This is a genomic window from Chryseobacterium culicis (genome assembly GCF_900108365.1).
GTDB classification, from domain to species: Bacteria; Bacteroidota; Bacteroidia; order Flavobacteriales; family Weeksellaceae; genus Chryseobacterium; species Chryseobacterium culicis.
This window is the reverse complement of sequence record NZ_FNWQ01000002.1, coordinates 403700-519042: the sequence shown is the minus strand read 5'-3', so window position 1 is coordinate 519042 and position 115343 is coordinate 403700. Positions and strand designations below refer to the sequence as shown.

At 39.0% G+C, this 115343-nt stretch carries 103 protein-coding genes, 1 tRNA gene and 1 pseudogene (1 of these 105 cut by a window edge); 24 read left to right on the top strand and 81 right to left on the bottom strand.

Annotation, left to right across the window (positions count from 1 at the left end; genetic code table 11):
• Window positions 1-74: 74 nt before the first annotated feature.
• The 15 genes from hisIE to BLW74_RS08555 form a co-directional block, all read right to left on the bottom strand.
• Window positions 75-662: a bifunctional phosphoribosyl-AMP cyclohydrolase/phosphoribosyl-ATP diphosphatase HisIE gene (gene hisIE / locus BLW74_RS08625; protein WP_089691742.1), complete on the bottom strand. Its 588-nt coding sequence runs from the start codon at window positions 660-662 to the stop codon at window positions 75-77.
• A complete protein-coding gene (hisF, locus tag BLW74_RS08620) occupies window positions 659-1411 on the bottom strand; it encodes an imidazole glycerol phosphate synthase subunit HisF (RefSeq protein WP_089691739.1) in 753 nt (250 codons plus the stop codon). The genes hisIE and hisF overlap by 4 nt, the downstream gene beginning before the upstream one ends.
• Window positions 1404-2126 (bottom strand): 1-(5-phosphoribosyl)-5-[(5-phosphoribosylamino)methylideneamino]imidazole-4-carboxamide isomerase, encoded by a 723-nt coding sequence (hisA, locus tag BLW74_RS08615; protein ID WP_089692587.1) that lies wholly within the window; start codon window positions 2124-2126, stop codon window positions 1404-1406. The genes hisF and hisA overlap by 8 nt, the downstream gene beginning before the upstream one ends.
• Window positions 2126-2707, bottom strand: coding sequence for an imidazole glycerol phosphate synthase subunit HisH (gene hisH / locus BLW74_RS08610; protein ID WP_089691737.1), 582 nt, complete (start codon window positions 2705-2707; stop codon window positions 2126-2128). Before hisH ends, hisA begins: the two co-directional genes overlap by 1 nt.
• 2 nt (window positions 2708-2709) lie before the next feature.
• Window positions 2710-3804 carry a bifunctional histidinol-phosphatase/imidazoleglycerol-phosphate dehydratase HisB gene (gene hisB, locus BLW74_RS08605; protein ID WP_089691731.1) on the bottom strand — a complete coding sequence of 365 codons (1095 nt, stop codon included), beginning with the start codon at window positions 3802-3804 and terminating at the stop codon, window positions 2710-2712.
• A gap of 25 nt (window positions 3805-3829) precedes the next feature.
• Complete coding sequence (gene hisC / locus BLW74_RS08600; RefSeq protein WP_089691727.1) at window positions 3830-4861, bottom strand: histidinol-phosphate transaminase; 1032 nt, start codon at window positions 4859-4861, stop codon at window positions 3830-3832.
• Between the two features lie 351 nt (window positions 4862-5212).
• The gene (gene hisD / locus BLW74_RS08595; RefSeq protein ID WP_089691724.1) at window positions 5213-6487 is read right to left on the bottom strand and encodes a histidinol dehydrogenase; all 1275 of its coding nucleotides are present in this window, start codon (window positions 6485-6487) and stop codon (window positions 5213-5215) included.
• A 274-nt stretch (window positions 6488-6761) separates the two neighbouring features.
• Complete coding sequence (gene hisG, locus BLW74_RS08590) at window positions 6762-7619, bottom strand: ATP phosphoribosyltransferase (protein WP_089691721.1); 858 nt, start codon at window positions 7617-7619, stop codon at window positions 6762-6764.
• Window positions 7620-7865: 246 nt separating this feature from the next.
• A complete protein-coding gene (locus BLW74_RS08585; protein WP_089691718.1) occupies window positions 7866-8963 on the bottom strand; it encodes a glycosyltransferase family 4 protein in 1098 nt (365 codons plus the stop codon).
• Window positions 8960-9736, bottom strand: a complete 777-nt coding sequence (locus BLW74_RS08580; RefSeq protein ID WP_089691715.1) for a polysaccharide deacetylase family protein — start codon at window positions 9734-9736, stop codon at window positions 8960-8962. The genes BLW74_RS08585 and BLW74_RS08580 overlap by 4 nt, the downstream gene beginning before the upstream one ends.
• 1 nt (window position 9737) lies before the next feature.
• Window positions 9738-10667, bottom strand: coding sequence for a glycosyltransferase family 2 protein (locus BLW74_RS08575; RefSeq protein ID WP_089691712.1), 930 nt, complete (start codon window positions 10665-10667; stop codon window positions 9738-9740).
• 5 nt (window positions 10668-10672) lie between these two features.
• A complete protein-coding gene (locus BLW74_RS08570) occupies window positions 10673-11842 on the bottom strand; it encodes a glycosyltransferase family 87 protein (protein ID WP_089691709.1) in 1170 nt (389 codons plus the stop codon).
• Between the two features lie 29 nt (window positions 11843-11871).
• Window positions 11872-12684, bottom strand: a complete 813-nt coding sequence (locus BLW74_RS08565; protein ID WP_089691708.1) for a 2,3,4,5-tetrahydropyridine-2,6-dicarboxylate N-succinyltransferase — start codon at window positions 12682-12684, stop codon at window positions 11872-11874.
• Between the two features lie 83 nt (window positions 12685-12767).
• Entirely contained in the window at window positions 12768-13379 is a 612-nt protein-coding gene (locus BLW74_RS08560; RefSeq protein ID WP_089691705.1) for a methyltransferase family protein, read from the bottom strand.
• Window positions 13380-13542: 163 nt separating this feature from the next.
• Complete coding sequence (locus BLW74_RS08555; RefSeq protein WP_089691702.1) at window positions 13543-14115, bottom strand: C40 family peptidase; 573 nt, start codon at window positions 14113-14115, stop codon at window positions 13543-13545.
• Window positions 14116-14268: 153 nt separating this feature from the next.
• Here BLW74_RS08555 and BLW74_RS08550 point away from each other — a divergent pair, with 153 nt between their 5' ends.
• A complete protein-coding gene (locus BLW74_RS08550; RefSeq protein WP_089691699.1) occupies window positions 14269-14907 on the top strand; it encodes a hypothetical protein in 639 nt (212 codons plus the stop codon).
• 39 nt (window positions 14908-14946) lie between these two features.
• Here BLW74_RS08550 and BLW74_RS08545 read toward each other — a convergent pair whose 3' ends face one another.
• Entirely contained in the window at window positions 14947-15318 is a 372-nt protein-coding gene (locus BLW74_RS08545; protein WP_089692586.1) for a hypothetical protein, read from the bottom strand.
• 382 nt (window positions 15319-15700) lie between these two features.
• Between BLW74_RS08545 and BLW74_RS08540 the strand changes: the two genes are divergently transcribed.
• Both BLW74_RS08540 and BLW74_RS22790 read left to right on the top strand, forming a co-directional pair.
• On the top strand, window positions 15701-16384 hold the full coding sequence (locus BLW74_RS08540; protein ID WP_089691696.1) for a hypothetical protein: 684 nt from the start codon (window positions 15701-15703) through the stop codon (window positions 16382-16384).
• 136 nt (window positions 16385-16520) lie between these two features.
• Window positions 16521-16649 (top strand): hypothetical protein, encoded by a 129-nt coding sequence (locus tag BLW74_RS22790; protein WP_262487316.1) that lies wholly within the window; start codon window positions 16521-16523, stop codon window positions 16647-16649.
• Between the two features lie 2 nt (window positions 16650-16651).
• Here BLW74_RS22790 and BLW74_RS08535 read toward each other — a convergent pair whose 3' ends face one another.
• The 5 genes from BLW74_RS08535 to BLW74_RS08515 all read right to left on the bottom strand — a co-directional run bounded on the left by BLW74_RS08535 (window position 16652) and on the right by BLW74_RS08515 (window position 20304).
• Window positions 16652-16879, bottom strand: a complete 228-nt coding sequence (locus BLW74_RS08535) for a hypothetical protein (RefSeq protein WP_089691692.1) — start codon at window positions 16877-16879, stop codon at window positions 16652-16654.
• Window positions 16880-16963: 84 nt separating this feature from the next.
• Window positions 16964-17377: an NAD(+)--rifampin ADP-ribosyltransferase gene (gene arr / locus BLW74_RS22860; RefSeq protein WP_394331229.1), complete on the bottom strand. Its 414-nt coding sequence runs from the start codon at window positions 17375-17377 to the stop codon at window positions 16964-16966.
• A 447-nt stretch (window positions 17378-17824) separates the two neighbouring features.
• Window positions 17825-18640 carry a hypothetical protein gene (locus BLW74_RS08525; RefSeq protein WP_089691686.1) on the bottom strand — a complete coding sequence of 272 codons (816 nt, stop codon included), beginning with the start codon at window positions 18638-18640 and terminating at the stop codon, window positions 17825-17827.
• 40 nt (window positions 18641-18680) lie between these two features.
• A complete protein-coding gene (locus BLW74_RS08520) occupies window positions 18681-19475 on the bottom strand; it encodes a hypothetical protein (protein WP_089691683.1) in 795 nt (264 codons plus the stop codon).
• A gap of 37 nt (window positions 19476-19512) precedes the next feature.
• The gene (locus BLW74_RS08515; protein WP_089691679.1) at window positions 19513-20304 is read right to left on the bottom strand and encodes a hypothetical protein; all 792 of its coding nucleotides are present in this window, start codon (window positions 20302-20304) and stop codon (window positions 19513-19515) included.
• Between the two features lie 495 nt (window positions 20305-20799).
• Here BLW74_RS08515 and BLW74_RS08510 point away from each other — a divergent pair, with 495 nt between their 5' ends.
• Genes BLW74_RS08510 through BLW74_RS08490 form a run of 5 tightly spaced genes read left to right on the top strand, consistent with a single transcriptional unit; the run spans window position 20800 to window position 26315 of the window.
• On the top strand, window positions 20800-21807 hold the full coding sequence (locus BLW74_RS08510; protein ID WP_089691676.1) for a LacI family DNA-binding transcriptional regulator: 1008 nt from the start codon (window positions 20800-20802) through the stop codon (window positions 21805-21807).
• A 54-nt stretch (window positions 21808-21861) separates the two neighbouring features.
• The gene (locus BLW74_RS08505; protein ID WP_089691673.1) at window positions 21862-22776 is read left to right on the top strand and encodes a carbohydrate kinase family protein; all 915 of its coding nucleotides are present in this window, start codon (window positions 21862-21864) and stop codon (window positions 22774-22776) included.
• A 12-nt stretch (window positions 22777-22788) separates the two neighbouring features.
• Window positions 22789-24033: a sugar MFS transporter gene (locus tag BLW74_RS08500; RefSeq protein ID WP_089691670.1), complete on the top strand. Its 1245-nt coding sequence runs from the start codon at window positions 22789-22791 to the stop codon at window positions 24031-24033.
• A 5-nt stretch (window positions 24034-24038) separates the two neighbouring features.
• Window positions 24039-25448: a carbohydrate porin gene (locus BLW74_RS08495; RefSeq protein ID WP_089691667.1), complete on the top strand. Its 1410-nt coding sequence runs from the start codon at window positions 24039-24041 to the stop codon at window positions 25446-25448.
• A gap of 24 nt (window positions 25449-25472) precedes the next feature.
• Window positions 25473-26315, top strand: a complete 843-nt coding sequence (locus BLW74_RS08490) for a sugar phosphate isomerase/epimerase family protein (protein ID WP_089691664.1) — start codon at window positions 25473-25475, stop codon at window positions 26313-26315.
• 28 nt (window positions 26316-26343) lie between these two features.
• Here the strand turns inward: BLW74_RS08490 and BLW74_RS08485 are convergent, their stop codons facing one another.
• The 6 genes from BLW74_RS08485 to BLW74_RS08460 all read right to left on the bottom strand — a co-directional run bounded on the left by BLW74_RS08485 (window position 26344) and on the right by BLW74_RS08460 (window position 31308).
• On the bottom strand, window positions 26344-26550 hold the full coding sequence (locus BLW74_RS08485) for an ArsR family transcriptional regulator (RefSeq protein WP_089691660.1): 207 nt from the start codon (window positions 26548-26550) through the stop codon (window positions 26344-26346).
• Window positions 26551-26582: 32 nt separating this feature from the next.
• Complete coding sequence (locus BLW74_RS08480; protein ID WP_089691658.1) at window positions 26583-27383, bottom strand: HAD family hydrolase; 801 nt, start codon at window positions 27381-27383, stop codon at window positions 26583-26585.
• Between the two features lie 77 nt (window positions 27384-27460).
• Complete coding sequence (locus tag BLW74_RS08475; protein WP_089691655.1) at window positions 27461-28510, bottom strand: UDP-glucose--hexose-1-phosphate uridylyltransferase; 1050 nt, start codon at window positions 28508-28510, stop codon at window positions 27461-27463.
• Window positions 28494-29684, bottom strand: coding sequence for a galactokinase (gene galK, locus BLW74_RS08470; protein ID WP_317041028.1), 1191 nt, complete (start codon window positions 29682-29684; stop codon window positions 28494-28496). Before galK ends, BLW74_RS08475 begins: the two co-directional genes overlap by 17 nt.
• A 16-nt stretch (window positions 29685-29700) precedes the next feature.
• On the bottom strand, window positions 29701-30354 hold the full coding sequence (gene fsa / locus BLW74_RS08465; protein ID WP_089691652.1) for a fructose-6-phosphate aldolase: 654 nt from the start codon (window positions 30352-30354) through the stop codon (window positions 29701-29703).
• Window positions 30355-30435: 81 nt separating this feature from the next.
• Window positions 30436-31308, bottom strand: coding sequence for an AraC family transcriptional regulator (locus tag BLW74_RS08460; RefSeq protein WP_089691649.1), 873 nt, complete (start codon window positions 31306-31308; stop codon window positions 30436-30438).
• A 152-nt stretch (window positions 31309-31460) separates the two neighbouring features.
• Here BLW74_RS08460 and BLW74_RS08455 point away from each other — a divergent pair, with 152 nt between their 5' ends.
• A complete protein-coding gene (locus tag BLW74_RS08455) occupies window positions 31461-32057 on the top strand; it encodes a hypothetical protein (protein WP_089691646.1) in 597 nt (198 codons plus the stop codon).
• A 123-nt stretch (window positions 32058-32180) separates the two neighbouring features.
• Here BLW74_RS08455 and BLW74_RS08450 read toward each other — a convergent pair whose 3' ends face one another.
• The 6 genes from BLW74_RS08450 to BLW74_RS08425 are packed head-to-tail and all read right to left on the bottom strand — an operon-like array spanning window position 32181 to window position 42140.
• Window positions 32181-34214 (bottom strand): alpha-glucuronidase, encoded by a 2034-nt coding sequence (locus BLW74_RS08450; RefSeq protein WP_089691644.1) that lies wholly within the window; start codon window positions 34212-34214, stop codon window positions 32181-32183.
• Between the two features lie 19 nt (window positions 34215-34233).
• A complete protein-coding gene (locus BLW74_RS08445) occupies window positions 34234-35217 on the bottom strand; it encodes a glycoside hydrolase family 43 protein (protein WP_089691642.1) in 984 nt (327 codons plus the stop codon).
• A gap of 21 nt (window positions 35218-35238) precedes the next feature.
• Window positions 35239-36348, bottom strand: a complete 1110-nt coding sequence (locus BLW74_RS08440; RefSeq protein WP_089691639.1) for an endo-1,4-beta-xylanase — start codon at window positions 36346-36348, stop codon at window positions 35239-35241.
• 11 nt (window positions 36349-36359) lie between these two features.
• On the bottom strand, window positions 36360-37805 hold the full coding sequence (locus BLW74_RS08435; RefSeq protein ID WP_089691636.1) for an MFS transporter: 1446 nt from the start codon (window positions 37803-37805) through the stop codon (window positions 36360-36362).
• Window positions 37806-37833: 28 nt separating this feature from the next.
• On the bottom strand, window positions 37834-39735 hold the full coding sequence (locus BLW74_RS08430) for a sialate O-acetylesterase (protein WP_089691633.1): 1902 nt from the start codon (window positions 39733-39735) through the stop codon (window positions 37834-37836).
• 32 nt (window positions 39736-39767) lie between these two features.
• Window positions 39768-42140: a glycoside hydrolase family 127 protein gene (locus tag BLW74_RS08425; RefSeq protein ID WP_089691629.1), complete on the bottom strand. Its 2373-nt coding sequence runs from the start codon at window positions 42138-42140 to the stop codon at window positions 39768-39770.
• A 514-nt stretch (window positions 42141-42654) separates the two neighbouring features.
• On the opposite strand from BLW74_RS08425, the gene BLW74_RS08420 reads away from it, so the two are divergent.
• Together BLW74_RS08420 and BLW74_RS08415 are read left to right on the top strand one after the other, a co-directional pair.
• The gene (locus BLW74_RS08420) at window positions 42655-43341 is read left to right on the top strand and encodes an NUDIX hydrolase (protein WP_089691626.1); all 687 of its coding nucleotides are present in this window, start codon (window positions 42655-42657) and stop codon (window positions 43339-43341) included.
• A 645-nt stretch (window positions 43342-43986) separates the two neighbouring features.
• Window positions 43987-45708, top strand: a complete 1722-nt coding sequence (locus BLW74_RS08415; RefSeq protein WP_089691623.1) for an RICIN domain-containing protein — start codon at window positions 43987-43989, stop codon at window positions 45706-45708.
• Window positions 45709-45945: 237 nt separating this feature from the next.
• On the opposite strand, the gene BLW74_RS08410 is transcribed toward BLW74_RS08415, so the two are convergent.
• From BLW74_RS08410 to BLW74_RS08220, 41 genes and pseudogenes are all read right to left on the bottom strand, one after another.
• Entirely contained in the window at window positions 45946-47673 is a 1728-nt protein-coding gene (locus BLW74_RS08410) for a sodium:solute symporter family transporter (RefSeq protein ID WP_089691620.1), read from the bottom strand.
• A 3-nt stretch (window positions 47674-47676) separates the two neighbouring features.
• A complete protein-coding gene (locus BLW74_RS08405) occupies window positions 47677-48834 on the bottom strand; it encodes an aldose epimerase family protein (RefSeq protein WP_089691617.1) in 1158 nt (385 codons plus the stop codon).
• 27 nt (window positions 48835-48861) lie between these two features.
• Entirely contained in the window at window positions 48862-50358 is a 1497-nt protein-coding gene (gene araA / locus BLW74_RS08400; protein ID WP_089691614.1) for an L-arabinose isomerase, read from the bottom strand.
• 21 nt (window positions 50359-50379) lie between these two features.
• Window positions 50380-51099, bottom strand: coding sequence for an L-ribulose-5-phosphate 4-epimerase (locus tag BLW74_RS08395; protein WP_089691611.1), 720 nt, complete (start codon window positions 51097-51099; stop codon window positions 50380-50382).
• 26 nt (window positions 51100-51125) lie between these two features.
• Window positions 51126-52826, bottom strand: a complete 1701-nt coding sequence (locus BLW74_RS08390) for a ribulokinase (RefSeq protein WP_089691609.1) — start codon at window positions 52824-52826, stop codon at window positions 51126-51128.
• 126 nt (window positions 52827-52952) lie between these two features.
• Window positions 52953-54944 (bottom strand): alpha-L-arabinofuranosidase C-terminal domain-containing protein, encoded by a 1992-nt coding sequence (locus BLW74_RS08385; protein WP_089691606.1) that lies wholly within the window; start codon window positions 54942-54944, stop codon window positions 52953-52955.
• A 51-nt stretch (window positions 54945-54995) separates the two neighbouring features.
• A complete protein-coding gene (locus BLW74_RS08380) occupies window positions 54996-57629 on the bottom strand; it encodes a glycoside hydrolase family 3 C-terminal domain-containing protein (protein ID WP_089691603.1) in 2634 nt (877 codons plus the stop codon).
• A 58-nt stretch (window positions 57630-57687) separates the two neighbouring features.
• The gene (locus tag BLW74_RS22400) at window positions 57688-57843 is read right to left on the bottom strand and encodes a hypothetical protein (protein ID WP_167358399.1); all 156 of its coding nucleotides are present in this window, start codon (window positions 57841-57843) and stop codon (window positions 57688-57690) included.
• The gene (locus tag BLW74_RS08375; RefSeq protein ID WP_228424830.1) at window positions 57830-60046 is read right to left on the bottom strand and encodes a T9SS type A sorting domain-containing protein; all 2217 of its coding nucleotides are present in this window, start codon (window positions 60044-60046) and stop codon (window positions 57830-57832) included. Before BLW74_RS08375 ends, BLW74_RS22400 begins: the two co-directional genes overlap by 14 nt.
• Window positions 59992-60567, bottom strand: a complete 576-nt coding sequence (locus BLW74_RS22670) for a glycoside hydrolase (RefSeq protein ID WP_228424828.1) — start codon at window positions 60565-60567, stop codon at window positions 59992-59994. The genes BLW74_RS08375 and BLW74_RS22670 overlap by 55 nt, the downstream gene beginning before the upstream one ends.
• A 124-nt stretch (window positions 60568-60691) precedes the next feature.
• Window positions 60692-63214, bottom strand: a complete 2523-nt coding sequence (locus BLW74_RS08370) for a glycosyl hydrolase 115 family protein (RefSeq protein WP_089691600.1) — start codon at window positions 63212-63214, stop codon at window positions 60692-60694.
• 81 nt (window positions 63215-63295) lie between these two features.
• On the bottom strand, window positions 63296-65236 hold the full coding sequence (locus BLW74_RS08365) for a glycoside hydrolase family 97 protein (protein ID WP_228424826.1): 1941 nt from the start codon (window positions 65234-65236) through the stop codon (window positions 63296-63298).
• Window positions 65236-66612 (bottom strand): glycoside hydrolase family 43 protein, encoded by a 1377-nt coding sequence (locus BLW74_RS08360; RefSeq protein WP_228424824.1) that lies wholly within the window; start codon window positions 66610-66612, stop codon window positions 65236-65238. Before BLW74_RS08360 ends, BLW74_RS08365 begins: the two co-directional genes overlap by 1 nt.
• Before the next feature lie 39 nt (window positions 66613-66651).
• Window positions 66652-67524, bottom strand: a complete 873-nt coding sequence (locus BLW74_RS08355; RefSeq protein ID WP_089691587.1) for an alpha/beta hydrolase — start codon at window positions 67522-67524, stop codon at window positions 66652-66654.
• Window positions 67525-67624: 100 nt separating this feature from the next.
• A pseudogene (locus BLW74_RS08350) lies at window positions 67625-69199 on the bottom strand (glycoside hydrolase family 43 protein).
• 116 nt (window positions 69200-69315) lie between these two features.
• Window positions 69316-71034, bottom strand: a complete 1719-nt coding sequence (locus tag BLW74_RS08345) for a glycoside hydrolase family 43 protein (RefSeq protein ID WP_089691584.1) — start codon at window positions 71032-71034, stop codon at window positions 69316-69318.
• 165 nt (window positions 71035-71199) lie between these two features.
• A complete protein-coding gene (locus BLW74_RS08340) occupies window positions 71200-72474 on the bottom strand; it encodes an MFS transporter (RefSeq protein WP_089691581.1) in 1275 nt (424 codons plus the stop codon).
• Window positions 72475-73110, bottom strand: coding sequence for a bifunctional 4-hydroxy-2-oxoglutarate aldolase/2-dehydro-3-deoxy-phosphogluconate aldolase (locus BLW74_RS08335; RefSeq protein ID WP_089691578.1), 636 nt, complete (start codon window positions 73108-73110; stop codon window positions 72475-72477).
• Window positions 73107-74105, bottom strand: a complete 999-nt coding sequence (locus BLW74_RS08330; RefSeq protein WP_089691575.1) for a sugar kinase — start codon at window positions 74103-74105, stop codon at window positions 73107-73109. Before BLW74_RS08330 ends, BLW74_RS08335 begins: the two co-directional genes overlap by 4 nt.
• A 4-nt stretch (window positions 74106-74109) precedes the next feature.
• The gene (gene uxaC, locus BLW74_RS08325; RefSeq protein WP_089691572.1) at window positions 74110-75528 is read right to left on the bottom strand and encodes a glucuronate isomerase; all 1419 of its coding nucleotides are present in this window, start codon (window positions 75526-75528) and stop codon (window positions 74110-74112) included.
• Window positions 75529-75658: 130 nt separating this feature from the next.
• Window positions 75659-76474 carry an SDR family oxidoreductase gene (locus tag BLW74_RS08320; RefSeq protein WP_089691569.1) on the bottom strand — a complete coding sequence of 272 codons (816 nt, stop codon included), beginning with the start codon at window positions 76472-76474 and terminating at the stop codon, window positions 75659-75661.
• Window positions 76475-76505: 31 nt separating this feature from the next.
• Complete coding sequence (gene uxuA, locus BLW74_RS08315) at window positions 76506-77681, bottom strand: mannonate dehydratase (RefSeq protein WP_089691566.1); 1176 nt, start codon at window positions 77679-77681, stop codon at window positions 76506-76508.
• A 79-nt stretch (window positions 77682-77760) separates the two neighbouring features.
• The gene (locus tag BLW74_RS08310) at window positions 77761-79719 is read right to left on the bottom strand and encodes a RagB/SusD family nutrient uptake outer membrane protein (RefSeq protein ID WP_089691563.1); all 1959 of its coding nucleotides are present in this window, start codon (window positions 79717-79719) and stop codon (window positions 77761-77763) included.
• 12 nt (window positions 79720-79731) lie between these two features.
• Window positions 79732-82626 carry a SusC/RagA family TonB-linked outer membrane protein gene (locus BLW74_RS08305; protein ID WP_089691560.1) on the bottom strand — a complete coding sequence of 965 codons (2895 nt, stop codon included), beginning with the start codon at window positions 82624-82626 and terminating at the stop codon, window positions 79732-79734.
• Window positions 82627-82721: 95 nt separating this feature from the next.
• A complete protein-coding gene (gene xylA, locus BLW74_RS08300) occupies window positions 82722-84050 on the bottom strand; it encodes a xylose isomerase (protein ID WP_089691557.1) in 1329 nt (442 codons plus the stop codon).
• Between the two features lie 107 nt (window positions 84051-84157).
• Window positions 84158-85642, bottom strand: coding sequence for a xylulokinase (locus BLW74_RS08295; RefSeq protein WP_089691554.1), 1485 nt, complete (start codon window positions 85640-85642; stop codon window positions 84158-84160).
• 16 nt (window positions 85643-85658) lie between these two features.
• A complete protein-coding gene (locus BLW74_RS08290; RefSeq protein WP_089691550.1) occupies window positions 85659-86384 on the bottom strand; it encodes an NUDIX hydrolase in 726 nt (241 codons plus the stop codon).
• 619 nt (window positions 86385-87003) lie between these two features.
• Entirely contained in the window at window positions 87004-87189 is a 186-nt protein-coding gene (locus BLW74_RS08285; protein WP_089691547.1) for a hypothetical protein, read from the bottom strand.
• 310 nt (window positions 87190-87499) lie between these two features.
• Window positions 87500-88819, bottom strand: coding sequence for an aspartate kinase (locus BLW74_RS08280; protein WP_089691544.1), 1320 nt, complete (start codon window positions 88817-88819; stop codon window positions 87500-87502).
• A 284-nt stretch (window positions 88820-89103) separates the two neighbouring features.
• Window positions 89104-89787 (bottom strand): MBL fold metallo-hydrolase, encoded by a 684-nt coding sequence (locus tag BLW74_RS08275; protein WP_089691541.1) that lies wholly within the window; start codon window positions 89785-89787, stop codon window positions 89104-89106.
• A gap of 53 nt (window positions 89788-89840) precedes the next feature.
• Window positions 89841-90428, bottom strand: a complete 588-nt coding sequence (locus tag BLW74_RS08270; RefSeq protein ID WP_089691539.1) for a Crp/Fnr family transcriptional regulator — start codon at window positions 90426-90428, stop codon at window positions 89841-89843.
• Window positions 90429-90657: 229 nt separating this feature from the next.
• Window positions 90658-90957 (bottom strand): hypothetical protein, encoded by a 300-nt coding sequence (locus BLW74_RS08265; RefSeq protein ID WP_089692583.1) that lies wholly within the window; start codon window positions 90955-90957, stop codon window positions 90658-90660.
• Between the two features lie 114 nt (window positions 90958-91071).
• The gene (locus tag BLW74_RS08260; RefSeq protein WP_089691536.1) at window positions 91072-92508 is read right to left on the bottom strand and encodes an SDR family oxidoreductase; all 1437 of its coding nucleotides are present in this window, start codon (window positions 92506-92508) and stop codon (window positions 91072-91074) included.
• A 48-nt stretch (window positions 92509-92556) separates the two neighbouring features.
• Entirely contained in the window at window positions 92557-93147 is a 591-nt protein-coding gene (gene ribA, locus BLW74_RS08255) for a GTP cyclohydrolase II (RefSeq protein ID WP_089691533.1), read from the bottom strand.
• 24 nt (window positions 93148-93171) lie between these two features.
• Window positions 93172-93720 carry a lipocalin family protein gene (locus tag BLW74_RS08250; protein WP_089691531.1) on the bottom strand — a complete coding sequence of 183 codons (549 nt, stop codon included), beginning with the start codon at window positions 93718-93720 and terminating at the stop codon, window positions 93172-93174.
• On the bottom strand, window positions 93710-94399 hold the full coding sequence (locus BLW74_RS08245; RefSeq protein WP_089691528.1) for a lycopene cyclase domain-containing protein: 690 nt from the start codon (window positions 94397-94399) through the stop codon (window positions 93710-93712). Before BLW74_RS08245 ends, BLW74_RS08250 begins: the two co-directional genes overlap by 11 nt.
• Window positions 94396-94845, bottom strand: a complete 450-nt coding sequence (locus BLW74_RS08240; RefSeq protein ID WP_089691525.1) for a sterol desaturase family protein — start codon at window positions 94843-94845, stop codon at window positions 94396-94398. The genes BLW74_RS08245 and BLW74_RS08240 overlap by 4 nt, the downstream gene beginning before the upstream one ends.
• On the bottom strand, window positions 94842-95315 hold the full coding sequence (locus tag BLW74_RS08235) for an SRPBCC family protein (RefSeq protein WP_089691522.1): 474 nt from the start codon (window positions 95313-95315) through the stop codon (window positions 94842-94844). Before BLW74_RS08235 ends, BLW74_RS08240 begins: the two co-directional genes overlap by 4 nt.
• Before the next feature lie 49 nt (window positions 95316-95364).
• On the bottom strand, window positions 95365-96201 hold the full coding sequence (locus BLW74_RS08230; RefSeq protein ID WP_089691520.1) for a phytoene/squalene synthase family protein: 837 nt from the start codon (window positions 96199-96201) through the stop codon (window positions 95365-95367).
• A 1-nt stretch (window position 96202) separates the two neighbouring features.
• Window positions 96203-97693 carry a phytoene desaturase family protein gene (locus tag BLW74_RS08225; protein WP_089691516.1) on the bottom strand — a complete coding sequence of 497 codons (1491 nt, stop codon included), beginning with the start codon at window positions 97691-97693 and terminating at the stop codon, window positions 96203-96205.
• 49 nt (window positions 97694-97742) lie between these two features.
• Complete coding sequence (locus tag BLW74_RS08220) at window positions 97743-98402, bottom strand: MarR family winged helix-turn-helix transcriptional regulator (protein WP_089691514.1); 660 nt, start codon at window positions 98400-98402, stop codon at window positions 97743-97745.
• 424 nt (window positions 98403-98826) lie between these two features.
• Between BLW74_RS08220 and BLW74_RS08215 the strand changes: the two genes are divergently transcribed.
• A tRNA-Ala gene (locus tag BLW74_RS08215) sits at window positions 98827-98900 on the top strand.
• A gap of 158 nt (window positions 98901-99058) precedes the next feature.
• Window positions 99059-99595 (top strand): GNAT family N-acetyltransferase, encoded by a 537-nt coding sequence (locus BLW74_RS08210; protein WP_089691513.1) that lies wholly within the window; start codon window positions 99059-99061, stop codon window positions 99593-99595.
• Window positions 99596-99751: 156 nt separating this feature from the next.
• Here the strand turns inward: BLW74_RS08210 and BLW74_RS08205 are convergent, their stop codons facing one another.
• Window positions 99752-100090, bottom strand: a complete 339-nt coding sequence (locus BLW74_RS08205) for a hypothetical protein (RefSeq protein WP_089691510.1) — start codon at window positions 100088-100090, stop codon at window positions 99752-99754.
• 633 nt (window positions 100091-100723) lie between these two features.
• Between BLW74_RS08205 and BLW74_RS08200 the strand changes: the two genes are divergently transcribed.
• The 10 genes from BLW74_RS08200 to BLW74_RS08160 all read left to right on the top strand — a co-directional run bounded on the left by BLW74_RS08200 (window position 100724) and on the right by BLW74_RS08160 (window position 108731).
• Window positions 100724-101443 carry a hypothetical protein gene (locus BLW74_RS08200; RefSeq protein WP_089691507.1) on the top strand — a complete coding sequence of 240 codons (720 nt, stop codon included), beginning with the start codon at window positions 100724-100726 and terminating at the stop codon, window positions 101441-101443.
• 95 nt (window positions 101444-101538) lie between these two features.
• Window positions 101539-101865: a hypothetical protein gene (locus tag BLW74_RS08195; RefSeq protein WP_089692582.1), complete on the top strand. Its 327-nt coding sequence runs from the start codon at window positions 101539-101541 to the stop codon at window positions 101863-101865.
• A gap of 33 nt (window positions 101866-101898) precedes the next feature.
• The gene (locus BLW74_RS08190) at window positions 101899-102321 is read left to right on the top strand and encodes a transposase (RefSeq protein WP_089691504.1); all 423 of its coding nucleotides are present in this window, start codon (window positions 101899-101901) and stop codon (window positions 102319-102321) included.
• Between the two features lie 27 nt (window positions 102322-102348).
• Window positions 102349-103419, top strand: coding sequence for a C-type lectin-like domain-containing protein (locus BLW74_RS08185; RefSeq protein ID WP_089691501.1), 1071 nt, complete (start codon window positions 102349-102351; stop codon window positions 103417-103419).
• A gap of 51 nt (window positions 103420-103470) precedes the next feature.
• Entirely contained in the window at window positions 103471-104532 is a 1062-nt protein-coding gene (locus tag BLW74_RS08180; protein WP_089691498.1) for a C-type lectin-like domain-containing protein, read from the top strand.
• Between the two features lie 306 nt (window positions 104533-104838).
• Entirely contained in the window at window positions 104839-106002 is a 1164-nt protein-coding gene (locus tag BLW74_RS08175; RefSeq protein ID WP_089691495.1) for a hypothetical protein, read from the top strand.
• Between the two features lie 206 nt (window positions 106003-106208).
• Complete coding sequence (locus BLW74_RS08170; protein ID WP_089691492.1) at window positions 106209-107027, top strand: T9SS-dependent choice-of-anchor J family protein; 819 nt, start codon at window positions 106209-106211, stop codon at window positions 107025-107027.
• 223 nt (window positions 107028-107250) lie between these two features.
• Complete coding sequence (locus BLW74_RS22395) at window positions 107251-107421, top strand: hypothetical protein (protein WP_167358398.1); 171 nt, start codon at window positions 107251-107253, stop codon at window positions 107419-107421.
• Between the two features lie 263 nt (window positions 107422-107684).
• A complete protein-coding gene (locus tag BLW74_RS08165) occupies window positions 107685-107966 on the top strand; it encodes a hypothetical protein (protein ID WP_089691488.1) in 282 nt (93 codons plus the stop codon).
• A 90-nt stretch (window positions 107967-108056) separates the two neighbouring features.
• On the top strand, window positions 108057-108731 hold the full coding sequence (locus BLW74_RS08160; protein ID WP_089691485.1) for a hypothetical protein: 675 nt from the start codon (window positions 108057-108059) through the stop codon (window positions 108729-108731).
• A 124-nt stretch (window positions 108732-108855) separates the two neighbouring features.
• Here the strand turns inward: BLW74_RS08160 and BLW74_RS08155 are convergent, their stop codons facing one another.
• The 3 genes from BLW74_RS08155 to pnuC form a co-directional block, all read right to left on the bottom strand.
• Window positions 108856-110634, bottom strand: coding sequence for a tetratricopeptide repeat protein (locus BLW74_RS08155; protein WP_089691482.1), 1779 nt, complete (start codon window positions 110632-110634; stop codon window positions 108856-108858).
• 303 nt (window positions 110635-110937) lie between these two features.
• A complete protein-coding gene (locus BLW74_RS08150; RefSeq protein WP_089691479.1) occupies window positions 110938-111969 on the bottom strand; it encodes an acyl-CoA dehydrogenase family protein in 1032 nt (343 codons plus the stop codon).
• Window positions 111956-112552 carry a nicotinamide riboside transporter PnuC gene (pnuC, locus tag BLW74_RS08145; protein ID WP_089691476.1) on the bottom strand — a complete coding sequence of 199 codons (597 nt, stop codon included), beginning with the start codon at window positions 112550-112552 and terminating at the stop codon, window positions 111956-111958. The genes BLW74_RS08150 and pnuC overlap by 14 nt, the downstream gene beginning before the upstream one ends.
• Before the next feature lie 270 nt (window positions 112553-112822).
• On the opposite strand from pnuC, the gene BLW74_RS08140 reads away from it, so the two are divergent.
• A complete protein-coding gene (locus tag BLW74_RS08140; protein ID WP_089691473.1) occupies window positions 112823-113284 on the top strand; it encodes a PA2169 family four-helix-bundle protein in 462 nt (153 codons plus the stop codon).
• A gap of 116 nt (window positions 113285-113400) precedes the next feature.
• On the opposite strand, the gene BLW74_RS08135 is transcribed toward BLW74_RS08140, so the two are convergent.
• From BLW74_RS08135 to BLW74_RS08125, 3 genes are all read right to left on the bottom strand, one after another.
• On the bottom strand, window positions 113401-114012 hold the full coding sequence (locus BLW74_RS08135; RefSeq protein WP_089691470.1) for a DUF4142 domain-containing protein: 612 nt from the start codon (window positions 114010-114012) through the stop codon (window positions 113401-113403).
• A 124-nt stretch (window positions 114013-114136) separates the two neighbouring features.
• Window positions 114137-114748 (bottom strand): alpha-ketoglutarate-dependent dioxygenase AlkB family protein, encoded by a 612-nt coding sequence (locus BLW74_RS08130; protein WP_089691465.1) that lies wholly within the window; start codon window positions 114746-114748, stop codon window positions 114137-114139.
• 221 nt (window positions 114749-114969) lie between these two features.
• On the bottom strand, window positions 114970-115343 hold the 3' portion of the coding sequence (locus BLW74_RS08125) for a YciE/YciF ferroxidase family protein (RefSeq protein WP_089691463.1). Its footprint extends 211 nt past the window's final position; 374 of the gene's 585 nt are visible here — the last part of the coding sequence; the start codon falls outside the window, past its right edge — the gene reads right to left on this strand; it ends in the stop codon at window positions 114970-114972.

The window sequence follows — 115343 nt, the reverse complement described above, 5'->3', positions numbered from 1 at the left end:
ATTAGGTTTCAATATTACATTTGACTTTGTCATCTTTTCGTATTGTGGCGAAAAAACCTTTAAAATAAAAGGTTTTATTTATTTCTGTCTTTAAGAATCTTCTCAATTTCTTCCAAAGAATAGCCTTTGGCTTTCAACAATATAAGGAAGTGATACAAAAGATCTGCAGCTTCATTCTTAAAGAGCTTTTCATCGTTATCTTTCGCTTCAATTACCAATTCTACAGCTTCCTCTCCCACTTTTTGAGCCATTTTATTAATTCCTCTCTGATAGAGTGAATAGGTATAAGAATCTTCCGCTTTGGTATCTATTCTCTGAGAAATCTTTTCTTCCAGTTCATACAGAAACCCTTTCGCATTCTTCTCTCCGAAACAGCTGAAACTTCCTGTGTGGCAAACCACATTCTTTGGAACAGCTTTAATTAAAATGGTATCCTGATCACAGTCGATGTCAATACTTTTTACTGTTAAGAAATTCCCGGATTCCTCACCTTTTGTCCAGAGCCTGTTTTTGGAGCGGCTGAAAAAGGTAACTATTCCTTCTTTTTTAGTCTTTTCATAAGCTTCTTCGTTCATGTAGCCTAACATCAATACCTGTAAGGTTCTGTTGTCCTGAATAACTGCAGGAACAAGTCCGTTATCTTTGTTAAAATCTATTTTCATCGTACTTCTATTTTTTGAGTTTTTAATTGTTGTTTTAAATCCTGAATACCTATTTCATTAAAATGGAAAATACTGGCTGCCAATCCTCCCGTAGCTTTTGTTTCATTAAATACCTGAACAAAGTCATCCGCAGTACCGGCACCTCCGGAAGCAATCACAGGAATACTTATATTTCCTGAAACCAGTTTTGTGATACGGAGATCGAAACCATTTTTTGTACCATCACCATCCATTGAGGTCAGGAGTATTTCTCCTGCTCCCAGGGATTCAGCCTGTTTTGCCCATTCTAAGGTAGAAAGTTCGGTAGCTTCTCTTCCTCCTTTAACGTGAACCAGATCTTTTGCCCCTATCTGTCTTGTATCAATGGCTACCACAACGCACTGGCTTCCAAATTCTCTGGCTAAATCTGAAATAAGCTCAGGATTTTTTACAGCCGATGAATTGATGCTAATCTTATCCGCTCCAGCTTCCAAAAGCTTCCTTACATCGTCCACAGATGAAATTCCTCCTCCTACAGTAAATGGAATACTGAGTTCTTTGGCTATTTCCTTTACCAGGTCTACAAAGGTTTTTCTGTTTTCAATAGTTGCCGTAATATCAAGGAATACAAGCTCATCTGCGCCTTCTCTTTCATATTTTTTAGCAAGTTCTACAGGATCTCCTGCATTTTTCAGGCCTTCAAAATTGATTCCTTTTACCGTAGCTCCATCTTTGATATCTAAACATGGAATAATTCTTTTCTTAAGCATTTTCAATAAAATTTTGAAGTTGTTGTAAGCTTATTTTTCCTTCGTAAATTGCTTTTCCAATAATTGTCCCTGCACAACCAATATCTTTCATTTTATAGACATCAGCGATCCCGGAAATTCCGCCGCTCGCCACCAGTTTCACTGAAGTTTTATATAAGATCTCAATATACAGTCCTGTGGACGGCCCTTCCAGCATACCATCTTTTGCAATGTCGGTGCATATTGCAGTTTGTATTCCTTTTTCCTGATATTGAAGGATGAAGTCTACAATGTCATTATCACTTTCTTCAAGCCATCCGGAGGTCTTAATTTTCCTGTTGTCACAGTCTGCTCCTAAAATAATCTTCTCAGAACCGTATGTTTGAATCATTTCATAGCAAAATTCGGGATTCTGAACGGCAATACTTCCCAAAGTAATTTGCTTTGCCCCTGAATTAAAAGCTGTCTCAATATCTTCATGAGTCTTTAATCCTCCTCCAAAATCAATATGCAGGGAAGTTGAACGTGCAATGTTTTTCAGGACCTTCTGATTGACAATGTGTTTGGATTTGGCCCCGTCAAGATCCACCAGGTGAAGAAACTGAATGCCGAAACTTTCAAATTCCTTCGCCACTTCTACGGGATCTTCATTATATATTTTCTTTGTACTGTAATCTCCTTTTGATAAACGGACACATTTGCCGTCAATAATATCAATAGCCGGAATTATTTTCATCATGATATATTTATAAAGTTCTTAACAATCTGATTTCCTACCATTCCAGACTTTTCAGGGTGAAACTGTACTGCATAGAAATTGTCTTTCTGCAATGAGGCGCTGAATGGCAGAATGTAATCACAGACAGAAGTTGTAAAGTCCGAAAGCTCACAATAATAGCTGTGAACAAAATACACATCACTGTTCATTTCAATCCCCGCAAAAAGCGGTGATGGCTGTCCTGAAAAGGTATTCCAGCCCATGTGCGGTACAATATCCTTTGCGGGGAATTTTCTGACGCTGATATCAAAAATTCCCATTCCTTCTGTATTTCCTTCTTCATTATCTTTACACATCAGCTGCATTCCCAGACATATGCCTAAAACAGGCTGCTTAAGGCTGGGAATCAAAAGATCAAGTTCTCTTTCTTTCAACAGTTTCATGGTAGATGAAGCCTCTCCAACCCCTGGAAAAATCACTTTATCAGCTTTTAGGATCTGCTCCGGATCATCAGTTACTACTGAATCAACTTTTAGTCTGTTGAGGGTATTCTGGACAGAATTTACATTCCCTCCGTTGTATTTTATTATGGCAATCATATTTATAAACTTCCTTTTGTAGAAGGTAAACTGTAATTACTATCAGATTGGTTTACGGCCATTTTAACGGCTTTTGCAAAGGCTTTAAATATGGATTCTATTTTGTGGTGCTCATTATCTCCTTCTGCTTTGATATTAAGATTAGATTTTGAAGCGTCTGTAAAGGATTTAAAGAAATGAAAAAACATTTCTGTAGGCACATCTCCTATTTTTTCGCGTTTAAAAGGAGCATCCCACACCAACCACGGCCTTCCGCCGAAATCAATGGCCACCTGGGAAAGGCAGTCGTCCATCGGAAGCAGGAAACCATATCTTTCAATCCCTTTTTTCTTTCCTAAAGCTTTTAAAATAGCTTCTCCCAGAACAATTCCTGTATCTTCAATAGTGTGGTGCTCATCTACAGCAAGATCACCTGTTACTTTAATCGTTAAATCCATATTTCCGTGTCTTGCAATCTGATCCAGCATGTGATCGAAAAAATGAAGCCCGGTTGAAATATCTGATTTTCCGTTTCCGTCAAGATTGACTTCAATTTCAATGTCGGTTTCATTGGTTTTTCGGGAGACTTTAGCCTTTCGCATTCCGGATTTTAAGAACTGATAAATCTCTGACCATTTTGTTGTAGACAGCTCAGCTTCACTATTTAAGTTTTGATTAAGATAAATCGCTTTAGATTTCAGATTTTTAGCAAGTTGAACGTCTGTACTTCGATCACCAATTACATAGGAATTTTCAAGATCATAATTCCCATAAATGTATTTACTCAGCATTCCGATTCCCGGTTTTCTGGTTGGAAGATTTTCAGATTCAAAGCTTTTATCTATTAAAATATCGCTAAAAATGATTCCTTCATTTTCAAATGCCTTCAGCATTTTTGCATGGGGTTTTATAAAATCTTCTTCAGGAAAACTTTCCGTTCCCAGACCATCCTGATTGGTTACCATTACCAGTTCGTAATCCAGTTCACTGACAATCTTTGACAGGTTTTGGAAAACTCCGGGATAAAATTCAAGCTTTTCCAGAGAGTCCACCTGGAAATCTGTTGGCGGTTCAATGATGAGTGTTCCGTCACGGTCTATAAAGAGTACTTTTTTCATATTTTTTTATACTTAGATAAGAGCTTTATTTTGATATCTTTTGTAAAAGAGTAATGAGTTTTTCATTTTCTGCACGGTTCCCGACATTAATCCTGATACAGCCTGGAATAGCAGGATCCCTTCTGCTGGTTAAAATTTCTTCTTCCAGCATTTTAGAATAGACATGGTCTACATTATCCATTCTGATCAGGAAGAAATTGGCATCAGTGGAAAATACTTTCTTAATGCATGCAATACTTTCAAACTGCTGCTTCAGCCATGCTCTCTCTTCCAGAATACGCGTTACATTCTTTTGGAGTCTGTTTTCTTCTTCCAATATCTTTAAAATCAGTTCCTGACTCAAAACATTCACATTATAAGGTGCTTTTACGGTATTGATTAAGCTGATGATCTCTTCGGACGCATAAGCCACACCTACTCTTGCTCCGGCCATTCCCCATGCCTTCGAGAATGTTTGTAATACAATCAGGTTAGAATATTTTTCCAAAAGTTCCAGACTTGATTTTCTACGGGAAAATTCAATGTAGGCTTCATCTACGACCACTATTCCCTTGAAATTCTGAATATAAAATTCAATATCATCAATACTGTTTCCTGTAGGATTATTCGGTGAGCATAAAAAGAAAATTTTCAATGCCGGGTTTTCTGCTGCCTGTAAAAAAGCATTTTTACCGATTTCAAAGTTTTCATCCAGATCAAGCTTCACAACTTTATTTTCATTGATTGCTGCATAGAAACCATACATGGCAAATGACGGATTCATCATCAGAATGGCGTCTTTTTTGGGCTCACAGAAGATTTTAATGATAAGATCTATCAGCTCGTCACTTCCGTTTCCTATGGCCATCTGTGAAGGTGAAACATTTTTAAGTTCCGCAAGCTTACTTTTAAGCTTTTTCTGGGTAGAATCCGGGTAGCGGTTGCATTCCCCGAACGGGCTTTCGTTGGCATCCAGCATAACAGGAGCATTGAACTCATTATAGTCCCTGAAACTGATGTAGGGCTGTAATTGTACTATATTTTCTCTTACGAGTGTTTTGATACTGCTATTTTTCATTGTATTGATTTTCTTTTTAAAATTGATTTAATATAAATCGCTTTTAAACCATTAAGCTGCATTAAGTTATTAAGAATAATGAAGAGAATATCTTCAGATCTTTATTAAGCAGTGAGCTGAATTCAAATGTGTTTGAATCTTAATTTTGCTTAAAAGCTTTATTTTCTTAATGGTTCCAAATTATTTTTTTTGATGAACGCAAGGGCGCAAAGTCTTTTAATTCTTTAATTTTTTTAAGGCGCAAGAAAATCGAAGATTTTCAGCAAGGGTATGTTTTTGTTTTGTGTTTTTATATACATTAATCAATTTTATCGGAGATCAAATCCTTGCGTCTTTGCGTTTTCCAACATACTATTTTAATCTTATAGACACTGCATTTTTGTGAGCAAACAGGCCTTCTGCTTCGGCCATGAGTTCTATTGTTTTCCCCAAATTCTGAAGACCTTCTTTTGAAAGATGCTGGAATGTTATTTTCTTCACGAAACTGTCGAGAGAAACACCACTGTAATTCTTCGCATAAGCATTGGTAGGAAGTGTGTGATTGGTCCCGCTGGCATAATCTCCGGCACTCTCACAAGAATAGTTTCCAAGGAAAACAGAACCTGCATTCTGAATCCCGGGAATGTATTTTTCAAAATTACTGATGGCCAGAATAAGGTGTTCCGGAGCATAGAGATTACTGAATTCAAGCGCTTCATCCAGAGAATTAACCAATATAAAAGAACTGTTTTCCAAAGCCTGGCCCGCAAATTCATTTCTTGGTAAGTCTTTGATCTGCCGTTCAACAGCTTCTACCGTTTCTTCAAATACTTTAAGGTCTGTGGTAATGAAAACCACCTGGCTGTCACTTCCGTGTTCTGCCTGAGAAAGAAGATCTGCGGCACAGAAATCAGGGACGGCCTGTTCATCTGCTATCACAAGAACTTCGCTCGGACCGGCAGGCATATCAATAGCTACTCCATAACGTTGTGCATATTCTTTTGCTGCTACCACAAACTGATTTCCGGGTCCGAAAATTTTATGAACTTGCGGAATGCTTTCTGTACCGAGAGTCATTGCTGCAACGGCCTGCGCGCCGCCTGTTTTAAAGATTTCCGAGACTCCGCAAAGTTGGGCTGCATAAAGAATGGCAGGATTGATATTACCGTTTTGATCTGGGGGGGTACACAATACAATTTCTTTACAGCCTGCCAGATTTGCAGGGATTGCAAGCATCAGCACAGTGGAAAACAAAGGAGCCGTTCCTCCCGGAATATAAATCCCTACTCTTTCTACAGCACGGTTTTCCCGCCAGCAAAGCACTCCTTTTGTTGTTTCAATTTTCTGAATCTCCTGTTTTTGAGAAGCGTGAAATGCTGAAATATTTTCTTTAGCCTGTTGAATGGCTTCTTTCAAGTCGTCATTGATGTGATTGTCAGCTTCCTGAATTTCGATATCAGAAACTTTAATATTCTCAGTTGCTGCTTTATCAAATTTTTTATTGAATTCTTTTAAAGCCTGATCACCTTTTTTTTCAACTTCCGTAAATATTTCCGCAATCAAACCGGAAATTTCTTTCTGCTCCAGAACAGGACGTTTTACCAGGTCTTTCCAGGTGTCTTTTGTGGGATATCTGTATATTTTCATTGTACTTTTTTAATTTTTTTTGAACCATTAGCTATATGTCCCAATTTTTCTATGAACGCAAAGGCACAGTTTTTTTTAATCTTTACTTTTTTAAGGTGCAAGAACATTTCTACTTCGCTCAATATGAGATTTTCAGCAAATGTGTGAGTATATTTTTGTGACTTAAAACGGCATTCAATTTTATTGCAGATAAAATCTTTGCGCCTTAAAATAGTATTGGTCTCATTTTCATTGCGCCTTTGCGTTAACCAATATTATCATTCTTCAACTCACTTTATATAACCATTTTATCAATTGGAATAATCAGGATATCCTGAGCGCCATTTTCTTTCAATTCATCAATGACATCCCAGAAACGTTCTTCATCAATGACGGAATGGATACTGCTCCAGCCTTCTTCTGCCAATGGAATAACGGTAGGACTCTTCAGTACAGGAAGCACACCGGCTACTTTCTGAATTTTTTCATTAGGGACATTCATCAGGATGTATTTTGAATTTTTTGCTTTTAGAACTGACTTGATTCTGAATACAAATTTCCCCAGTATGGCTTCTTTTTCAGCTGATAACTGAGGTGTCTGGGCCAATACTGCTTCCGATTTTAATAAGGTAACCGTTTCTCTTAATCCGTTTTTGAAAAGGGTGCTTCCGGAACTGACAATATCGCAGATACCATCAGCCAGTCCAATATTAGGTGCAATTTCTACAGAACCTGATATAACGTGAATATCTGATACGATTCCTTCTTTTTCTAAGAAGTTTTTGAGGGTATTGGGATAAGAAGTAGCAATTTTTTTGCCTTGAAAATAGGATAGCTCATCGGTTTCCACCTCTTTAGGAACGGCCAGTGAAACCCGGCACTTTGAAAACCCAAGCTTTTGTATTGTTGTAATATTTTTACCTTTCTCAATCAGAAGATTTTCGCCTACAATGGCTACATCCACCACTCCGTCTTCCAGGTATTGAGGGATGTCTGAATTCCGAAGGTACATGATTTCCATTGGGAAATTATCTACTGAAACTTTGAGCTGGTCTTTACCGTTGTTCACAAAGATTCCGCAGTCTTTGAGAAGCTGAAGAGATTCTTCGTAAAGCCGGCCGCTTTTTTGGATTGCAATTTTTAATTTACTCATTTTGCCTTTTTTGGGTCCGAGCAAATAAAAACTGATCTATTGAAATTTCTGAGAAGAATTCAGGAAACAAAAAAACCGCCTATTTACTCAGACGGTTTTAATTATTTTTGATTTCAGCATATACTTATATCAATCAATTCCGTCTAGCAGAGATGATGATGATAATGATGTAATGCTAAAAATGTTGGTTTCATTGTTTGAATTATAATGCAAATGTAGGATTTATTTTTAAAATGCAAAGTTTTTTCAGATAATTTTTTGATAGAACTTTATCAATTCCTGTGCAATGGGTTCGTCATTAAACTTCTGAACAAACTCGAACCCCTTTTCCTCACGGCGTTTTCTTTCGGATTCATTTTCCCAGAGAAATTTGATTTTCGCTCGGATATCCAGATCATTGTCAGGACTCACATACACCGAATCTTTTCCTCCCGCTTCCGGCAGACAGCTGGTATTGCTTGTAATGACAACCGTTTTGGAAAAAAGCGCTTCAATAACAGGAATTCCGAAGCCCTCAAAGAAGCTTGGATAGATAAAAATATCTGCCAGTTTATAGAGACAGGCCAGTTCGTCCATGGAAACTCCTTCCAGGAAGAGTACCTGCTTTTCTATTTTGTTTTTTTTCAGAAAACTTTCTATTTTTTTGTAATATTGAGTCTTTCTTCCCACTACAACCAGTGGAATTGCTGTACCATTGATTGCTTTGACAACATTTAAAAGATTTTTACGGTCTTCTATGGTACCGACATTCAGTATAAACCTTTCCGGCAGCTTATATTTCACTTTTACAGCTTCCATCAGTTCCGGAGACTGCTGTTCTTTGAAAGCATGATGACATCCCTGATAAATAACTTCAATTTTATCCTCAGGAACCTTTAAATACTGAACAATATCTCTTTTGGTCTGTTCTGAAATAGCAATAATTTTATCAGCGGAATCAGCCGCTTTTTTAAATTTCCAGAAATGAATTTTTCTGTCAAAAAAAGAATAATACTGCGGATATCTTACAAAGATCAGATCATGAATGGTAACGACTTTTTTAATAGGTTTGGGATTCCATTGTAAAGGGAGTTCTCCGGATAATCCATGAAAAATATCTGCACCTTCTTTTTGGGCATCTTTCCCCATCTTCAATTGGCGTGATAAAATTCCTTTTGAGGTTTCAACAAACTGAACGTTAGGACGTTCCAGAATATCTTTTCCTCTTTCCGATCTGTTTTTATTCAGCAGAAGATATTCATTCTCCGGTTCATATTCTGAAAGGATTCTTACAAGATCCCTTGAGTAATTTCCCAGGCCGGATGTATTGTGGAAAAACCGTTTTGCATCAAACGCAATCTTCATCGTTCTATCTGTTTTTGAAATTCCTGAAATGTTCCGAATACGTGCCCTTTTTCTTTCAGCCAGCCAACAAATGAATCAAATCTTTCCACCATGTCTTTTCCTGAGTTTTTCACGGTAAATCCAGGGAGTTTAAAAGCGTCATCCTTGATTTCTGCAAATTCCCAGGGATGGAAATAAATGTTCAGATATTTGTCTTTTTTCAGGCTGTCCGAAGCCAGCTTTTTATAGAAGAACAAGGGAAAGTTGTGAAAACTCAGCCAAAACAGAGGAATTCTGAAGTTTGGTGAAACCGAAGCCGGAACCTGAGTTACATTTCCTTCTTTGAAATAGGTTCTGGATACTTTTAAATTATTATATCTTCCCGGCAAAAACGTTGGATTGATGGATGAATTGTAAGAATAACCTGCTTTTTCGACCGCTTTGTCATCCACGGGCATCATTCTCGGCATTCTTAATCCGGTCACTTTTGTAGAAAATAATTCTTCCAGTTTTTCTCTTGATTCCCTCAGGTGCCTTTCCTCAAATTCTGAATGAAACCAGGTATGAGATGCCAGTTCATGACCATCATTTAATAACCTTTCGATAAGATGTCTGCTGTTTTCTGCAAAAACTACGGTGGAAAAAAAGGTAGCTTTTGCGTTATGTTTTTTAAGGATATCGAGAATTCTCTCTAATCCTATCTGTGAAATTGAAATCTGCTTTTCAAAGGGTATTTCTCCCCTGTATTCCAGTGGCATATCAAATTCTTCAATATCAAAACTCAATAATACCATTCTAAAAATTTTTGTTTTTAACAATATAATTTGGTCTGTCTTTCACCTGTTTGAATATTTTACCTAAATAGATTCCCATAATTCCCAGGATGATCAGCTGAAGTCCACCAAAGAAAACGATAGTCATTATCAAGGATGCCCAACCTGAAATCTCAGTTTTTGCAATAAATGAATGAATAACGTATGCACCGTATCCGATGACAGAAAGTGCCGAGAATAAAAACCCCAGATACGCTGCCAGATAAAGAGGTTTCACACTGAAAGCCGTGATGCCGGTAAAGGCGAAAGTAAACATTTTTTTCAGGTTGTAACTGCTTTTTCCGGAAAGCCTTTCTGCAGCAGTAAAGTCGATTCCTGTTTGTTTGAAGCCCATCCAGCTTGTTAATCCTCTAAGGAACAGATCGTCTTCATTAAAATTTCTCATGACTTCAACAGCGCTTGCATCCAGCAGTCTGAAATCTGAGCCGCCCCCTTTTGTTAAATTAACGTCTGACAGACTTGATAAAAGCTTGTAAAACAGATCTGATGTTTTCCTTTTAAAAAAAGAAATCTCCTTGGGATAGGTTCTGAAGGTAAAAACCACATCATAGCCTTCCTCCCATTTCTGAATCATTTCAGGGATAAGCTCCGGCGGATGCTGAAGATCGCCGTCCATTGAAATAACCGCATTTCCGTGGGCATTATCCATTCCTGCTTTTACTGCGGGCTGGTGGCCAAAATTACGTGAAAATTCAATGAATTTCACTTCCTCATACTGACCGGCAAGTTCTTCTAATTTCTTCTGCGTATTATCTCTGCTGCCATCATTTACAAATATGATTTCGAAGTCATAATTATTCAGGCCATCAAAAACGTTTTTAATTTTCTGATGGATCATGGCAACGTTTCCTTCTTCGTTATAGGCGGGAATTACAATTGAAATTTTCTTCATATTTACTAATTCAGGCTATAATTTTTCTCAAAATCTTTAGTCAGAAGCTCATAAGTTACTCTCAACCAAATGACAATACAAGGTACTGCTTTTAATGAATATTTAATGATATAATTTTCTTTTACAAATTTCGGGAACAGGTCCGAAGTGGAAAAACAAGTGAAAATAATGACGAAAACCAGCAGTCCTATGATAAGCGGTGTTCTTTCTTTCTGAAGGAAAAACCAGATCAGCACTCCTACTACGGCAATAATGTATGTCGGAGATTCTGAACTGGAGCTGAACAATACTAAAAACAGCAATGTTGAAGCCAGGATCATCAGCTGGAAAGCATAATTTTTATATTGTTTGATTCTGATGTAAGGTAAAGCAAACAGCGGCAGCCCTCCTGCTAAAAATACAAGATTAGAAATAGAGGCATCTCCTAAAACTCTTCTTACAAAGCCCATCAGTGAAATATCCTGCATGTTTCCCAATACCTGATTTTCATTGTTTTTTTCTACAATTGAATGAAACCAGTCTGAGTAGCACTGAATCACAAACTGCGGACTTGAATACGCCATCGGAAGTACGAAAAATAATACAGCAATAACAATTCCTGAAAGAATAAATTGAGTCTTGTTCTTAATGAAGAAAAATTGTGTCAGTCCAACAATTCCGTAAATCTTCACAAATATTCCGATTAAAATGGCAGTCACCGATTTCACTTCTTTTCTTTCGTAAATATATACTGCGGATAGCAGCAAAAGGCCGGTAAGCGCTACATTAAACTGTAAACTTAAGGCTGCTGTAATGTATTCCTGAAGACAAAGCAATCCGAAAATGGCTTTCTTACTGTCTGAAAAAGGCAGTTTATAAATTCCATAGATGAAAATAAAGGTATTGGCGATATTCCAGAGAGAAATACCCAGCCAATCCGGCATCATGGCGAACGGAGCGATTAATGCGCTGAAAAATACGCCATAGTGATTCAGATCAAAATAAAGATCAGGATAATGGATAAATAAGTTTTTCTGATGAATGGTATTGAAGAATACGTTTTTAAAAATCAGATAATTATTGATCGCATAATCTCCTCTCAGATATTTGGAAATTGCTGTAACAACTGATATAATAAGATAAACCCCAAATATATATTTAGGGTTTAATAGTATTTTAAGAAATTTTTCTTTCAAGATTTTAGTATTAGTTTAAAATATTAATCTTAAACAGCTACATTATTCTCTCTCAATGCATCATTCAGAGATGTTTTCTTATCTGTAGATTCTTTTCTCTGACCAATGATCAGTGCACAAGGAACCTGATATTCTCCTGCTGGATACTGCTTTGTATAGCTTCCTGGAATTACTACCGAACGTGCAGGAACTCTTCCTTTGATCTCAACAGGAGTATCTCCTGTAACGTCAATGATTTTTGTAGAAGCTGTTAATACTACATTGGCACCTAATACGGCTTCTTTTTCTACGTGAACTCCTTCTACAACAATACATCTTGACCCGATGAAACAGTCGTCTTCAATGATTACGGGAGCCGCCTGTAACGGTTCCAATACCCCACCAATACCAACACCACCACTCAGGTGAACGTTTTTACCGATCTGTGCACAGCTTCCTACTGTAGCCCATGTATCTACCATTGTTCCCGAGTCTACGTAAGCACCAATGTTTACGTATGAAGGCATCATAATAACTCCCGGAGCAATATAAGCTCCTTCTCTGGCCACAGCATGTGGTACAACTCTCACCCCTTTTTCAGCATAGTTTCTCTTCAAAGGCATTTTATCATGAAATTCAAACGGACCTACTTCAATAGTTTCCATTTTCTGAATCGGGAAATACATTACTACTGCTTTTTTTACCCATTCATTCACCTGCCATCCGTTTTCCGTAGGTTCAGCAGTACGAAGTTCACCTTTATCAACTAAAGAAATAACCTCTCTGATCGCTTTCTGGCTGTCTTCATTTTGTAATAGATCTCTATTATCCCAAATATTTTCAATAGTTTGTTGTAACGACATGTTTCTTATTTAAATTAGTTTGAAAAATTATACCGGCCAAAGATACAAAAAAGTTCAGCAAAACCGTTTTTAACATGATGCTTTTAATAAAGGCTCAGCATACGCTGTACTCTCTTTTTATAGGCCAGGTACATCTGTCCATGTTCTTTGATCAGATATTCTTCTTCAAGACGGATCTGGATCTGCATCAAAATAGACCCGATAAGGAGAAAAGAAAAAGCAAATGCAGTAGGAAGAACAAGAAAAAATCCGGCAAGACTTACAGTCATACCCAGAAATATGGGATTTCGTGAAAATCTGAATAATCCATGAGTTATCAGCTCTGTTTTTGTTGTAGTATCGACTCCTATTCTCCATGAGCTTTTCATTTGTAACTGAGCCATTATCACCCAAACCAACGCAATGATCATGACAATAATTCCAGTGTATTGAAGAAAATTATGTTCAAGAAGGTGGATTTTAAACATCTCAGAAATATCTTCCGGGAAACATAATAAAAGCATCGTATATACAAATAATGCCAGTAATATCATTTTAAAATATATTCCTACGAGTGCATACGCTGAGTCGCCTTTGGGAAGAACATTTGGATTTTTGCCGATTTTCTTTGCCACTTTATAACTGATTCCGACAAAGGAAATAATAAAGAACAATATGAAATAGAAGGGAATAAAGAATCTGATGAAATCTGCCATAGTATAGTTTTTATGGCAAATTTGGTGAGTTTAAAGATGCAATGCTATTGCAATGATTGATGATATACAACAGAGAGAACCGTGAGAATCCCTTCCTCCAAAAAGGTGAAACAAATTCAAAAAATTTTTGACGGTTTGGATTCAGAATATATATGGGTACAGCCTACAGCACTCTTTGAGCATGCAGGTAGGCCTTGTTCCAATATTTCTCATTCAGTGACGAAATTATCACCCCTTTTGACGTGGATGCGTGAATAAATTTCACTTCTCCATCAGGGCCGATATCGTGAACAATACCTACGTGAGAAACTCTGCTTCCTCCTGCTGTGGCAAAAAATAACAAATCACCGGGTTTTACTTCTTTGATATCAATATTTTTTCCGGCTTCAGCCTGATCTGAAGATCTCCTCGGAAGGTTGAGATCATTTTCCTCAAATACTTTTACCGTAAAACCTGAACAGTCGAAGCCTGATGAGGTATTCCCCCCGAATTTATAGGGTGTTCCAATATATTTTTCAGCATCCTTAAGAATATCACTGACGGATCTTGAAATTTTACCATCAAATTTGGAATCCAGCTTTCTGAGATTCTCTGCTTTAGATACAGTCTTGGTATTTGATCTTTTATTGGCGGAAGCGCTTTTAGAGGATCCGCAGGAAACTATAAAAACAGACGCAGCCAGTATAACAGCCATCTGCTTTATTTTCATTTTTTGTTGAAATAATTCCGTTCCCATATTCTTCTGATTTGTAATTAATTAACAAAATAGAGTACAAATATACATTTTATATTCTAATTATGGTATAACTATACTACAACTATATGATAAATATATGTTAAAATTTGGTTTACCATTAATTATTGGTATATTTGATTTCTATTTTACGATATGGCAACCTATGAAAGTGTAATTAAGATTACCGGAGCTGTGGGCGACCTGGTATTTTATAACCTGAACGGCAAAAATGTGGTTCGGAAGAAAAGCGGGTTCAATAAAACGGCTTTTAAAAAGAGTCCGTCATATGAAAAAGTACGCCAAAACAGTTCAGAATTTGGGCATTGTTCAAAAATCGGAAAGATCATCAGAAAAAGCGTGGAAAACTATACCAGAGAAGCAGGTGATCCCCTCCTCTACCAGAAGTTTGCAAAGGTGATGACAGCCATCAAAGATCTGGATAAGATTTCCGAAAGAGGAAAACGAACTGTAGCGAATGGTTTAAAAACTGAAGAAGGCAAAATGCTTCTGAGAGAATTTGAGTTTGGCGGCATCAGTAAGGTGGCAGAATGTATCAGCATTCAGGATCAGATGCTTTGTAAGCGTGGAGAATGTGCTTCGGAACAGACACTGTTTATGACGATAAAACTGGATTCCGAAAAATATATAACAGAAAGTACCGAAGAAATAATACAGTGGAATAAGGAGCGGAAAAGTTCTTTTAAAAATTATTTTTCCAATGATGATGTTCTGCTTTACTTTGCTGTACTGAAGAATAAGCATAACGAAATTACCCACATGGGTTTTGTATAAATAAAAAAGTCTGCAGTAATTACTGCAGACTTCTTATTTTTATTTCTTTTCTCCTTTCCATGTTCCTGATTTGGCAGGTGTAGGAAGTGAGTTGACCCAGTTTCCGTTTCCTTTTTTATCTACAGAAGATAGTGTTCCTTTGAATTCTCCTTTTGAAGGAAGCCCTACTGTTGCATTCAGATCTCCTGTTTCACTTAAATTCCCGGAGATATTATAATTTTCATTATTTACATCGGAATGCATTGTTCCTACCACTTTACCACTTTCATCTACCACAAGATTCCAGACTCCTTTGTCATTTCCTTCATAAGAACCAGACCATGTTCCTACATAATCATAAATGGTATCATCATCAGAGCTGCAACCGATAAATAAAAACGCCGTAAATAAAAGTAAAAAAAGTTTCTTCATAGTTTCAGTAGTTTTATAACCTAAAATCCTGTTTATTCTCTGTAACATCCCGCTATAGGGTTCGTCACAAAGAATAGTGTTTAATATTTATTATTTTTTGTTCCGTGCAAATCTACTAATTTTTTATTCAAATTATCTGAATTTTAATCAGTACCCAATATGTTTGTTAAAAAACAACATATTTCGGCTAAAATACAAATATTTTTCAAACAAATACAAGCTGTTTACATGTTGAATTATTGTAAGGATAAACATAAAAACTCATATTATTATATTCAATATTCGTTTACAATTACTTTATAGAGTATTTTGTGGTATTATCGTTTCTATTTTCAAGATATTTCTTACCTTAGTGAAAAATTTAACCTTTTCAAGAAATAACATGAAAACAAAGACATTCTTTTTGGCAGCGCTTGCCATTGGTGGCAGTTTAACAGCACAGGTTGGGATTAATACATCCTCCCCCACTCAGACCTTAGATGTTAATGGTCTGGTAAGAGTAAGAGCGCTTTCCAATGCAGAAAAAAAAATTGTGGCAGCTGATGCAGAAGGAGTTTTAACCCTGATTTCCCCGGAAGAGATTTTTGCCCCGAAAGCACTATTAAACACTTCCATGACCTCTGCAGAGCAGAGATTTACCGTTTATGAAGGAAAATGCTTCCAACCTACTGATAACGCATCTTCATGTACCGTTTCTGTTAATCATTATTCTTCCTGTGCCGGATTCAGTAATCCTGTGGATACTCAAATTGTGGTAGGACAGACTATTAATACGGGTAACGGACAGTTTTTAGGAACCTGGACAGCCCGATATATTGATAATAAGGGATTTGCCGGCACAGCACCAGTTGCCAATCAGACAGCACCGGATTACCCGAGGATTTCTTATCCCAGTGCCAATACAGCCAATTATTTAGGAAGTGGAAACTTCGCCGGCCAATGCAATACAGATCTAGTAACCACCATTAACCAGACCACCGGAGATATAAAAGTAGAGTCTGTAAAGCGAAGCATGTATGCACACCTTGTGTATCTTATTAATATTGCCCGCTCCAGATCTTTATAATAGTCGTTATATGATTTCAAAAGGCAGCCGTAATATTCTATTGCGGCTGTTTTTGTTATATTGAAAATGTTCTCTGATAAATAATAAAAAACAATCCAATAGAAAAGCCCCCGGATAGGAGGCTAAAAACTATTGGATGAATGAAAAACTTATCCCAAAAGTAGGAAACATTCATTCTGCCATTTATGAGTATAGTCATAAACATATTCAATTTACAGGAATCTCTTATAATGATGTTATAGCAGGGCTTTATTATTTCGGATGAAATTATAAGGAATCTTTCTTGAAGCTCACAACCAAATATTCTTCATTGGAACAGTATTTTTTACAGCTTTCATCCTTGAATTGATCAGGATGCTTCGAATATTCTTCAATATATTTAGCACTCTCATCAGTGTCAGCCGGAACAATTACTATATAATAATTTTCAAGAACAGAATCGTCAGCTTTTTCTACAGCTTCCTTTTTATATTGTAAAGCTTCGTTATATTTCATATTTTCTTTTTATAGAAACAATTTACTGATATTACTGTCAGCAGATTATGATTTCAATCAATTAAGAATAATAATTATTGTAAATTAATTGATGATCTCACCGCTGCTGTTTTTCAGCTTTTCCCTGAATTTTTGAAGGTCTTCAGACGTTGGCCTGTTCCATTGTGTAATTTCTCCGATAATTTTCAATGGCATTGCTGAACGGTAAGAACGGGTGGGATTTCCCGGAAATTTTTTATCCGTGACATTGGGATCATTTTCAAAATCCCCTGTTGGTTCAACTAGATATACACGCTCTGCGCCATCACCTTTTGCCAGTGCAGCAGCAAGTCCTGCCCCATTGGTTAAAGCAGTGAAATAAATATGATTCATTTTCAGTTCTGACTGATAATTAGAATTTCCACCGGCTGTGAGAAGATCACCGATTTTTAGATCGGCTTTTGTCCCGTGATAAAAAGGACCTTTATCAGAGGGATGATTTTTAAGCAACAAAGACAGTTCAGCATTCTTTTTTGACTTTTCCGCATCTCCCAGTTCCTGCCAGCATTTGGAAATATTCTGATAAAGAGCGGGCAGGGCACTTTTAACGGTATCGTCATTTATTTTTAGCGCAAACTCTAAAGATGTTTCCAGCCACTGTAAACGATCTGCAACTGTTTTCTGATGACGCGCTACATAATGAGCCGCCAGAAATTTTTCATGGTCGTCCGAAGCTTCTTCCCACGCTTGTAAAAACAGACGAATTGCTTCTTCAGGCATTTCTTTCTCTTCAAAGCTCATTCCCTGCAGACAAAGCCTGATTACCGGATTAAAAGGTGAAAATTCCATGTCTTTTATTTTTTCCAAATCTAGGATATTCTGCTGAAATTATTGGATATAAAACATAGAAATACTTACAACACAAAAATTCTACAAAATTTAAATTTTGTAGAATTTACTCCCTATCTATTTGATAGGAGTTGCCCTTATATTAATAGCATCACGATTACCAGATCCGAACGTCAGTCTAAAGGCTGTTCCGCTTGCTCCGGCACCGTTTACTGTAAGGGTATAATTTCCCGCAGGTAAAGTTAAAGTAGAACGGGGAACAAGATAAAAATTACCTGTTGCAACAAATGTTGCAAAGCTATTAATATAAGTGAGTGAGGATAATCCAAACACGCTATTAGTAGGAATACCCGCAGGTGCTGCAGTAAATGAATAGTACAGCGTACATAATTTCACCACATTATCCGTTATTCCAGCTCCGGCACTTCCCTGGGAAATCCCCGGGTTGGTAAAAACTGCAGAAATATTAGAATTAAACTCTACCAAAGAAGGTTTGCTGAGGGTAAATGACAGGGTCGCCAGAGTAATAGTGGATATAGACCCGCTGGTGGTAGCAGCCGGTACATCTAAAATTGTTGCTGCAAGTGCATCTCCAGCGATGGTACCTCCTGAAAGGGTTGTTTTTTCAGACCACGCAGTTTTTCGCTGCCACTGAGTTCCGTCGTTGTAATATTCTCCCGGATAAACAGGATTTGCAGCTACAGAATTGTTTGTTGCCGTGTTATATACCGTCATTCCGGCAACATGCGCTGAAAGGGGGGCCGGATTATTGGTTGCGGTAAGAGCTACTCTGGGAAGCAGTAAGCCTTTATTGGTACTGCTTACCTCCAGCATTGCATTGCTGTTGGGTGAAGCAAGGCCTATTCCCACTTGGGCCGACATCGGAGATAATCCTCCTGAAAAAATGATTACTATATATAATAAGTTTTTCATTATTCCTGTTTTTATCAATGTGTACTCCATAATTTTACTTTTATTTTGTTGGAGTGGCTTTAATCTGGGCAAGATCACGAATACCTGATCCATAATTAACTCTGAAAGGAGATGCGCCAGATGCTGTTCCAGTTATAGTAACAACATAATTTCCCGCCGGCAATTGAAGTAATGCATGAGGAGCTGTATAAAGATTACCTGTAATGGTGGTTATATTAGCAGTCGTTGCATTCATATAAGTCATTGTACTGCCCCCGAATGGAGTATTGACAGCTACTCCCGCAGGTGCTGAAGTAAATATGAAATTCACAGTAACTACTTTTACAGAAGAATCACCTACCGGAGTGTTACTATCACCATTTGCCGTAAATGACATAGAAATATTTCCTCCGAAATCTACACTGGAAGGTCTGTCCAGAGTAAAGGAAAAAGTTGCTAATGTTGTATTGACAGGGCTGCCTGCAGGAACATCTACAGGAGTCGATGAAAGTAAATCTGCAATAGTACCTCCTGCAATCATTTTTACATCATTTAAAGCGGAATTTCTCTGCCATTGCGTTCCGTCATTATAGTACTCACCAGGATACACAGGATTGGCCGCCGCAGAAGTATTAGTGGCTGTATTGTACACGGTCATTCCGGCTACGTGGCTGGTAAGCGGTGCCGGATTATTAGTTGCTACCAATGCAACTCTGGGTAGTAGAAATCCTTTATTAGTACTTGTAATATCCAATTGCGCATTGGCATTTGGACTCTGCACCCCTACCCCAACCTGTGCATTTGTAAACAAACAAAAACCGATGAATAGTAGACTGATATATTTATTTTTTTTCATTTTGGAATTTTAGCACTGTTATAATATGGCTCCTCAATTATTGTATGGGAGTTGCTTTAATCTGGATCATATCATGGGTTCCCCCGCCATAGCCTATTCTGAAAGCTGTTCCGCTTAAAACAGAACCTCTTACATTTAAAACGTAGCTGCCCACGGGTAAGGTAACCACAGCATATGGATTTACATAAACATCTCCCGTTACCGTTCCTGCAGCAGAAAGTGAATTGACATATGAAGTAGAATGATCTCCAAAAAAAGCCGTTGTCGATATACCGGAAGGAGCGGTGGTAAACTGAAAATTAATGGTGCACAATTTTACAGCTCCGTCTGATAATGGAGCCGTATTACTCCCTGAAGCTGTATACCGTGTAGAGATATTGGCGCTGAACTCGACAGTTGATGGTCTGTCTAAAGTAAAAGGAATTGTACTCAGAATCGTGCTCTGTGCCGTTTCCGCTGCCGCATCTGCCGTGATCAGCGAAACAGGATCACTTATACTTCCTCCCGTAATGGTTCTGGCATCATTCCATGTAGATTTTCTTAACCATTGAGTGCCGTCATTATAGTAAGCTCCGGGATATACAGGATGGGAAGCTACAGAATTATTAGCAGCCGTGTTATAGATTGTCATCCCGGCAACATGGGCTGAAAGTGGAGAGGCATTATTGGTAGAAACAAGAGCAAGTCTTGGAACCAATACTCCTTTATTTGTACTGGTTACATCCACCATGGCATTGGCGTTGGGAGAAGCTGTCCCGATTCCGATCTGAGCTGTTACAATTGAAAAACCACCCAATAAAACAGGAACCACAAAATTCATTTTTTTCATATTTGTGTAATTGTATTAGTTTTTATGATAAAAGACTTTTACAATATTTACGAGTGTAATACTTATCTGGTTTTTATTTTGAGAAAAAAAATGAAAATATCCTGAATTACTATGCAAAAAATTTAAAAAAATGATTTCTATGTATTAAATAATCAGGTGCCAATTGAGGAATTTGCCTTAACTATCAATTTGAAAGCATATCATAATGCTTTTATATCGGCTGAAAAGTGTCTTATGTACTCAATTGTTAAAAATAACATCACATTTTAAAAATTTAATGGATAAACGTTTAACCAAAACTAACAATGAGTACAGCATAATGTAACCATTTATTAACATTAAATTAATAACTTTAGTTCAAACAATTGATTATCAATATTTTACTATAAATAAAAAAAGTCCGCTAAATTACATTATTTTCTTTAACTGCCAAATAAATTACCCTATTGTTTTTTTACTATTTTATGAAATATTTTTGTCTTTCAAAAAAATGAAATGAAAAGGTCTTCTATCAAAGATATTGCTAAACTGGCAGGGGTTTCCGTTGCCACTGTATCTTATGTTCTCAACAGAAAGGAAGGACAGCGCATCAGCGAAGAGACCCGGAAAAAAATTTTTGAAATTGCTGAAACGATTAACTATACTCCCAATAAGATCGCAAAAAGCCTTAAAACGAACAAAACAAAGCTCCTTGGGCTTATTGTTGCAGATATCTCCAATGATTTTTATTCTCATATGGCCAGAAATCTCGAGGATAAAGCTTTACAACTGGGCTATACCCTCATTATTGGAAGTTCTGACGAAAATGCAGAAAAATTCAAGAAACTTACTGAGCTTTTCTCACAGCAGCAAGTGGATGGGATGATTGTTGCCCCCGTAGCAGGTTCAGAAAAAACCCTTGAAAACCTTATGGATATCAAATATCCTGTTGTCACTATTGACAGGTACCTGAAAGACGTTGCTATCCCCGGTATAACAATAAACAACCACGAAATAGCAGAGCATACTGCGAGTTTGCTTCTTACAAAAGATTTTGATCAGATAATCTATGTAGGCTATCAGACTGAGCTTCCTCATCTGCTGGACCGTCAGCATGGATTTGAAAGGGCGGTACGCATATCTAAAAAAACAGTAGAAATACAGTATCTGCTGGTAGGATTAGAAAATATTGCCAAGGAAGTACATGTAAAACTTGAGAAGATGCTGGGAACCTCACCGGAAAATACAGCACTTTATTTTTCCAGCAATAAACTGGCTGTTGCAGGACTCGCCTATCTCGTTAAAAATAACATAAAAGTCCCGGAACAGGTATCCGTAATAGCATTTGATGAAACTGATACGTATCACCTTTTCCCAACAGAAATCACATATATTAAGCAGCCTATTGAAGAGATGGCTGAAGAAGCTATCAAGCTTCTGGATGGACAGATCAACAATTTTGCAGCCACCGGAAAAAGGATCACGTTATCCGCTAAACTGATTTCTAAAGCCTCTTTAAAATAATCAACTTTAATAAAGACATTTTTTTTAAACAATAACTTAAACGTTTAACCTAATATGATAACAAATACATCTAACTATGTCGTATGCTTTGGAGAGGTACTATGGGATATTTTCCCTTCCGGATCCAGAGCGGGCGGTGCTCCATTTAATGTAGCTTACAATCTTTTCAAAATGGGAATCGACAGCAAAATGCTGAGCAGAATTGGAGATGATGAATTAGGACATCGTCTTCTTAATCAAATTAAAGACTGGGGAATAACAACAGATTTCATACAAATAGATGCGGAAAAGCCTACAGGAACTGTTCTGGCTGATTTTGATGAACATGGAGAAGCTGTCTATGAGATTGTAAAAGAAGTTGCCTGGGACTATATTGAATCGTTACCGGAACATAAAAATCTTATTCAGAATTCAGAAGCATTTGTCTTCGGGAGTCTGATCACAAGAAGTGAAACATCCCAAAATACACTGCTGGAACTTTTGGAATACTCCAAATTCAGGGTTTTTGATGTTAATTTCCGCCCTCCTTTTATTGATTTTGAATTTATAAAAAAATTACTTCACAAAGCTGACCTGGTAAAAATGAATAAGGCGGAACTGAGAACCATTCTTGAGCATCTCGGTGAAGATTATATTGATGAAGATACAGGCATCCACTATCTTCAGACTTATTTTACCCTGAATGAAATTGTTCTGACCAAAGGAAGTAAGGGTGCCAGATACTTTGTAGGGAATACAGCTTACAATTTCCCGGCAGTTCATATTGAGATTGAAGATACTGTGGGAAGCGGGGATTCTTTTCTTGCCGGATTTCTTTCTAAAAGAATTCAGGGCAGATCTCCGGAAGAAATCATGAAGCAGGCAACGTCATTAGGAGCGTTTATTACTTCAAAGTCAGGAGCATGTCCGGATTACACCTATGACGAATTCAGGGCATTCAGAGAAAAAAACAGCTGCAGAATTTCTTAAAAAACAGATTATATGAATACTCCAAAATTTACAGATAAGAAATACTATATCATCCTGTCTTTTGTTACCTCCTTATTTTTCTTCTGGGCTATTGCTCTTACCATGGGGGATGTCCTGAATAAGCATTTCCAGAATGTTCTTCACATTTCGAAGTCGAAATCAGGCCTTGTGCAGCTTTCTATTTTCGGAGCCTATGCACTGATGGGAATTCCGGCAGGACTTTTTATGAAAAGATTTGGTTATAAACTGGGGGTCATGTTAGGACTCTCGCTATTTGCACTGGGATCTTTTCTATTTATTCCGGCAGCCAATACTTCTTCATTTAACTTTTTCAGACTGGCACTTTTTGTACTGGCCATGGGAATGGCTACCCTTGAAACAGTAGCCCACCCTTTTGTAGCGGCTCTTGGGGATGAAAGAACGAGTGATCAGAGGGTTAATTTTGCCCAGTCTTTTAATGGTTTAGGCGCAATTATCGGACCTCTGCTAGGTGGATACTTTATTTTTGGCGCACCGGATTCAGGATCTGGATCTCTGGATTCAGTTAAAAACCTTTATACCTGGATTGGTATTATTATTCTGGCAATTACCATTATTTTCAGCTTTATCAGGGTACCGGATCTCAAAGACCCTCATGCAGAAGATATTATCATTTCAGAAAATGAAAAGGGAGAAGATTTATCCGTATCAGATCCTCACGCACCGCTTTATAAGCAGAGACATTTTATATTTGCAGTCATTGCCCAGTTCTTTAATATTGCTGCACAGGGCGGAACATGGGCTTATTTTATCAACTACGGGGTAGAAAAAATGCATCTTCCGGAGATACAGGCTTCCTATTATTTTTCTTTGAGTATGGCGATGATGATGATCGGAAGATTTATCGGAACCTTCCTGATGAGATTCATTGCTCCGAACAAACTGCTGGCTATCTTTACAGCATGTAATATCATTCTCTGTCTTATTATATCACAGAGTTTCGGGTGGGTATCATTTATCAGCCTTATTTTGCTCAACCTGTTTCTGAGTGTAATGTATCCTACCATATTCAGTCTCGGTCTTAAAAGATTGGGTTCAAAAGTGCAGCAGGCTTCATCATTCCTTGTTATGGCAATGTTTGGAGGAGCTGTATTCCCTCCCCTCATGGGTACAATTGCAGAAAAAGATATCGCTCACGCATACCTCCTTCCTATTCTTTGCTATGCGGTTATTCTATTATTTGCACTAAAATATTACAAGCCCAAAACCTTTAAATAATTCCTATGAACACAAAGCTTTTAGTGGCCTGGTGCATTTTATTCGTATGCATCAGCAGGGGAATTACTGCCCAGATTACCATTACCAACAAAAAATTTTCTTTTGGTACCACCGGAAGAATCGGGGTTGGCTATTCTCCAAATGCCGATGGAAAAACCGGAAGACAGCTGAATCTTAATAACCAGGGATCGTTAGGGGGCAGGATGGACCAGGGAGATTATGTTGATTTTTTACCGGCATTTCATTTTTCTCCTGTAGTGAACGGTGACAGTACAAAAACGACAAAGATTGATATGCAGGCAAGGTTAAGCTTTTATTCAGGCGGGACTTTTTTGGGAAACGTAGATTCAAAATCTAATCAGGGAATGATTGTTGCCTTACCGGAAGCTTTTGTGGAAGCCCGAAACATTATGGGAAGCGACTGGGATATCTGGGCCGGATCAAGATGGCTGAGATATGATGACATTCACATTGCAGATTACTTTTATTTCGATGACCACTCGGCAACAGGCTGGGGTCTGAGACACAAAAATACAAGGTTTTCAATGTTTTTCCCGGCAGCTATTGATACTGCAGCCAGCAATTCGACTCCCTATTCTTACACCAATGTAATCAGCGGATCAAAAAACCTGATCTACAGGCAGAGAGAAGTATTTGTTCTGGAGCAGAACCTCCCGTTTAAAAGCAAAAAGCATAAACTGAAACTGATGGCCGAATTTCATCACGTTGAAAGATCAGGAGAAAATTCCATAGAACAATATCCTGCAGACCGGGGATGGGTTTTCGGAGCCAAACTGAACACCAATATTGCCACAAAAATTCCGGGCTCATTCAACCAGCTTTCCGTAAGATACGGAACCGGAATTGCCAATGGCGGAGATAACGGAAACACGCAGACCTGGCGAACGTATGGAGCTCCTGATGAAATCTCAAAAACATACAATGGAGCCTATTCTCTTACAGTTGTTGAACATTTTCTCTGGAATATTTCAGACCGGTGGTCAGTTAATCCCTATGCCGTTTTCACCAAAAGTAAAGGAGGATCAGCTAACAATGACAAGGCTTTGGATTATTATAACCGTGAAATTTTCAACAGGAAAACAGAGTTTAATACCGGAATCAGAGCTACTTATTATTTTAACAACTGGTTTCATATTCTTTCTGAGCTTCATTATGCAGCAAGGAAAAACGGAACCCAGGATGCAGCATCAATGATGAAACTTGTCTTAGCTCCTACCATTGTTCCTACTGCCGAACGGAGTGTCTGGGCAAGACCTCACATCCGGTTTATTGCAGAAGTGTCAAGATATAATGACCAGGCTGTAAACAGCCTTTACTCACCGTTTTTACAACAGTCAGGCGCCAAAAGATTCGGAACTTATTTCGGAATACGGACAGAATGGTGGATTTTTTAATTAAAACAAATACAGTAAAATAAAATGAATATAAAATTGGGAGCTTCCCTCCTTTCCTGGATCACTCCTCTATGGAATGCGGAAGCTGGAAAATATGCTATAGAAAAAACGGCACAGGCCGGTTTTGATCTGATCGAAATACTGCTTCCGGATTCGATGGATTTTGATTCTGCCGAAGTAAAAAAACAACTCCGGAAAAATGATCTTGAAGCCGTATGTTCTCTGAACCTTCCCAAAGAAGCCCATATTGCTTTTTACCCGAAAACAGCAGAAAAGCTCATTAAAAAAGCGATTGATACAGTACATGAGCTGGAAACCAGCCTTCTTGCGGGCGTTCTGCATGGCGGAATTGGTGTATTTTCCGGAAAGCCTCTCACAGAAAATGAAAAAGACATCATTGCTGAAGTCTGGTGCAACGTTGCAGATTATGCCCGGAATAAAAACATCAGTATTGCTATAGAACCTATTAACCGCTATGAATCTTATGTGTGCAACACAGCGGAAAATGTATTGGAACTCATAAAAAAAACAGGCAGAGATAACCTTTTCCTTCATCTGGATACTTTTCATATGAACATTGAGGAAAGCAATTTTTATGACCCGATTATTTCCGCTGGGAAAATATTGAAACATATACATGTTACAGAATCTCACCGGGGCATGTTGGGAGAAGGCACTGTTAATTGGAATGAATTTTTCTCCGCCTTGAAGCAAATCAATTTTGAAGGAAATCTGGTTCTTGAAAATTTCAGTTCTTCCGTTCCGGGGATGCAGGAAAAAGTTTCACTATGGCAGAAATCGCCCTATAATGCTCAGGAACTTGCCGAAGGAAGCCTTGCATTTCTCAAGAAACATTTCAAAAATTAAATCCAAACGAAAACAGTGTACACAGGTCTTATTCTTCCTTTATCTGTGAGAGATCGAGGCCCAGTTTTGTAAATTCTTCCTGACCTTTATCTGTAATATAATAATGGCGGTCTGAAGGGTGGTCCTTCGCAATCCAGCCTTTTTCAACAAATTGCTCTAAAAGAAGCTGTCCTAATTTACCGCCAATATGCTCATAACAGGCTTTGGCGGGCTTTCTTCCGGTAGTTTTTTTCATAGTAATATGGTTATAAGTTTTTATAGGAGATGTTAATTCAGATGGAGGTAATCCTTAATTGTTTTCAGCACTCCGAAACTGTCATTGGTACAGGCTTCAAAGTTAGCTACCTGCTTTACATTCGGATGGGCATTTTTCATTGCGTAGGAATATTTGGCATTCTTCAGCATTTCAATATCATTCATATAATCTCCGAAAGCCATGGTATTTTCGGGAGAGATTCCCAAAGATTTCTGAAGGATTTTCAGAGCGTTTCCTTTATTAATATCCTTATTCATGACATCCAGCCAGAACTCACCTGAAACCACTACTTCAAGACCGAATTCCTCAAATCTTTTAAGCGCAGGATAAAGATATTTTTCAGAGCCTTCCGGATGATAGACAGCTATTTTTAAAGCGGTATCATCAATTTTTTCAGTAAGGTCATCTTTTTTCATGTTTTCCGTATAGTATTTGGAGAAAAAATCTACAAACTGCTGATCTTCGGTTTCATAATAAGCCATTTTTTTGGCTGACAATACAGCTTTTGCTCCCGGTATTTCACGAACAGCCTGGATGATTTCAACAATATACTGGTATTCCAGCGTATCCGCAAAAAGCTCCTGATCTTTGTAGATAACATATCCTCCGTTTTCAGCAATAAAACCGATCTCACTTTCTATTTCTCCGAAATAATGAGTGATACCCGGCATCTGTCTGCCGCTTGCAGGTACAAAAAGAATATTTCTTTTTTTCAGTTCTTTATAAATATCCGAAAATTCGGGGCTCATTTCATGGCTGGAATTAAGAAAGGTTCCATCCATATCGGTCACAATTAATTTTATCTGTTCCATAATTTATTGGGAAAAGCAAGACTCTGCATGTATCAGAATCATCATTTGCTTATTCTTTTTCAAAGATATTGATTTTATTATTTTTTCTTATAATGAATGGCGGGAAGGTTTCTTAATATTTCTGCACTCTGTTCAGGGGTAATGTCCCGCTGAGGTTCTGCCAGCATCTCATAGCCTACCATAAATTTCTTTATTTCCGCATTTCTGAGCAGCGGAGGATAGAAATGCATATGAAAATGCCATTCCGGATGTGGACTGCCATCTGTGGGCGACTGGTGGATTCCTGCGGAATAGGGAAATGAAGTTTCAAAAAGATTGTCATATACTGTAGTAACATTCCTGATAATTTCAGCAAAAGATTCCTTTTCTTCTTCGGAAAACCCTGCAATATTTTCTCTTTTCTGCCTGCTGACAATCATGATTTCATAGGGCCACGATGCCCAAAAAGGAACCAGTGCCGTAAAATATTCGTTTTCGGTAACGATACGCTCCCCTGCTTTAATTTCCTGCTCTAAATAGTCTTCCAGCAATGTCCTTTTATGCTTTTCAAAATAGAATTTCAATTGATCCTGGGTTTTCTGAACCATTGTCGGGATGGAAGACTGTGCCCATATCTGCCCATGCGGATGAGGGTTGCTGCAGCCCATGATGCTGCCCTTATTTTCAAAAATCTGAACATAATTAATATATTCCAGTGCCCCCAGCTCATTAAACTGTTCCTGCCACACCTCTACCACATTTTTTATCTGTTCAAGAGACATTTCCGGCAGGGTAAGACTGTGATCTTCAGAAAAACACACTACCCTGTTGATGCCCCGTTCCGGAAGAAGGGTAAAAAAACCGGAATGTTCTCCAGAAAAATCAATTTCGGTGTTAAGCAATGCTCCAAAGTCATTATTAAAAACATAGGTACCTGTATACAAAGGGTTTTGTGTGCCATTAGCACGCGTATTTCCGGAACAGAGATAACAGTCCGGATCGTGTACAGGACGGTTTTCTTCTGTAACTTTTTCTTTCTGTCCCTGCCATGGCCTGTCTGCCCGCTGTGGAGAAACCAGTATCCATTCATTTAAAAGAGGATTATATCTTCTGTGGGGATGTTTTTTAGGATCAAATAATGTATTCATTGATGTATTCTTTTATTCCGTCGGAAATTTTAACATGATAAACTTTCATCCGGATATTGAAATTTTCCAGGTATTTCTCACTGATTGCTTTAATTACTTCTTCCGCTTTATTTTCCCGGATCAGATTAATGCTGCAGCCTCCGAAACCACCTCCCATGATTCTTGCGCCCAGTACTCCTTCCTGCTGTAATACATTTTCCACCAGAAAATCAAGTTCTTTACAACTGACCTCAAATTCTGTTGAAAGGCCGTCATGAGTTTCTGTGAGAAGTCTTCCCAGATGTTCGATATTTCCTTCCGAAATAGCTTTTGCTGCCAATTCTACCCTCTTAATTTCTTTAAGAAGATAAAGGCATCTTTTGTATGAAACAGCACCCATTTCTTCTTTTACTTGATCAAGCATCGCCAGCGTAAAATCTCTGAATTTCTTGATTTCCGGAAAACTTTTCCATAAGATTTTTTTACCGTGTTCAACATCTTTACGCCTTTCATTATAACCAGATGTAAGGTGGCTGTGCTTTACACAGCTGTCAAAAAGAAGCAGGCTGTATCCTCTAAGATCAGCATCAAAATACTGATAATCCAGAGAATGGCAGTCGAGCATAATCACTTTGTTTTCCTTTCCAAAAACGGAGGCAAACTGATCCATAATTCCACACTGAACTCCCGCAAAAGCATGTTCTGATTTTTGCCCTATCACTGCAATCTCTTTTTTGGGGATCTGAAGATCAAAAAGCTCATTAAGGAGATAGGCAAAACCGCACTCAAGAGCAGCTGAAGAAGAAAGTCCCGCACCCATGGGGATGGTACTGCTAAGTACAATTTCCAGTCCGCAAAACTGATTTTCCGGTTTCTGCAGCTGGCTTAAAACACCCAGCATGTAATTCATCCACATCTGCTGTACCGGTTTCACTTTCATGGTGATATCAAAGGTATATGTTTCGCCAAGGTCTTTGGCAATAATTGTACACCGATTTGTCTGAGGAGTTTTACGGACAGCAAAACAGATGTATCTATCTATTGCAGCAGGCAGCACAAAGCCATCGCTGTAATCCACATGCTCACCGATAATATTAATTCTTCCCGGAGAAAGAAATAAGCGTTCCGGCTCTGCCCCGAATTCTGCTTTAAACTTTTCTATGGCTGGCCTGAGTAAGTGTTCATGAATATCCATCTATCTCTTTCTGATCTTATTTCATTTTCTGTGAATCTCTGATAAACTGGTCTAATCCTGAATCTGTAAGGGGATGTTTAAGAAGAGAAAGTATAGGAGCCAGCGGGCAGGTCACCACATCTGCACCAATTTTTGCACAGTTGAGGATATGCATGCTATGGCGTACAGAAGCTGCGAGTATCTGTGTATGAAAATTATAATTATCGTAAATCTCCCTGATTTCAGAGATCAGATGAAGACCATCTGTAGAAACATCGTCCAGTCTTCCAAGAAAGGGGGAAACATAAGTGGCTCCTGCTTTGGCCGCCAAAAGAGCCTGACCGGCTGAGAAAACCAGCGTGCAATTGGTCTTGATTCCTTTTTCAGCAAAGTAACGGATGGCTTTGATTCCATCTTTAGTGACAGGAACTTTCACAACGATTCTTGGATGTAATGCGGCGAGCTCCTCTCCTTCTTTAATCATTTCTTCAAACGCAGTTCCCAAAACTTCGGCACTTATATCCCCATCTACAAGAGTACAGATCTCAAGGTAGTGCTGGTGTATATTTTGTTTTCCCGAGATTCCTTCTTTCGCCATCAGTGAAGGATTCGTGGTAACCCCATCCAGAACGCCAAGCGCATTGGCTTCTTCTATCATCGCCAGATTGGCGGTATCAATAAAAAATTTCATACATCAATTATTATTTATAAGTGTTAAATTTACACTTATATTTTAATAAATCATAATGGGAATGTAACTTTTTATTGAAAACTACTGGATAAAGTAGTTAAATTCTTTCCTGTATTGGGAAGGACTTTTTTGGATATATTCCTTAAAAGTTTTGTTAAAATAGCTGAAATTATTGAATCCTGACTCAAAACAGACTTCTGTAATGCTTAAGGGCTGTTCTGCCAGCAGTTTCAGTGCATGTGTAATCCTGTACTCGTTTACAAAGCGCGTAAATGTTTTATTGGTAATTTTCTTGAAATAGCGGCAGAAAGACGGTACTTTCATATTGGCAAGATCAGCCACTTCCTCCAGGGTAATAGATTCTTTAAAATGATCCTTAACATAATTAAAGATCAAATTAATCCTTTCATTATCTTCAACCTGTGTCTGCAGATAATATTTACCAGCATTCAAGGTTCGGTAATCCTGCGTAACAGACAGCTCATCCAATATTTTGAGGAATTTGCAAAGCCTGTCCAGAGAAGAAGCCTCGTGCATCTCTACAATTTCTTTTCCTATCTTCTTTTTCACCTGTTCACCAAAGACAATTCCTACCTTGGATTTTTCCAGTAAAGCAGCAATTCTCTGCATTTCCGGAATACTCCATACAGGCTCTCCTAAAAAGTCCGGTTTAAACTGAATTACCATTTCATAATCATTATGAGTATTCTCATTGGTAAGCCCGCAGTGCGGTAGATTACTTCCTATCAGAACAAGGTCTCCGTCTGAAAAATAAGAGATACTGCTTCCGATCTGCCTCTTCCCTGAACCTTTGCAGACAAAAATCAGTTCAATCTCCGGATGATAGTGCCATACGTGAGATTTTATATTTTCATTGGTAAGAAACTTAAGACTGGTAAAACTACTTCCAATTGTTGGCCTTACGGCCTCGAATGACGGATTGGCATGCTTCATAAGACAAAATTCTTTTCATATGCAAAATTAACAAATTATACATCAATAATAACATTTAAAGGTAATATAACACATAAATATGAAAATTTAATTATAGCTAGATAATTCTAACCGTCATAGCTTTGTACCATTAATTCTAAAAGCCTTCACCCATGAGCACATTATTAAAAGCCGTATTTTTTGCAGGATCTTTATTATTTTCAGCAAATCTAATGAGTAAGGACAGAGATTTTTCCCTTTCCTTTGGAAACGTACAAGCCAAAACACTGAATGTTCAGCTGTCAAACGCTAAGAGCGTATCTGTTTTTGTATACAACAGCGCCCATGACGAGCTATTCTCCGAAAATCTTACGGATGGAGATCATATAACCAAAACTTATGATTTTCAGAGCTTTGCACCGGGAATTTATTACCTGGTAGCAGAATCTGAAATGAAGATTGAGAAATACAAGATTAAAATCAGTGAAGGAAATGCAATGGAGGTGGAAAAAACACCGGTAAGCGCTGTGAATAAACCTCAATATACTGTTTCAGGGCACATGGCAAAACTTCATATGTCTGATGTAACAGGACCTGTATACATTTCAGTATCTGACCTTTCCAATACAACATACTATACATCCAGCAGAAAAGCTGATAACGGAAAAGTGGATGTCACTTTCGACCTTGATCCGAAAACAGCAGATCAATATATCATCCGGGTTGAAGAAAACGGAAATGTATTTAATAAAATGATTTCACTCCGATAAGGAGATACAAATTATAGATTGACATATCAATCATTCCAAATTATTTTGGGCTAAAATTTTACTTACAGTTTATTGTTTTGAGGCAGCTCTCATTCCTATCCGGAGAAAGAGCTGCCTCATTTTTTAGTTATGATGTGTCATGTCAAGTTTAATCTTTTTGAGATCTTCCAGTTCATGAACAGGCCGTTCAATATCATAAGGAACCGGCTTTTTTGAGAAAGTCTGAAAATACAGCAGGCAGGCGTCTTTCCACCATACAGCATCCCTGGACTGAATTCTGAGTTTTGACTGAACGTCAGCAAACCTCTTTTCATCTATATAAGGTTCCATTCTATCCCATGTTTTCTGATAGTCCCTCACCTTTTTCACTCCGGAATCGTAGGTATAACAGAGCTCATCCCAAAGTGTTTTCCCGTCTTTCATTGTATAATCCCACGGAACATGATGAAACCAAAGGATCAGATTTTCCGGACAGGTTGCGAGATTCCCGTACCTTTCATTCAATGGCGGGAAATACTGTGAAACAGCATTGCTTCCTGTTTTTGTTCTGTTAAAACCCAGTCCCTGAGCATCCGCCTGATGATAATATACAGGAGACCAGTCCGGCCTTCCGCCTTTATAATCTCCCCATGGTTCAGGACCATAATGATGCCCTCCTGCAAAAATATGATGAAGCCCCAAAGGCATCATATAATCCACAGCAGTTTCTCTGGACGAAAGCATTATTTCCTTTACGGGGTTCACAAAGTTCTGATCATCAGTAAATGTCATTTTGATCCATTCCTCTGCTATCTGCTCCGAACTGAGCTGATGGTTCCAGGAAAGCCTTCCAAATGCATACCAGTTGGCCTGGGCAAAATGATGACCGGTCCAGTTGGTATCTTCACCGATATTGGCAACAGCAGAAATCGCTGTAATTTTGGCGGGTCTTAAGGTGCCGTCTGTAATTTTGGCAATGGTAGATCCCTCTCCGTCAGCATAGGTATCGCTTTCCAGGGTTTCTTTGAATAAAGGTGCCAAGAATACAAGATGATTTGAAAAGCCCAGATATTCCTGTGTGATCTGAAATTCTACCATTTCGGAAGTTTTTCTCAAAGCACCGAAAAGCGGGTTAAATGCTTCACGCGGCTGAAAATCAACCGGTCCGTTTTTGATCTGGATGATGACGTTATTCCTGAATTTACCATCCAAAGGAACAAATTCCAGATAGGCCTGTTTTGCTCTGTCATCTTTACTGGGACTGTAGACAAATGCTCTCCACATTACGATACCCTTGTGAGGTTTCAGTGCATCAGCCAGCATGTTGGCTCCATCTGCATGGGTTCTTCCATAATCCTGAGGCCCGGGCTGCCCTTCAGAGTTGGCTTTCACCAGAAATCCTCCGAAATCAGGAATCAGCCTGTAAATTTCAGCCGATTTATCTTTCCACCATTTTTGTACATCTTTATTCAACGGATCTGAATTTTGTAATCCGCCCAAAACTTTAGGCGAAGAAAAATTCACCGAAAGATATACTTTTATGCCGTAAGGTCTGAAAATATCAGCCAGCACCTTTACCTTTTTCAGATAGTCTTCCCTAAGCATATTGGGAGAGGCATTGACGTTATTCAGAACAACGGAATTGATTCCTACAGAAGCATTGGCTCTGGCATATTCTTCGTAACGCGGGGAAATTCTGCCCGGCAGGTCTTCCCATTTCCAAAGAGATTTTCCTGCATAGCCTCTTTCAATACTCCCATCCAGGTTATCCCAATGGTCTAAAATCCTCACATCATAGGATGGTTTTTCTGTAGTGTTCAGATGGTTCAGATCAGCTTTTGTCTGCTGTAACCGCAAAATATGATAGACTCCATATAATAATCCTATTTCCTGATGTGCAGAGATAACAATTTTTTCAGGCGTGGAAACAATTCTGTAGCCGTCTTTCAGGTTTTTCTCTTTGCTTTCTTTACGAAGTTCCACCGTCTGCCCCTGCCAGTGGCCAGTTAACTCTCTTCTGGCAATGTTCAGTGTGGGACTGTTTCCTTTGGACATGATTTTATCTGCTGATATCCCTTGCTTGGCAGGAAACCGAAGCCACAGCTGGCTTCCGTCTTCCGCAAAGATCAGCAGCGGAACCATCAGAAAAAAGAGAATATAGAGTTTCAGATGTTGCATTGAACAGTTTTTAAAATAATTAATGATTGGTATGGCCGTCTTCCAGACCTTCAATAGTTTTGATTTTCCCCTCATGATCATATTCCAGTTCAATAACCTTCATACTTCTCAGCCATGTTTTTCCTCCGCTCGGAACAGAATCGTGGAAAAACAGATACCATTTTCCTTTGAACTCTACAATGCTGTGATGGGTAGTCCAGCCTACGACCGGAGTAAGAATTTCACCCTGGAAAGTAAACGGACCGTAAGGATTGTCACCTGTTGCATAACAGATAAGATGGGTGTCTCCCGTAGAATAAGAAAAATAATAGGTACCATTGTAATGATGCATCCAGGAAGCTTCAAAAAACCGGTGCTTATCCCCATGAAGCAGCGGCTGTCCGTTTTCATCAATAATAACAACGTCTTTAGGCGCTTCGGCAAACTGAAGCATATCATTACTCAAAAGAGCAACCTTTGAATGGATTGCAGGCTCATCATTTGCAGGAATTACTGCAGATTCAAGCGCTTTATTGTCTCTGTAGCGCTGCAATTGACCGCCCCAGATGCCTCCGAAGTACATATAATATTTTCCGTTATCTTCAAAAATACAGGGATCAATGCTGTAACTTCCCATCATCGGATGTTTTTCCGGAATGAAGGGACCATAGGGCTTATCACTCACTGCAACGCCGATCCTGAAAATATCATTCTGATCCTTTAAAGGGAAATACATGTAATATTTACCGTCTTTAAAGGCTACATCACAGTCCCAGAGCTGTCTTCCCGCCCATGGAATATCTTTTACCGAAAGTACTGCACCATGGTCTTTAATTTCCCCATTTTCTACATCATCCATTGAGAAGACATGGTAGTCATTCATATCAAAATGATCTCCGTTGTCATTTTCTTCAATTCCGCTTTCGCGGTCATGAGAGGGGTAAATATAGATTTTATTTTCAAAAACATGAACGGAGGGATCTGCCATATAATCTTCCGGGAATAAATATTTTGATTTTTTCATTAGGTAAAAATTCTTTTGTTTTTAATTGCGCTCTGCAAGTTTTATTATTTTCTGCACCACAGCCTTTTCCTGGTCTTTTCTGTCAAAAAGTAACGGGTAATCTGTTCTTCCTTTCACCGGGAAATCATTTTTCCATGACTGCTTATCGGTAACCCCCCACAAGGTTACTCTTCTTATTTTATCCTTGTGTTTCAAAAACAGGCCGAAGAAATCGAGATACCGTTTTTCCCATTTCGTTTCTACATCCACAGGCAGGCCTTTTGTGTAAGGATTCATTTCTTTCTGGTAGGCAACAGTATCTGAAACATTGGCAGAGCTTCCCCATGGAGACGGCAGTGCACTGATTTCGAGTTCTGTAATATTGACTTTTACGCCTGCATTGGAGTAATCTACCATTGCTTTTTCATATTCATCCATAGAAGGGTTATCCATTCCAACGTGGGACTGCATTCCTACCCCATCAATACGGATACCTTTTGATTTAAGTTTTTCAACCATTTTAATAACTGCTTTTACCTTTTCAGGATACCATTCATTATAATCGTTATAATATAGTTCTGCATCGGGATCGGCTTCCTGCGCATACTGAAATGCCAGAGAAATAAAATCTTCGCCCAGGATTTCATAAAATTTACTTTTTCTATAAGATCCGTCTTCAAGAATCGCTTCGTTTACCACATCCCATCCTTTTACTTTTCCTTTGTACCGGGAAACGACCGTTGTAATGTGATTTTTCATGCGCTGTTTCAATACTTCCGGAGAAACGTCTTTTCCATTACTGTCTACAAAAAACCATGGTGGCAGCTGTGAGTGCCAAACGAGTGTATGCCCGATAATGAACATCTTGTTTTTTCTTCCAAAATCAACAAATCTATCAGCGTCATCAAAGAAGAACTTGCCTTCCTGAGGCTGCAGGAACATAGATTTCATACAGTTTTCAGCAACAATAGAGCTGAACTGTTTTCTGATAATCGCTGCTGCTTTCTGATCTGTCCCGTCAATCTGAGGAAGACTCATCGCCGTTCCTATATAGAATTTATCCTGAAATGCTTTTTTTAAAGAACCGTCAGACTTCTGTGCTGACAGACCGGAAGCGGTAATGGCCGCCAAACCCATTAAAATACGTTTCATATTGATCTTTTTTATTTTCTTCTTTCTGCCAGATCTTTCTCAATCTGAACTTCCATTTTTTTGTTGATTTTATAAAATAATAGCAGTCCGCAGGCAATAAAAAACGGGATAGACGGAAATATACTTACCAGCATTTTGGCACCCGCTGCCACGGTTTCAGGCTGAATCACCTGCTCGTTCCCATGCACTGAGATATATCCGTATTTTCCTATGATCAGGGCGACTAAAGAGCTTCCTATGCTGAGACCTACTTTAAGGCCTACCATCATGGCAGAGAAAATAATTGCGGTTGCCCTGCGGTTGTTTTTCCATTCCGAATAGTCGGCAACATCGGCAATCATAGCCCACAAAAGCGGTGTACTGATTCCGTAAAAAAATCCGTGTAGAATCTGTGACAGAAACATGATCCCGACTGCTTTCGGAGGATACAGTATAAAGGCGAGAATAAATAGTGTAGAAATGAATAATGATGCAATAAAGGTATCGCGTTTTCCAAATCTGTCTGCCAGCTTTTTAGAAAAGGTAATTCCTACGATCATCATCACAATTCCTCCTGCATTAAACAATCCGAATCCCGCAGACTTTGGATCTTCGCCAAAGAAATTCATTCCTGCAGAATTGAAAAATGCTGTAATGGGTGAAATAAAACTCTTAAGGGCATTTTCGTCTACATAATTATTAAAATAATATACGTAAGATCCGCCTTTCATTGCCAGAGTAATAAATATAAATGCAGTCACGGTCAGCATAATAATCCATGGCCTGTTCTGGAATAAATCCTTTAAATCCTCTTTCAGACTAGATTTCTGCTCCGGCTTGGGAATAATTCTTTCTTTGGTCGTAAAAAAAGTAATCAAAAGCATGATGGATCCGATCACTGCAAGCCATGTCATTACGGTTTCAATTCCCTGTGCCTTATCTCCCTGCCCTACATATAAAATAATAGGAAGCATGAACACCTGCACAAAGAACTGTGCAAACATTACCGCTACAAAACGGTAGGAAGAAATACTGTTCCGTTCTCCCATATCTCCTGTAATAACACCGCTTAAAGCAGCATAAGGCAGGTTATTGGATGCGTACAGTAAAAGTAATAATGAATAGGTAACTGCCGCATAAATCATTTTACCCTGATATGAAAAATGAGGGGTACTGAAGGCTAGCAGCGCTGCAATACCAAGCGGTACGGCAGTAAATAAAATCCATGGACGAAATTTCCCCCATCTTGAGCTTGTACGGTCTGCCAGCGCCCCGATAAGCGGATTGAAACCGAACCCGGCAATTAAACCTACAGTAAGTGTAATTAAAGAGGCATCCTCCGCTTTGAGTCCGTAGATATCGGTATAAAAATAGGTCAGATAGGTCACTAAAGTCTGAAAAACAAGGTTTGCTGCCAGATCTCCCAGGCTGTACCCCATTTTCTCGATTACCGATATTTTTTGTGGCTGATTATCCATTGAATTTGATACGATTTTCTATGTTAAATTAATTTTTTTCAGTTGTAAACGGTGAAGCCGGAAGACCACTCGTATTTTTAAGATTGCCGTCAGGGTTATCTGCCCAATCGTAGCGTACATGTACGGGGTCAGTTATCTGATCATTCCAAACAATGACTTTATTTCCTTTTGTTTTTGCTTTTGCCCACTGATACCTGCCGTCTTTCTGCTTAATGGCGAAACCTTTAAGACCGCCCTGCACCAAATCATCTGTACCGGGTCTGAAAGATATGATTATGGTATTTCCTTCTTTTTTCATTGACTGATAAACGGGGCCGTCAGCAATAATTTTTTTCCCCTCTCCGATTTTCTGAGCCTGTAAAGCCAGCCTGTCACCTACTGTTTTTTTATTGAGCGGATGAATATCGTTCCATTCTCCCAGATCAATAGCCACTGCAAGCCCTGTAAAAGGAACGTGAAGAGAAACCTGTCTCTGCTGCTCTCTCAGCTCAGCCCAGCCGCTGTCCAGAGGCTGATCTTTTTTTTCCATGAAATTCGCCAGCTGTACAATCAGGAAGGGCAGATCATTTTTATTCCATTTTGAGCGCCAGTCCGAGATCATGGTTGACAGCAAATCTCCATATTCTTTAGGTTTTCCGGTATTGCTTTCGCCCTGATACCAGATGAATCCTTTAATCTTATAGTGGATCAGCGGGTTAATCATAGCATTATAAAGACCTACCGGCTTCCAGCGGATAAATGTCTGGCCCGGAGCCATTCTTTCCATTTTGGCTCCTGTTTTATATTTCCATTCACCCTTAAGGTCTGTTTTTTGGCCGTCTATTTCAAGATAATATGGTTTATCAGCAATAAACTGTCCTTTTCCGCTGCCATTGATGACTCTTACCGTAATGGTATTTTTTCCTTCTTTTAAAACACCTTTCGGAATTTCATACCATCGCGGAGGATATTCATAGGTGACATTTCCTACTTTAATTCCGTTAATATACGTGACATCAGCGTCTTTTATCCTTCCCAGATTCAGGAATGCCGTTTTCTGATCTGTGCCTTTGGGCAGGATGATTTCTTTACGCAGCCATACTGAACCGTCAAAAGAACCTTCCTGATCCTCCCATGATCCAGGTACCAGCATCGTTTTCCATCCTGAAACGTCATTTTCTTTTTCCCAATGCTGATTCAGCCCGATATCACTTTGATCAAGCTCTGCATACCAGGCTTTACTTAAGGACTGTTCCTCTGATTCTGTAGATTTTATCAGGTCATCATTTTTCCATTTTTCTGCTTCGGAAAGGTATTCCGGGTATTTTTGTAAAGATTTCTCATCCATCCATGCCTGAACGGGAGATCCTCCCAGACTTGCATGAATAATTCCTACGGGAACCTTATTTTTTTCGTTGAGTTGTTTGGCAAAGAAATACGCTACCCCCGAAAAATTAAGAATGGTCTGAGGGTTTGTACTTTCCCACTTTCCTCCGTCAAGATCATTTTGTGGAGTTTTAAAGTTGTATTTCTGCGGAACCGTAAAGAATCTTATATTCTGATTGTTCGCGTTTTTAATTTCATTTTCATACAGAGGTTTCAGCCTGCGCATCGGAAGTTCCATATTAGACTGCCCTGACGCTACCCAAACATCCCCAACCAGGATATCTTTAAGTGTGATTTCATTAATGGTCATCCTATAGGGGCCACCGGCATTCAGTTTTGGAAGCGTTACCATCCAGTTCCCGTTCTTGTCAGCTGTGGTTGTATAGGTTTTATTAATAAGCTTAACGGTTATCTTTTCTCCGGCATCTGCATATCCCCAGATTTTCAGATCCTGGTTTCTCTGAAGAATCATTCCGTCAGAAACCAAGGCAGGAAGTCTTACTTTTGCTTGAAAACTGCAAAATACTGCGAGAAAAAATAATAGGTATAAGGTTCTGTTTTTCATGGAAAAAATCTGTTTTTATTGGTTTCAGTTTTTTATTTCTTTTCGTAACTCCCGGTCAGTAAACGGATTTCGATGACTTTAGCTGTTGCTGATTTTTCTTTTGCCAAAAATTTTACGGTAAGATTTTCTTTATCCTTTTCTGAATCCGGTATGGGAATAACCAGATATTGAGGTGAACTTCCAGACCTTCCTTCCATATTCTGATCAGTGATTTTTTTACCATTGATCTCAATATTCAAGGTACGATTGGGATTGGCATCAAAATAAAGCAGATAAAGATACAAAGCGTTTCCTGCTTTGTTTTTCATCTGATAGCTGAACCATCCTCCCGCATCACGGAAATGCCGGTCTTCCATATATCCTGTTCCTGAATCTTTGCTTTCTATGAAATGATCAGACTCCGGCTGCTGCTCCCCCAGCTGAATTTTATCTGCTGTGATCCTATCAATCTTTCTTGTCTCCTCTTCTTCTTTTGCCTTTTGCTTCAGCATATTTTCTATTTCGTTTTTGTCCGCCTGCGGCCAGTACAGAATGTATCTTTCTGCCTGAATACTGTAAAACGGTACAAGACTAAATCCTTTTCCGAATTTTTCAGACGGATAAAGTCCCTTAATAACAAAGTTCATTGGTGTGCCCAAAGGCGTTACATGATCCACAACCTCAGATGAATTTCCAAGGATCACAGGAATTTCATTTAAAGGAATCTGCGGCCCATGAGCAATATGGCCGCCTCTGCTGTCATCAGCAAGAAGCCCCTGCTGGTTTTCGGTTCCGTATTTTGCAGCAAGTACTACAGGTCCGTATTTAAATGCATAATAATTGGAATGGTCAGGCAGCTGTTCTGCAGAAAGATGCATAGGTAGAATCATTTTTACGACATCCCCTTTTGTCCATTTTTTAGTCAGTGTAAAATAACCGTCGGAACCAAGCTGTACTTTTTCCTGTTTTCCATTGATCAGAATTTTTACTTCCGCAGGGTTGGCCCATTGCGGACATCTCAATTTTAAATCAAATGCTGATTTTCCCACGGCATCAAAGATCAATGTTGTTTCAGGAATTTCCGGAAAGTTATTAACCTGACGGAGCACCACTTTTTCCTTTTTCCATGTAAGCGTGGAAGGAATAAATAAGTTAACATACAGATCTTTTTCCGACCAGGCATAAATCATTTCTCCATATTTGGCGTGATTTTCCATTCCGGAACCTACGCAGCACCAGAAGCTGGTCCGGGGCTGTGAATAGACACGGTAGTGCCCCGGACGCATCGGCGTAAAGTAGACGAAACCGCCCTGATCATGATTTTCCGTGGAAAGGATATGATTGTATAATGCTTTTTCGTAGTAATCTATATAATAGGATTCCGGCAGCGTTGCATAAAGTTCTTTCGTAAGCTTGAGCATATTATAGGTATTGCAGGTTTCCGGACCTTCAATACTTTTGATCATGCCGCTGAAATCATTGACAGGGTTAAAATGCTCACTGACGCTGTTTCCGCCTATAACTGAGGATCTCTTTTCGGTTACATTATGCCAGAAAAAATCAGCAGCACTGCTCCAGGACTTATTATTCTGAAGATCAGCAATACGTTTGTAACCAATTACTTTGGGAATCTGTGTATTGGCATGAAGACCTGTAAGCTTATCTTCTCCTGCTAAAAGGGGAGTAATAACAGCCTGATGAGAAAACCGTTGTGCCAGCAGCAGGTATTTTTTGCTGTGAGTAATCTCGTAGACATCTGCAAAAATTTCGTTAAGCCCCCCGTTCTCACTTCGCAGCATATCCTGTATCTGATCATCAGAAAGACCGGATACTTCATTTAGCATCCAATCTGTAAGTCGGACAAGCATTGTTTTAGCTTTTTTACTTTTTGCATACCAATAGGCATCCCGTAATCCCGCAAAAAGTTTATGAATATTATACAACGGCACCCAGCGGTCATTCAGTCCAAAGCCAGAAGCCCGTATGTTTCCTTCTTTAATTTCTTTCCAGATTTTTTTTCCGTCCGGAACTCCTGAGATATATCCTTCCGGAGATGTATTCTGACAGCGTTCCAGTTCATCAATCATATACTCAATCCGTTTTTTGATGCTGGAATCTCCTGTAGAAGCATACATAAGAGATAATGCGGAAATGTAATTACCTCCTATGTGGCCATCCAGTCCTGTATTTTCCCAGTTCGGGTAATTATAAGCCTTGGGATTCAGTCCTGCTTCTTTAAGATAAGGTGCCAGCAGCCTGTCCGGATCCATCGCCAGGAGATATTTACGGTCTGCCAACATGGCTCTGCTGAACACACTTTCTGATAACTTTACCGTTTCCAAAGGAAAATAATGAATTTTCTTCTTCACCTGCGCCGAGGTAAATGAAACAAAACACAATACAATAAATGAAAACTTTGGAGTCATGGATAAATGTTAATTCAACATTTCTAAAATAAAGGAAAGAATCTATATACAAAACATTTTTTACCCGAAACTATGCTATTTTTACAATTAAAACCTTTTATAAAGCCCTAAAAACAGACAAAACCGGACTACCTTATCATAAAAAATAAGATAATCACCTGACGGGCTGATGAAACTGCAGATTCTTACAATTGCCTATGAAAATGAATCAATGACAGGTTTTAATAAAAATCTTAATCATATCCACAATACCTTATCGTATTTTTAATGTTAAGTTGTATTATCTGATTATTTTTAATCTCAATTTTAATTTTAACACAAATTTAACATTTAATTCATAGGTATTTAATCTGATTTCGGTGTTATTTTTCATTTTTGATCACGGTTTTATCTCCCAAAATATCCTTAGGGAATAATTTTAATCAAATAAATGAAGTTTATGAAAAAGTGTACAAACTACATTTATATAAAATCTTATCCATAAAAGCTTTACCTTTGTAATAAAATATAAAAGATGACTGAGGATTACTCACAATATCCCAAACACTTTGTTGCCGTTGACTGTATAATTTTCGGTTTTGATGGCGAAAATCTTAAAATCCTACTGGTAAAAAGAAATTTTGAACCACAAATGGGCGAATGGTCGCTCATGGGCGGCTTTATGGGCAGCGAAGAAACTTCTGATGAAGCAGCAAACAGGGTTCTGTACACACTGACAGGTCTTGAAAATATCTATCTCGAACAGCTGAAATGCTATACGGAAATTCAACGTGAGCCAACAGCCAGAATTATGTCTATTTCATATTACGCACTGATCAATATAGAAAAAGATATTCAGATTAATGAGCAGTACAGTGCAGAGTGGGTTGATCTTCAAAAGGCGCCTGATCTTATTTTCGATCATAATGATATGGTAAAAGATGCTGTCGCCAGACTGAGAAGAAGAGCATCCACAGGACCTATAGGATTTGAGCTTTTACCCGAAAATTTCACGATGAAGGATCTTCAGAATCTTTATGAAGCTATTTTTGATGAGAAATTTGACAAGCGTAATTTTACGAGTAAGATCAACAGTATGGATATCCTTGTCAATACCAATAAAAAAGATATGACTTCTTCCCGTAAAGGTTCTTTTCTTTACCGCTTCGACGAAAAAAAATACAACAAAAAAATCTCCCGCGGATTTATGTTTAAAATCTAATTTATACTACTTTGCAGGTTTAGAAATGAATCGTAAAAAGTTAACAATTCTGGGTTATACATTATTCATCATACCATTATTAAAATCTCACTTTTGTGAGATTTTTTTGTGTTCTCGTCTGAAATTTTAATCAAGTCAACCCGGTAATTGTGTCTTTTTTTATCACTATTGTCATAAAAATTTATGATAAGTTTTTTTCATTTCTCCTACCACACAAAGATTTATAATGATATAGCTCACAAACTGATTTATGATATGTAATTTTTTGTTAATTTTTAATAAAATATTGATTTATATTTAATATTATATGTATTTTTATACAAAACTAATAACCATATTTAACAACAACTCATTTTTTTACAAACACTACACTTCCATACCTAGGGACCCGAAAAAGAGAAGGAAAAGATTTTCAAATCAGAAACTGAATAGAAATGATTGTACTGTTCCGTTAAAAACATTGTTAAAGAACCGGGAAAAGCAGTTGAGCAGTTTTGATAGAAAAGTATAATATCACTCCTCATTCAAATCCAGCGTCAATAAAAAACAGAAAGTTTTACTTATCTGCCCGATATTCCTGTGCAGGATGCGAAATTAAGATATTGACTGCTAAAAAAATAAGACCAAACCTTTAAATATATCATTATGAAAACAAACAAAATGTGGCTTTTTCTGGCCTTTCTGTTAATTATTTTTTCCAGCTGTTCTACGATGGATGAAAAAAATTTACTAGAAGAATCTGAACAAAATCTAAATGCCGGCGCTGGTGCAAGAGCATTGGCAGCAACACCCATGCTGCATGTTGGAGGTAAATACCTTAAAGATCCCTGTGACAATAATGTTGTCTTACATGGTGTAGCCATAACTCCCAGCCCCTGGTTTAATGGCTGTCAATATGGTGCGAATTCCGGCTACTGTACCTGGGATAATTACAATGTACAGGGTGCCCTGAACTATAATAAAGCTGTTATGAACAAGCTCAGCAGCGCTGCTGACGGCTGGTATCTCAATTATATCCGCCTCCATATTGATCCGTACTGGACCAATGATCCAGGACCGGCTATCCCTGAGAATGACATCTCGAGATTCAATTATAACCGCCTGGTAACGTATACAGATCAGGTGATTATCCCACTGATCAACCATGCCCGAAGCCTGGGAATGTATGTCATCCTGCGTCCTCCCGGTGTATGCCCGAGCCGTATTGCTGTGAATGATTCCTATCATAGCTATCTTAAGACGGTATGGACCTTTTTGTCGCAGCACCCAGGTTTAAAAAATGCTGATAATGTAATGTTCGAATTAGCGAATGAACCTGTTGAGATTCTGGGGACCAATGGTACTTGGGGCAGTGTAGGAAATGAGCATTTTGCAGCGCTTAAAAATTTCTTTCAGCCGTTGGTAACTATCATCCGTAACAATGGGGCGAATAATGTCTGCTGGATACCGGGTACAGGATGGCAATCCCATTACCAAGGCTATGTAAACAACCAGATCACCGGTGGTAATATTGGTTATGCTGTTCATATTTATCCGGGTTACTGGGGAGGTGTCACCAACTATCAATCTTTTCAAAATGCATGGAATATCAATGTAAAACCTATTGCAGACATTGCACCGATCGCCATTACCGAGACGGACTGGGCACCACAGGGATACGGTACCTTCGGTATCGGCACAACCGGTACGGCGGGCGGAAGCGGATTTGGTGCCAATCTAAAATATATTGTAGATCAGTCAGGCAATGTGAGCTGGAATGTTCTTGCCCCGGATAATCTCCTCCACAAGGGCGATCCTAATGCAGGAACAGCCTACAACAACGATTGGGAAGCCTGCGCTGCACCCGTTAAGCAGTGGTTCCAGCAATATGCATCCTCCAATTATCCCGCTGGAAACTGTAACACAACCAGCAGCCTGGTCAATAATGGAATTTATGAAATTGAATTTCAGACTGATGCCAATAAAGTGCTTGATCTAAAATCTGGTGAAGACATCAATGGCGCCGTATTACGACCATGGACAAGAAATGGTGCCGCTGCACAGCGTTGGGTTGCCATTGATGCCGGCAATGGATATTGGCGTTTCGTATCTAAAGCAAGTGCATCTAATCGCTGCATTGATCTGGCAAGCAACAGTAATACACTGGGAACTTCAATCCGGCTTTGGCAAAGCTATAGCAATGATGCACAGGCCTGGCAGGTAGTGCCTGTCTCCAATGGTTATTATAAAATCTTGTCTAAGGTAGACGCTACCCGAGGCTGGGATATTCCTAACTGTACTATGGATGGTAATTCAAACTTACACCTGTGGGATTATTATGGTACCTCCTGCCAATTGTTCAAATTCAAATATATCGGAATGAACTGATGCCAATAAAAAATAGGATGCCTTTTAGCATCCTATTTTTTATATGTGAAAAGTCAATTTTGCTTCGCAAGTCAATGGTGAATTTCTACAAATTGACAGTGAAACGAATTCACTATTGACCATTCACTTTTGACATGTCTAAATTTATCTCTTATGTTGAAGGTTACTTTGCTTCGCAAGCCAATGGTGATTTTAAAAAATTAACAATTGAAACGAATCAGTATGGACCATTCACTTTTACCAGAATCTTACATATAAGGCGGTCAGTAAAAGCAATGTCATCACAATTAAAACCAATGTTCTGTTGTCCACTTTAAACATTGTAACATCAATGGCAAATGCTTTAGGATTTATCTTCGGACCTGCAAGGCTGATGAGGATCATAGAAATAATCGTGATAAAAAACGACCATCCCATGTTGATCAGGAAAGGAATTTCCGTAATGGTATGCACCACTCCATTTTCCTGTTTTTCATATGTGAATGCGGTGTACAACCAGGTTTCTTTTCCAAAAATATCTACGGCAAAGCTGTTGAAGAAAATAGCAAGGACAAATCCTAAGATCACTCCTACCAATGCAGCAGTTCCGGTTGTTCTTTTCCAGAACATCCCCAAAAGGAACATCGCAAAAACTCCCGGGCTTATAAAACCTGTATATTTCTGAATAAATGTAAAGCCGCCTTCTCCTCCTATTCCTAAAACATCTGTCCAGGTAAACGCCAGCGCAGTCATCATAGCAATGATAATGACCCAGCGGCCTGTTCTCACCATCTGAATTTCTGAGGCATCCGTCTTCAGATATTTTTTATAGATATCCAGGGTAAAAATGGTTGAGATACTGTTCACTTTTCCTGCCAGCGAGGCTACTATTGCTGCCGTCAAAGCTGCAATGGCCAACCCCTTTAAACCTACCGGTAAGAATCCCAATATTGCAGAATACGCTCCATCTTTTACTCCATTGAAGCCCGGCAGATGCCCTTTGGAATACAGCACATACGCAGCAATTCCCGGAAGCATTACAATAACAGGCATGAACAGCTTCAGAAAACCGGCAAATAAAATTCCGGTTCTTGCTGTTTTCAGGTCTGCTCCCAAAGCTCTTTGGGTAATATACTGATTGCATCCCCAATAATTCAGGTTCACAATCCACTGGCCGGCAAAGTACATAGCGAGACCCGGCAACACTACATATTTCTGTACCTCAAGGTTCTGGGGCATATCCAAAGTGGTATTGGTTACCGCTGGTTTTTCAAGAATCAGTTTAAAATGCTGAGGAGCTTCACTGATCAGCGTATTAAATCCTGCTAAAGCATTCCCCACAGCAGCTCCGTTGATTCTCTGGTCTACAATCTGCAGCGCCATATACACCGTGGCAAAACCTCCGATAATAAGGACTGCTACCTGAATGACGTCTGTATATCCTATCACTTTCATACCGCCAAGGCCGATCAGTAGTGCCATAAGTAAAAGGGCTATCATAATGCCGTGAAGATGTTCTCCCCCTAATAAAGTATCAATGGCCAATGCTCCAAGGTAAAGAATGGAAGTAAGATTCACAATAACATACAGAAACAGCCAGAATACGGCCATGATGAGCGAAACGGATTTGTTATACCTCCTTTCCAGAAACTGAGGCATGGTATAAATCTTATTTTTAAGATAGATGGGTATAAACCAGACTGCAATGATGATCAGTGCAAGCGCAGCTATCCATTCGTAAGCGGCAACTGCAATTCCTACAAAGAAGCCTTCACCGCTCATTCCGATAAACTGCTCAGCAGAAATATTGGAAGCGATTAAGCTGGCTCCGATAGCCCACCATGTTAATGATCCTTCAGCAAGGAAATAATCCTTACTTCCTGTAGATTCAGACTTTTTCTTTTTATAGATCCATAATCCGTAAGAAGCTACCACTACAAAATAGATCAGGAATATGATAATGTCAATAGTTGCTAATTTTCCCATAGTTTACTTTTTAACGGAGAATTTATAAATGGTTTTAGAATGGTATTTCTGTCCGGGCTTCAGCTCTGTAGAAGGGAAAGACGGCTGATTGGGAGAGTCCGGGAAATGTTGTGTTTCCAGGCAGAATCCTGTTCTGAATTCATTTTTGCCACCGGTTTTGGTATCAAACTTTCCGTCAAGAAAATTTCCGGAATAAAACTGTACTCCGGGTTCGTCTGTAAGAACCTCCATCAATCTTCCTGTTGCGGGATGATAGACCTGGGCGATGCTACGGAAACCTTTTCCATTCAGAATCCAATTATGGTCATATCCTTTACCTTTTTTCAGCTGATCATCTTCTGCATTGATATCTTTTCCGATAGATTTTGCGGCTGTGAAGTCAAACGGAGTTCCTTTTACATCTTTCTGCTCACCGGTAGGAATTAAAGTTTCGTTCACCGGAAGAAAATAATCTGCATTGATCAGCAGTTCATGATCAGTAATGGTTTTTGTAAAATTTCCGGACAGGTTAAAATAAGAATGCTGGGTAAGATTCACCACTGTTGGCTTATCAGTTTCTGCTTCGTAGGAAATTTCCAGCGCATTGTCGTCCGTAAGGGTATAGAAAACGGTTGTTGTCAGCTTCCCCGGATATCCCTCTTCCCCGTCGTTGCTGGTATACGATAATTTCAGGGTGGGAAATTTCGCATCTTTTACGGCCTCAATATTCCAGAATCTGGTATGGAATCCTTCTTTTCCTCCGTGAAGGCTGTTTGGACCATCGTTTTTATCAATTTCATATGTTTTTCCTTCCAGCGAGAATTTCGCGTTGGCAATTCTGTTACCATATCTTCCGATTAAAGCACCGAAATAATAGGGATTGCCTTCGAAGTATCCTTCGGGTTTGGTAAAGCCCAGTACGACATCCTCATATTTTCCATTTCTGTCGGGTGCTGTTAAAGATATGATAATTCCTCCGAAATTGATGACCTCAACTTTCATCCCGTTTTTATTGGTCAGTGTGTATTTTTTAATAGAATCGCCTTTTGGCGTCACTCCATAGTCTGAAGTATGAACATTCTCCATTTTTCCTGAAATATCCTGTTTGTTATTTTCTTTTCCGCAGCCGAAAATAATTAAAAATAATAAAATAAAAATGCCATTATGTGTTGTTTTTTTCATAATTATTTACATATTTTTTAAAATTAATTAACGATAATACATTTCATTCCAACGAAGTGTATTTTTAAAATCATGCATTCTGGTATCTTCATCAATGACTAAAGATTCAATGCCTGCTATATCAGCAAAATCTTCCAGCTGTTCTGCTGAAATATTTTCACTGTAACATGTATGATGTGCTCCACCCGCCAGTATCCATGCTTCTGCAGCGGTATATAAATCAGGAAGAGGTTTCCATAAAACTCTTGCTACCGGAAGTTTGGGCAGCTCTTCTGTAATTTCCAGTGCTCTGGTTTTGTTGATCAGCAGTCTGAAATGGTTTCCAAAGTCCATCAGGGCAGCGTTGAGAGAATCTATGTTTCCTCTGGAGTTAAAAACAAGACGCACCGGATCTGCTTTTCCTCCGATTCCGAGCGGATGAATCTCACATGATGGTTTTCCGGCCGCCAGAACAGGGTCTACTTCCAGCATATGAGAACCCAGAATGGAAGGATTGGACGGGTCTAAATGGTAGGTGTAATCTTCCATGAAAGCATTTCCTCCTTCCAGTCCCTGTCCCATAGTTTTCATGGCACGCACCAGGGCTGCTGTTTTCCAGTCTCCTTCTCCTGCAAATCCGTATCCTTTCTGCATCAGGCGCTGCACGGCAATTCCCGGAAGCTGTTCCAGCCCGTGAAGATCTTCAAAGGTATCGGAGAATCCTTTAAATCCTCCGTCTTTTAAAAATTTTTCAAGTCCTAGCTCAATTTTTGCGGCGGTATGCAGAGCATTTCTTTGTGCCCCACCTTCCAACAGTGATGCAGCCATGTGGTAAGAAGATTCATATTCTTCCATCAGGCTTTTTATTTCCCCTTCACTTGTTGAATTAATGACTCCGACAAGATCACCGATTCCCCAGGTATTGACTGAGAAACCGAACTGTGTTTCAGCTTCCACTTTATCTCCGTCTGTAACGGCTACAAATCTCATGTTATCCCCGAATCGAGCAAATTTTGCTCCCTGCCAGTCATCCCATCCGGCAGCAACACGGCTCCAGTCGCCAATCTGTTTCTGAACTCTTTCTTCCGACCAGTGCCCCACGACTACTTTTCTGCTCTTTCGGAGCCTGCTTACCATAAATCCAAATTCACGGTCACCATGAGCAGCCTGATTAAGATTCATAAAATCCATATCCATCGTAGACCATGGGATATCTCTGTTGAACTGTGTATGCAGATGCAGAAGAGGTTTTTGTAAAATTTTTAATCCTCTGATCCACATTTTGGCGGGTGAGAAGGTATGCATCCAGGTAATCACTCCTATGCAGCTTTCTGCATGATTAGCGGCTGCTATGGTTTCAAATATCTCTTCGGTGGTTGTTACGGTTGGTTTTATGATGACTTTTACCGGAATAAAGACTGATTTTTCAAGTTCTTCTACAATTTTCCGGCTGTGTTCTGCTACCTGAGCGAGTGTTTCAGGTCCGTATAAATGCTGACTTCCTGTGATAAACCAGACTTCTTTGGTATTGAGCGGTGTTAACATATTTTTATTGATCGTTAATAGTTATTTATTTTCAGTGTTGAATGATTGTCCGTAGTAAGCATTCTTACCGTGCTTGCGTTCATAGTGCTTTTTGATGAGTGCCTCTTTCAAACGTTCTGCGTCCGGATTGATCTGTCTTGTGAGATATGCCATTTCGGCAATGGTTTCCAGTACTTTGCTGTTGTATACTGCTTTTTCAGCAGTTTTTCCCCATGTGAAGGGGCCATGATTACCAATAAGAACCATTTCCACTTCTTCCGGAGAGAGTTTTTTTTCTGTAAAGCATTCCAGAATCTGTATTCCTGTGTTGTACTCATAATTTCCCTGAATCAGCTCATCGCGCATGGGGGGAGCACAGGGAATATCTGACGTGAGATGATCTGCATGGGTGGTCCCGAAAACAGGAATATCCATCTGTGCCTGTGCCCACGCCACAGAATAAATGGCATGAGTATGGGAAATACCACCGATATTTTCCCAGTTTTTGTACAGGTATGCATGGGTTTTAGTATCAGAAGAAGGTCTGAGCCTGCCTTCAATGACATTGGCGTCAAAGTCGAGAATCACCATATCTTCCGGTTTTAGAATTTCATACGGAACACCGCTTGGTTTAATGGCAAAAATCCCCTTTTCGCGGTCTACAGCGCTTACATTCCCGAAGGTATAGACTACCAGCTTCAGGGCATCCAGCTGCATATTCGCTTCGTAACATTCTCTTTGGAGTTCTTTATAGGTATTCATTTTGAGTATCATTCAAAGGTTAATATTCAGGAGTTCTGTAGCTCCTTCCTGCTCTTTTTCAGTTTGGTATTGTGTTCTACAAAATCAGCGAGCTTCTGGTATTGCAGCATCAGCTCTCTGTATATTTTTGCTTCTTCAGGTTTCGGATGGTATTCTGCTTCAAACGCGGAGCCCATTTTCCTACTTGCTTCCTGTACCGTAGGATAAATGCCCGCTGATACGGCTGCATAAACGGCTGCTCCTAAAGCGGGTGTCTGATCTGAGGCTGCAACAGCAATCGGCATATCCAAAACATTAGCGAGGGTCTGCATGATCAATGGTGATTTCCTTGCTACTCCGCCGATTCCAATTACTTTATTGATTTTCAGACCTTCATCTTCAAAACGGTCCACGATTTTTTTAGCTCCGAAACAGATGGCATTGACTAAAGCCTTGAAAATATGGGGTGCCTTGGTTCCCAGGGAAAGCTGGCTGATGGCTGCTTTAAGTTCCTGGTCTGCGTCTGGTGTTCTTCTTCCGTTCACCCAGTCTAATGCAACAGGCACAGTGTCAGCATGTGGAATTTTTTCGGCTTCAAGAGTTAGCTTTCTGATGAGTTCATGCTCCATTTCACCGGCCAGCTTTGTCTTCTGCTCTTCCGAAATGCTTTCGGAATGCATCATGATCTGATGAACCGGCCACATCAGAATATCTTTATACCAGGCCAGCACATCTCCAAATGCAGACTGTCCCGCTTCCAGCCCTATTAATCCGGGAATTACAGAGCCATCTACCTGCCCGCAGATTCCTTTTACGGTTGTGTCTCCGATCGTTTCTCCTGAAGCTACCATGATATCACACGTTGAGGTTCCCATAATCCTGATCAGCGTATTTTCCTCCACTTTTGCTCCTACAGCTCCTGAGTGGGCATCAAATGTGCCTACTGTAATAACAGTATTGGTGGTAAGGCCGGTTTTTGCTGCCCATTCTTCGTTCAGATGTCCTGCTATTTCGTCTGAAGTAAATGTTTCTTTATATAATTTTTCTCTAAGTTTTCCCAGCGAAGGATCAAGCCTGTTGAGAAATTCTTCAGAAGGCAGACCGCCCCATGATTCATGCCACATTGCTTTATGGCCTGCTGCACAACGGCTTCTTTTAAAATCAGCCACATTTTGATGATCAGATAAAAGGAAGGTCATAAAATCACAATGCTCCATCCAGGTGTAAGCAGCATTTTTCACCGCTTCGTCTACTCTACTGATGTGCAGTATTTTGGCCCAAAACCATTCTGATGAGTAGATACCGCCTTCATATTTAGTATAATCTTCCCCACCCCAGGTTTTGGCAAGGGTATTGATTTCTTCAGCCTCCCGGATAGCGGTATGATCTTTCCATAAAACCATCATGGCATTGGGATTCTCTTCAAAGCCGGGAACAAGAGCCAATGCTTTTCCTTCCCTTGTTACCGGAAGCGGTGAGGAGCCTGTGGTGTCAATACAAATACTAACGATCTGCTCAGGTGGAATTCCGCTTTCTCTTACGACTTCTGAAATAGTCTTTTCCAGCCCTTCAATATGATCTGAAGGATGCTGTCTGAAGCTGTTGGCAGAAGGATCACAGTATTTGCCTTCTTTCCATCTCTGGTAATAACTGACTGAAGAAGCTATTTCGGAACCGTTTTCTGTGTCGATAAGCACGGCCCGCACGGAATCTGTACCATAGTCCAGCCCGATAACGTATTTTTTCATGGTGGTAAAACGTTTTTGATGATGAGATTTAATTTCTCCTGATGAGATAAAAACAAATATAAGATTCTATTTCAAATAAATGTAAAAAATACACTTATTTTTTATAACAGTTTTAATTTCAATACATTAAATTAATTCAAGCTTTAAAACGACTAAGGAATTAGCGGGAATTTCCGCTGTTATTTTCCCATTTTTTAATAAGGAAGTCTCTTCTTTAGGCATCACAGATTCAGTATTGAAATTATTTTCACTGGAAAGCGCTGGTGCAGAAAGATCTATCCGGTTCAACTTTTTGCCTACTTTGAGGTTGATAGGATTAATATTGATTTTTTTAGCCTGCGCATCAGTATTGACTATTTTAATAATGATTTCATTTTTCTTTGTATCCTTTACTGCCGTAGCATATAAATTTTCCTGTCCTGACAGGACTTTTCCTTCATTTTCAACTTTAAGTAAATCTGTTCCTTTATTGTTGGAGAATAACTTCTGAACATAATAATTAGGAGTGGCGTAAGATTTCAGATTATTAAACCAGATAAGGTCAGGAGTCCATTGCCAGCCATCCGCATGGGCAAAAAGCGGTGCATAAGAAGTCATGTGGACAACATCTGCATTTCTTTCAAGCCCGGTCATGAAAGCGGCTTCTGAAAGTGCTGTGAGCCAGTTATTTTTATTATCAGGCTTCACCACCCCTACAGACTGGGCTGCATATTCTCCCGCAAAAACTTTTGGCCCGGAACGGTCATAGTGATCATATCTTCCGGCATTTCTCATAAACCAATCGGGTGAATTGTAGTAATGCTCATCAACAATCTGTGCGTTAAGCTGTTTCAGCTCTTTCCAGCCATATTCGAAGAATTCGCCGTCAGGTGATGGTCCGCTTCCTGAGATGATCTTAATGCCGGGATATTTTGCATGGATCGCTTTTTCAAACACTTTATAACGTTCAATATAATCTGGTCCCCACTGCTCATTCCCTACCCCGATCAATTTTAAATTAAAAGGTTTTGCATGCCCCATATCAGCACGAAGCTTCCCCCATTTTGTGGTTCCGGAATCTCCGTTAGCAAATTCTATAAGATCCAGCGCATCCTGAACATACGGATCCAGATCTTCCATTTTGACGAGTTCTGCCGTATTGAACTGACATGCCATTCCGCAGCTCAGAATAGGAACAGGCTCTGCGCCCAAATCTTCGGAAAGCTGAAAATATTCAAAAAATCCTAACCCAAAAGATTGTCCGTAATCGGGTGTAAGACGGTGCGGAAATCCTGTACTCCATTTATTGATGAGATATTCCCGGTCTGCTACATTTCCCACTGTTTTTTTCCACTGGTACCTTTCTGCCAATGTTCTTCCTTCTACAATACATCCTCCCGGAAACCGCAGAAATCCTGGCTGCAAATCATCTAATTTTTGTACCAGATCCCTGCGTAATCCGCCTTTTCTGTTTTTCCAGGTGTCCTGCGGGAAAAGTGAAATCATATCCATATTCACAATTCCGTTTCCTGTAAAAGTAATCTGCAGTTTTGCTTTTTCAACTGTTCGCGGGGTTTGTAAAACAGTATTGTATTTCTGCCATCCTTTCTGTTTTATGATTGTGGAGACTGAAGCGATTTCTTTTCCGCTTTCATCAACAAGGCGTGCGTTTACAGCAGCGATATTTCCGGAGACATTTTCCAGATCAAAACTGAAATCATATTTTGCCCCTTCGTGAATACCAATTCCTCTGAAACCCTCGTTTTCCAGAAGGTAATTTTTATTGTTTAAAACGGTAATTCTTGCATAATTTTTATTGCTCTTGGAATGATCCGTATAAATGGTCAGAAACCCGGAATCCAGATTGGGGGAAAGCGTTTTTGTATTGGGCTGTTTCCATCCTGTAAAAGGTTCATCAAATTCAAAACTCCGGTTTTTAATCAGTTCAGCATATAGTCCTCCGTCTGCTGCAAAATTGATATCTTCAAAGAAAATCCCGTACATGGTTGGCTGTATTGTAACAGGAGCTGGGTTTTCTTTCAGGTCCAGATTATAGGTGCGGACCGTAGTATGCTGAGCAGAAAATAATGTGCAGCCCAGCGACATTGTAATGGAAAGTATTGTATTTTTTGTTGACATAGATCTTGTTTTTGAAAGTACGGCCTGAAATTTTATCCTGAATTTATCTTGTTATTTTACTTGTAACGGAATCGTTTTTAGGCCGGCATCATCAGATGTTCCCCCGTAGAGAATCGTGTACTCTCCAGGTTTTGAAACCAGATCATCTGCTTTTTCATCATAGAATGCAAATGAATCTCTGGAAAGGATCAGCCGGATATTTTTTGTTTCTTTAGATATAATCAAAGTCCTTTCAAAAGCTCTTAAAGTTTTTACCGGGGCCTGGGAATCATTATTTCTTTTAATATACACCTGCACAACTTCTTCGCCGTCTTTATCAGAAATATTAGTGACCGGAATTGTGATTGTCACATTTTCGCTGATACTGATTGTATTTTTACTCAGCTTTGCATTTCCATACATAAATTTTGAGTAGCTTAAACCATGTCCGAATGGATAGAGCGGCTTTTCTGTCATATAACGATAGGTTCGCCCCTGCATATCATAATTTTCAAATCCCTGATGTTTACTTGTCTTCGACAGGGAATTGTCCAGCTGTTCAAGGTTCGTGTAAAAGGTAATGGGTAGTTTTCCGGAAGGGTTATAATCCCCTGCCAAAACATCTGCTACAGCGGTTCCTCCGGCTTGCCCGCCATACCAGGCATTGACCAGAGCGTCATAATTCTTTTCATCCTGTGCCAGTCCCAAAGCACTTCCGGTGCACAGAACAAAAACAACAGGTTTTCCCGTTTTTCTGAGTTCTGCCAACAGTTCACGTTGAACATTAGGAAGGGCAATGGATGTTTTATCGCCTCCTCTGAAACCTTCTGCGTTTACCATCATCTCCTCACCTTCGAGACTTGGAGAAAGTCCTCCTGCAAAGATGATAGCATCCGCATTTTTCACCCTTTCTCTTACCGCGGTAAAATTGACCGGGTCTTTTCTGTAGACTTCAAAGCTGATGCTTACATATTTTCCTTTTTGTGTATGACGGAGTTCTATATGATATTCTTTTCCTTTCTCCATTTTTACGGGAAATTCTGAAGGATGTCTTGCGTCAGGACCTTTTCTTGTTGCTATTTCTTTCCCATCCACAAAAAGTGTATAGATATCAGAAGTGGACGCAGAAAATATGACCTCTCCTGTATAAGTGCTTTTGAAAATTCCTGAAATGACAGCTGAAGTATTTTCTCTTCCTACATGGGGTGCAAGCTGGGTTCCGCCGAAACTGCTGTAGCTGATTGAGGCTGCATTCACTGAGGTATTGGCTGGCTCACCTTTGAATTCACTGTTATTGAAAAACTCAACTTTCATTCCTTTGATCCCGTTTTTCTGGCTGATAAAATTCTGGAAGAGTGAAGTTCTGGAAGAAGCGTCTGTGACTTCGCTTCCTTTTTCGTAAATGATTTCAGCATTGGGGAACCTGGTTTTGATTCCGTCTAAAATTGTTACAATGGAAGAAGGCGTTCCGTTATAGTTTCCCAGCTGCATCAGCCTGTCATCCGCATTGGGACCTACAACGGCAATTTTTTTGATATTTCTGCTGAGCGGCAGCACATTTTTTTCGTTTTTCATCAGCACAATTGATTTCAGTGCCATTTTCAGTGCCTGTTTTTTATGTTCCTCGGAATCCACAACATCGTAGGGAATTGTATTCCAGTGAACGGAAGATTTCGGATCAAGCATTCCGAGTTCAAACCATCCTTTCAGAATCCTGCGCATTGATAGATCAATATCCTTTTCTGTAATCAGCCCGCCCGCCAGGGCTTTGGTAAGATTGTTATAAGTGTCTCCGCATTCCAGATCTGTGGAGTGTTTCAGGGCATCTGCGGCAGTTGTTTTTTCATCAGGATGGGTACCATGGTATTTTTTCTGATAGAAATCGGCCAGTGCCCAGCAGTCTGAAACCACCATTCCGTCGTACTTCCATTTTCCCCGGAGAATTTCCGTGAGTAAGGTATTGCTGGCACAGCACGGCTGACCGTCAAAAGCATTATAGGCACACATGACCTCTCTTACATTACCCTCCAGTACCAATGCTTTGAAAGCAGGAAGGTAGGTTTCATACAGATCTCTCTTAGAAATTTCTGCATTATAAGAATGACGGTTCCATTCCGGGCCGCTGTGTACAGCAAAATGTTTGGCACAGGCATGCGTTTTAAAATATTTAGGGTCATTCCCCTGCAGACCTTTTACAGCAGCAACGCCTAAAACGGAAGTAAGATAGGGATCTTCGCCATAGGTTTCCTGACCTCTTCCCCATCTTGGATCACGGAAGATATTGATGTTAGGAGTCCAGAAGGTAAGCCCTTCGTAACGTCCTGTCTTTTGGGCTTCATCGAATGACCGGTTATACTTCGCCCGTGCTTCATCAGAAATCATTTCAAACGTTTTAAAATGTTCCGCAACATCCCATGTAGCTGCCATTCCTATTGCTTGAGGAAAAACAGTAGCGGTGCCTGCTCTTGCCACTCCATGAAGGGCTTCATTCCACCATCCATATGCAGGAATTTGCAGACGGGGAACTGCCTGGGAATTGTCCATCATCATTCCTATTTTTTCTTCTGCTGTCAGTAAAGTAAGAAGGTTTTCTATTCTTTCATTAACAGGAAGATCGGGATTCCTGAACGGGTATTTATAATGGCTCTGAGCTAATAACAAAGGGGCTCCCAGTGTTGCACATAATGTTAATACAATTCTTTTCATAAGGATTATGGTTTCAATAAAGTCCTAACAACTTTTATGATTTTTGCGGTTCAATTTTTTAACCACCGATTTCACGGATGTTCACGGATGACTGTGCCTTTTTTTTAATACTTCGATCTTTCGATCTTGATTCTTCGGTCATCTCATGGATATTGGTAAAGCCATCATAAGCTAATGTGATGATGGCTTTGGATTGGGTTTTATTCTTTGACAAATTTTTGTTTTAGTACTGTATTGTTCTTACAGGTAACCTCAACGAAGTAGATTCCGGCCGGAAGGCCTGCCACATTAATTTGGTTTTTTCCTGTATTGATCTTCAATCCGGATGTAATGACACTCCCTTTCCCATCAAAAATAGCGGCTACAGCTTCCGGAAAATCAGAATCAATAAAAAGATCTGCTTTTACAGGATTAGGATAGATCTTAACAGGTTCCTTTTTCGTATCCGTAAGGTTATTTCTGGTGTTTAACGATCCAAAATTTAAAGGCAGAACGCTGGCAGAATAGGTATTTTCTTCTGAAAGATAAGCTTTGAAGGAGTTTATTAAAGGCTCACTTCCAGCCGTTATTTTATAAAAACCGGTTACCCCGTTTTCAGTTTTCAGGAAGTAGCCGCCAGCCGGAACCTTGATGCTCTGGTAGACGCCGTTCATTTGGTCTACAGTAATTGCCTTGGGCGTGGAAACATTTCCTGAACCGTTGAAAGTGATAGTTCCTGTGGCATTGATCAGTACCGGAGTATTCGCAGGAATAATTCCGTTGGAAATTGCAGTACAGTTGATATTATTGGATCCGGGTGACATCAAATATGCACTTACTCCGGAAGGTATATTCGCCTGAAATGGCAGGATCAGCACATCGTAGCCATTGAACGTACGGCTGTAAGAAGCATTATTGGCAGTGAAATTGAACGGCACGTGAAAATCCATCCCCTGGCCGGAGAGAACAAGGTTTGAGCATGTGGCACCCGAGATCACATTAGCAGCCGGTGAATTTGTACTTGCACTGACGTAGTAGATACTGTTAGTATTGGCACTGATAGGCTGCCAGTTATTGGAAGCGGTAATCCCAGCAGCATTTCTAAAGTCTACAGAGGTATAGTAGCCGTTTTCCAGGGCATCCATCAGATAGCTGTCGCTTGCGGAATAGGTTCCTCCGAATTTTGAAGCATTTTCATTTCCTACATTGAAATAAACATCTCCAAGATTCAGGGTAAGTACAGAACTGTAATTGGAATTCCTCAATCCTAAAATTCCCTTACATCCGTCTGTAAGCACCTGTCTTGAAATATCGAACGTCATATCAAAATTTCCTCCCTGAGGAAAGTTGATTCTGCCATAATTATAAGATTTCGCTACCCCCTGGCTGTTGATATAATACAACGTTGTGTTATCAGAATAGCTTTGTCCTGCTGTTGTATAGCTGTTTACGTGCAATATCAGCTTATTATACCGGTCATCAAGCTGAAGATATCCGTTAGCGGCGGTCATATTATTGCTGATAAGAGGACTTGGGTTGGAGAAGGTTACCGTAGTATTGCTGATATTGAATCCTGTACCAAAGGCTGTATTGGTAGCAGTCTGGGTTTCAATTTTATTATAATGAATATCACCGCCCGTCATTAGAGAAGCAGGTCTGTCTCCACTTTTATTAAAAACAAAGGTCATGACACTGGAAGGGCTGATATCAGCAGCTGGCCGGAATGTTGGTGTACTCATAGCCACTGGTGTGCTGACCATACTGGATTGTGCATTGGTAAGGACTTTTGTACCAGAAGTAGTGTAAAAAGGGAGATCAACCTTTAAAGTATAGGCATTCTGAGAGGGATTAATAACCATAAGAACGACCTGATTCCCATCCTGAGAAATATAGGAAGAACCTTGTAAAACTCCGGTTTTATCATCCCATTTTGCTTCTATTCTTGTTTTTCCTGTGGTGTACCGGGCATAATGTGAAAGGACATAACCTCTTTTGGTCATTACACCTGCGGTAGTTCCGTACGTTCCGTCGCCCATTAAACCGTAATAGCGTTTGGCTGAGTAATGGATCCATGCATTGATATTTCCCAATAATGCATTGTTGACACTAGCTGCAAAATTAAATGCATCAGCATTCCAGCTGAAATCACGTGCAGGCTGGGAAGATGAAGAATTCCAGTTGATCAGATATTCTGTCTGCCAGAGTTCTTTATTATTATTCTGAAATTGCTTGTAGACAGACTGAATAAGACCATACTGGTGACCTCCATATACTTCAAAATTGGCCATTGCCGAAGGATCCAGCAAGGCACTGGCAAAATTATCTGTAAACCCCACACTTTCCGGAGCAATCACCTTGCAGTTGATGAGATGTCCATAATTTTTTACAAATGTGGCCATCTGAGCCGGCGTCCAGATACATCCCTGGTACTGAGCCATCTCATCCGGTTCATTTTGAATAGAAATATAATCAAGCTTACTCCGTTATTCTGAAGATAAGTAACAAAACTGTTGAGATAAAGGGCGTAGTCCTGATAGTTTTCGGTTTTCAGGTATCCAATCTGCTGTACTCCGTTGGTATCAGTGTACACTGCATTGACATGGTTATTGGTCTTCCAGGCTGCGGGCATGGTCCATGGTGTTGCAAAAATAGTGAGTCCCATTGATTTGGCAAGCTGTGCAGTAGCCAATACGGAGCTCCAGTTGCTGCTGTTTTCAGGAATATATAATCTCATTATATTATAACCACCCTCGCTGGAGGTTCCCCAGAGATTCTGAATTTCTGCTGTAGACATGTGGTTGTAAGCAAACTGAGGGCTGCAGACAAATCCTCCGAATCCTCTGATTTTCTGATACGTAATATTCTTATCAATTTTTACCGTGGTAAGCTGGCCCTGCAGCGTACCGCTGAAATACAAAACCATGGAATACATGGATATAAGACTTACAATTTTTTTCATAATGTTTGGGTTTACTATTTGTGATTTGAGTGTAAACAATTCGAATAAGGACAAAGATTCCCTGGTAAGACTATCATTTTACCAGAATCGGGTTTGAAGAATTCTTTATTTCACTGTGTTAGCATTAGTGAAGCATTTCACTTTCCGGAGCGCCCAGATAAGAGGGTTTCAGACCTCCTGTGCTGATCAGGAGTTTTTCCAGTACAATGCCCGGTTCCAGCACTCTGAAACGTAATGTATGTTTTCCTGCCTGCGAAATCAAATGTTTTGTAATGGATTTAATGATATGTTCGGACTGCCATTTTCCCAATTCTCCTTTGTAATGACCGTTGAAATTCACAACCTGTGCAGGCTGATTATCCCAAGAAATTTCATAGCGCAGTCCTTTATTGTGATTAAAATTTAAGGTAGGTGCCAAAAGAAGCTCAACCTCCAGTTCTCCTTTAGATTCAAAGTTAATATCATACTCCAGCCAGATATTTTCTTCCGTTTTAGGATAGGTATTCTGCGGAAAGGTTGTTATCCCGGATTTTGTTTTTCCGAAATCAGGAATTACTTCCCAATGAATTCTGTCGGATTGGTTCATTCTTGCAAAGTTTTCCGCTTCAATTGACACGTAGCCGTTTTTTTCCCGGAACATTTTTTCTTTGGGAACGTCCCCTTTGGAAATATAGGTGACTTCAGGCATTATGTTTTCTTTTCCGTCTGCCCAGCTTTTGTAACCTATCCTCATCTGATCCATCATATGCTTCCATTTTCCTCCGGCTATCACATTGTTGTATTGATTGTCCAGATAAGCATTTCTTTCAAAGCACGCCTTCACTTTATCAGCATAAATATTAGCTTCCGGATCTTTTTTCGCAGCAAGTTCCCTGTTTTTTGCCACCGCATAATACATTTCGTATAAATTGCTGCACGCATCAATCGGGTACAAAACCAGCTGATAATATGCATCCTGATATTCGGAAGGGATCTGCTCTTTCAGACGTAAGGCTTCTAAAGCTAATGTTCTGTAGTCATTTAAAACCGTTTCAAATTCATGGTAATTCTCAAGGCTGTAGGTTTTGCTGTCAAGGGTTTCAGGGGTTACTCTTCTGTTATATTTGGAGTACAGATTAATCAGCCTGGCAATTTCGCGCGCATGCTTTTCTCCAAACTGCTGAGCGGCCCATTCTTCAGTATATTCAAAAAGATTTCCGGCATTAAACTGCTTAGGATTCCAGGCCATTTTCAGGAAAAAGCTGACAGGAAATTCCATTGGTTTTAAATCTCCAACATTAACAATCCAAAGCTTATCTACCTTGTGCTCATAAGAAAGGTTCATCTGCTCCCAGACTCTCTGAATGGGACTGATGTTGATCCATTTGGAATTTCTGGGTCCGCCCACATAATCGAAATGATAGTAGATTCCGTATCCTCCTTTATGCAGGGGTTTTGAAAGGTCGGGAAGCTTTCTTACATTTCCCCAGTTATCATCACAGAACAGCAGAATAACATCGTCCGGCACTCTCATTCCTTTGTCATAATAATCCTGAACTTCTTTATACAGTGCCCACACCTGAGGTGTTTTCTCTGCTTTTTTTCCGGTAACCTCAGCAATAATCTTACGCTGGTCTTTCACAATTTTCTCCAGCAGGGAAATATTGGTTCCATCCCCCATTGCTTCATCGCCATCACCCCGCATTCCCACTGTTACCAGCTTTTCCCAGTTTTTGCTTCTTTCTATCCCGGATTTCCAGAATTTCTGCAGCACTTCTGCATTTTTACTGTAATCCCAGACATTCGGGAGATTATTTTTTTTGACATACCTGTGCCAGTCCGTTTGTGCCAAAGCCATAGGCTCGTGGTGAGAAGTTCCCATCACAATTCCCATCTCATTGGCCAGCGGACCGCTGAGAGCATCATCATCATAAAATGCTTTTCCCCACATTGCCGGCCAGATATAATTTCCTTTCAGGCGCAGGATCAGCTCAAAAACTTTTTCGTAAAACTGACTGTTTATTCCTCCGAAAGTTGCCCTTGCCCAACCTCCCAACGAAGGTTCTTCATCGTTAAGGAAAATGCCCCGGTATTCTACAGCTGGCTCACCATCTGTATAGGTCCCTTTTTTGAAATATAAATGATCTTTCACCTGAACCGGAACATCTGCCCAGTAATACCATGGCGAAACGCCTATCTGCTGAGACATTTCGTAAATTCCGTAAATGGTTCCTCTTTTGTCACTTCCTGCAATCACAATGGCTTCAGAAACTCCCGGAAAAGGATTGCTGATGTTCTGAATGATATATTTTTCGCGTTTTCCGGTTAAGGCTTTCCCATCTATTTTTTTTTGCCTGATGAGATCATCAACGACTGATCTTGTGCCTGCCGTTCCAATAATGACTAAGGGAGACTGCAATCCTGAAACCTGATTAAGAAGTAGCGGCTGTGCTCCTGTTACTTTCTGAAAATCTGCCTGCAGGTTTTTTACAGCTCTTACAATTCCCTGATCTGTTCCGGGGCTGGTAAAAATGGAAAGACTGACCGTTTTTTCTTTCAGAATGAGGGTTCCGGAACTTTTCTCAGTGCTGATGAACGGTTCTGCAGCATGGATCTTTAAACAAAATCCCAATAACACAGTGAGAAAAAATATTTTTAAATGATTCATAGTCAGTTCTGGTTTTAATTTTAAAAACGTTGTCCTTTTTAATCGGGCTTTGATGGTATCAAACCTGTAAGGATTGTTGATTTAATCTTTCAGGACGAAGCCTCCCTGCGGCTGTATTTCAATACTGAAATCTCCTTTTGCATTTATTTTCACTTCTTTCTCTGAAGAATTTCCTTTTGCATCATCATTGATCAGTTTTATCGTTTTTCCGGCGAACATCGGAAGCTTCATTTTCAGCTTTTTTGATTGTTTTTCTGCATTCACACCTGCTGCATACCAATGTTCATCGTGTTTTCTTGCAATTACTGTATATTTGCCGGGATAGCCGTTGATAAAGACCGTTTCATCCCAAAGTGTAGGAACTTCTTTCATAAAGTCAAGTTCAAATTCCGGTGCATCTGTAAGATTATTGGGCATAATGGCAAACATCTGAACAGGATTCTGAAAAAGAACTGCTGTAGCCAGCTGAAAGCCGTCTGTGGTATGTCTTTTATTTTTGTCTCTGTTGGATTCTGTCAGGTATTTATTGAGAAAAGTTCCTCCGAATTCCATACTCCCCACGGTATTTCTGATAAAGGGGTGAAGTGTGGCAAAAAAAGCTTCCTGCTTACGCACATCTTCTGAGAAATAAAGCATTTCTGAAGCGAGAACGGCTTCGCTTCCTGCATAGTTCGGGTACATTATTTCCCAGCCTCTCGGCAAGGTAGCTCCGTGAAAAATAATGGTTAAGCCATAGTCATTGGCATCTGAAAGAATATCTTCATAAAGACGCATGGTTTCCTGTTTGTCTCCTCCGAAAAAATCTACTTTCAGTCCTTTTACACCAACATCTTTCAGCCATTTCATTTCCTTTTTACGTTCTACGGATGAGCTCATCTTATTTCTTGGTCCCATAGGCGCATCGTTGGCTGCTCCATTGGAATTGTACCAAAGCAATACCCCGACATTTCTTGATTTTGCATATTGAATAAGCGCTCTCATACGGTCTTTGCCTATATTTTTATCCCAAAGCGCATCCATGAGAATAAACGGGTATTTCAGCGCAGCGGCAAGATCTATGAATTTTACCTGATCATCGTAGTTCATACTTTTATCCTGCCACAGAATCCAGCTCCAGGTAGATTTCCCGAACTGATACTCCTGTGAAGGCTCATACATAGGATCTACAACATCAAAAGGAACGGTAGTCTCTACGATGGGTTTCAAAGAGCGGCCCACGGTAATTGTTCTCCACGGTGTCTTTCCGGGAAGAGAAACCGCGGCTCCGGTACTTCCGAAACCGTTATTTTCAGCAATATCCGGATAGGCTACTTTGTAAAGGTTTTCCTCTGCTGTGGTCTCCAGATGGGAAGCGCAGTACATACTGTTCACCCCAGTTTCTGAAAGTAACAGCCATCCCTCATTTCCGATATGAAACAAGCCGGGGAAAACATAGCCGTAATCAGATGGTATTCCCAGCCCGGCATCGGCTTTATAGCCGCTTTCATAACTAGGAGCGGTCCGGGCGAAACCTGTCATCGGTTTCATCATGGGGGAAAGAAAAGTAGTGGTCTGCGACGGGAATCTGTAGCCTGTTATTTCTGACTGTACAACAATGCTTAACCGATCTTTCATTGGAGGAATGGTGTAACGGAAAGCAATATTATTGTTACTTACCTGAAAATCAACACCTATCTGATAATCGTCTGCATTGATAAAATGAACTGTTAACGTATTGGCGTGATAATCAATATTGGATTTTTTGATTTTCAGGTTGGTATATTTCTTAGAAATCACTTCTTTTTTGCTGTCAGAGAATTTCAGATTCTTTGAAAAATCGGATTCATTGGTTACCAGGCCTAACGGAGATTTTTCCAGCATTATCATTCCGTCAAAGGTAACATCGTACAAAACCTTACCTCCTTCTGAAAAGACGTGGAGCTTAATTTGACCGTCAGGACTTGTGATTTCCGCCACCTGTGCAAAGCTTTTGCTTATCAGCAGCAGGCTGCATACAATATATAAAACTTTTTTTCTCATCATTAATTATTTTCAAGAAAGGTCCAGTAATCGAAGTACATAATATCTGTTGAGGCTTTTCCATTGAATACAAAGTACAGATCATGGATACCGGTAATTTTTTCAGTCAACTGAACTTTTACGGTTTCCCAGCGGTCATCCCCGCCCGTCAGCGGAACCTTTACCGTAGCGGCAACGGGTCCGTTCACAGCATCCAGATGAACGGTCATTGTAACGTCACTATTATGGGTAGTTCCTACTCTTGCAGAGAAGGCAGCAACTCCTTTTTTCCGGAAATCAACATTCTTTACACTGGTATAAGCCCCATTTTTCTTTGCTTTGATGAAAACACCAGCCTCTTTATTCTGATAGGATTTTACATTTTCCGACCAGGCAATCATTTCTGCCTGATTGAACGAATAAGGATTAACTGCTGCAATAGCTTTGGTAATACCGTCAGTCATTGAAAACGGTGAAATGGAACCGTCTTTATTGAATGTAAGTTCCTGCAGACTTACCGATCTTGTAAAACCGCTTCCGCCCGGCAATGCACCATTGTGATAAAAGAAATACGTTTTCCCCCGGAAGTCTATAACGCCGGGATGATTGGTAAATGATTTTCCTTCTGCAGGCATGATAATGCCTCCGTATTTCCACGGTCCCTGTGCTGTTTTTCCGGTAGAATATCCTATAAATTCGGGTAGAGGACCTCCAGGCCAGAAGAGATAATAGAAATTTTTTCTTTTGTACAGCCAGGGCCCTTCCTCATATTTTGAAGGTCTTTCCGGATTAGGTGTTCCCTCTCTTTTACCAAATGATTCTTCACTCATCGGAACTTCTGTGATGCTTCCGGAATAGGAAATCATATCCTCATTCAGCTTTACATATTTAAGCTTAGGGTTTCCCCAATACATATGAGCCTGGCCGTCATCATCCACAAAAACAGTGGGATCAATATCTCCCCATTCGCTCTGCACAAGCGGTTTTCCCAATGGATCATGGAAGGGTCCAAACGGACTGTCGCCTACAGCAACACCAATGGCGCCTTTATTATTGGTTTTGGACCACATGGGAGCATAGATGAAAAACTTCCCGTTTCTTTCAATGCATTGTGCAGCCCAGGCATCGCGTTTTGCCCAGTCAAAATCTTTATAGGAAAGTACTGTTCCGTGATCCGTCCAGTTGACCATATCATTCGTGGAATATACTTTCCAGTCGTTCATGGTAAACCATGTAGAATCATCTTCATCGTGAGTGGTATACACATATAGTCTGTCATTATAAACCATGGGAGCAGGATCCGCTGTATAACTGGTCTGTACGATAGGATTCTGGGAAAATCCCATTGGGGAAAACCCTATCAATGGCATTATGCTGAGATATAGTTTACTGATATTCATAGAATGGGAATTGGATTTAAAAAAAATTTAATCTGATGGTTATTCTGATTTCAGAGTGCTATTTATATCTTCCTGATTTACAGGCTTGAAAAGAAGCTGCGAAAACAGATAAAGATCATTTTTCCACACCTTAAAATCGTGTCCGCCCGGTTCTACATAAAAAATATGAGGAATTTTATGGTCTGTAAGATACCCGCTTGTTCTTTTGCTGAAGGGCATCAGCCTGTCCTGATCTCCGCAGGAAATCCAGAGAAGCTTTAATTGTTTAGCTTTTGTGGGATCAGGAAGAAGCTGTTGAGGTTCTTTGGTATTCGGAGCTGCCGAAAAGGCACCTACCCAAGCGAATCTGTCTATATTTCCCAATCCGAAATTCAGGGTTTGGCCGCCTCCCATGGAAAGTCCCGCAATGGCTCTGTCGTTTCTATCTTTTTTTACAGGGTATTTTTTTTCTACAAAGGGGATCAGATCATTCAGCAGGTCTTTTTCAAAGGTTGCAAAAGCTTCTACTTTATCCTTTGCCATGATGTCTCCGGTTGCCCTGTCGTCCTTCATCGCCCGGCCGTTGGGAAGTACAACAATCATGGGAGAAAGTTTTCCTTTGGCATACAGATTATCTAAAATAATTTGCGGAGTTCCATTTTTAAACCACTCTTTTTCATCTCCTCCAATACCGTGTAGCAGATATAGAACGGGATATTGAGCGCTTTTTTTATATCCGGGAGGCGTATATACCAAAGCTTTACGTGTAGTTCCAACCGTTGCCGAAGAATACTGTATAGTATCAATTTTTCCGTGTGGAATTTCCTTTTTTTCTATATCAAAATCCTGTGGTACCTTTTTATCAAAAGCCTGTGCAGAAATAAAAACTCCTGACAGCATAAAACCTAATGCTAATACAACTGACTTATTCATGATTTTTTATTTGTAGTTTCAACACTTATTATTTTGGATAAAAAAATAATAGTGTATTATTTTTTTGCTTATTTATCACAGATTTTCTGTGCTTCTATTATTATTTTCCTGTTTCATTGATCCTAAAAAAATCAACATCTACGAAACCTCCGGTATTTTTAGTGGCATAATTGAAAACTGCGAATTTGGATCCCATAAAAAATCTACGGTAATCAAAGATCATTTTGTAGTCTTTTGCCATCTCTGTCCAGTTCTTCTGATCAGTGCTGTAATAAAAATCTGCGAGATCTTTCCCAAGATTAAAATTCGCATCAATACGCAGGAAAACCTTATCCGAATTGAGAGGAATCCGTTTTTTTTCTTCTTTTTTAACTCCGGTAATCGCTTTGGTTTTACTGTCCAGGCTTACTTCATTGGTTGAAAAAACAATGAATTTTTCTTTACCTTCCTTTACTACTGACAAAATCCCGGAATCCCCGTTGAAGGCGCTGAAACCTGCAACATCTCCATCTTTCATTCCTTTGAGATCCATTGCTACAACCGCTGAAGAAACCGGACCTTCCATCCTTTGAGTTAAAGTATTTGGTGCAGCTTACAGATTATCTACTACCCTGCTGGTTTTCAGTCTCAGAAATCCTTTTCTTTCGGATAAAGACCATGCTTCATTCACAGGATTATGATTCCACTGCCACTGAATTTTCATTTTTTTACCGGAAAACTCATCACTTTCTACCAGATGATTTTTCGCTTTGAATGGCGGAAGCGGAACTTCTCCTTTCAAGGGGACTTTCCCATTATCTCCCAACACCGGCCAGTCGTTTTTCCATTCAACGGGCAGCAATAAAGGAACACGTCCCACTCCGTTTCTGTCCTGGAAAATCAGAGAATACCAGTTGCCGTTTTCATCATCTATCAAAGCGCCCTGACCTGCGTAGGAAAACCCTAAAAAATTATCTTCCAGAATTATTTTTTTCTCATACGGACCTTTTACCTGGTCTGATCTGTAGACGACCTGGCGGCGTTTCCCGTTTTTAGGCCACGAGATCATCATCATGTAGTATTTTCCGTTTCTTTTGATGATCTGGTTGCCTTCCAGAAGTCCGGTTTCCGAATCATCTTTCTGAAAGACTTCGGTTCCATCCGGATTTCCGATAACTTCTTTAAAATCCTGGCTCAGCTCAAAAACTTTATTGGAGGTGAAAACGTAGATTCTGTCATCATCATCAAAAAACAGTGAAGCATCGTGAAAATGGCGCGTTCTTGTGATGAGTTTCCATTTTCCTTTTTCGGGATCATCAGTCACATAGAAATAAGATTTGAAAGGTTCATCATTCGGAGAAAATAAGACATAATATTTCCCTTTATGGTAACGGATTGAAGAAGCCCACTGCCCTCTTCCATAGACTGTTCCGTTCAGCAGATTATATTTTGAATTATCATTCAGTGTATCAAAAACATATCCGGACATTTCCCAATGGACCAGATCTTTGGAATGCATTACGGGAGCTCCGGGCATCAGATGCATGGTGGTACTGATCAGGTAAAAATCACTTCCGTTTCTGGTAATGGATAAATCCGGTGCATCTGCCCAAATAATTGGGTTGGTAAATGCTGTGCCCTGTTTTCCGGAAGGATTTACCTGGGCTGAGAGAAGATTCAGCCCGATAAACCCCAATAAAGAAACTATATAAGATTTTTTGATTTTCAAAATGTATTGTATGTTTGGTTTTACTTTTCAATTTTAAAAGGAAACACCCTCGACAAACTCAGTGTGACATTGCTGATGCTCAATTAATTGGGAACGATATCATTGGAGGACGTGCTGTAAAGCCCTATGAGGCTTCCTGTAAAACCTCCTGCCACATCCGTAGAAAGAATATCACCGGAAACGGGTCCTCCAAGATTTTTATAGCTGTTACCGCCTGTTGAGTAGTTAAAGCTATGTTCATCTCTATCGGCAACAACCTGTAGTTTAACCGGCTTTGATAAAGATATTTTCTCGCTTGCGATCAGCTTTGATGTTCCTTTTTCAGTTCTTTCCAGTACGATGTAGAAATCCTTGTCCTTTTTCGTGATTCCGAAAACATAATTGAATGTTTCACTCTGATAGCAGGTAATTCCAGCCAGCTCTTTTTGAGATTTGGGCTTAAAATCAAGGGTTACAGAAGTTTCGAATGATTCATGCTGTAATCTGTGGAATAACGCAGATACGGGGGCCAATGCTTTAATATTAGTTTCAAAAGGATTTACTTTTACTCCGTTTTTTGTTACGCTAATAAAACTTTCGCGGGGTCCGCGCATGGCAATCCATCGGTAGTCCAGATTTTTATCTGTAAGCTTATCTGTATAAGTGAAGTTTCCATTGGGGAAAAATCCTTTCTGCCCATTCAGATTCTGAGTACCTTCCGGCAATTTAAGCTTGGGTTTCATAGGAACGAGCCCGTTCTGAAAGACAGGATATTTTCCAGTCCAGTCCACCGGAAGGATGAATGTTTCACGGCCTTTATTAACCCGGTTTTTCTCATTGGGGCGTATGGCAAGAAATACTCCGTAATACTTGCCGTCCGGAGTTTCTACAAGATCTGCATGACCGGCCCAGTCTACTTTTTCTTTTCTGTCTTTCGGGAAATAACGCTGTGTAAGAATCGGGTTACCGGCAGCCGGAATATAAGGTCCTTTTGGAGAATCAGCCATAAAGATAACCTCACTGTGATTACCTCCGGTTCCTCCTTCAGCACACATCAGATAGTACTTACCATTCTTTTTGTAAATATGGGGACCTTCAATCCAGATGGGTTTTTGAGATAGATCAACTCCACCGTTGACAATAATTTTATCCGAGCCCGGCACCACCTGGTCTTTTTCAAGATCATAGTCCCACATTTTGATAACGCGGTGGCCGTTGTACTGCTCGGTTCCTTGCGGCGGGGCATCGTTATGAACGATATACGCTTTTCCGTCATCATCAAAGAACATCGCCGGATCAATGCCCTCAAAATTAAGTTTCTGAACTTCGCTCCATCCTTTTGAAGGATCTTTTGTTTTTACGACCATATTTCCGATACCGCCTGCAAACTGGGTAGTGATCATATAAAAAGTGTCGTTGTGCTTATTGTATTTGATGTCCGGCGCATAAATTCCGTGCGAAACCCCTGATTTTTCAACTTTTAGCTGTGAAGGTCTGTCCAGTACGTGTCCTATCTGTTTCCAGTTTACCAGATCTTTAGATGTAAAAATAGGAACTCCCGGAAACATTGAAAATGAAGAGTTTACGAGATAATAATCTTCTCCCTTTCTGGTAATACTGGGATCCGGATAACAGCCCTGAAGAATAGGAGAATAGAATTCGTCCGGTTTAAGAGGGTTGTCATTGTATATTTTATCATTTCCCTGGTACGTAAAATCAGAGAATGTCTGGGCAGAAACAGTAGTCACAGAAAGCAAAGCTGCTGCTGCAAGGATATGGGTTTTATTCCTGAAAAAAGCTAAATTCATTATATTCTGTTTCATTGTTATTCTTTTTATAGTTTTTAATGTTTTACAGTTTTTAAATATCTGTTAGTTATCGTAATTCTTTTTTTAGCACTGAGTCCGCAGATTTGCAGGCGCGTTGCACTCAGCAGGGGAATTCATATTTTATTGTTATAATGGATTACAGATCATTATATATAGTTGTCATACGGTTTTCTTTCTGTTGATTATTTTGATCAGTCCCCAGGCTGTAACATAGGATATTCCCGCTATAAAAAATATAATATTATAGCCTCCGTTGATGTTTCCAGACTTTTTAAAAGCATCGAGAACAATTCCGATAAAAAGCGGAAAAATAATTCCTGCTGCTGAACCGAGCATTCCGCCAAAACCTATTACAGAGCTTACATAATGATTAGGCAGCTGATCGCCAACCGTGGTCATAAGATTCGCTCCCCAGCCCTGATGTGCCGCTGTAGCAAGAGCAATAACCAGGGTAATCAGCCACATATTATCTACATATTTTGAGAACATGACCGGAACAACCATTAAAGCAAAGAGCAACATCGTTAAGCTTCTGGCTTTCCCGATCGCCCAGCCCTTTTTGATGAGAAATGATGAGAGATAGCCTCCGCCAATGCTTCCTATCGTGGTTCCGCTGTAAATAATGATCAACGGAATAGACGGTTTTGTTAAATCCATTTTGAACACATCTGAGAAATATGCAGGCAGCCAGAACATGAAGAAATACCAGATAGGGTCTGTTAATATTTTACCGATGGCAAATGACCATGTCACTTTATATTTGAGTAATTCTGATAAAGGAATTTGCTTTTTTTCTTCTGTTTTTTCATTCTGGTCACTTTTGATGTACTGCAGTTCTTCCCTGCTTAGAGTTTTTGTTTTTTCCGGTACGGCATAGAATTTCCACCAAAGGATAATCCAAATCATACCCAGAGCACCAATCCACACAAAAGTCTGTCTCCAGCCGTAATGTCCGAGAATGAAAGGAACAATCAGCGGTGCTAATATGGCTCCCACCGTTGCTCCTGAATTAAAAATTCCTGTTGCTAATGCTCTTTCTTTTTTAGGGAACCATTCCGCTACAGATTTGATGGCGGCAGGAAAGTTTCCGGCTTCACTGATTCCCAGCGTACTTCTCGCTATAATAAATCCTATGGTACTTTTTACAAACCCATGTCCTATTGAGGCCAGACTCCATACAATAAGGGAAACGGCGTACCCTATTTTGGTTCCCACTCTGTCTATAAAGCGTCCCATCGCCATATAACCGATCGCATAAGTGGTGGTAAAGGCCATGACGATATAGCTGTAATCTTTTTCATCCCAGCTGAATTCTCTTTCCAGCACGGGTTTCAGCAAACCCATGACCTGACGGTCAAGATAATTGATCGTAGTGGCAAGGAAAACGAGAGACAGCATCCACCATCTTATATTACGGTTTTGAGGAGCCTGCATTTAATTATGATTAAGTTGTTGCAATAAATTCTTTGTTTTCAGAGTCAGTTCTTCTTCATTAACATCTTTTCCAATGAGTGAACTTCCCAATCCAGCCGCTATAGCTCCGCCATTGAGCCATTCCTTAATATCTTCCGGTGCTGCATTGATTCCTCCGGTAGGCATGAAATTCATTCCCGGAAAGACAGGCTGTATAGATTTGATATAATTCCTGCCTAAAGCATCTGCCGGAAATATTTTAACCAGTTTTAAACCGTTCTGATATGCAATATTGACATCGGAAGGGGTAAAACAGCCGGGAATCAGCAGGATGTTTTTTTCAAGAGCATGTTTTACCAATGCTTCACTGATGACCGGTGTAATGATAAAGTCTGCCTTTACAGCGGCGTAATCATCCATTTCCTGTCTATTTTTCACCGTTCCGATTCCCAGCAGAAGGCCAGGAAATTCAGTATGAGAAATTTCTTTCAGCTTTGTGAAATTTTCCAGTGCCTGATGGCCGCGGTTCGTATATTCGATCACACGGATTCCTGATTTGTACAAAGCATTGATAATATTTTTTGAGACTTCAAATGATTCGTTATAAAACAACGGAACAATTTTCTGTTCTTTTATTCTTTGTAGTATTTCACTCATAATTTTTCGATATTAATGCTGTCATCAATAGTATCTCCTTTTACAAAAAGCTTTTTGAAAGCAACTTTTGCAGCATCCTCAAGAATCTGTTTTTCAGGATTTCCTTTTAAAATTCCGTGGATTAAAGCTGCCATAAAAGCATCACCGCTTCCTACCCTTTCATCAATCCTGCCTGAATTATATTGTTCTGAAACCAGAAGATGCTCGTCCGTATATAAAGTGGCAAAATAATTGACCTCTTCTCCATGCGTAAACCGAAAGGTATTGGCTATCTTTTTTACATTTGGAAATTGCTTCCTGATTTCCAGCGCTGTTTTTTCTGCCTGTTTCAGGAGGTTTTCATCGTCAGAATTTCCATTGAGCTCATATTCAACAGGAATACTCAGGAACTGCTCAGCGGACCAGATATTTCCCATAAGAACATCGACAAAAGGCATGAGTTCTCTGATTATATGAGGATTTTTATTCTGCCAAAGCAGTGCCCTGTAATTGAGGTCGAGAGACACCGTAATATTTCGTGTTCCGGCTTCTTTCATGATATGTAAACATTTCCGGAATGCATTGTCACTTAATGCCGGAGTAATGGTACTGATATGCAGCCATTTTACCTCTGAAAACAGCTCATCATCACTGAATGCTTCGAAATCTGATCCGGTAAAAACGGACGGAAAACGGTCATAAATAACTGACGCATTCTGCATATCGCTGTCGGAAGAAAGATAAAAAGTTCCCATTCTTCCCTGAGTTTTTTCTGCAATGACTTCTATACCTTTATTTTTAAGCTGAAATTCCAATTGATTTCCTAAAAAATTTTCCGGTAAAGCGGTTAACAGTTTTACAGAATTCTTCCACTGGGAAAGTGCTGCTGCCACATTATATTCAGCTCCTCCGATATAAATTTTCAGAGACTGCCCATTGAGCCAGTTTCCTTCAGAATCGGGAGCGAAATGGAGAAGCAGTTCTCCGAAGCATATTATTTTAGCTGAATTCTGCATGGTATTAGATTTCAAAATATTTTTTTGTATTGTGATAACAGATATCCTGAATGATTTTTCCTACCCATTGTTCATCATCGGGAAGAAGACCTCTCTCCATCTCGCTTCCAAAAAGACTGCATAAAAGCCTTCTGAAATAATCATGTCTCGAAAATGAAAGCAGACTTCTGGAATCGGTTAACATACCGACAAACGTACTGATCAATCCGATATTGGAAAGCGTATTCATCTGTTTTGTCATTCCGTCAAGCTGATCAAGGAACCACCAGGCTGCACCCCACTGTATTTTGGATCTGACTCCACCCTCATTGAAGTTTCCGGCAAGGGATGCCAGAACTTCGTTGAATGCCGGATTTAAATTGTAGATAATCGTTTTGGCAAGTTTTCCTTCGCTATTCAGTTGATCAAGCAGCATGCTCAGTTTCTGTGCATAATAGTTTTCTCCTATAGCGTCATAACCTGCATTGATGCCAATTTTTCCGAGCATTTCAGAATTATTATTTCTGGTTGCTCCTACATGAAACTGCTGCACCCAGCCTTTTTCTGAGTACATTCTGCAAAGTTCTTTCAGCATATGGCCGCATAAGGCTTCCGGATCTGAAAATGAGGTAAGATTACCCTGCAGAAATTCGGAAAATTCTTTTTCAAGAGTAGTGTTCCATTTTGTTGTATCCGGGAAATATTCAAAGCCATGATCGGCTACTTTTGCGCCTGCTTCCACGAAATAATTGACTCTTGACTGGAGGGCATTCAACAGGTCAGAAACTGACGTGATGGAAAATCCACAGACTTTTTCCAGCTTTTTTATTCCTGAAAGATAGTTTTCGGGATTCGTAATAGTAATATAGGAATCAGGACGGAAGGCGGGAAGAACTGCGGTTGCAAAACCACTGCTTTTTAACGCTATATGATGCGCAAGATCATCTGCCGGATCATCCGTAGTACACAGTGCTTCTACTTTAAAATTCTCAATAATGGATTGCGGCAGAAAACCGGGGGTCTGAAGGCTTTCATCCATCTTGTGATACACTTCGTCTGCGTTTTGCGGTGACAGGTATTCGTTGATCCCAAAAGGATTTTTAAGTTCAAGATGCGTCCAGTGAAATAATGGATTCCGAAGCGTATAAGGCACTACCTCTGCCCATTTCCTGAATTTTTCCTGATCTGCAGCTTTTCCCGAGATCAGATGTTCATCAATTCCAAAATTTCTCATAGCCCTCCATTTGTAATGATCACCATCCAGCCATATCGCAGTTGGAGAGCGGAAATGCTGGTTGGCTTCAATAACATCCGGTTCAAGATGATTGTGGTAATCAATGACCGGCATGTCTTTAGCATAGCCGAAATACAGATTTTCTGCCTTCGCTGATTCAAGAAGAAAAGATTCTCCGAAAACTTCTTTATTTTTAATGGAATTACTCATTATTTACTTTACAATTCTGGATTTTAATTCTCTTTGCCTGACAAGGCTTTAGAAAAGCCACTGTTAAAAAACAGAACCTCGAATGAAACCATTAAGGTTCTGTTTACTGTATATGAAAGAAATTAGTTTTTTACACTCCGCTGAATGCGCTGAAGCCCCCATCCACAGGAATCAGTGCTCCTGTAATGAAACTTGCGGCATCAGAACATAGAAACTGTACAACACCATTCAGTTCCTCTACTTCGCCAAATCGCTGCATGGGTGTTTTGGCGATTACTTTTTTACTTCTATCGGTCAGGCTTCCATCCGGATTCAAAAGAATAGCACGGTTCTGATCACCAATGAAGAACCCTGGTGCCACCGCATTGACACGAATTTTATCTCCGAATTTCAATGCGAGGTCAGAGGCCAGCCATTGGGTAAAATTGGTAATCGCCGACTTGGCTGCCGAATATCCGGCTACTCTTGTTATCGCTGAATAAGCGGCCATGGAGGAAATATTAATAATGTTTCCGCTTGCCTGCCCGGCCATTACTTTTCCGAAAACATAGCTTGGATAAACGGTTCCATTGATATTAAGACCGGTAACTTCATTCCACCCTTTGATATCCATGTCAAAAAATGACTGATCTGGAGATAAGGTAGCTTCCGGAATATTTCCGCCGGCTATATTGAGCAGAATATCTATTCTGCCATATTTTTCTTTTATTTTTTCTGAGGCTGCTTCAAGACTTTCAATATCCATCACATTGGCTTCAACAGCCAGCGCATCGCCGCCCTTAGCAGTCAGTTCTTTAACCCTGTCATCCAGTGTTGCCTGGTTTCTCCCTAAAACCACCACCTTTGCTCCGGCATCCGTAAAGCTTTTTGCCAGACTTCCCCCCAGAACGCCTGATGCCCCGGTGATCACTGCTACTTTATCTTTAATACTAAACAGGTCTTTCATTTACTTTTTATTATTTTATTACAAACGCAGTTTAATTTTTCTGTAATTCTGACTGAACAGCAGCCATTACTCCTTCAATCTGGCCCAGTGCCAGCATTCTTCCTAAAAATGAATAGCCTGGATTATAACCTTTGTCAATGTCTTCTGTCAAAAGCCTTCCATGATCAATTCTCATAGGGAGCTCAGGATTTTCCCTTTCGAAAATACGGATCACTTCAATGAGCTTACCTCTGCCTCCTAAATGATGGGCTTCTATGAAATCTCCGTTTTCAAAGACATTTGTACTTCTCAGATGAACAAATTTTGTCCGGCGGGCAAATTTCTGAGCCAGCTTTGGAACGTCATTCTGAAGGTTGGCACTCAGCGATCCTGTGCAGAACGTCAATCCGTTGTGAGGGTTATTAACGGCATTCAGAAGCCAATCAATATCTTCCTCATTGGTCACTATTCTTGGCAAACCCAGTAATGAAAATGGCGGATCATCTGGATGTACGCCCATCTGGATATTCCATTTTTCGCACACGGGCATTATTTTTTTAAGGAAATACTGCATATTCCGGCGAAGTCTGTCTTTATCGATTCCATCATACAATGCCAATAAACTTTTGAACTTTTCCACAGGATTTAATTCTCCCTCTCTGATATTTCCGTTAACAAATCCCTGTGTTTTTACAATAACTGAGTCTATCAGATCATTGTTATCTTTTTCTGTTAGGGTATTTTTTAATTCTTCTACTTTCTGAAGGATTTCTGAGCTGTAATCGCTTTCGGCTCCTTCTCTTTGAAGAATATGAATTTCGAAGTACGCAAACTTGGCTTTGTCAAAATAAAGTGAGGACGAACCGTCTTCCCATTCATGAAAGAGATCGGTTCTTGCCCAGTCGAGGACTGGCATAAAGTTGTAGCAAACTGTTGTAATGCCTGCTTTGCCCAGATTCTCAAGGCTTTTGATATAATTTTCTATTAAAGAGTCACGGTCTTCACCTCCATATTTGATCGCTTCGCTAACGGGAAGACTTTCCACAACAGACCAGCGAAGTCCGTGACTTTCTATATTGTTTTTATAATCAGTGATGGCCTCCAGATTCCAGATTTCTCCGTTTGGGATATCATGCAGTGCAGAAACAATTCCTTCTACTCCGATCTGACGGAGCGTACTGAGTTTTATTTTGTCTTTTTTTCCAAACCAGCGCCAGGTTTTTTCCATAGATTTTAAATTTAAATTCAGTTAAACAAAGCAGGTGCTTTCACACCTACTCTGCTGCTGATATGAATGTAAAATGAAATTAGTTGTATCCGGGATTCTGATATTTTGCTTTAATATCTGCCGATACTTCCATTGCATCAATCTGATTCTGAGGAATAGGTCTCAGATAATGAAAAGGATTGATTGTTCTTGTAACCGTCTGCGGTGTATGATCTCCATAAGAAGCACCACCAATCTGGTAGGTTGCGGCATAATCTCCCCATTTCTGTGTACGGACCAGATCATACCATCTGTAGAATTCTCCGTAATATTCACGGGATCTTTCTGCAAGGATATAATCTATGGTAATTACGGATGGTGTGGCAGCGATCATTGCAGCGCTGTTATCGGCTACGTAGGCTGTATTCTGGGCATTATTGAACTTCCATTTTCCGGCACGGGCACGGATAACATTGATAAGGTCTCTGGCGGTCATAGCACCTGATGCTCCTTTTACGGCTGCTTCTGCTGCAATAAAATAGAATTCTGAAAATTTGGCAACGCTGAAAGGACGTGTTAACCCCGCATTCGGGTATCCTAATCCGTTCGGGTCATCGGTACGGTAGGTTCCTATTTTCCATAGACCTGGATATACAATTCTGCTGATTCCATTAGGTGCAATTACCCAATCTGCTCTTCCTGAAAGGGTCCCCGCACCTACGCCGCTTTGTCCGGCTCCTGTAGGATAAGCAGGAGTCTGGCTGTCATCATTAAGAAAGCTCAGGATGGCTCCTCCGGGTTGTACCGGTAAATTATTCGCGTTATAAAGTACAGGAACGGAAGTAAGACCTGTTCCGTTCTTGTTCCAGTTTCCTCTGTAGGTCGTCACAAAAGTACCATCGTAACGGGAATCGTTGGTTTTATCCGCAAAAGTATTTTTGATCACTCCCAAGGTAGGGCACATACGAACCCACGGACGTCCCAACGGCTGTGCTGCTTCTCTCTGTACGGCGCTTACCACATCGGCTCCTGCCCATGCTGTGGTTTTACTGCTTTTAATGGCAGTATAGTTCCAGGTCTGCATCCAGGCTGCAAAGTTGTCCGGAGCCCATCCTGACCCAAATCCTACGGGATCACTCTCATTGTAATAAGTGCTTGACTGGGTGTGGTCTGCGTACAGCATCGACTCGGTATTTCTGTCATTTGAACCTACATTTACGTCGTAAAAAGTAGGCTGAAGCGCATAGGATCCTGGATTGTTGATTCCATCCATCGCGATATCATAGGCCTGCTGGAAGTACCACTGGGCATTGTGCCCGTCTGGATCAGTTCTGGATGCTTCGGGATAGGTTGGGATATTATTGGGGTTCTGGAGCCACCATCCATAGGTAAGATACGCTTTAGCCAGCATGAGTCTCGCCACATTTTTCGTTACCCCTCCCGTTACCCTTGGAGAGGCAGGTAAGTTTTCTACTGCTTTTTTAAGATCAGCAAAAACCGTTTTTGTGTATACTTCAGGTACTGTATTTCTTGCGGAAGCTGTTGCAGGCAAAGTATTGTATTTTAGTTCTCCTGCCCCTAAATCCAAGGGAACGCCTCCATAAGTCTGCACCAGCATGAAATAGTAAAATCCACGGAAAAAGCGCGCTTCGGAAATCATAGATTCCGCAATTCCGAAACCGGGTCCTTTTTCGATAATTCCGTTGGCTGTGTTGATATAAGGGAACACAGAGTTCCAGACCATACTGGTGGGGAAAGTATTGGCGTTGATATTGCCGTTTCCGGACATATCAAGTTCCTTAAAGTTACCATCCGCACTTTGTGCCCAGGTAGACTCATCTGTTCCATTCTGGCAATTACTCATAAAGTAACCGTTTCCATACAATAAACGGAGCTGTCTGTACAGGGACGTAAACCCCTGATTAACGCCATCCGGTGTGTTGAAATAATCTGCGGTATATATTGATCTTGGCTGCTCATCAAGAATTTCGTTACATCCTGTAAATGTTAAGGATAAAAAGATTGCTCCTAACAGCAGTTTTTTGTTAAAATTTATCATGACAGTACAGTTTTAAAAGGTTAAGTTGAGTCCCATTAAATAATTTCTTGTAGAAGGGTTATTGGTTCCAATAACAAGCTGGCGGTTTTGATATCCGCTTACTGCCTGGTTTTCATTTCCGAAAGAGTTGGGTTCCGGATCCATTCCTGAGAATTTATGATAAGGAGAAAATAATACTACCGGATTGGTTACCGTAAAGTAAATACGAAGGCTGGTAATTTTTAAATCCTTTAAAAAATCTTTATTAACATTATAGCCTAAGGTAATGGTACGAAGCTTAAGATAAGAAGCATCAAACATGGCTAAAGTAGAAGAATACTTTGGATTATCACCACTTAAATGTCTTCCGGGACGCGGAAAGTAAGCTCCGGTGTTATCTTCTGTCCAGTAATCCACATCTACGTTATTTCCTCTTCCCGTTAATCTGTTAAGATAACTGGCAGATCCGTAAATGGTACTTATCAGGATTCCTCCGTGCTGGAAGGCTCCTACAGTGCTAAGCTCAAAGTTCTTGTAAGCAAAACGCATATTAAATCCTCCCTGAAATTTCGGTGCTGTATCAAAAATCTGTCTGTCGTCCGGACCTATAGCTCTTACCGGTGTTCCGTCTGCATTATAACCACCAGTGTAAAGAACTTTAATAGATCCTACAACGTCTGCAGCGGTTCCCGGCTCGAGAATACTCTGATAAGGATCACCAGCCTGCCAAAGACCGATATACTGATAATCATATAATGAATTGATATTATGACCTACAAACCATAGGTTGTTGACATCACGTGTAGTTCCTGAAGCAAGGGATAAAATTTTGTTTTTGTTGGTATAGAAATTAACTCCCGCTTCCCATGTAAAGCCGTCAGGATTATCAAAAATAACACCGTTTAATGAAACTTCCACTCCTTTATTTTCTGTTTCTGCTACATTGGAAACGATGGAAGTCCAGCCGCTTGTTGCCGGAAGGCTTTTCTGCGTCAAAAGGTCAAAGGTATGGGTTTTGTAATATTCTACACTTCCCGTAAGACGGTTATTCAAGATTCCGAAATCAATTCCGTAGTTCTGTGTTTTTGAGTACTCCCAGCCCAAATTCGGGTTAGGCGGCTGATTTCCATAAATCCCTGTACTTCCTGCGCTGCCAAAATTGTAAGGAGCTACATTAAACCTTCCCATCGTAGAATACGGATCCACGGCCTGATTGGAAGTCTGTCCCCATCCTGCCCTGAATTTAAGGAGATTAATCGCTTTGATATTCTGCATGAAAGATTCGTTGGTAACATTCCACCCTAATGATAATGCGGGATAGGTGTGCCATTTGTTTCCAGGTGCCAGTCTGGAAGATCCATCGGCACGAAGTGTTGCCGTAAGCATATATTTGTTATCATAGGTATACATGATTCTTCCCATAGCGGAAAGGAGACCTGTTTTCCAATACACCTGATCTTCAGGCTTTACTGTAATATCAGCCTGCGGTGACTGTCCGAGATTGTAGTACTGGAAAAAATCTGCAGGAACATTCTTTGCACTCATGTAAGAACTTGTATACTTATTCTGTTCTGCGGAATACAGTGCTACAGCATTTACCTTATGCTTACCGAATGTACGGTCATAGGTTAAAAGGTTTTCCAATACCCAATGGTAAGTCTGGTTATTTCCTCTTCCTGCCGCTGACGGTCCAAGTGGATTGGTATTAAAGACTCCTACACCGGTGTAATTGCCGCTGTTTGAGGTACGGAAATCCAACCCCACATTCAATCTGTACTTCAATCCTTTGATCGGAAGACTGGCTTCTCCGTAAAGATTGTTATAGGATGCAAAAGATTTGGTTTCATCAATATATTTATCGCCCAGATTTTCCAGGCTTCCCCGGGTATAAATCCAAGACTGGTCTATACCTCCGGCTGTAGTCATTACTCTTTTAGGACTTCCATCCGCATTGTATGGATTGGCGATAGGAGAATATCCCAGAACCGCTCCCGGATTTACTCCATTCCCCTCAGAAACGGAATAATTGGTATTGGTTGTAAAACCGAACTTAAAGATAGATCCCACCTGCTGGTCTATGGCCATACGAAGGGCAAACCTTTCGTAACTTTGAATAGGAATTAATGCATTTTGCTTGAAGTATGACAGGCCTACATTATAATTTCCGCCTTCTGTTCCTCCTGATACACCAATATCGTGGCTGGTCATCATGGCCGGTTTATAGTACAGGCTCTGCCAGTCTGTATTGACACTGTTATTTTCATCGGCTCCGTTTGAATACAAAGGGGTTGTATTGCCTGCCGGAATTGCGTAAGCACGCAGCTGGGCAAACTTAGGCCCATCCATCATGGGATATTTTGAAAATAAAGTCTGAACTCCCGTAAAGGTGTTGTAAGTAAATTTAGGTTTCTGTCCTTTTGCTCCTCTGTTGGTGGTAACAAGAATGACCCCGTTTGCTCCTCTTGATCCGTAGATTGCTGTAGCAGAGGCGTCTTTCAGGATATCAATACTTTTAATATCACTGGAGCTTATGTCTCCCAGAGATCCTACAAAAGGAATACCGTCCAGTACAATCAATGGATTATTATCCCCTGTAAGCGATCTTGTTCCCCTGATACGGATCTGCATGGCAGCCCCGGGTTTTGTAGACGTTTGTGAAATATCAACACCTGCACTTCTTCCCTGCAGTGCCTGGGTAATATTGGCAGAAGGTACCTCACGCAATGCATCTCCTTTAACAGTAGCAACGGAACCTGTTACAGCTTCTTTTCTCTGGGTTCCGTATCCTATCACAACAACTTCATCTATTTTATTTTCCTTAGCTACTGTATCTTTTTTAACCTGTGAATATGCAATACCGGAAGGCAATAAAGTCATTGCAAAAAATAATGCCGCTCTATTGCTTTTATTGAAATAAAATCGGTTCATAATTATTATTTTTAGTATTAGTTGTTGAATAAAAGGCTGTTTAATAATTATCGTTTAGAAAAATCCTTAGTGTTTATAAGCCTTTTACTTTTTTATTATATATACATATTCACGATGGCTTCAAACAATTCCTGTTTTCCACTTTTTGGCTGTGGTTCACCGATTTCGTGAGCGATTCTCTGAAGGTCTTCCAGGGTAAGCGTACCGTCTTCAAATGCTTTTCCATTTCCGTTATCAAAAGAAGCGTAGCGGTCTGTTCTCAGTTTTTTATAATCTGAATTTTCAAGAATATCAGCTGCAGCAAGAAGTCCTTTTGCAAATACATCCATTCCGGAAATATGGGAAATGAACAGATCTTCAGCATCAATGGAATTTCTTCTGATTTTAGCATCAAAGTTTACTCCTCCTGTTCCCAGACCTCCTGCCGGAAGCAGTACAAGCCATGCCTGAACCATATCATAATAGTCAATCGGGAATTGGTCTGTGTCCCATCCGTTCTGATAGTCTCCCCTGTTGGCGTCAATGCTTCCTAAAAGGCCTGCATCAACAGCCGCCTGAAGTTCATGTTCGAAGGTATGACCTGCCAGTGTGGCGTGATTTACTTCGATATTCAATTTGAAATCTTTATCTAACCCGTAATGTCTCAGGAATCCTATTACGGTTTCAGAATCATAATCATACTGATGCTTGGTAGGCTCCATAGGTTTGGGTTCAATCAGGAAAGTCCCTTTAAATCCTTGCTGACGTGCATAATCTCTTGACATGGAAAGAAAACGTGCAAGATGATCTTTTTCACGTTTCATATCTGTGTTTAAAAGGCTCATATATCCTTCTCTTCCACCCCAGAATACATAATTTTCTCCTCCAAGTGCTATGGTAGCATCTATTGAATTTTTCACCTGTGTTCCTGCACATGCCACCACATCAAAATTCGGATTGGTAGAAGCACCGTTCATGTATCTTTCATGCGTGAAGACATTGGCCGTTCCCCATAAAAGCTTGATACCTGTTTCCTGCTGCTTTTGTTTTGCATATTCTACAATCGTCTGCATATTCTTCTCATAGTCTTTCCAGTTATTGGCAGGGTCTACCAGATCAATATCATGGAAGCAGTAATAGCTGAAGCCCATTTTAGACATAAATTCAAAGCCTGCATCCATTTTATGCATAGCTCTGGTCACGGCATCGTTCCCGATATCCCATGGGTGGTGAATGGTAGGTCCTCCAAACGGATCGCTCCCGTTTGCACACAGGGTATGCCACCATGCCATTGCAAATCTTGTCCAGTCTTTCATGGGTTTCCCCATTACGATCTTTTCGGCATCATAATAACGGAATGCCAATGGGTTTTTGCTTTCCTTCCCTTCAAACTTAATTTTTTCGATACCTGTAAAAAACTCTTTTGTACCTGTTAAAGTGTTCATATTTATTTGATTATTTTTAATTTGTTTTTTAAAATTTTGCGTAGAAATCCCCTTCTCACTGATTTTTTAAAGTCAGTAAGCGGATCAAAAATGCTGTTGTCAATGGTCTAGATTATTTCTTTAAGATGATGTTTCCATCTGGCATATGCTTCTGAATATTGTTCCTGTTTTTCGTGTTCCGGTTCTATTACCGCTATTTTTTCAAGTGAAGAAAATGCTTCTCTGGAATCTGAATAAAATCCGATTCCCATACCTGCGGCTCTTGCGGCACCTACCGCCCCGTCGGTATCATAAAGTTCAATGACCGCATTGCTCACACTGGCCAGCGACTGGCGAAAAATTGAACTTAAAAACATGTTGGCGTTTCCTGCACGGATCACCTGGATATCCATTCCGATATTTCTCATGATATCCATTCCGTATTCATAAGAGAATACAATACCTTCCTGCGCTGCACGCAGTATATCTCCTTTAGAGTGTATGTTGAAATTAATTCCGTGAATAGAGCAGCTTGTATCTTTGTTTTCCAGCACTCTTTCGGCTCCGTTTCCAAAAGGAATGATACTTAAACCTTTAGAGCCAATAGGTGAAAGCGAAGCCATATCATTCATATCTCCGTAAGAAGAAAGTGAGGTGGCAAAGTTGTGCTTTAACCAGGAATTTAAGATTCCGGTACCATTGATACATAATAAAACGCCCAGTCTGATCTGCTCCGGTGTATAATTGACATGGGCAAATGTATTTACTCGTGATAGCTTATCATACTCCAGCTGATCCAGCACTCCATATACAACTCCTGAAGTTCCTGCTGTTGAGGCAATTTCTCCGGGGTTGAAGACATTCAGGGAAAGCGCATTGTTGGGCTGGTCACCTGCTCTGTATGAAATGGGGGTACCTTCTCTTAAGCCTAATTCTTCAGCTGCTGCTCTGGAAACTGTAGCCTGTATACCAAACGTAGGAACAATTTCCGGGAAAAAGCTTTCAGGAATTCCATAATGATTAATGATATCTTCCGAAATACAGTTATTTTTAAAATCCCAGAAAATTCCTTCTGACAATCCTTCAATGGTCATCCCTATCTGCCCGGAAAGTCTCATTGCAATATAGTCTCCAGGAAGCATTATTTTGTCTATTTTTTCAAAAATTTCCGGTTCATTTTCTTTTACCCAAGCGAGTTTTGAAGCGGTAAAATTTCCTGGTGAATTCAACAGGTGGGAAAGACACTTCTCCTCTCCAATTGTTTTGAACGCTTTTTCGCCATAAGGCACAGCACGGCTGTCACACCAAATAATAGATGGCCTTAACACATTCTGATCTTTATCTACCAGAATCAGACCGTGCATCTGCCAGGTGATTCCAATTCCTTTGATATCTTCAGGATGTACTCCGGATTCATGCATAACAGCTTCATGCGCCAGCTTCAGATTGGTCCACCAGTCGACCGGATTCTGTTCTGCCCATCCGGGATTGATCGCAGTTATTTTCATTTCTTTTTTGGGAGAAAATTCGGAAGCAATCACTTTTCCACTGGATGCCTCAATGAGACACACTTTCACAGAAGAACTGCCAATGTCATAGCCTAGTAAGTACATAATTATTGTAAGGAGGTTATTTTATAAGTTTTGTATTGTTTTTCTTGTAAATCTTCGCATCAAATCGGTAATATCTTGCTGCGCGGTGTGATACATCTTTTTGAATTTCATCCAAAGGAACAATATAAGGGAATGATGATATTTTTTTGTGGAAGTTTTTGATATCAATATTCTTTTCATTTAAAGCGCTATAGAGCTGATAGAGCTGTCTTATGGTAAATCTTTTAGGGAGCAGCTCAAAAATAATGGAGAAGTCAGATTCAATCCACTTTCTGATTTCCATTAAAGATTCATTGATAATTTTGTTATGGTCAAAAGGTAATAACGGAACCTCATCAATGGGATACCAGTCTACGGTATCATATTTTGTACTGTTGATCTTGTGATCTATTTTGCAAAGAGAAAGATAAGCAACGGTAATGATCCTGTCTATATGATGTTTGTATTCCTGATCCATCCATTTGATATCATGCACATTGCTTGCTCTCATAGGGTCTGCAAAACATTTGAACTGTTTGAGCACCATTTTTTTTATGCCGGTAAGCTCATGAAGCACTCTTTGTGCGGCATCATCCACATCTTCATCACTGAAAATAAGACTTCCCGGAAGCTTGATTTGTTTTTCCAGCGGCACATCATCAACATGGCGCTGCACTAATAGTATATTCAACCTGTTTTCATGGTCAAATCCAAAGACAACACAATCTACAGAGACATAGGTATGGATAAAGTTCTGATTCATTAGTTTGTTAACATTTTGGTAACATTACAAATATAAAAATTCATCTGAATAAAAAAAATAAATCCGCTATTATCTACTGCTTATCAATCAATTACATATCGAATTTTTATGATATCAATTGTATAAAAAATATGATAAGGTTATCATTAATTTTACACTTAGCAATTTCATAAGATATGAATTCACAATCAATTGCAATTGGATATGAGTCTTAAAAAGATTATTTTTTTTTGAATAAATATTATGATAAGAATAATTGATTTTTTTTTCATTTTGCACGCAAAAAAAATGTAAAAAACACACTTTTTATTATTAAAAAAGATGCAAATTGTTATTTTTGATTACCATTTTTTACACTCTAACCAGAAATAATTACGAAACAATTAAGCTAAACAACAATTTGGTATCATAATGCAAACATGAAAAATCGTAATATAAACAACGGTCTTATTTGAAAATTTCATGAATACAAGTAAAAAAAATGTACATGTTTAATTTGTCAAGTTTTCTTACGAAAAGCTTCCTTCAAGGTTTTTTCCGGGTTTTGGGGATAAATTCGAAGCTCATTTCTTGCAATGTCACTAGTCGCTAACACTGGAGACTTCCCACTGATATTTCATTACTTCACTAGTAAAGAAGCAATTTCTTTCATGTACTCACTATAGGATTTTACCAAAATGAAATATCCATTTATACCTTTCGCTTTGGTTTTTCCTGTAATTTCTACAGTTAATCGGCTGGGAATATTGATGATCGTTCCGCCTGATTTAGTAACTTCAATGGAATTATCAATACTAAAAGACATCTTTTTATTACTTTCTCAATCGTGTACATTGTAAATTCCAGTAGCAGAAAAAAAGGTTAGAGATCGTTTTGGATATTCATAATATAAAAAACCTCCCGTATCAATAGGGAGGTAAAAGTTTAATGAATGATAAGTAAAGTGATCTGGTCTTAAACAAGTTTTATCTTCAAAACTTCTTTTCCCATTAAAAATGCCTGCGCCATATACATCACCGTTTAAAGAAATTTCGATTTTCGTGGTACATTCTGATATCGCTAACTTGAATCAAATTTTATATTATTTTTACCTTCTTCACTACCTATCTATTTTTCTAAAAAAGTCTGTTATGCAGTGATCTCAAAGCTTCTACCTTAAAAACCGAGGGAACTAATAATGAAATATTATTTTCACTTCCTCCGTAGGAAATCATTCGTATTGGAATATGCTTTACTGCTTCAGAGACAATGGTTGTATATCCGTGATTATTTTTCCTGAAATCACCTACAATACATATAATAGATTGTTCACTGTCAATTTCAACAGCCGAAAAGGTGTTTAGTTCTCTTATAATTTCAGAAAGATTTTCCGTGTGATCAATGGTAAGAGAAACAGCTACTTCAGAAGTGGTAATCATATCTATAGGTGTTTTGTACCGTTCAAAAATTTCAAAAACCTTTCTCAGAAAACCATAGGCCATCAGCATACGTGAAGATTGAATACGGATAGCCGTGATTCCATCTTTAGCAGCTATTGCCACAATTTGATTTTGATTGGTAGCCTCTCCAGAAATCAATGTTCCGAGGGCAGATGGATTCATTGTATCCAGTAACCTTACAGGAACATTATATTTTCTTGCAGGAAAAACACTTTGGGGATGAAGGATTTTAGCGCCAAAGTACGATAGTTCAGCAGCTTCATCAAAACTAAGTCTGGCTATAGATTTTGTATTCTGAACATATCTCGGATCATTATTATGAAAACCATCAATATCTGTCCAGATTTGAATTTCTTCTGTCTGCAATGCTGCTCCCAGCAAGGAAGCGGTATAGTCAGAACCTCCCCTTTGCAGATTATCAATTTCACCCTGAACATTTCTGCATATATACCCTTGGGTAATAAATAAAGTATCTTCCGGATATTTTGCAATTTCAACAGCTGCCTGTTTTCTTATTTCATCAATATTGGGTTCTTTGTCTTCATCAATTACCATAAAATCTAATGCTGATAATAATACAGAAGAAACTTGTTTTTCCTTTAAGTATAAATGAAAAAGGGTGGTTGAAATAATCTCACCTTGCGCAAGAATAATACGTTCTGCAGTAGAAGAAAAATTTTTATGTTTGAACTGATAAAAAATATCAAAAATCTTGTCAATAAAAGCTAAAGCTTCCAAAATTCCTTTTTCAGTTTTAAACAACTCATTTACAAATTTTATATATTGCTGCTGTAGTCCATCAATATGCTTGTAGGCAGCTTCAATATCTTTGTTTTCATAAAGCTCAGATAATTTCACCAAATCATTTGTCGTACCTGAAACAGCTGACAAAACCACAAGATGTTTATCTGACTGTTGAGATCTGATTATTGATAATAACTGTTCGATACGCTCCGGACTTCCTACTGAGGTCCCTCCAAATTTCAATACTTTCATAATAAGATTAATTGTTAATTTTTATCAATAAAAAAAAGAGCCTGTCGTGATGACAAGCTCCTTTTTTATTTAATTTCTAACCAATAGGAAACTGACTCACGACGTTGGACGTAAGTACTGTTTCTTTCCTTTTTTTAAGTTAGATACTATCATTTTCTTTTTTTGCTCGGCAAATATACATTTTTTTGCTAATCTTTTATAAAAAAGTACGAGTTAAATTTAAGATTCTCATCATGATTTTTCAGATGGGAACAATTCGCAGGCAATTTCATTATGTTCTATTTTTAACCAGAAACGCTGCAATTCTCTACAAATTTTTCAAACTTCCGATCAGTATTTCTCAGTACGGGGCCATGACCAAAACAGATGACAGCAGGGTTAAGTTTTGCCAATTTCTTGAGCGATTGGACATTTCGCCTCTGATCTGATGTAAATATATTAGGTGGAAGTCCCAAACGAACTGCTGTGGTAAGCAAATTCATATTTGTTGCCACATCTCCGATGATCAATACTCCATCCCGCTCACGGAATAAAGAAATATGACCTGGTGAATGTCCGGGTGTCTCCACTACTGTAAAGTTGCCTATCCTATCGTTTTCAGCGATTGTCTGTTCAACTTTATGCCCCTGGCCGGCCCAGTATTTTTGCTGAAGCCTTGCGATCCAGTGCTGCGGAGCGGGATAATCGTTGGTTACCATGCCTGTTTCCGTCCTGAAAACTTCATTAGGATGGCAGAGTAAAGGTATGTTAAACTCGGCACAGATCTGATCGCTACACCCCTGATGGTCTGCGTGGGCATGTGTCAGCACATGCTGATAAACGGGAATTTTCTGAAGAGTCTTCTTTACTGTGGTATATGAGCTCCGTATTCCGGAATCTACCAATACACCTTCAATAATATAGCAGTTAATGCTGTTTCGTGGCATCAGTGAAATGTGGAATACCTCAGGAGCAATTTGACGTAACATATTTTTTTGTACAAATCTACAGTGGTGTCCGGGACTTCATAAGGACATTTGTCCTATAATATGTCCGGCTTATGTATTTGCCCCTTTGCGCGGGTGAGTGACCGCCGGGTGACACCCAGATAGGATGCAAGATCCTGAGTGGCTATGCGACGGATGAGCATGGGTTCAGCAGACATGACATGAAGGTATTTATCGACAGCTGACTTATTATTGTAATTAAGCATATAACTTTCCTTTTGCTGATACTCCTGCTGCATTACCAGTTTTATAACTTCATTCAAAACAGGGATCTGATCAAGAAGGAGCTGATGGTTTTGGTAACTTATTGTGTATATAATGGTATCTTCTACCGCTTGTATGCTTCTTTTTGATTTTTCCTGAGCCAAAAATTCTGGAAACAATGTGGCAAATTCATTTTCAAATTTGAAGCAGGTAATATTTTCCTTTCCTTCTTTGTCAATAGCATATGCTTTTACAGCACCATGAGCAATAAATCCGATAGAACGGCAAATTTCATTCTCGCGTATAAAGAAATCACCTTTTTTTAAGCTGATCCGTTCGAAGAACTTCAGGGAAAGACTGATTTCCCCCGGTGAAAGTCTTCCTTTTGAAGACAAGTAATTTTCAAATACATCAGTCATTTCGATATCTTATTTGCTGTTTTGTTTTCTCATCCAATCCAATAGACAAAATTAATGATTATAAAGAACAATGAATTAACTAAACTTAATGGTCTTAGCATTTATATCAGACGATGCAGAATTTAATTTCGATACTTATATTATATTTACCCAACAAAAATAGATTACAAATAAACCATAAAAAGAAAGATGGCCGGAATTAAAAATTCCGGCCATCTTTACATAAGTATTAATTTGTTTTTTTTCTCCATTCCGCTTTTACATCCTCAGCGGCATCTTTGGTACTCTCCCATGCTTCATCTGCTTTATCTTTAATATCTTCCCAGGCATCAGAAATATTAGATTTTACTCTTTCCAGCCAGTCTTCCTGAGTGGCTTCCTGATCATTATCCCTTTTTTCATTGATGTAATCCTTAGCCTTATCTGCCAGATCACTGATCTTCCATTTTGCATCATTCGCTGCATTTTTAAGAGTATTTTCTGTTTCGTTTACTGCTTTTTCCGCTTTGTTGTAATCTGAATTATTCATAATGTAATATTTAAAGTATTTGGTATATAAATAAACAATACTCATGCCTAAAAAAGAGACAGTATGTTAAAATATTCCTAAAATTGGAATTTAAAGAATTTCTGAGCGTACAATTTACTTTTCTTTTCCGCTGAGTCTTCTCACCATTCCTTTGAAAATGAATCCATGAAACGGCAGTACCATCAGCCAATAGATTCTTCCCCAAAGACCTTTTGGACGGAAGACAGCTTTTTGCCAGATCTTGTTTCTGTAAATTTTAAACATCAGCCATGCTTCTCCGGGAAGTTTCATTTCAGCAAATAATATAAGCTTGCCCTCTTCACGGTTGGCATACAGTACTCTCCAAAAGTCCAGTGCATCCCCTTCCTTAAGATCTGTAGGATGCCTGCGTCCCCTTCTCAATCCAGGGCCGCCTACCAATTTGTCAAATAATCCCCTGATTTTCCAAAGATTCTGTCCGTACCAGCCATGGGTACCTCCTAATTCAAAAACACGATCCATACAGGCATCCCTGTTATCATACTCTTCACTTCTAAGATCTGTAAAACAACCATATTTCGGCACATCATGATATGGTTTCAATGTTGAATCATGACGGCTGCTGATAAAGCTGTCTTTCCAGCTGGATACAATTTCATTGGCCTGAATTTTTGCAAGAGTCCTTTTTAAAGCTGTATCATAAGAGAAAGGCTGAATACCGGTAATCAGTTTGATTTCCGTTAGACTTTCAGGACGGCATATTACTTCTATTTTCATGCTTCCAACCAGTGCTTTTGCGAGATTATAGGAGGTTGACGTAATAAAATAGAGCCAGTATGAAGATAATCTTGGGGTCATTACCGGTAGTGTAAAAATCGTTCTTTTCAATCCTCTCACCTGTGCAAACTGCAGTAACATATCTTTATAGGTTAAAACGTCATCACATCCGATGTCAAAGTTTTTCTGGTAAGCAGTTTCTTTGAACAGCACAAAAATCAGGAAATCAAGAACGTTGGCAATGCCTATCGGCTGACATTTGGTATACAGCCACTTGGGAGCTACCATTACCGGCAGTTTTTCAACAAGATCCCTGATGATCTCGAAGGAAGCACTTCCGGATCCAATGATGATCCCTGCACGAAGAACCGTTGCAGGAACTTTACATTCCATAAGGATTTTTTCTACTTCGTACCTGGAGTTGAGATGTTTGGACAGTTCTTTTTCATTCACAAGCCCTGAAAGATAGACAATATGTCTGCACTGTGTCTTTTCTATATAATCTGAAAAATTAGAGGCACATTTTTTTTCTGATTCTTCATAATCTGCGGAATTACTCATGGAATGCATCAGATAATAGGCTCCCATAATATCTTCAGGAATATTCTGTAATGTTTCGGGCTTGAGAAAATCGACTTCAATGACTTCAATAAGCCGTTCATCGATATCCATGTTTCTGGTAAAACGGGAGGCATCTCTGCAGCAGCATACAACTTTATACCCCTGTGCAGCAATTACGCTGATCATTCTTTTACCGATGTAGCCGGTAGCTCCCGTAAGCAGTATTTTTTCCATAAGTATCGAATTTGACAGGTTTATCTGATTATGTATGCCCTACGGCTATTATATTTTTTCTAAAAGGTGTCCAAAATAGTTCTTTTTCTTAACAAGATAACTTTCGTTCACTTCATTGGACTCAATTTCCAGCGGAATTCTGCTGTTGAGAATTATTTCACTGTTCTCAATCGACTTTATTTTATCAGGATTGTTGGTCAGGAGATTAATCTTTCGGACGTTCAAAAGATTCAGCATTTCCACAGCAACATCAAAGTTTCTTGCGTCATCCGGCAGCCCCAGCTTAAGATTCGCCTCAACGGTATCCATGCCCTGCTCCTGAAGCGCATAAGCTCTGAGCTTATTGATAATTCCGATATTTCTTCCTTCCTGACGAAGATAGATGATCAGTCCTCCGTTTTCAGACATGTATTTCATAGCGGCATCAAGCTGCTGCCCGCATTCGCATTTTTTCGAATGAAAAACCTCTCCGGTAATACACTCCGAGTGAAAACGGACGTTAACGGTCTTGTTAAAATCTGTATTTTCCATGACCAGAACCAAATGCGGGCTCCAGTCTTCTTCATTTTCTGAAAATGCATATACGGTAAATAATCCGTAATCTGTTGGTATTTTTGATTGTGCCTGTATTTTAAGCATATATTTTCTATTTAAATTGAATGTCTACTTGTCAAAAGGACTTTTTTTATCCTGCTTCACCCAGATGAGTCTGGAAGTATCATAACCTATTTCACGGGCTTTGGAGAGGAAATTCTGCTTTACATTTTCTGGAATGTTTTTTTCACGGGAAAGGATCCACAGATAATCTAAATTTTTCCCTGCTACCAAAGCATATTGATAATCTTGCAGCGCTACTACATTGTATCCCGCATAAAAAGGTCCGAAAAAGCTGACTTTTAAAGCTGCTGTATCCTGACTGCCTCTGAATTTTGCAGTTCCGTTAACGGACACCCATTTCTCTTTTTTTGTATTGTATCCGCTGTTGGTGACATGTACGCTGCCGTCTTTATTCAGACTGTACTGAGCCATGGCATTGTCCAGATCCTTTTCAAAACGATAATCGAATCTTGCAATTTCATACCATGTTCCCAGGTATTTATTAACATCGAACTGAGTAACGGGCTGTGCCTTCTCGGGCATCGAGGAACATGATACAGCAAAGCATAATAATGCAAAGGCTGAAATAATTTTAAATATTGATTTATTTTTCATTTTTTGTTATTTTTTTAAAGAAGTAAATATTAAGCAAAAACTGGCTGTAGCCATACACGGCATCTTCAACAGGAATTGTGGTCATTCTAATCCCAAGAAATTCTTCAGGATTATAATTTACAACAGGCGACGGTATCAGTGAACCCGTCAGTATTCCATTTACCGCGAAAAACCCAGGCATCAGAATCAAGTATACCAGACTGGCTTTTCCGGTCCATTCTTTTTTAGCTATAAAATGGAGATAGCAAAGGGTAAACAGGGTGACAATTACTGTAAGCAGGGTGTATATTCTTTCATAATAAAGAAATCCTATTACAGAAAGGATAATAACAGATGTAAATACGATGAGATTATTAAAGGCGCCAACCCACTCAAGCTGGTAAAATTTTTCAATGCAGTAATAGGTAAAAACGCAGGCAAAAGGAATACAGTAAAAAAAGAGCCATTCTTCCACAGGAAGTCCCGCTATTTTAAACCCAAGGGTATAATTGAGATCAAACCACCACACTCCTTTTGCTGTAAACCATATATCCCAAAGGATAAAGGGAACTGCCACAATAGTAGACGACAGCAGAAAACTGCCGAAAAATCTGTGAAACTGTATTCTTCTGTCAAAAGAAGCTAAAAAGCAGATAATGACCGTGAAAAAATTAATCAGTAAGTAAGTATAGGGCATCATTTTTTGAAATACATTTTAAAATATTTAACAGGAACCCACAAAAACCCAAAACATTCTCCCCTTTCTTTTCCCAAATGTTTATGATGCTGCTTATGAGCACGTCTTATAGCAAGGAAATAAGGATTTTTCGTTTTTGAAAAGACTTTTGCTCTCTGGTGGATAAAAATATCATGTACAAAGAAATAAGCCATTCCGTAAAGACTGATTCCCAGACCGATAAAAAACAAGGTACTAAAACCCTGCTTTACCCCGAAATATAAAAGAGCAATGGCAGGACTTGCGAAAATGAAAAAGAACAGGTCATTCCTTTCTAATTTCCCGTCATGGCTGTGATCATGGTGATCCCTGTGAAGGGTCCAGAGAAAGCCATGCATAATATATCTGTGGATCAGCCAAGTGGCTCCCTCCATCGTAATAAAGACACCCAAAACAATGAGAGCATTCATGATAATGATGTTTTGCGGTTAAAAAGATCTTCCAAAATTCTGTATCGGTAATCAAAAATGCTTTTTAGCTTTTCTTTTACAAACAGCTGATGAGCAATTTTTCCCAGAATACCCAACGGGAGCTCATAGTCTACCGTATCTTTCATTAATATCCCCTTTTCATTGGGAATAAACTCATGAAAGTGGTTCCAGTATTGATATGGGCCTTTCTGCTGAAAATCAGTAAAACTTTTATATTCATCAACCTGGCGGATAATTGTTTTCCATCCCATCGGAATTCCCAATATGGGAGAGACCTTGTAATCTATTTCCATTCCTTCAAAGATAGGCTCATCCTTACCTTCCGAAAGAACTACAAAGTTCATACTCTTTGGGGTAATTTCCGCTAAATTATGAGGAGATGAAAAGAACTTCCAGGCGGTTTCCTTATCACAATTCAGCTGCTGTTCTCGGTATAATCTGTACATTATTTCTCTTTTAATTAATTCTTACACTTTTCAAAAAAATTAGATTTCACTATTAGAAGTAAGCAGATTTGTAGCGTATATAGCTTTTGAATGCAACAAGGATCTTTTGTGAATTTGCAATTCTGATTCTTTGCTGCAAGATACGCTGCGAACTGGTTTTCTTTATTTTTTCAAAGAGAGACAGGTAATATCTGTAAGCCAGATACACACCAAAAATGGAAGACCCCGGCAGTTTTTTAATTCCCTGCAATGCTTCTTTAAATTCTTTTTCTATTTCCTTTTCAATCTGGCTCTTTACCGTATTATCAAAGACGGACATGTTGAGAGAGGGAAAATAAGTACGGCCCAGAATCTGGTAATCATCTTTCAGATCTCTGAGAAAATTAACTTTTTGAAACGCGGACCCCAGCTTCATGGCAAATGGTTTAAGCTCATCAAACTGCTGCTTATTGCCGCCTGTGAATATATGAAGACACATCAGTCCCACAACTTCTGCCGAACCGTAGATATACTCGTTATACAGATCAGAATTATAGTCTATTTTCTGAAGATCCATTTCCATGCTGTGCAAAAACTGATTGATAAGCTGCACATCAATATTATACTGGCGAACAGTTTCCTGAAATGAGTTCAGAATAGGATTAATGGAAATACCATCTTCCAGGGCATCATAAGTTTCTGTTTTAAGCCTTTTCAACAATTTTTCCTTGTCGTAGCCATGAAAACTGTCAACAATTTCATCTGCAAGACGTACGTATCCATAAATGGCATATACAGCAGATCTTATGGAGGGCTTTAATGCTAATATTCCTAATGAAAAACTGGTACTGTATTTCCTTGTTGTATACTTGCTTACTTCGCAAGACAACTCATCAAACAATTTTTTCATATTAATTTATTTTTAGTTTATTAACTTCGGACGCTACAATTTTCCCTGAAATGACAGATGGCGGCACTCCCGGCCCCGGAACAGTTAATTGGCCGGTATAAAAAAGGTTTCTGATTTTTTTGTTTCTGATTTTGGGCTTTAATACTGCTGTTTGGGACAGTGTATTGGATAAGCCGTAAGCATTTCCCTGATAGGCATTATAATCTGAAATAAAATCACTTACACAATAGCTTTTTTTATATTCAATTCTTGAAGCGAGGTCATTTTCACCCGTATGCTTTTCGATTCTTTCAAGCATTTTCATCAGATACTTTTCACGAACTGATTCTTCATCATGAATTCCAGGTGCCAGCGGCAACAGTAAAAAAAGATTTTCACAGTCTTCGGGAGCTACATCCGGATCTGTTTTTGAGGGACAGCAGGCATAAAACAGCGGTTTAGATGGCCATTTTTTATTCTGGTAAATGCAGTCTATATGATCATCCAGCTCGTTTTCAAAGAAAAGAGTATGGTGTTTCAGTTGAGATATTTTCCCTTTAATTCCCAGATAATAAATCAGGCACGAAGGCGCAAACGTCTTTGATTCCCAATAGGCATTATTATAATTTCTGAGAGACTTGGGAATTAATGTTTCGGTGTGATGATAGTCTGATGAAGCAATGACTGCATCAAACTCGTATTCTTTACCCTCCACTGTTATTGATGCCACCTCCCCGTTGCCGGTATTGATTTTCTGGACTTCATGATTAAAATGGAAAGTAACCCCCTGCTTTTCCGCTACTTCTTTCATGGCAAGAACAAGCTGATAAAAACCACCCATCGGATATTTGGTTCCTAACACATACCCTCCGTAATTCATAAGGCTGTACATAGCGGGAATATTCTGAGGTGAAGCTCCCAAAAATATAACCGGGAACTCCATCAGTGATCTTAGTTTTGAATCTGAGAAATATCCTGATACATACTTACGGAAATTACTGAGAAGATCAAGCTTAAAGGCACTGCCTGCTATTTTTAAGGAAGCGAATTCCAGCCAGCTGTAACAGGGTTTGGTAACAAATTCCTTCATTCCGACTTCATACTTATATTTCGCAGATTCCATAAATCTGTCATAGTGCTTACCTGATCCCTTCTCTATTTTTTCAAAAAGATCTCTTATGGCTTCATTTTTTTCAGGAACAGAAACTTTTTCTTCTGAAAAAACCATTTCAAACTGGGGATCTAAGGAAACAAGTGTAAAAAAATCGGATACTTTACAATTAAAGTCATTGAAAAAGCCTTCAATAATGTCCGGCATCCAATACCAGCTGGGTCCCATATCAAAAACGTACCCTTCCTTTGTTTTAAATTGTCTTGCTCTGCCGCCGGGCTGGTGGTGCTTTTCGAATACATGGACTTCATTTCCCGATTTAGCGGCATAAGCTGCTGCTGACAGACCGGAAAATCCAGATCCTATAACTGCTATTCTTTTTTTTGAGTTTCCGGTATTCATTGTATTTTAATTAATAGTTTATCAAGAACTTCTTTGAGCCAGATTCAGTTTAGTTCAGTTTTTTATACACCGTATCTAGAAGATCCATTGTTTCAAGATTCATACGGTACATGGAATAATGAAATTCATCCAATTTGGAGAGTATGGCAATAAGCAGCATTCTTTCGGTATGATTCAGGTTTCCCGTTACCACCTGAGAGGCTTTACGGATCTCATCCATATGATCATTCAATACAGAAAGGCCTTTCTCTGTTATCTGAATAAGTTTTGTTCTTCTGTCTGTCTGAGAAACTGTCTGCTCTGCCCAGCCGTTACGGATCAGGCGGTTAATGATAAGTATACCAGAAGATTTTTCATGCACATTATGCCTTATCAGTTCCATTTTAGACATTGCCCCCATAGTCTTCAGGCTTATCAGATAAATAAAATCATCCTGGCTTGAAAAAAGCGAGTTACTCATGACCGACCTGGAGTAAGATTTTGCGTACCGGCTCATTCTGATCAATAATGTATTGATGACACTGTCCGAACTTCTTCCTAATCCTTTTCCTATCCAATCCGGATCTTCTGTCTCTGGATCATTCTTTTGAGAAGTATTAATCCATTCAGTGAAACCCTGAAGATCATTACTATACAGAGCTTTATCTTCATTTTGCTCCATGAATTGCTGAACAAGTTCCACTACTGATTTTATAAGATCAAAGTTCATATCGAATAAATTAGTACACAAATATACTTATTAAAGTTTATAAATATACTTTTTTAATGATAAAAATTAATTTTCCTATTAAATTTTTTAAAAACAGACTGTTTGTTTGAAAATTTTGTTCGTTATAAAAAGAATCCTGCAATTTTTTTGCAGGGTTGATGTAATGTGAAGAATACGGGATTCGAACCCGTAAAATCAGACTGGCTTCATTATTTATTGCAAACAATCATTGAATAATTTCCATTAAGGCGACCAATATTAGTATTTTTATTTATAAAATCCTAAGCTATTAATGCTTATCACTGGCATAAAAGGCTGTTTTTATGCCAGTTAACATATTTTTGATTAATTTAATTCAATAAAAGCTACAAAATATTTGGAAATACCATTTAAATACTTACTTTTGTACCGCTTTAATAAAAACGGGGGATTGGCGCAGTTGGCTAGCGCGTTTGACTGGCAGTCAAAAGGTCACGGGTTCGAATCCCGTATTCTCCACCTGATGTAAATGAAGACAAGTCTTCAAGATACATACCGTAAAAACCTGAAATCATTTAAGATTTCAGGTTTTTTTGTTCAAACAGGTCATAAAACCCTCTTGCCCATTGAATAAATTCCTAATTAATCCTATTTTTGCCTGAAATAATAGTACAACCATGCAACTTTATACAGAAAGACTCCTACTGCGCGACATTACCCTGGATGATCAACAGGATATTTTCAATTACCGTTCTGATGCGGAAGCCAATAAATTTCAAGGCTGGATTCCTGAAACGCTGGAAGACGTCAAAAATTTTATCCAAAGAAACAGTAAGGAATTCAATCAGCCCGAGAGCTGGTATCAGCTGCTGATTACTGATAAAGAAACAAAGGCGGTTATAGGAGATATAGGAGTTCATTTTATTGGAGAAGAAAATGTGCAGGCAGAATTCGGAATTACAATAAATACTTCTTTTCAGGGGAAAGGTTATGCTTCTGAGGCTATAAAAGCTGTCATTGGTCACTTATTTAATGATTTGCATAAGCACAGAATAACAGCATCCGTAGATCCTGACAATACCCCTTCTATTCAACTGATGGAAAGAATCGGTTTAAGGAAAGAAGGACATTTTGTGAAAAGTCTCTTCTGGAAAAATAACTGGGTAGATGATGTTATTTATGCGGTTCTCCGTGAAGAATGGCCCGCGAAGTAGATTTTGCCGGCAATAGCTAAAAAGATTCACATTCTTATCCGAATCGTTAATAAAATCTTTTAAATTATGTTGAAAAAGACCAACCTGCAAAATTAAAATTTGCAGGTTTTTTATAAGTTTTTATCAAGCATAATTAATGACTAGTGGTAGAGAAACCTACTCTATTGAGGACAACATTTTATTGTAAAAGTCCGTACTTACATTTGAAGTCTTTATTTTAAATCTCAGATGGCTATCTGTATGTTCTGCATATACATCCACAATAACGATATCAGCAAACAGAAGTCGTCTAATTTTTATATCAAGAAGCTTGTCTAGCGGATATTCAATGACGGGTGATGGCGTGTTATTATGTAACGGATGATAAGTTTTAATGGAAAAAACAGCGCCCGTATTTTCAAATTCAAATACTTTAAGACTGAAAATCTTCCTGATGATCATAATATTTGCCATTACCAAGGTCCCGCCTGCAATCTGAGCATATTCTTTACCCATTAAAAATCTGAATAGATAGCAACATGCTAATAAACAGCAGATAACTATAAAAATAAAAAGGGAAATTCTCATTTCCACCTTAATCTTCCTATTATTAGTTAAAAACATAATCTTTCTTTTAAGGTATTCCTCATCATATTTTTTCTTATGGTGCAAAGCTACATAATATAGTATCTGCCTATTTCAAGAACAGATATACAATTTATTTACAAAACTTTTAAGATCTACCGTCTGGTTTCCGACTACTATTATACTTCAACTTTTCTAATTTTTATTTTTCTTTTAAACACAGCTTACTAAGAGATATTTAAAACATAGAAAAACAGCAATGTCTCAAAACAAAACATAAACCATTAATAAACAACATGTTATATAAAAGTATATATAAATTGTACACCAATACAAAATAAAAAAATCATAATGTATATATATTGTATATACTGTTTCCATATCTTTTTTGAAGACACCCTATAATTTTGCACTCGTAATAACGGAGGTTAGTTCATACGTTTAAAAACCAATTGACTTGTTCTATAAGAAACACAGGGATTATACAATTTATTAATCCCTGTTTTCTGAAAACTGAATGACATCAGCCAGATTATTTAGCAAAACACATAATATATAATTCAAATGATTAAAAACACAAAACTTTTATTACTAACAATTTGTACGGGTGCCTCTTATAACGCTCAAGTAGGCATAAACACCACCACTCCTCAGGCTACTTTGCATATTCAAAGTAAAGGAAATTCAGCATCAACAAATGCATTTAAAATTAATAATTCAGCCGCTACAGAAATTCTTACCACGACTGACAATGGAAATCTGGGAGTTGGTGTTTCGTCACCTCAAAAAAGAATTGATATTGATGCCAATAGCGATGCTTTGAGATTCAGAAATCTGATAAGAACAACCTCAGGAAATGCAGATGGAACAATCACTGTTCTCAATTACAATACCGCAAATGGCGATATTGCTAACAGAGTTACAAAGCAAGTGCAGACTGTTACATTGGCCAATAATGCAACAGCAACATTAACAGATGCTACAGGAGGGATTAATGGAACTCTATTGATAAGATCTGCAACTAACTCTTCCTCTGCAGGTGCTAATATAACAGCAACATTTAATTATGCCAGAAGAGGATTAGGTTTATTGGGAATTGCTGTTGATTCTGCTACCGCACCCACTTTTACTCGTGGAAATGCTGGTGATGGTATTGGGGTGCTGTATACAATTTCAGCGGGGGATTTTAGCTTTACAATAACTAAACCGACACTAAATTCTATTACTATCACTAATACAAGCGGTGCAAGCAGAGGTTTCATAATTTCAACTGAACCTTTGTGATCAATGACAACAATTTTAAATGAGCAAAATTAATTAACATCGTATACTTCTCTTTGAAATATCAAAAGAAAACTGAGATAAAAATAAATGAGATTATGTCAAATCCAGATTACAAAAAAATATATACAGATATCATTTTGAGAAAATATCCCAATAAAATGGATGCCTGCAAAAAATATCTGGAAAAGCATGATATGTCAGCCGTTGATATTATTACTCTTAACACAATGATATTTGGAGCTGACTCTAAAAATCATAAGCATAAGTCATATAGCATTTCAGATATCAAAGAAATACTTGACTATCAATTCAAATATAATCTAACCAACATAGATCTTGCGAGGCATTTCAATTTAAGCCGAAATACGGTAACCAAATGGAAAAAAGCTTTTGTGATCGGGGCTCTTTCAGATCAGGAATAATAACAGATTATACTGCTAAAAAAAACACAAGTGATGGATTTTAAACACATACATATTGGAAAGCTTATTCAACAAAAAGTTGATGAATTAAAAATAGATTCTAATCGTATTGGTAAATTCTTACAGAGCAGCGAAGAGGAAATAGCAGCCATGTACCATTCTGAAAGTATAGATTCAGGCATGCTTCTTAAGTGGAGTAAATTGCTTGAGTACGATCTTTTTAGAATATACAGTCAGCATCTTATTCTCTACGCTCCCACCAGTAATGAAAATTTAAAAACAGAAGTACTCACTAAAGACCTTCCACAATTTAGAAAAAAGCTGTATACAAGAGAGCTGATTGATTTTATTCTTACTCTGATCAAAGAAAATGAAAAAACAAAAGAACAGATTATAAAAGAATACAGAATTCCCAAAACCACACTGTATAAATGGATTGAAAAATACGGCAAATAGAAAATTATAAATAACGATAAAACAACAATGAAAAACAAAATTCTATTACTGAGCTTAACCAGTTTTTTAGCTTATGGCCAGGTCGGGATTAACACGACAACTCCTAAGAGTACTTTTGAAATCAACGGTTCTTTTTCTACTCCGTACAAGCTGATCACTACTCCATCTTACAACCTGCTATCGTCAGATCAATATCTGGATTACAGAGGGACTTCCACGGCCGCATGGTTATTACCTGCTGCCCAAGCCAGTCCTAACCTCAAAGGAAGAATTTATGAGATCAGAAATGAAAGTGGCTTTAATATTGTGCTGACTCCTAACGGAACAGAAAAAATTGATATTTCGAATACACAGCTTAATCAATCTAACTTTCTTTTGCCTTCAGGATATTATGCAGTGCTAAAAAGCACGGGAAATACTACAGGGTCAACATGGGCGGCTACATTAATGTCTAATGGTATAACGACTAGTGGTTCCAATGGAAATAATAATGCTGATGGTTTCGATACATCGATTTTAGGCTACATACCTTCAAAAGCTTCGCAAAGACTTGTACCTACATCATTTGGAGGATCCAGTGTAACTGAATTGGGATGCAAAAAGTGGTCAGGGACGGGAGCAAATGGTCACACCTATTGTGCATATCAGCTTGGAAATGGCGATCCATATTCAAACGGAAAAACGTTTTATGATACCTTTATTTTCGCAAAGCAAGTTGGTGGGTATATTGTAACACTTCCATCGAACGCAGAGCGTAACTGGGTTTATAATAATATATTGGCTTCTGGTAGTGGCTATACTCTGCTTAACAATATTTGGATTGGATACAATAAAGTTTCTTATCCCGGCAATAGTAATAAGTTTACCTGGATCACTGGAGAAGACTGGACTATAGACTGGACTACATCACCCAATTCTACACCGCAGAGCTTCTTCTATACAGGAGAGCCAAACAATGCCAATGGTACCGAAGGATCCTGCCATATATTCAGTTTCTATACAAGTAATTCTAGGCAGTGGAATGATGTTTCTGGTAGTGCTACCAATAATGCGAGTATTAATTTTAACCAGGTAGTACTAGAGTTTAATGAAGATTAATTCTGGCTTTCTTACAATTTAACTAAAATATAAAAATTTAAAACCCATATTATGAAATCAAAAATCACTTTATTACTTATTAACTGTTTCCTATGTTCCCAGGCTCAGGTCGGTATTAACACCAATACACCAGGGAGCACCTTTGAGGTGAATGGATCATTTGCAACCCCGTATAAGCAGATCACAACTGCTGCCTACAGCGTATCAGGATCAGATCAATATCTGGATTACAGAGGGACTTCCACGGCCGCATGGTCATTACCTGCTGCCCAAACCAGCCCTAATTTTAAAGGACGAATCTATGAAATCAGAAATGAAAGTGGCTTTAATATTGTGCTGACTCCTAACGGAACCGAAAAAATTGATATTTCCAACACACAGGTAAGCCAGTCTAATTTTGCTTTGCCTTCAGGATATTACGCTGTGGTGAAAAGTACGGGAAATACTACAGGATCAACCTGGGTAGTTACTCTGTTTTCTAATGGACTGGCCAGCAACTCCGGATCTACAGGTTCCGGAAATACCAACGGATTCAGTTCTGCAGTCTTAGGATATACCCCGGTAAATGCTTCATTAAGAACTGTACCGGCGACTTTCAACGGAGCATCCGTTACAGAATTAGGATGTAAAAAATGGACCGGTGCGGGTTCTAATGGCCATACTTACTGTGCCTATCAGCTGGGAGCAGGCACCACCTTCTATAACACATTCAGCCTTGCCAAGCAGATTGGAGGATACATTGTAACACTGCCATCCACTGCAGAGCGTACGTGGGTTTACAATAATATACTGGCAGCCGCACCTAACGGGTATAATCTCAATAACAGCATCTGGATTGGTTACAATAAGGTAGCCTATCCTGGTAACAGCAATGAATTTACTTGGATAACTGGCGAAAACTGGTTCATAGACTGGACAACTTCTCCTAACTCTACTCCACAAGGTTTTTTTAACGCGGGAGAACCAAATAACTCGGGAGGAACAGAGGGTTCTTGCCAGATTCTGAGTACTGCGAATAACTCTTCAAGACAATGGAATGATCTTGCAGGTAGTGCAACTACTTCTGCAGGAGCTAATTTTGATCAGGTAGTTTTAGAATTTAACCAGGATTAAATACTGAATGCCTGTCATTTTTTTTAATAAAAATCAAATATACTATTAATCATAAACCAGGTTTTGACGCAGATACAATGATTCTTATTAGTTGCCTTTTTGTTTCTGTACTACGGGGGCAATCAAAAAGCCCCTGTTTTTATTTAAAAAAGTTATGTCTGTCTGTTCAAAAATCGAAGGCCGTATGCAAGAAATACAAGTTAAGTAGAGTTAATAAAAATTACATGATCACCTATGTACAGAATAGGAAATCAGAAAAGATCACATTTCAGCTATCCTAACCTATCAACACATTAAAAAACCATTATGATTAAAAAAATTAAATTATTTATCGCGCTTGTTTTTCTCAGTGTTAAACTGAATAGCCAGGTCGGCATCAATACAACAAGTCTAGACCCTTCTTCTATCTTGGATGTATATTCTACCAATAAGGGATTTCTTGCTCCGAGAATAAATCTTACCAGCATTACAATGAAAATTGGCAGTGCAAATAATGCCACTGGACTGCTTATTTATAACAACGGAAGTACATTACCCACAGGTTATTATTTCTGGAATGGTACGGAATGGAGAAATGTGGATAATTCTACAGCAGTTTCACCTGCCTTTATGTCTCTGAACTGCGCTTCGGCAGTATTATCTCCCAGCACATATGCTAATGGCATCTATTATGATGGCTATTTAAAAATACCTTATAATGGCGGAAATGGTGGAAAATATCAGTCGGGAAACCCTGTAACCATTAATGGCCTAACTTTTCAATTAAAGAGCGATAAGCTCGAATATGGAGATGGTGAGCTGGTCTTTTCTGTAAAAGGAACACCTTCTGTTTCTTCTCCAACCACCACCAGCATCAGCATTAATAACACTATGGTTCCGTTTTTACCTTCATCACAATTCTGTACGGCAACTGTAGGCGGACAGTCCACTGCGGAGATTAAAGAAGTTGCCGTTATGGGGCCACTGCTTCTAAACAACCAGGGAGGCTATAATAATTATCATCAGATGCTCACCACCCCAGATGGAAAATTTTCTATCAGAGTGAGGGTACCGGAAAATACAGCCTATGGGTATGCAGATATTGAAGTGCGATCAAACAATTCCCCAACCACAATAATGTTCAACTACCATACAGAATACTCTGCCGGAATGATAGTTGGTTCAGGAAATGCTTTGTCTTTGCCATCTGCCGGAGTTTGGTATGGTAATAATAATGACGCCTACCAAAACGGAAGCCCAAGTACAGGTTCCAGCTCATCCTGGGGAGATCCAGATGTATATTATTTCGCCCCGGAAAACAGAAGATATACCTGGACCACAACCAATACCAGTGATAAAACAATGTACGAAGCTGTTATTATGATGGGAGCTCCGGATGCTAATATTATAGCCAATTCTACAAATTGTCCGGGAGGAAGCTGTAATAGTTCAAAAGCCTATATCATCATTAAACAAATAAAGGCCCTCTAATAGGGCTGCTTTATGATATTCTGATAATACTTAATAGGAAAGCGGTACTTTATTATCTACCGGAAATTAAGGTAATCATCAGACCCTAAGAAAAATGATACAAAAAGTAACATCCATGTACATGTATTGTAAATGGTGTTTTTAACCTCCAAAAGGTAAATTGAATCATCTTTACCAGGTAATACTTCATTAATAAAAACATAATTATGAAAAGAACATTACTTTTAGGTATCAGTTTGCTATTGGCTGATCATGGCATGGCTCAAACCACCATTTTTGAAGAAACATTTGAAAATTCACCGATGTTTCAGATACCGCTTAACTGGGAAAACATCAATAGAAGCGGTACCTTTCCAACTTGGAATGTAACAGATTTAGCGGTATTTACAAACGCTATGGGATTTAGCGGAAAGGTGGCCAATATGTCTGTTATGAACGCAGCATCAGATCAGATTCTGGTTTCCCCGGCTATCAGTTTACAGAACGGCAGCACTTATGCATTGAAATTTTTAGTGGGAACATTTACATCCAATAATGTTTTTTCACCACAAGGACATTATGCAGTCTATATCATTCCGGCAGGTTCCAATTTTACAGGAAATGAAACTCCCGTTCTTGAAGAAGATATAGTAAACGGCGATATAGCAAAATTAAAAAATGTAGATATAACAGGATATGCTGGTCAGAGCATTAGAATCTATTTCAGACAGTTTAGCTCAATAACGGGTATGGAGCAGTTATTAATAGATACCGTTCAGATCACTGAACAAAATCTTCTTGGAACTTCTGAAGAAAGCATGACTCGTGAAGATGTGATGATGTATCCGAATCCTGCATTCGATTATTTGAATATACAGTCAAAATCGAAAATTATGCACGTAAAAATGTTTGATATGACGGGAAAAGAAATGAACATAACCCGTAATTCTGATAGCATTGCTATTGATCATCTACAGCCCGGAACCTACATCGTTAGTATTGTTACAGATAATAAGATTTATAATAAAAAGCTGATAAAAAAGTGAGGCATCCGGAGTTACAGAGGCAGCAGTGAGCTCGTCAATTGTATTATTAGTTTTAATTTTTTTCATACTCAGATTATGTTATCTCTGATAGCTCCGGATTTTTACAATTTATAAGATCATCAGAATTACAGATCTTTTAAAATATGAATAGTTTTTATGTTTTTTATAGCCTTATTACAGGCACTCATCCCTTAATGGGACAATTTTTTTCATCGTGTGTTTTATGCAGCTTCCCTTAATGGGAAGCTTTTTGCTATTCTCAGACCTGCTGATGTTCCATAGAGGGCCTTTCCCAACCTTACTGTTTAAAGTAAACATTTCATTTGCAGCAAAGCAGCTATTCGAATATACGGCCGTAGGTATTGGCCATATCTACCATAAAAAAACAGTATAAAATGTACCATTGTACACAAATTGTTACGCAGATCTAAGCACTAAAATCTAAATTAATTCGACATTTGCCAAACAAATTATTCCCCGCAGAGCAACAAAGATCCACCCCATGATCATTCATCCTGAAAAATAAAAGTGATACAGAAAAGGAGAATCAGGAAATTACTCAATTCCAACAAAGATTGTTAAAAGAAAGCTTATACTGTACCTTTTGTTAATGACGATACAGTTATTATAGAAAGTCTATAATATAAAACTTAAATAATGAAAAAGATGAAAGAAAAAATTATTTTGATCTCAGGCCTGTTATCAGCAGGCGTGGTATTTTCACATGTAGGCATTAATAACATAAGTCCGAAGGCAACTTTGGATATCACCGCCAAAACTACAAATGGCAGCAATCCCGAAGGCGTAATTGTTCCCCGACTTACAGGAGACCAAATTAAAGCTGCCGATTCCCAGTATGGATTAAGCCAGACAGGTACTTTGATCTACGCAACAGCTGCGGTCTCTTCTCCGAGTGCTAAAACTTCCGGTATTACATAGGCAGGTTATTATTATTTTGACGGAAATATCTGGCAGCGGATAATTAATTCAAAAACAGCACCAGTTTACACTTCCGGTAACGGTCTTACAATGCTTGGCAATAACGTAAAACTGGGAGGAACGCTTACAGAAATGACCACCATTTCGGGAGCTACAGCTACAAATAAGCTTGCTATAACAGCTACCGGTGTAGATGCTATTAATTTTGATAATAATACGGTAAGCATTGATGCCACAAACGACAGGATTGGTGTAGGAACCAACGCTCCCACACAGAAACTGGATGTAAACGGTAAAGTGAGAATTGGAACAGCCAGCAGAACAACATCTTCTTCCGTGTCTACATTGGTAAGGGATGACAGTACCGGAGAGGTAATGGTTGCAGGTACTGTGACCAATAATAAACCATTGAATTACGTAAAATACATCATAAGAAATGTTAATAAAGACTGGATTAACGACTTTAATACCAGTATCTCTTCAGCCGATTACACTGTTGTAGTTGTAGGAAGCAGTTTCAGTGAGTATGACATTTACAGTTCAACCCCCGGAACATACAATCCATTTAATGTCAATGCATTTATAGGGAACGATGGGGCGTGGAGGCTCACAGCAGATTATCTTGGCGGAGCACCTCCTAACAACGGTACCTGGACTATATACTGTCTTGTTATTAATAATTCACAGGTTAAAACACTCTCAGATGTCACTGCAGATCTTGGAGGAAGCAATGCAGGGGGCACAGCTGCTCCATCTGGATTATAGAAGATTCCTTTGATAAAAATAAAACCGCCCAATCATGTATTCTGATCAGATCTACTGAGCAGGTATATTTTATACTTAATGATGTTGAGAGAGATAAAAGCCCGGAATATCCCGGGCTTTATACCTATTTGGTCAAATTCTGTATAAACTGGTGCAGATCATCTTCTTTTTTCAATCCCAATTTTTGTTTCAGCCTGTACTTTGTTATTCTTACTGTATTGGGATCTGCTTTCAAAATATTTGATATCTGCAGATTATCCAGATTCAGATAAATGTATGTAGCGTATTTCAGATCCAGATTGGTGAGCTTACTTTTGGAAACCTCGTTGATTCTGTTATAAAAATTAGGATGAACTTCCATAATCAGGTTCTGTATTTCCAAAAATTCACTATCGGTAAGCTGCTCTTCTTTTAAAGCTTTTTCCAGGTGTACAGGATCATTCCCCAGTTTATCTTTGAGCTCTTTTAAAAAATCATTTTTACGGTTCAGTTGGATAGAGGTTACCAGCATCTGCTTCTGCAGCTGTTCCTGCTTCAGTTTCATCAGTTCCTGTTCAGCTTCAAGATGGGCCTTCTCCTCTTTTTCAATCTGTAGCACAAGCTCTGTCTGCTTCTTTTCAGCTTCCAGTAAACTGTTTTTTTGACGATTTATTTTTTGTCTGTAATTCAATACAAAAATCAGAACTACAATCAGAAAACAGCTCAGAATAATGATTCCTACATAAAGGATTCTTTGCCAGGCATAAGATTTTTCTCTCTCTGCCAATTCTTTGATCTGCATGTTTTTCTGTTCGGTATCATAAAATATTTCTAATGATTTTGTATTGTTGTCAAATTGCTTTTGCCCCTCTTTTTTTATCAGGTCTGCTGCTTCCTTCTGATAATACAGCGCTTTTTCAAAGTTTTTATTGTCTTCATAAAATACGGATAAATTATTGGTGATCTGGATGCGGACAGCGGCAAATAGCTTATCATCTTTTTTAACCAATTCATGAGCTTTAATGAAATAGGTTTCCGCAGCATGTAAATCATGCCTGTCCTTATAAATATTACCGATAGTATTATAGATTGCCGGAACAAAACTGCTTAAGTTTTTGTATTTTGTAGCTAAATTCAATGCTTTGAGGCTGTATTCCAATTGCTCCTTCTGTCGGGAGGAAGCGCCCATCTCTCTTAAAATACTTGCATAATTAATGTAATAGATAGTAAGTGCTTTATTTCTGGAAATCACATCTTTAATCAGAGACACATAGTCATAAGACTTTTTAAAATTAGAATATGCTGAGTCTAAGAATTTTCTGTTTTCTGTAAGATTATATTTTCCGATATAAAAATATCCCAGATTATTCATTGAAGCAGCAATCAATATTTGATTACCAGACTGTAAAGCATATTGTTTGGTCTTAAAGTGATCTTTTTCCAGATCTTTTTCAAGCATATTTTTAGCCTTAATCTTAGCCATATTAGAGTACAGTTGAGCTAGAATAAAACTATTTTCAGGAGACTTTTCAAATTTTTTAACGCTACTGTTAAAAACCTTTATAAAAAGATCATTTTTATTGAGTTTCAAATAATAATTTGAATATCCAAAATCTACATATGCCAGATCAATCGGTTTGCCAGATTCTTTTGCTGTTTTTTTTGCAAGTTCTAATGCTTCTCTTTTCTTCTTTTCATCATCCATTAAAGAATAATATTCTGCCAGGTAGACGTAGCCAATTACTTGATCTGAAGAAGAAGGTGAGTTTAAAAATTTTGAATAGATCAGGTTTTTAGCTTTTTCAGCCTGCTGACTATACAAATAGCTGAAAATTTGTTCCTGTTCTTTATTTTTCTGGGCAAAACAATTCCCAATTCCGAGAGCAGCATAAATGAGAATTAAAAATTTCACAAAATAGTTCATAAACGCAGTTTTCTATTTATTTTTTTATCAAAAATTGTAAATATTATGTATACAAAAGTAGAATAAATATCATTTTAAAAACAATTATCCCATTCAAAAAAGCCACTACAAAATCCCTGTCAATCAACCCATTAAAATAGTGTACATAAATTGTATACATCCGGACTAAGAAATAGATGAGTACAGAATTTAACATTCCTCATAAAGCCCGATGTAATTCGGAAAAATAAACTAGGTACCTATCGTTGTCCTTCAGCATGATCAATATATTCTGTTATAAACAATTTGAACCGCGCCTTTGCCTCAGAAAGAAAAATTCTGCTCATCAGCAGAAGGCCTGAAATTGGAATGCATGGCTGCTGTAAAATAATCACAGAATATCTGATAAATGGCAGAGTTACGATCCGTTGCCCGTATTCCCAATTGAGTGTAAACGGTAAGAATCCGGCAGGACAATTTTTGCACCAGCTCTACTCCATACTTATGAATCTCATTTTGCTTATCTTCTGAAATTTCTTTATGATCACCAAGTATATTTTCGATCTCCCTGGCAAGACTTAATACATTTTCTAAATGTTTTTCTAAAGATTTATCAAAGCTTTTAAAACTGATCTCCGGACGAATAGTTTGTGCTTCCTCCATAAAATGAGATGCCATTCCGAGATAATTGACCAAAAGTGTCAGATCCGCAAAAGTCCGAAATGGAATACTGTCCAAAATGTCATTTGTGAAAAAGGTATCGTAAACAAAACTAAAATCTTCACTTACTATAGTATTTTTAATAATGAAAGAATACGTTCCGCTGGCTTTCATTCCTATGGATTTCCAGTTTGGGATGATTTCAGCATACTTTTTAGGAATTACAAATGAGCGAATGATCTCATTGCCGTTTTTATCCGTTACAGGTTGTCCGTTCTCTGTAATTACAGCATTCAGGGTAAAATGCGTCAGATGGGGTGCCCCTGTTGCGAAATTCCATGACCCGTTAATCAGATAGGCATTATTATTCTGCCGTTCTGCTGTTCCGCCAATCATTCCGCTTCCTCCGAAACAGGTTTGAGAATGGGTGAACAGTGATTGGGCAATTTCAGGTGTAAGGTTTCTGGAAAAATAATTAGCTCCGGCACAAAGTGTCAGCATCCAGCCAAAACTTCCATCGGTTGCCGCCCACCCGAATAATGCTTTCAATCCGTCCTCAAAACGACAGCCCAGACCTCCGTATTTTTGGGGTACCCAAATTGTAAGGAATTTCCCCTCATGAATATGCTGCAATACCTCATCAGGAATTACAGAAGCTCCGTGAAGTTTTTGTCTGATGTCTTTAAGACTGAGCATTGGCGTTGGCTTTAATAATTTTCTGCCATTCTATATATCCGGAAATGGCCACTAAAAACAAGAATGAAGTTAAAACAGCATAGAGATATAATTCCTTATGAATCATCAACGGGATCGAGATGATGTTACTGATGTTCAATATAATCCAGTTTTCAATTTTACGTCTCGCCATCAGCCACATTCCTGCCCAGGCAAAAGCACTTACAAGAGAGTCCCAGACCGGCACATCCGAGTCTGTATAATGAGTAAGGAAGAACCAGAATAAGATAAACGTCCCCAGAACAATTCCACCTGCAATCCATTTTTCAGTGCTCGTGGTAACAGAAATTTCCCTTTCGGATTTTTGCTTCCCGAATTTCCAGTACATCCATCCATACAGACTCATGATCAGATAATACAGGTTTAATGTAAACTCTGCATACAGCTTTGATGTAAGCATTACATACAGGGTAAGGAGAATACCTGCAATTCCGAAAAGATAATTGTTGACATTGTTTTTACGGGCCAGTAAGACCTGAATGACTGAAAATAAGACTCCGAACCATTCCGGTAAGGTAATTTGTTTTAAAATGTCCTGCATCATAATAATTGTTAGAAATCAAATGATGAGATGATTAATACGCAATCCCTACACCGGCATTATCCGGATCAGGTGTGGAATATATTCCTGGGTATCATCTCAGCCACTGTAATCTGTAGCACCCCATTGTTGAGGCAAAGGTGCAGCTTTTTTCCGGAAAAAGGAATACATCAGAATTTTATTTTTTACTGTATATGATCAGGATTATAAAAAACCGGGCCTGTAAACGATAATTTAGTGTATTATTTATGTTTAATTTTAAAAATTTATAGTATGGACCATCAAAAAGAAATATCGGTACTGAATGATTTGCTTCACATTACCAATGACAGAATTGAAGGCTTCGAGAAAGTGGAAGGAAAAGTTTGGGAAATGTATCCTGATGTAAAAGATGAATATGATCATATGATCTCACAATCGAAAATCATGAAGAATGAACTTATAAACCTCATCACAGAAAAACAGGGAACTCCGGAAGATTCAACATCCGTGGCAGGAGCTGTTCACAGAACATGGATTGATATTAAAAATTCTTTCACCATGGGAAATCTGATAGAATCTACTTTGGAAAATGTTGTTTTTGGGGAAAAAGCAGCTATAGAAGCGTATCAAAATGCGCTGGACAGCGGTGATCTTAGCGGAAAAGCTGTTACTACAGTTTCTGAGCAGCTTCGCAATCTGAAAGACTCTTACCGGAAGTTTAAGAAAATTGAAGAATACAAAAAGAAAGAATAAAAAAACTCCTCTTAAAAAAGAGGAGCTTAATAATCAAGAACAAAATAATATTTAATCTTTTCAAAAATATCAAATCTATTTTGTTCGTCTTATGATGCAGGTCATATACTCTTACATTATTTAACAGCGTTTTTCGCTTTTTCCGACTCTTTTAAATGATGTTCAAGCGTGGGAAGCGTTTTAGAGGCAAAAGATTTTAGTGAAGCTTCTGATCCTTCTGCAGCTTCTTTTTTAAATGCTTCTACATCCTCTTTATGATCGCTCACCATGAGATCTGTATATTTTTTGTCAAAGTCTTTTCCTTTCTTAGCTTTCAGATCATCATACATCTTCTGCTTTTCAGCATCCAAACTTGCAGGAAGCGTATAACCGTTAGCAGAGGCCCAGCTTTTAAGCTCATCGTTTGCTTTGGTATGATCTGTTACCATCATTGTTCCCAGAGATTTTACAACAGCATTTTCAGCATTGGTTTCTGCCAGTTTTCCCATCATTACTTCCATCATCCCTCCCACTGCTGCGGCATCTGCAAATTTTTTGTCCTGATCGCTCAAAGCCGTTTTCTGGTCTTTTGGATCTGACACTTTACTGGAGTCACTTACCGTCATTCCGGAATCAGCGGGAGAAGACATTGCTGTACTTTCAGCAGATTGGGCAGGCGGTGTCTGGTCATTTTTCTTACAGGCTGTCAATGCAGCTACTGCAAAAATGGTTACTACAAGATTTTTCATAATAATAAATTTTTAAGTGATATGAGTGAAGTCCAATGATCTTCTTTATAACAGCAACAATTTATCTGCCAAAAAAAGATTTAACGCCATATAATATTTTCATAAAATATTATGAATAAACATTTTATAATCCACGAACTAACCGGAATGTAAGATTAATACGTTCCTTCATTGAGGTTACCGACTTAGCGATTCTATGTTCCCAGTTTTCCTGCAGATCTCCTTTCATGATTAATAATGAGCCATGAGGAAGAGGCAGGCTGTATTTACTCTGATGATGATCTTTCTTGCGGAAATCAAAGTTTCTGGTCTGTCCTAAACTTATGGAGGCAATTACCGGACGGTTTCCGTACCTGCTTTCCTTATCCCGATGCCAGGCAACAGAATCATTATGATCTCTATAGAGATTTAGCAGTACAGAATTGAACTGATATCCAAATAGTTCCTCTATTCTTTGCTTTAAAGAAAACAGTTCGGGAGTCCATAAATTACGATCTACTTCACCATCTCCCAATGGGTAAGCCGTTTTATGATCACCATACCAGGCTGTTAAGCGTGGCGTCAGAACCGTTTTATCATACATTTTCTGGGTACGCTGCTTCCAGGGAGCTGTTTGAAGCAAATGGTTCTTAAGGTGGTCAGCTTCATCCCGGCTCAGGAAATGCGCTCTGTATTCCAGCAGGTCTTTTGGAAATTCATATAAATCTTCTGAGTCGAATAAACTTAGCTGGGTCATATTTTTTATTCTTAATGATAGAAAACGTTACGGTATCTGAGAAAATAAATTGATACAAATAATATCTGCAAAAATATTAAAAATGATACAAAAACAATCAAAATTATAATACCACTTTTTTTGGTTGTATTAAAAACAATTTTTTTTATCTACTTCAACGCTCAACAGCAAAAAAAGAGACCGAATAAATTCAGTCTCCTTTTTATTATGCTTGTATACTATTACTTTGCTTTGCTGTTCAGATTGGTATCAGCAACTTTCGTTAGCAGTTCATCGCATTTTTTCTCCTCTTCTAATGTGCTCAAAAGATTTTTAAGACATTCTTCCTCTTTCAGCACTTTTGCGAATGCTGCAAGGGTACCGTAGGTAGCGATCTCATAGTGTTCCACTTTTTGAGCAGCAGCAATAATTCCTGCATCTCTCACTGCTCCCGGTTCTGTCTCCTCAATGATACTTTTCCCTTCATCCAGCAGTCCCTGCATAGCATCACATTTCTTAGCCTGAGCTTTTTTTCCTAATGCTTTAAAACATTCTTCGAGTCTTTCAACATGACCTTCCGTCTCAGTAATGTGCTTGTCAATTGCTGTTTTAAGCT

Excerpts from the sequence above, each read along its gene's own strand:
- hisIE (WP_089691742.1), bottom strand. The coding sequence starts at position 662 with ATGAAAATAGATTTTAACAAAGATAACGGACTTGTTCCTGCAGTTATT.
- hisF (WP_089691739.1), bottom strand. The coding sequence starts at position 1,411 with ATGCTTAAGAAAAGAATTATTCCATGTTTAGATATCAAAGATGGAGCT.
- hisA (WP_089692587.1), bottom strand. The coding sequence starts at position 2,126 with ATGAAAATAATTCCGGCTATTGATATTATTGACGGCAAATGTGTCCGT.
- hisH (WP_089691737.1), bottom strand. The coding sequence starts at position 2,707 with ATGATTGCCATAATAAAATACAACGGAGGGAATGTAAATTCTGTCCAG.
- hisB (WP_089691731.1), bottom strand. The coding sequence starts at position 3,804 with ATGAAAAAAGTACTCTTTATAGACCGTGACGGAACACTCATCATTGAA.
- hisC (WP_089691727.1), bottom strand. The coding sequence starts at position 4,861 with ATGAAAAATAGCAGTATCAAAACACTCGTAAGAGAAAATATAGTACAA.
- hisD (WP_089691724.1), bottom strand. The coding sequence starts at position 6,487 with ATGAAAATATACAGATATCCCACAAAAGACACCTGGAAAGACCTGGTA.
- hisG (WP_089691721.1), bottom strand. The coding sequence starts at position 7,619 with ATGAGTAAATTAAAAATTGCAATCCAAAAAAGCGGCCGGCTTTACGAA.
- BLW74_RS08585 (WP_089691718.1), bottom strand. The coding sequence starts at position 8,963 with ATGAAGATTGCGTTTGATGCAAAACGGTTTTTCCACAATACATCCGGC.
- BLW74_RS08580 (WP_089691715.1), bottom strand. The coding sequence starts at position 9,736 with ATGGTATTATTGAGTTTTGATATTGAAGAATTTGATATGCCACTGGAA.
- BLW74_RS08575 (WP_089691712.1), bottom strand. The coding sequence starts at position 10,667 with ATGAAGAAAATTTCAATTGTAATTCCCGCCTATAACGAAGAAGGAAAC.
- BLW74_RS08565 (WP_089691708.1), bottom strand. The coding sequence starts at position 12,684 with ATGTCGTTACAACAAACTATTGAAAATATTTGGGATAATAGAGATCTA.
- BLW74_RS08560 (WP_089691705.1), bottom strand. The coding sequence starts at position 13,379 with ATGGCAGATTTCATCAGATTCTTTATTCCCTTCTATTTCATATTGTTC.
- BLW74_RS08555 (WP_089691702.1), bottom strand. The coding sequence starts at position 14,115 with ATGGGAACGGAATTATTTCAACAAAAAATGAAAATAAAGCAGATGGCT.
- BLW74_RS08550 (WP_089691699.1), top strand. The coding sequence starts at position 14,269 with ATGGCAACCTATGAAAGTGTAATTAAGATTACCGGAGCTGTGGGCGAC.
- BLW74_RS08545 (WP_089692586.1), bottom strand. The coding sequence starts at position 15,318 with ATGAAGAAACTTTTTTTACTTTTATTTACGGCGTTTTTATTTATCGGT.
- BLW74_RS08540 (WP_089691696.1), top strand. The coding sequence starts at position 15,701 with ATGAAAACAAAGACATTCTTTTTGGCAGCGCTTGCCATTGGTGGCAGT.
- BLW74_RS22790 (WP_262487316.1), top strand. The coding sequence starts at position 16,521 with ATGAATGAAAAACTTATCCCAAAAGTAGGAAACATTCATTCTGCCATT.
- BLW74_RS08535 (WP_089691692.1), bottom strand. The coding sequence starts at position 16,879 with ATGAAATATAACGAAGCTTTACAATATAAAAAGGAAGCTGTAGAAAAA.
- BLW74_RS08525 (WP_089691686.1), bottom strand. The coding sequence starts at position 18,640 with ATGAAAAACTTATTATATATAGTAATCATTTTTTCAGGAGGATTATCT.
- BLW74_RS08520 (WP_089691683.1), bottom strand. The coding sequence starts at position 19,475 with ATGAAAAAAAATAAATATATCAGTCTACTATTCATCGGTTTTTGTTTG.
- BLW74_RS08515 (WP_089691679.1), bottom strand. The coding sequence starts at position 20,304 with ATGAAAAAAATGAATTTTGTGGTTCCTGTTTTATTGGGTGGTTTTTCA.
- BLW74_RS08510 (WP_089691676.1), top strand. The coding sequence starts at position 20,800 with ATGAAAAGGTCTTCTATCAAAGATATTGCTAAACTGGCAGGGGTTTCC.
- BLW74_RS08505 (WP_089691673.1), top strand. The coding sequence starts at position 21,862 with ATGATAACAAATACATCTAACTATGTCGTATGCTTTGGAGAGGTACTA.
- BLW74_RS08500 (WP_089691670.1), top strand. The coding sequence starts at position 22,789 with ATGAATACTCCAAAATTTACAGATAAGAAATACTATATCATCCTGTCT.
- BLW74_RS08495 (WP_089691667.1), top strand. The coding sequence starts at position 24,039 with ATGAACACAAAGCTTTTAGTGGCCTGGTGCATTTTATTCGTATGCATC.
- BLW74_RS08490 (WP_089691664.1), top strand. The coding sequence starts at position 25,473 with ATGAATATAAAATTGGGAGCTTCCCTCCTTTCCTGGATCACTCCTCTA.
- BLW74_RS08485 (WP_089691660.1), bottom strand. The coding sequence starts at position 26,550 with ATGAAAAAAACTACCGGAAGAAAGCCCGCCAAAGCCTGTTATGAGCAT.
- BLW74_RS08480 (WP_089691658.1), bottom strand. The coding sequence starts at position 27,383 with ATGGAACAGATAAAATTAATTGTGACCGATATGGATGGAACCTTTCTT.
- BLW74_RS08475 (WP_089691655.1), bottom strand. The coding sequence starts at position 28,510 with ATGAATACATTATTTGATCCTAAAAAACATCCCCACAGAAGATATAAT.
- galK (WP_317041028.1), bottom strand. The coding sequence starts at position 29,684 with ATGGATATTCATGAACACTTACTCAGGCCAGCCATAGAAAAGTTTAAA.
- fsa (WP_089691652.1), bottom strand. The coding sequence starts at position 30,354 with ATGAAATTTTTTATTGATACCGCCAATCTGGCGATGATAGAAGAAGCC.
- BLW74_RS08460 (WP_089691649.1), bottom strand. The coding sequence starts at position 31,308 with ATGAAGCATGCCAATCCGTCATTCGAGGCCGTAAGGCCAACAATTGGA.
- BLW74_RS08455 (WP_089691646.1), top strand. The coding sequence starts at position 31,461 with ATGAGCACATTATTAAAAGCCGTATTTTTTGCAGGATCTTTATTATTT.
- BLW74_RS08450 (WP_089691644.1), bottom strand. The coding sequence starts at position 34,214 with ATGCAACATCTGAAACTCTATATTCTCTTTTTTCTGATGGTTCCGCTG.
- BLW74_RS08445 (WP_089691642.1), bottom strand. The coding sequence starts at position 35,217 with ATGAAAAAATCAAAATATTTATTCCCGGAAGATTATATGGCAGATCCC.
- BLW74_RS08440 (WP_089691639.1), bottom strand. The coding sequence starts at position 36,348 with ATGAAACGTATTTTAATGGGTTTGGCGGCCATTACCGCTTCCGGTCTG.
- BLW74_RS08435 (WP_089691636.1), bottom strand. The coding sequence starts at position 37,805 with ATGGATAATCAGCCACAAAAAATATCGGTAATCGAGAAAATGGGGTAC.
- BLW74_RS08430 (WP_089691633.1), bottom strand. The coding sequence starts at position 39,735 with ATGAAAAACAGAACCTTATACCTATTATTTTTTCTCGCAGTATTTTGC.
- BLW74_RS08425 (WP_089691629.1), bottom strand. The coding sequence starts at position 42,140 with ATGACTCCAAAGTTTTCATTTATTGTATTGTGTTTTGTTTCATTTACC.
- BLW74_RS08420 (WP_089691626.1), top strand. The coding sequence starts at position 42,655 with ATGACTGAGGATTACTCACAATATCCCAAACACTTTGTTGCCGTTGAC.
- BLW74_RS08415 (WP_089691623.1), top strand. The coding sequence starts at position 43,987 with ATGAAAACAAACAAAATGTGGCTTTTTCTGGCCTTTCTGTTAATTATT.
- BLW74_RS08410 (WP_089691620.1), bottom strand. The coding sequence starts at position 47,673 with ATGGGAAAATTAGCAACTATTGACATTATCATATTCCTGATCTATTTT.
- BLW74_RS08405 (WP_089691617.1), bottom strand. The coding sequence starts at position 48,834 with ATGAAAAAAACAACACATAATGGCATTTTTATTTTATTATTTTTAATT.
- araA (WP_089691614.1), bottom strand. The coding sequence starts at position 50,358 with ATGTTAACACCGCTCAATACCAAAGAAGTCTGGTTTATCACAGGAAGT.
- BLW74_RS08395 (WP_089691611.1), bottom strand. The coding sequence starts at position 51,099 with ATGAATACCTATAAAGAACTCCAAAGAGAATGTTACGAAGCGAATATG.
- BLW74_RS08390 (WP_089691609.1), bottom strand. The coding sequence starts at position 52,826 with ATGAAAAAATACGTTATCGGGCTGGACTATGGTACAGATTCCGTGCGG.
- BLW74_RS08385 (WP_089691606.1), bottom strand. The coding sequence starts at position 54,944 with ATGTCAACAAAAAATACAATACTTTCCATTACAATGTCGCTGGGCTGC.
- BLW74_RS08380 (WP_089691603.1), bottom strand. The coding sequence starts at position 57,629 with ATGAAAAGAATTGTATTAACATTATGTGCAACACTGGGAGCCCCTTTG.
- BLW74_RS08375 (WP_228424830.1), bottom strand. The coding sequence starts at position 60,046 with ATGGCTCAGTACCAGGGATGTATCTGGACGCCGGCTCAGATGGCCACA.
- BLW74_RS22670 (WP_228424828.1), bottom strand. The coding sequence starts at position 60,567 with ATGAAAAAAATTGTAAGTCTTATATCCATGTATTCCATGGTTTTGTAT.
- BLW74_RS08370 (WP_089691600.1), bottom strand. The coding sequence starts at position 63,214 with ATGAATCATTTAAAAATATTTTTTCTCACTGTGTTATTGGGATTTTGT.
- BLW74_RS08365 (WP_228424826.1), bottom strand. The coding sequence starts at position 65,236 with ATGATGAGAAAAAAAGTTTTATATATTGTATGCAGCCTGCTGCTGATA.
- BLW74_RS08360 (WP_228424824.1), bottom strand. The coding sequence starts at position 66,612 with ATGAATATCAGTAAACTATATCTCAGCATAATGCCATTGATAGGGTTT.
- BLW74_RS08355 (WP_089691587.1), bottom strand. The coding sequence starts at position 67,524 with ATGAATAAGTCAGTTGTATTAGCATTAGGTTTTATGCTGTCAGGAGTT.
- BLW74_RS08345 (WP_089691584.1), bottom strand. The coding sequence starts at position 71,034 with ATGAAACAGAATATAATGAATTTAGCTTTTTTCAGGAATAAAACCCAT.
- BLW74_RS08340 (WP_089691581.1), bottom strand. The coding sequence starts at position 72,474 with ATGCAGGCTCCTCAAAACCGTAATATAAGATGGTGGATGCTGTCTCTC.
- BLW74_RS08335 (WP_089691578.1), bottom strand. The coding sequence starts at position 73,110 with ATGAGTGAAATACTACAAAGAATAAAAGAACAGAAAATTGTTCCGTTG.
- BLW74_RS08330 (WP_089691575.1), bottom strand. The coding sequence starts at position 74,105 with ATGCAGAATTCAGCTAAAATAATATGCTTCGGAGAACTGCTTCTCCAT.
- uxaC (WP_089691572.1), bottom strand. The coding sequence starts at position 75,528 with ATGAGTAATTCCATTAAAAATAAAGAAGTTTTCGGAGAATCTTTTCTT.
- BLW74_RS08320 (WP_089691569.1), bottom strand. The coding sequence starts at position 76,474 with ATGAAAGACCTGTTTAGTATTAAAGATAAAGTAGCAGTGATCACCGGG.
- uxuA (WP_089691566.1), bottom strand. The coding sequence starts at position 77,681 with ATGGAAAAAACCTGGCGCTGGTTTGGAAAAAAAGACAAAATAAAACTC.
- BLW74_RS08310 (WP_089691563.1), bottom strand. The coding sequence starts at position 79,719 with ATGATAAATTTTAACAAAAAACTGCTGTTAGGAGCAATCTTTTTATCC.
- BLW74_RS08305 (WP_089691560.1), bottom strand. The coding sequence starts at position 82,626 with ATGAACCGATTTTATTTCAATAAAAGCAATAGAGCGGCATTATTTTTT.
- xylA (WP_089691557.1), bottom strand. The coding sequence starts at position 84,050 with ATGAACACTTTAACAGGTACAAAAGAGTTTTTTACAGGTATCGAAAAA.
- BLW74_RS08295 (WP_089691554.1), bottom strand. The coding sequence starts at position 85,642 with ATGTACTTACTAGGCTATGACATTGGCAGTTCTTCTGTGAAAGTGTGT.
- BLW74_RS08290 (WP_089691550.1), bottom strand. The coding sequence starts at position 86,384 with ATGAATCAGAACTTTATCCATACCTATGTCTCTGTAGATTGTGTTGTC.
- BLW74_RS08285 (WP_089691547.1), bottom strand. The coding sequence starts at position 87,189 with ATGTCTTTTAGTATTGATAATTCCATTGAAGTTACTAAATCAGGCGGA.
- BLW74_RS08280 (WP_089691544.1), bottom strand. The coding sequence starts at position 88,819 with ATGAAAGTATTGAAATTTGGAGGGACCTCAGTAGGAAGTCCGGAGCGT.
- BLW74_RS08275 (WP_089691541.1), bottom strand. The coding sequence starts at position 89,787 with ATGTTACGTCAAATTGCTCCTGAGGTATTCCACATTTCACTGATGCCA.
- BLW74_RS08270 (WP_089691539.1), bottom strand. The coding sequence starts at position 90,428 with ATGACTGATGTATTTGAAAATTACTTGTCTTCAAAAGGAAGACTTTCA.
- BLW74_RS08265 (WP_089692583.1), bottom strand. The coding sequence starts at position 90,957 with ATGAATAATTCAGATTACAACAAAGCGGAAAAAGCAGTAAACGAAACA.
- BLW74_RS08260 (WP_089691536.1), bottom strand. The coding sequence starts at position 92,508 with ATGGAAAAAATACTGCTTACGGGAGCTACCGGCTACATCGGTAAAAGA.
- ribA (WP_089691533.1), bottom strand. The coding sequence starts at position 93,147 with ATGCTTAAAATACAGGCACAATCAAAAATACCAACAGATTACGGATTA.
- BLW74_RS08250 (WP_089691531.1), bottom strand. The coding sequence starts at position 93,720 with ATGAAAAATAAATCAATATTTAAAATTATTTCAGCCTTTGCATTATTA.
- BLW74_RS08245 (WP_089691528.1), bottom strand. The coding sequence starts at position 94,399 with ATGATGCCCTATACTTACTTACTGATTAATTTTTTCACGGTCATTATC.
- BLW74_RS08240 (WP_089691525.1), bottom strand. The coding sequence starts at position 94,845 with ATGAATGCTCTCATTGTTTTGGGTGTCTTTATTACGATGGAGGGAGCC.
- BLW74_RS08230 (WP_089691520.1), bottom strand. The coding sequence starts at position 96,201 with ATGAAAAAATTGTTTGATGAGTTGTCTTGCGAAGTAAGCAAGTATACA.
- BLW74_RS08225 (WP_089691516.1), bottom strand. The coding sequence starts at position 97,693 with ATGAATACCGGAAACTCAAAAAAAAGAATAGCAGTTATAGGATCTGGA.
- BLW74_RS08220 (WP_089691514.1), bottom strand. The coding sequence starts at position 98,402 with ATGAACTTTGATCTTATAAAATCAGTAGTGGAACTTGTTCAGCAATTC.
- BLW74_RS08210 (WP_089691513.1), top strand. The coding sequence starts at position 99,059 with ATGCAACTTTATACAGAAAGACTCCTACTGCGCGACATTACCCTGGAT.
- BLW74_RS08205 (WP_089691510.1), bottom strand. The coding sequence starts at position 100,090 with ATGGGTAAAGAATATGCTCAGATTGCAGGCGGGACCTTGGTAATGGCA.
- BLW74_RS08200 (WP_089691507.1), top strand. The coding sequence starts at position 100,724 with ATGATTAAAAACACAAAACTTTTATTACTAACAATTTGTACGGGTGCC.
- BLW74_RS08195 (WP_089692582.1), top strand. The coding sequence starts at position 101,539 with ATGTCAAATCCAGATTACAAAAAAATATATACAGATATCATTTTGAGA.
- BLW74_RS08190 (WP_089691504.1), top strand. The coding sequence starts at position 101,899 with ATGGATTTTAAACACATACATATTGGAAAGCTTATTCAACAAAAAGTT.
- BLW74_RS08185 (WP_089691501.1), top strand. The coding sequence starts at position 102,349 with ATGAAAAACAAAATTCTATTACTGAGCTTAACCAGTTTTTTAGCTTAT.
- BLW74_RS08180 (WP_089691498.1), top strand. The coding sequence starts at position 103,471 with ATGAAATCAAAAATCACTTTATTACTTATTAACTGTTTCCTATGTTCC.
- BLW74_RS08175 (WP_089691495.1), top strand. The coding sequence starts at position 104,839 with ATGATTAAAAAAATTAAATTATTTATCGCGCTTGTTTTTCTCAGTGTT.
- BLW74_RS08170 (WP_089691492.1), top strand. The coding sequence starts at position 106,209 with ATGAAAAGAACATTACTTTTAGGTATCAGTTTGCTATTGGCTGATCAT.
- BLW74_RS22395 (WP_167358398.1), top strand. The coding sequence starts at position 107,251 with ATGCAGCTTCCCTTAATGGGAAGCTTTTTGCTATTCTCAGACCTGCTG.
- BLW74_RS08165 (WP_089691488.1), top strand. The coding sequence starts at position 107,685 with ATGAAAAAGATGAAAGAAAAAATTATTTTGATCTCAGGCCTGTTATCA.
- BLW74_RS08160 (WP_089691485.1), top strand. The coding sequence starts at position 108,057 with ATGCTTGGCAATAACGTAAAACTGGGAGGAACGCTTACAGAAATGACC.
- BLW74_RS08155 (WP_089691482.1), bottom strand. The coding sequence starts at position 110,634 with ATGAACTATTTTGTGAAATTTTTAATTCTCATTTATGCTGCTCTCGGA.
- BLW74_RS08150 (WP_089691479.1), bottom strand. The coding sequence starts at position 111,969 with ATGCTCAGTCTTAAAGACATCAGACAAAAACTTCACGGAGCTTCTGTA.
- pnuC (WP_089691476.1), bottom strand. The coding sequence starts at position 112,552 with ATGATGCAGGACATTTTAAAACAAATTACCTTACCGGAATGGTTCGGA.
- BLW74_RS08140 (WP_089691473.1), top strand. The coding sequence starts at position 112,823 with ATGGACCATCAAAAAGAAATATCGGTACTGAATGATTTGCTTCACATT.
- BLW74_RS08135 (WP_089691470.1), bottom strand. The coding sequence starts at position 114,012 with ATGAAAAATCTTGTAGTAACCATTTTTGCAGTAGCTGCATTGACAGCC.
- BLW74_RS08130 (WP_089691465.1), bottom strand. The coding sequence starts at position 114,748 with ATGACCCAGCTAAGTTTATTCGACTCAGAAGATTTATATGAATTTCCA.